At 63.2% G+C, this 111,858-nt stretch carries 105 protein-coding genes and 4 tRNA genes (1 of these 109 only partly in view); 50 read left to right on the top strand and 59 right to left on the bottom strand.

The annotated features are described in order from the left end of the window. The 5 genes from NTA49_RS03645 to NTA49_RS03625 all read left to right on the top strand — a co-directional run. Window positions 1-952, top strand: partial view of a molybdopterin-binding protein gene (locus NTA49_RS03645; RefSeq protein ID WP_258293297.1) — the 3' portion only. The gene continues 62 nt to the left of window position 1, outside the view; only the last 952 of its 1,014 coding nucleotides appear in the window; the start codon falls outside the window, past its left edge; the stop codon is at window positions 950-952. 106 nt (window positions 953-1,058) lie between these two features. Then, window positions 1,059-1,544, top strand: a complete 486-nt coding sequence (locus NTA49_RS03640) for a (2Fe-2S)-binding protein (protein ID WP_258293296.1) — start codon at window positions 1,059-1,061, stop codon at window positions 1,542-1,544. A gap of 100 nt (window positions 1,545-1,644) precedes the next feature. Continuing rightward, window positions 1,645-4,005 (top strand): xanthine dehydrogenase family protein molybdopterin-binding subunit, encoded by a 2,361-nt coding sequence (locus NTA49_RS03635; RefSeq protein WP_258293295.1) that lies wholly within the window; start codon window positions 1,645-1,647, stop codon window positions 4,003-4,005. Window positions 4,006-4,115: 110 nt separating this feature from the next. Then, the gene (locus NTA49_RS03630) at window positions 4,116-4,904 is read left to right on the top strand and encodes an FAD binding domain-containing protein (RefSeq protein ID WP_258293294.1); all 789 of its coding nucleotides are present in this window, start codon (window positions 4,116-4,118) and stop codon (window positions 4,902-4,904) included. A gap of 193 nt (window positions 4,905-5,097) precedes the next feature. Continuing rightward, entirely contained in the window at window positions 5,098-6,993 is a 1,896-nt protein-coding gene (locus NTA49_RS03625) for an OmpA family protein (RefSeq protein WP_258293293.1), read from the top strand. Window positions 6,994-7,071: 78 nt separating this feature from the next. Here NTA49_RS03625 and infC read toward each other — a convergent pair whose 3' ends face one another. Then, window positions 7,072-7,536 carry a translation initiation factor IF-3 gene (gene infC, locus NTA49_RS03620; RefSeq protein ID WP_332844277.1) on the bottom strand — a complete coding sequence of 155 codons (465 nt, stop codon included), beginning with the start codon at window positions 7,534-7,536 and terminating at the stop codon, window positions 7,072-7,074. A 291-nt stretch (window positions 7,537-7,827) separates the two neighbouring features. Here infC and NTA49_RS03615 point away from each other — a divergent pair, with 291 nt between their 5' ends. Continuing rightward, complete coding sequence (locus tag NTA49_RS03615; protein WP_258293292.1) at window positions 7,828-8,511, top strand: hypothetical protein; 684 nt, start codon at window positions 7,828-7,830, stop codon at window positions 8,509-8,511. An 83-nt stretch (window positions 8,512-8,594) separates the two neighbouring features. On the opposite strand, the gene NTA49_RS03610 is transcribed toward NTA49_RS03615, so the two are convergent. From NTA49_RS03610 to cysG, 6 genes are all read right to left on the bottom strand, one after another. Then, window positions 8,595-9,452 (bottom strand): ferredoxin--NADP reductase, encoded by an 858-nt coding sequence (locus NTA49_RS03610; RefSeq protein WP_258293291.1) that lies wholly within the window; start codon window positions 9,450-9,452, stop codon window positions 8,595-8,597. A 75-nt stretch (window positions 9,453-9,527) separates the two neighbouring features. Further along, the gene (locus NTA49_RS03605; protein WP_258293290.1) at window positions 9,528-9,965 is read right to left on the bottom strand and encodes a DUF934 domain-containing protein; all 438 of its coding nucleotides are present in this window, start codon (window positions 9,963-9,965) and stop codon (window positions 9,528-9,530) included. Then, the gene (locus NTA49_RS03600) at window positions 9,962-10,732 is read right to left on the bottom strand and encodes a phosphoadenylyl-sulfate reductase (protein ID WP_258293289.1); all 771 of its coding nucleotides are present in this window, start codon (window positions 10,730-10,732) and stop codon (window positions 9,962-9,964) included. Before NTA49_RS03600 ends, NTA49_RS03605 begins: the two co-directional genes overlap by 4 nt. 15 nt (window positions 10,733-10,747) lie before the next feature. Then, the gene (locus NTA49_RS03595) at window positions 10,748-12,415 is read right to left on the bottom strand and encodes a nitrite/sulfite reductase (protein ID WP_258293288.1); all 1,668 of its coding nucleotides are present in this window, start codon (window positions 12,413-12,415) and stop codon (window positions 10,748-10,750) included. After that, the gene (locus NTA49_RS03590) at window positions 12,415-12,714 is read right to left on the bottom strand and encodes a DUF2849 domain-containing protein (protein ID WP_258293287.1); all 300 of its coding nucleotides are present in this window, start codon (window positions 12,712-12,714) and stop codon (window positions 12,415-12,417) included. Before NTA49_RS03590 ends, NTA49_RS03595 begins: the two co-directional genes overlap by 1 nt. After that, entirely contained in the window at window positions 12,714-14,108 is a 1,395-nt protein-coding gene (cysG, locus tag NTA49_RS03585) for a siroheme synthase CysG (RefSeq protein ID WP_258293286.1), read from the bottom strand. Before cysG ends, NTA49_RS03590 begins: the two co-directional genes overlap by 1 nt. A gap of 146 nt (window positions 14,109-14,254) precedes the next feature. Between cysG and NTA49_RS03580 the strand changes: the two genes are divergently transcribed. Next, on the top strand, window positions 14,255-14,716 hold the full coding sequence (locus tag NTA49_RS03580) for an Lrp/AsnC family transcriptional regulator (RefSeq protein ID WP_258293285.1): 462 nt from the start codon (window positions 14,255-14,257) through the stop codon (window positions 14,714-14,716). Here NTA49_RS03580 and NTA49_RS03575 read toward each other — a convergent pair. After that, the gene (locus NTA49_RS03575; protein WP_258293284.1) at window positions 14,711-15,877 is read right to left on the bottom strand and encodes a cytochrome P450; all 1,167 of its coding nucleotides are present in this window, start codon (window positions 15,875-15,877) and stop codon (window positions 14,711-14,713) included. The two genes, NTA49_RS03580 and NTA49_RS03575, sit on opposite strands and share 6 nt — an antisense overlap. Between NTA49_RS03575 and NTA49_RS03570 the strand changes: the two genes are divergently transcribed. Continuing rightward, on the top strand, window positions 15,876-16,115 hold the full coding sequence (locus tag NTA49_RS03570; protein ID WP_258293283.1) for a hypothetical protein: 240 nt from the start codon (window positions 15,876-15,878) through the stop codon (window positions 16,113-16,115). The two genes, NTA49_RS03575 and NTA49_RS03570, sit on opposite strands and share 2 nt — an antisense overlap. A gap of 48 nt (window positions 16,116-16,163) precedes the next feature. Here the strand turns inward: NTA49_RS03570 and tpiA are convergent, their stop codons facing one another. The 7 genes from tpiA to NTA49_RS03535 form a co-directional block, all read right to left on the bottom strand. Continuing rightward, entirely contained in the window at window positions 16,164-16,916 is a 753-nt protein-coding gene (tpiA, locus tag NTA49_RS03565; protein ID WP_258293282.1) for a triose-phosphate isomerase, read from the bottom strand. Between the two features lie 101 nt (window positions 16,917-17,017). Next, window positions 17,018-17,398 (bottom strand): HesB/IscA family protein, encoded by a 381-nt coding sequence (locus NTA49_RS03560; RefSeq protein ID WP_258293281.1) that lies wholly within the window; start codon window positions 17,396-17,398, stop codon window positions 17,018-17,020. Between the two features lie 51 nt (window positions 17,399-17,449). After that, window positions 17,450-18,106, bottom strand: coding sequence for a hypothetical protein (locus tag NTA49_RS03555; RefSeq protein ID WP_258293280.1), 657 nt, complete (start codon window positions 18,104-18,106; stop codon window positions 17,450-17,452). A gap of 69 nt (window positions 18,107-18,175) precedes the next feature. Further along, entirely contained in the window at window positions 18,176-18,787 is a 612-nt protein-coding gene (locus NTA49_RS03550; RefSeq protein WP_258293279.1) for a hypothetical protein, read from the bottom strand. 176 nt (window positions 18,788-18,963) lie between these two features. Continuing rightward, window positions 18,964-19,335, bottom strand: coding sequence for a hypothetical protein (locus NTA49_RS03545; protein WP_258293278.1), 372 nt, complete (start codon window positions 19,333-19,335; stop codon window positions 18,964-18,966). Window positions 19,336-19,552: 217 nt separating this feature from the next. Beyond that, window positions 19,553-20,764: a glycerophosphodiester phosphodiesterase family protein gene (locus NTA49_RS03540; protein WP_258293277.1), complete on the bottom strand. Its 1,212-nt coding sequence runs from the start codon at window positions 20,762-20,764 to the stop codon at window positions 19,553-19,555. A gap of 139 nt (window positions 20,765-20,903) precedes the next feature. Further along, the gene (locus tag NTA49_RS03535; RefSeq protein WP_258293276.1) at window positions 20,904-21,872 is read right to left on the bottom strand and encodes a LysR family transcriptional regulator; all 969 of its coding nucleotides are present in this window, start codon (window positions 21,870-21,872) and stop codon (window positions 20,904-20,906) included. A gap of 111 nt (window positions 21,873-21,983) precedes the next feature. On the opposite strand from NTA49_RS03535, the gene NTA49_RS03530 reads away from it, so the two are divergent. The 3 genes from NTA49_RS03530 (at window position 21,984) to thrH (ending at window position 24,043) form a co-directional block, all read left to right on the top strand. Beyond that, on the top strand, window positions 21,984-22,733 hold the full coding sequence (locus NTA49_RS03530) for a 2OG-Fe dioxygenase family protein (protein WP_258293275.1): 750 nt from the start codon (window positions 21,984-21,986) through the stop codon (window positions 22,731-22,733). 63 nt (window positions 22,734-22,796) lie between these two features. Next, window positions 22,797-23,426 carry a LysE family translocator gene (locus NTA49_RS03525; RefSeq protein ID WP_258293274.1) on the top strand — a complete coding sequence of 210 codons (630 nt, stop codon included), beginning with the start codon at window positions 22,797-22,799 and terminating at the stop codon, window positions 23,424-23,426. 2 nt (window positions 23,427-23,428) lie between these two features. Then, complete coding sequence (gene thrH / locus NTA49_RS03520; RefSeq protein WP_258293273.1) at window positions 23,429-24,043, top strand: bifunctional phosphoserine phosphatase/homoserine phosphotransferase ThrH; 615 nt, start codon at window positions 23,429-23,431, stop codon at window positions 24,041-24,043. Window positions 24,044-24,120: 77 nt separating this feature from the next. On the opposite strand, the gene NTA49_RS03515 is transcribed toward thrH, so the two are convergent. The 4 genes from NTA49_RS03515 to NTA49_RS03495 all read right to left on the bottom strand — a co-directional run bounded on the left by NTA49_RS03515 (window position 24,121) and on the right by NTA49_RS03495 (window position 28,589). Further along, a complete protein-coding gene (locus tag NTA49_RS03515; RefSeq protein ID WP_258293272.1) occupies window positions 24,121-24,483 on the bottom strand; it encodes an SUF system Fe-S cluster assembly protein in 363 nt (120 codons plus the stop codon). A gap of 79 nt (window positions 24,484-24,562) precedes the next feature. Further along, entirely contained in the window at window positions 24,563-25,942 is a 1,380-nt protein-coding gene (gene rimK, locus NTA49_RS03510) for a 30S ribosomal protein S6--L-glutamate ligase (RefSeq protein WP_261368120.1), read from the bottom strand. 74 nt (window positions 25,943-26,016) lie between these two features. Next, a complete protein-coding gene (locus NTA49_RS03500) occupies window positions 26,017-26,811 on the bottom strand; it encodes an enoyl-CoA hydratase-related protein (protein WP_258293271.1) in 795 nt (264 codons plus the stop codon). Window positions 26,812-26,909: 98 nt separating this feature from the next. After that, on the bottom strand, window positions 26,910-28,589 hold the full coding sequence (locus NTA49_RS03495; RefSeq protein WP_258293270.1) for a mechanosensitive ion channel family protein: 1,680 nt from the start codon (window positions 28,587-28,589) through the stop codon (window positions 26,910-26,912). A 90-nt stretch (window positions 28,590-28,679) separates the two neighbouring features. On the opposite strand from NTA49_RS03495, the gene tgt reads away from it, so the two are divergent. The 4 genes from tgt (at window position 28,680) to NTA49_RS03475 (ending at window position 33,282) form a co-directional block, all read left to right on the top strand. Further along, window positions 28,680-29,807: a tRNA guanosine(34) transglycosylase Tgt gene (gene tgt, locus NTA49_RS03490; protein ID WP_258293269.1), complete on the top strand. Its 1,128-nt coding sequence runs from the start codon at window positions 28,680-28,682 to the stop codon at window positions 29,805-29,807. A 228-nt stretch (window positions 29,808-30,035) separates the two neighbouring features. Next, complete coding sequence (gene lon, locus NTA49_RS03485) at window positions 30,036-32,441, top strand: endopeptidase La (protein ID WP_258293268.1); 2,406 nt, start codon at window positions 30,036-30,038, stop codon at window positions 32,439-32,441. A 232-nt stretch (window positions 32,442-32,673) separates the two neighbouring features. Continuing rightward, on the top strand, window positions 32,674-33,132 hold the full coding sequence (locus NTA49_RS03480; RefSeq protein WP_258293267.1) for an HU family DNA-binding protein: 459 nt from the start codon (window positions 32,674-32,676) through the stop codon (window positions 33,130-33,132). Between the two features lie 75 nt (window positions 33,133-33,207). Next, window positions 33,208-33,282, top strand: a tRNA-Val gene (locus NTA49_RS03475). A gap of 71 nt (window positions 33,283-33,353) precedes the next feature. Here the strand turns inward: NTA49_RS03475 and proB are convergent. Further along, window positions 33,354-34,514: a glutamate 5-kinase gene (gene proB, locus NTA49_RS03470; RefSeq protein WP_258293266.1), complete on the bottom strand. Its 1,161-nt coding sequence runs from the start codon at window positions 34,512-34,514 to the stop codon at window positions 33,354-33,356. A 272-nt stretch (window positions 34,515-34,786) separates the two neighbouring features. Here proB and proC point away from each other — a divergent pair, with 272 nt between their 5' ends. From proC to NTA49_RS03450, 4 genes are all read left to right on the top strand, one after another. Further along, entirely contained in the window at window positions 34,787-35,566 is a 780-nt protein-coding gene (proC, locus tag NTA49_RS03465) for a pyrroline-5-carboxylate reductase (RefSeq protein WP_258293265.1), read from the top strand. Between the two features lie 24 nt (window positions 35,567-35,590). Then, window positions 35,591-36,871 (top strand): glutamate-5-semialdehyde dehydrogenase, encoded by a 1,281-nt coding sequence (locus NTA49_RS03460; RefSeq protein WP_258293264.1) that lies wholly within the window; start codon window positions 35,591-35,593, stop codon window positions 36,869-36,871. Window positions 36,872-36,925: 54 nt separating this feature from the next. Next, a complete protein-coding gene (locus tag NTA49_RS03455) occupies window positions 36,926-37,498 on the top strand; it encodes a histidine phosphatase family protein (protein ID WP_258293263.1) in 573 nt (190 codons plus the stop codon). A gap of 44 nt (window positions 37,499-37,542) precedes the next feature. Then, window positions 37,543-37,618, top strand: a tRNA-Val gene (locus NTA49_RS03450). A gap of 548 nt (window positions 37,619-38,166) precedes the next feature. Here NTA49_RS03450 and NTA49_RS03445 read toward each other — a convergent pair. Then, a complete protein-coding gene (locus NTA49_RS03445) occupies window positions 38,167-41,067 on the bottom strand; it encodes a hybrid sensor histidine kinase/response regulator (protein WP_258293262.1) in 2,901 nt (966 codons plus the stop codon). Between the two features lie 281 nt (window positions 41,068-41,348). On the opposite strand from NTA49_RS03445, the gene NTA49_RS03440 reads away from it, so the two are divergent. Together NTA49_RS03440 and NTA49_RS03435 are read left to right on the top strand one after the other, a co-directional pair. After that, complete coding sequence (locus NTA49_RS03440; protein ID WP_258293261.1) at window positions 41,349-42,284, top strand: pirin family protein; 936 nt, start codon at window positions 41,349-41,351, stop codon at window positions 42,282-42,284. Between the two features lie 133 nt (window positions 42,285-42,417). Beyond that, window positions 42,418-42,494, top strand: a tRNA-Asp gene (locus NTA49_RS03435). An 88-nt stretch (window positions 42,495-42,582) separates the two neighbouring features. On the opposite strand, the gene NTA49_RS03430 is transcribed toward NTA49_RS03435, so the two are convergent. From NTA49_RS03430 to NTA49_RS03420, 3 genes are all read right to left on the bottom strand, one after another. Continuing rightward, window positions 42,583-43,464, bottom strand: coding sequence for an alpha/beta fold hydrolase (locus NTA49_RS03430; RefSeq protein ID WP_258293260.1), 882 nt, complete (start codon window positions 43,462-43,464; stop codon window positions 42,583-42,585). 118 nt (window positions 43,465-43,582) lie between these two features. After that, window positions 43,583-44,968, bottom strand: coding sequence for a M20/M25/M40 family metallo-hydrolase (locus tag NTA49_RS03425; RefSeq protein WP_258293259.1), 1,386 nt, complete (start codon window positions 44,966-44,968; stop codon window positions 43,583-43,585). Window positions 44,969-45,042: 74 nt separating this feature from the next. After that, on the bottom strand, window positions 45,043-45,378 hold the full coding sequence (locus NTA49_RS03420) for a hypothetical protein (protein ID WP_258293258.1): 336 nt from the start codon (window positions 45,376-45,378) through the stop codon (window positions 45,043-45,045). A 321-nt stretch (window positions 45,379-45,699) separates the two neighbouring features. On the opposite strand from NTA49_RS03420, the gene hemA reads away from it, so the two are divergent. The 3 genes from hemA to ispG all read left to right on the top strand — a co-directional run bounded on the left by hemA (window position 45,700) and on the right by ispG (window position 49,566). Further along, window positions 45,700-46,971, top strand: a complete 1,272-nt coding sequence (gene hemA, locus NTA49_RS03415; protein WP_258293257.1) for a 5-aminolevulinate synthase — start codon at window positions 45,700-45,702, stop codon at window positions 46,969-46,971. A 116-nt stretch (window positions 46,972-47,087) separates the two neighbouring features. Continuing rightward, window positions 47,088-48,311, top strand: a complete 1,224-nt coding sequence (locus NTA49_RS03410) for a helix-turn-helix domain-containing protein (protein ID WP_258293256.1) — start codon at window positions 47,088-47,090, stop codon at window positions 48,309-48,311. Between the two features lie 118 nt (window positions 48,312-48,429). Next, a complete protein-coding gene (gene ispG / locus NTA49_RS03405) occupies window positions 48,430-49,566 on the top strand; it encodes a flavodoxin-dependent (E)-4-hydroxy-3-methylbut-2-enyl-diphosphate synthase (protein WP_258293255.1) in 1,137 nt (378 codons plus the stop codon). Between the two features lie 14 nt (window positions 49,567-49,580). Here ispG and NTA49_RS03400 read toward each other — a convergent pair whose 3' ends face one another. The 3 genes from NTA49_RS03400 to NTA49_RS03390 form a co-directional block, all read right to left on the bottom strand. Beyond that, window positions 49,581-50,474 (bottom strand): hypothetical protein, encoded by an 894-nt coding sequence (locus tag NTA49_RS03400; protein WP_258293254.1) that lies wholly within the window; start codon window positions 50,472-50,474, stop codon window positions 49,581-49,583. Window positions 50,475-50,541: 67 nt separating this feature from the next. Continuing rightward, window positions 50,542-51,291, bottom strand: coding sequence for a DsbA family protein (locus NTA49_RS03395; RefSeq protein WP_258293253.1), 750 nt, complete (start codon window positions 51,289-51,291; stop codon window positions 50,542-50,544). Window positions 51,292-51,294: 3 nt separating this feature from the next. Next, window positions 51,295-52,623 (bottom strand): M48 family metalloprotease, encoded by a 1,329-nt coding sequence (locus NTA49_RS03390; RefSeq protein WP_258293252.1) that lies wholly within the window; start codon window positions 52,621-52,623, stop codon window positions 51,295-51,297. Between the two features lie 68 nt (window positions 52,624-52,691). Here NTA49_RS03390 and NTA49_RS03385 point away from each other — a divergent pair, with 68 nt between their 5' ends. The 5 genes from NTA49_RS03385 (at window position 52,692) to NTA49_RS03365 (ending at window position 60,475) form a co-directional block, all read left to right on the top strand. Then, the gene (locus tag NTA49_RS03385) at window positions 52,692-53,834 is read left to right on the top strand and encodes a pyridoxal phosphate-dependent aminotransferase (protein WP_258293251.1); all 1,143 of its coding nucleotides are present in this window, start codon (window positions 52,692-52,694) and stop codon (window positions 53,832-53,834) included. 88 nt (window positions 53,835-53,922) lie between these two features. Next, window positions 53,923-55,140 (top strand): N-acetylmuramoyl-L-alanine amidase, encoded by a 1,218-nt coding sequence (locus NTA49_RS03380; protein ID WP_258293250.1) that lies wholly within the window; start codon window positions 53,923-53,925, stop codon window positions 55,138-55,140. Between the two features lie 134 nt (window positions 55,141-55,274). Further along, window positions 55,275-57,764 (top strand): penicillin-binding protein 1A, encoded by a 2,490-nt coding sequence (locus NTA49_RS03375; protein WP_258293249.1) that lies wholly within the window; start codon window positions 55,275-55,277, stop codon window positions 57,762-57,764. 110 nt (window positions 57,765-57,874) lie between these two features. Further along, window positions 57,875-58,999 (top strand): peptide chain release factor 2, encoded by a 1,125-nt coding sequence (gene prfB / locus NTA49_RS03370; RefSeq protein ID WP_258293248.1) that lies wholly within the window; start codon window positions 57,875-57,877, stop codon window positions 58,997-58,999. A gap of 63 nt (window positions 59,000-59,062) precedes the next feature. Continuing rightward, window positions 59,063-60,475, top strand: a complete 1,413-nt coding sequence (locus NTA49_RS03365; protein ID WP_258293247.1) for an amidase — start codon at window positions 59,063-59,065, stop codon at window positions 60,473-60,475. 7 nt (window positions 60,476-60,482) lie between these two features. On the opposite strand, the gene NTA49_RS03360 is transcribed toward NTA49_RS03365, so the two are convergent. The 8 genes from NTA49_RS03360 to NTA49_RS03325 form a co-directional block, all read right to left on the bottom strand. Then, complete coding sequence (locus NTA49_RS03360; protein ID WP_258293246.1) at window positions 60,483-60,698, bottom strand: hypothetical protein; 216 nt, start codon at window positions 60,696-60,698, stop codon at window positions 60,483-60,485. After that, window positions 60,695-61,861: an aromatic ring-hydroxylating oxygenase subunit alpha gene (locus NTA49_RS03355; RefSeq protein WP_258293245.1), complete on the bottom strand. Its 1,167-nt coding sequence runs from the start codon at window positions 61,859-61,861 to the stop codon at window positions 60,695-60,697. The genes NTA49_RS03360 and NTA49_RS03355 overlap by 4 nt, the downstream gene beginning before the upstream one ends. 112 nt (window positions 61,862-61,973) lie before the next feature. Beyond that, the gene (locus NTA49_RS03350; RefSeq protein ID WP_258293244.1) at window positions 61,974-62,771 is read right to left on the bottom strand and encodes a helix-turn-helix domain-containing protein; all 798 of its coding nucleotides are present in this window, start codon (window positions 62,769-62,771) and stop codon (window positions 61,974-61,976) included. A 293-nt stretch (window positions 62,772-63,064) separates the two neighbouring features. Then, window positions 63,065-63,628 (bottom strand): acetolactate synthase small subunit, encoded by a 564-nt coding sequence (ilvN, locus tag NTA49_RS03345; RefSeq protein ID WP_258293243.1) that lies wholly within the window; start codon window positions 63,626-63,628, stop codon window positions 63,065-63,067. 13 nt (window positions 63,629-63,641) lie between these two features. Then, window positions 63,642-65,393, bottom strand: coding sequence for an acetolactate synthase 3 large subunit (locus tag NTA49_RS03340; RefSeq protein ID WP_258293242.1), 1,752 nt, complete (start codon window positions 65,391-65,393; stop codon window positions 63,642-63,644). A gap of 329 nt (window positions 65,394-65,722) precedes the next feature. Next, entirely contained in the window at window positions 65,723-67,228 is a 1,506-nt protein-coding gene (locus NTA49_RS03335) for a peroxidase family protein (protein WP_258293241.1), read from the bottom strand. A 242-nt stretch (window positions 67,229-67,470) separates the two neighbouring features. Then, window positions 67,471-68,127 (bottom strand): response regulator transcription factor, encoded by a 657-nt coding sequence (locus NTA49_RS03330; protein ID WP_258293240.1) that lies wholly within the window; start codon window positions 68,125-68,127, stop codon window positions 67,471-67,473. After that, window positions 68,124-69,599 carry a cache domain-containing protein gene (locus tag NTA49_RS03325; RefSeq protein WP_258293239.1) on the bottom strand — a complete coding sequence of 492 codons (1,476 nt, stop codon included), beginning with the start codon at window positions 69,597-69,599 and terminating at the stop codon, window positions 68,124-68,126. Before NTA49_RS03325 ends, NTA49_RS03330 begins: the two co-directional genes overlap by 4 nt. A 249-nt stretch (window positions 69,600-69,848) precedes the next feature. On the opposite strand from NTA49_RS03325, the gene NTA49_RS03320 reads away from it, so the two are divergent. From NTA49_RS03320 to NTA49_RS03310, 3 genes are all read left to right on the top strand, one after another. Further along, a complete protein-coding gene (locus NTA49_RS03320; protein ID WP_258293238.1) occupies window positions 69,849-70,937 on the top strand; it encodes a TRAP transporter substrate-binding protein in 1,089 nt (362 codons plus the stop codon). 159 nt (window positions 70,938-71,096) lie between these two features. Then, the gene (locus tag NTA49_RS03315; RefSeq protein WP_258293237.1) at window positions 71,097-72,065 is read left to right on the top strand and encodes a TRAP transporter small permease subunit; all 969 of its coding nucleotides are present in this window, start codon (window positions 71,097-71,099) and stop codon (window positions 72,063-72,065) included. A gap of 86 nt (window positions 72,066-72,151) precedes the next feature. After that, window positions 72,152-74,509, top strand: coding sequence for a TRAP transporter large permease subunit (locus tag NTA49_RS03310; protein ID WP_258293236.1), 2,358 nt, complete (start codon window positions 72,152-72,154; stop codon window positions 74,507-74,509). Window positions 74,510-74,627: 118 nt separating this feature from the next. Here NTA49_RS03310 and NTA49_RS03305 read toward each other — a convergent pair whose 3' ends face one another. The 5 genes from NTA49_RS03305 to NTA49_RS03285 form a co-directional block, all read right to left on the bottom strand. Beyond that, a complete protein-coding gene (locus tag NTA49_RS03305; protein ID WP_258293235.1) occupies window positions 74,628-75,671 on the bottom strand; it encodes an NAD(P)H-dependent flavin oxidoreductase in 1,044 nt (347 codons plus the stop codon). Window positions 75,672-75,692: 21 nt separating this feature from the next. After that, entirely contained in the window at window positions 75,693-76,508 is an 816-nt protein-coding gene (locus NTA49_RS03300; RefSeq protein WP_258293234.1) for an arginyltransferase, read from the bottom strand. An 81-nt stretch (window positions 76,509-76,589) separates the two neighbouring features. After that, window positions 76,590-77,027: an RDD family protein gene (locus tag NTA49_RS03295; RefSeq protein WP_258293233.1), complete on the bottom strand. Its 438-nt coding sequence runs from the start codon at window positions 77,025-77,027 to the stop codon at window positions 76,590-76,592. A gap of 76 nt (window positions 77,028-77,103) precedes the next feature. Next, window positions 77,104-77,508 (bottom strand): DUF2852 domain-containing protein, encoded by a 405-nt coding sequence (locus NTA49_RS03290; RefSeq protein WP_258293232.1) that lies wholly within the window; start codon window positions 77,506-77,508, stop codon window positions 77,104-77,106. A 139-nt stretch (window positions 77,509-77,647) separates the two neighbouring features. Continuing rightward, complete coding sequence (locus NTA49_RS03285) at window positions 77,648-78,115, bottom strand: YbaK/EbsC family protein (protein WP_258293231.1); 468 nt, start codon at window positions 78,113-78,115, stop codon at window positions 77,648-77,650. A 121-nt stretch (window positions 78,116-78,236) separates the two neighbouring features. Here NTA49_RS03285 and NTA49_RS03280 point away from each other — a divergent pair, with 121 nt between their 5' ends. From NTA49_RS03280 to NTA49_RS03255, 6 genes are all read left to right on the top strand, one after another. Beyond that, window positions 78,237-81,002 (top strand): [protein-PII] uridylyltransferase family protein, encoded by a 2,766-nt coding sequence (locus NTA49_RS03280; protein WP_258293230.1) that lies wholly within the window; start codon window positions 78,237-78,239, stop codon window positions 81,000-81,002. Continuing rightward, window positions 80,999-81,268, top strand: a complete 270-nt coding sequence (locus NTA49_RS03275) for a hypothetical protein (protein WP_258293229.1) — start codon at window positions 80,999-81,001, stop codon at window positions 81,266-81,268. The genes NTA49_RS03280 and NTA49_RS03275 overlap by 4 nt, the downstream gene beginning before the upstream one ends. Before the next feature lie 86 nt (window positions 81,269-81,354). Beyond that, window positions 81,355-81,774 (top strand): antitoxin Xre/MbcA/ParS toxin-binding domain-containing protein, encoded by a 420-nt coding sequence (locus tag NTA49_RS03270; protein WP_258293228.1) that lies wholly within the window; start codon window positions 81,355-81,357, stop codon window positions 81,772-81,774. Window positions 81,775-81,939: 165 nt separating this feature from the next. Then, window positions 81,940-82,614: a DUF6778 family protein gene (locus NTA49_RS03265; RefSeq protein WP_258293227.1), complete on the top strand. Its 675-nt coding sequence runs from the start codon at window positions 81,940-81,942 to the stop codon at window positions 82,612-82,614. A gap of 38 nt (window positions 82,615-82,652) precedes the next feature. Then, a complete protein-coding gene (locus tag NTA49_RS03260) occupies window positions 82,653-83,885 on the top strand; it encodes an RSP_2647 family RNA methyltransferase (RefSeq protein WP_258293226.1) in 1,233 nt (410 codons plus the stop codon). Between the two features lie 24 nt (window positions 83,886-83,909). Next, window positions 83,910-84,452: an RSP_2648 family PIN domain-containing protein gene (locus NTA49_RS03255; RefSeq protein ID WP_258293225.1), complete on the top strand. Its 543-nt coding sequence runs from the start codon at window positions 83,910-83,912 to the stop codon at window positions 84,450-84,452. Here NTA49_RS03255 and NTA49_RS03250 read toward each other — a convergent pair. From NTA49_RS03250 to NTA49_RS03220, 7 genes are all read right to left on the bottom strand, one after another. Further along, entirely contained in the window at window positions 84,449-85,135 is a 687-nt protein-coding gene (locus NTA49_RS03250; protein ID WP_258293224.1) for a M48 family metallopeptidase, read from the bottom strand. The genes NTA49_RS03255 and NTA49_RS03250 overlap by 4 nt on opposite strands. A gap of 38 nt (window positions 85,136-85,173) precedes the next feature. Further along, window positions 85,174-86,328, bottom strand: a complete 1,155-nt coding sequence (locus tag NTA49_RS03245) for a cytochrome P450 (RefSeq protein WP_258293223.1) — start codon at window positions 86,326-86,328, stop codon at window positions 85,174-85,176. Window positions 86,329-86,444: 116 nt separating this feature from the next. Further along, a complete protein-coding gene (locus tag NTA49_RS03240) occupies window positions 86,445-87,632 on the bottom strand; it encodes a vWA domain-containing protein (protein ID WP_258293222.1) in 1,188 nt (395 codons plus the stop codon). After that, complete coding sequence (locus tag NTA49_RS03235) at window positions 87,632-87,799, bottom strand: hypothetical protein (protein WP_258293221.1); 168 nt, start codon at window positions 87,797-87,799, stop codon at window positions 87,632-87,634. The genes NTA49_RS03240 and NTA49_RS03235 overlap by 1 nt, the downstream gene beginning before the upstream one ends. 13 nt (window positions 87,800-87,812) lie before the next feature. Further along, the gene (locus NTA49_RS03230) at window positions 87,813-89,168 is read right to left on the bottom strand and encodes a DUF2927 domain-containing protein (protein ID WP_258293220.1); all 1,356 of its coding nucleotides are present in this window, start codon (window positions 89,166-89,168) and stop codon (window positions 87,813-87,815) included. Then, window positions 89,168-89,623, bottom strand: coding sequence for a GNAT family N-acetyltransferase (locus NTA49_RS03225; RefSeq protein WP_258293219.1), 456 nt, complete (start codon window positions 89,621-89,623; stop codon window positions 89,168-89,170). The genes NTA49_RS03230 and NTA49_RS03225 overlap by 1 nt, the downstream gene beginning before the upstream one ends. Window positions 89,624-89,858: 235 nt before the next feature. Then, window positions 89,859-90,701, bottom strand: coding sequence for an AAA family ATPase (locus tag NTA49_RS03220; protein WP_258293218.1), 843 nt, complete (start codon window positions 90,699-90,701; stop codon window positions 89,859-89,861). 171 nt (window positions 90,702-90,872) lie between these two features. Between NTA49_RS03220 and dksA the strand changes: the two genes are divergently transcribed. Further along, on the top strand, window positions 90,873-91,295 hold the full coding sequence (gene dksA / locus NTA49_RS03215) for an RNA polymerase-binding protein DksA (RefSeq protein ID WP_258293217.1): 423 nt from the start codon (window positions 90,873-90,875) through the stop codon (window positions 91,293-91,295). Further along, complete coding sequence (locus NTA49_RS03210) at window positions 91,295-92,449, top strand: FAD-dependent monooxygenase (protein WP_258293216.1); 1,155 nt, start codon at window positions 91,295-91,297, stop codon at window positions 92,447-92,449. Before dksA ends, NTA49_RS03210 begins: the two co-directional genes overlap by 1 nt. A 42-nt stretch (window positions 92,450-92,491) precedes the next feature. On the opposite strand, the gene xth is transcribed toward NTA49_RS03210, so the two are convergent. Then, complete coding sequence (gene xth, locus NTA49_RS03205) at window positions 92,492-93,274, bottom strand: exodeoxyribonuclease III (RefSeq protein WP_258293215.1); 783 nt, start codon at window positions 93,272-93,274, stop codon at window positions 92,492-92,494. 82 nt (window positions 93,275-93,356) lie between these two features. Continuing rightward, window positions 93,357-93,680 carry a HesB/IscA family protein gene (locus tag NTA49_RS03200; protein ID WP_258293214.1) on the bottom strand — a complete coding sequence of 108 codons (324 nt, stop codon included), beginning with the start codon at window positions 93,678-93,680 and terminating at the stop codon, window positions 93,357-93,359. A gap of 104 nt (window positions 93,681-93,784) precedes the next feature. Between NTA49_RS03200 and NTA49_RS03195 the strand changes: the two genes are divergently transcribed. The 7 genes from NTA49_RS03195 to NTA49_RS03165 all read left to right on the top strand — a co-directional run bounded on the left by NTA49_RS03195 (window position 93,785) and on the right by NTA49_RS03165 (window position 100,673). Beyond that, window positions 93,785-94,924, top strand: coding sequence for a deoxyguanosinetriphosphate triphosphohydrolase (locus NTA49_RS03195; RefSeq protein ID WP_258293213.1), 1,140 nt, complete (start codon window positions 93,785-93,787; stop codon window positions 94,922-94,924). Between the two features lie 147 nt (window positions 94,925-95,071). After that, window positions 95,072-96,805 carry an arginine--tRNA ligase gene (argS, locus tag NTA49_RS03190; protein ID WP_258293212.1) on the top strand — a complete coding sequence of 578 codons (1,734 nt, stop codon included), beginning with the start codon at window positions 95,072-95,074 and terminating at the stop codon, window positions 96,803-96,805. A gap of 81 nt (window positions 96,806-96,886) precedes the next feature. Beyond that, window positions 96,887-97,903 (top strand): SPOR domain-containing protein, encoded by a 1,017-nt coding sequence (locus NTA49_RS03185; protein ID WP_258293211.1) that lies wholly within the window; start codon window positions 96,887-96,889, stop codon window positions 97,901-97,903. Further along, window positions 97,900-98,889 (top strand): beta-N-acetylhexosaminidase, encoded by a 990-nt coding sequence (nagZ, locus tag NTA49_RS03180; RefSeq protein ID WP_258293210.1) that lies wholly within the window; start codon window positions 97,900-97,902, stop codon window positions 98,887-98,889. The genes NTA49_RS03185 and nagZ overlap by 4 nt, the downstream gene beginning before the upstream one ends. Before the next feature lie 23 nt (window positions 98,890-98,912). Continuing rightward, window positions 98,913-99,695 carry a segregation and condensation protein A gene (locus NTA49_RS03175; RefSeq protein WP_258293209.1) on the top strand — a complete coding sequence of 261 codons (783 nt, stop codon included), beginning with the start codon at window positions 98,913-98,915 and terminating at the stop codon, window positions 99,693-99,695. A gap of 55 nt (window positions 99,696-99,750) precedes the next feature. After that, window positions 99,751-100,350: an SMC-Scp complex subunit ScpB gene (gene scpB, locus NTA49_RS03170; RefSeq protein ID WP_408637131.1), complete on the top strand. Its 600-nt coding sequence runs from the start codon at window positions 99,751-99,753 to the stop codon at window positions 100,348-100,350. 68 nt (window positions 100,351-100,418) lie between these two features. Beyond that, entirely contained in the window at window positions 100,419-100,673 is a 255-nt protein-coding gene (locus NTA49_RS03165) for a hypothetical protein (protein ID WP_258293207.1), read from the top strand. 4 nt (window positions 100,674-100,677) lie between these two features. On the opposite strand, the gene NTA49_RS03160 is transcribed toward NTA49_RS03165, so the two are convergent. The 8 genes from NTA49_RS03160 to NTA49_RS03125 form a co-directional block, all read right to left on the bottom strand. Further along, window positions 100,678-101,754, bottom strand: coding sequence for a 2'-deoxycytidine 5'-triphosphate deaminase (locus NTA49_RS03160; protein WP_258293206.1), 1,077 nt, complete (start codon window positions 101,752-101,754; stop codon window positions 100,678-100,680). Between the two features lie 61 nt (window positions 101,755-101,815). Continuing rightward, window positions 101,816-101,892: transfer RNA gene (locus NTA49_RS03155), tRNA-Pro, on the bottom strand. 58 nt (window positions 101,893-101,950) lie between these two features. Next, window positions 101,951-103,390 carry a MerR family transcriptional regulator gene (locus NTA49_RS03150; RefSeq protein WP_258293205.1) on the bottom strand — a complete coding sequence of 480 codons (1,440 nt, stop codon included), beginning with the start codon at window positions 103,388-103,390 and terminating at the stop codon, window positions 101,951-101,953. Window positions 103,391-103,394: 4 nt separating this feature from the next. Then, entirely contained in the window at window positions 103,395-103,697 is a 303-nt protein-coding gene (ihfA, locus tag NTA49_RS03145; RefSeq protein ID WP_089422185.1) for an integration host factor subunit alpha, read from the bottom strand. 109 nt (window positions 103,698-103,806) lie between these two features. Then, entirely contained in the window at window positions 103,807-104,778 is a 972-nt protein-coding gene (locus NTA49_RS03140; protein WP_258293204.1) for a beta-ketoacyl-ACP synthase III, read from the bottom strand. Next, complete coding sequence (gene plsX / locus NTA49_RS03135; protein ID WP_258293203.1) at window positions 104,775-105,866, bottom strand: phosphate acyltransferase PlsX; 1,092 nt, start codon at window positions 105,864-105,866, stop codon at window positions 104,775-104,777. The genes NTA49_RS03140 and plsX overlap by 4 nt, the downstream gene beginning before the upstream one ends. Before the next feature lie 29 nt (window positions 105,867-105,895). Further along, window positions 105,896-106,102, bottom strand: a complete 207-nt coding sequence (rpmF, locus tag NTA49_RS03130) for a 50S ribosomal protein L32 (protein ID WP_258293202.1) — start codon at window positions 106,100-106,102, stop codon at window positions 105,896-105,898. 199 nt (window positions 106,103-106,301) lie between these two features. Then, a complete protein-coding gene (locus NTA49_RS03125; protein WP_261368118.1) occupies window positions 106,302-106,868 on the bottom strand; it encodes a YceD family protein in 567 nt (188 codons plus the stop codon). Window positions 106,869-106,970: 102 nt separating this feature from the next. Between NTA49_RS03125 and NTA49_RS03120 the strand changes: the two genes are divergently transcribed. The 3 genes from NTA49_RS03120 to NTA49_RS03110 all read left to right on the top strand — a co-directional run bounded on the left by NTA49_RS03120 (window position 106,971) and on the right by NTA49_RS03110 (window position 110,082). Continuing rightward, entirely contained in the window at window positions 106,971-107,423 is a 453-nt protein-coding gene (locus NTA49_RS03120) for an outer membrane protein assembly factor BamE (RefSeq protein WP_258293200.1), read from the top strand. Window positions 107,424-107,458: 35 nt separating this feature from the next. Then, entirely contained in the window at window positions 107,459-108,181 is a 723-nt protein-coding gene (locus tag NTA49_RS03115) for a GNAT family N-acetyltransferase (protein ID WP_258293199.1), read from the top strand. An 89-nt stretch (window positions 108,182-108,270) separates the two neighbouring features. Then, complete coding sequence (locus NTA49_RS03110; RefSeq protein WP_258293198.1) at window positions 108,271-110,082, top strand: ABC-F family ATP-binding cassette domain-containing protein; 1,812 nt, start codon at window positions 108,271-108,273, stop codon at window positions 110,080-110,082. Here the strand turns inward: NTA49_RS03110 and NTA49_RS17170 are convergent. Together NTA49_RS17170 and NTA49_RS03095 are read right to left on the bottom strand one after the other, a co-directional pair. Then, a complete protein-coding gene (locus NTA49_RS17170) occupies window positions 110,079-110,624 on the bottom strand; it encodes a sugar O-acetyltransferase (protein WP_261368117.1) in 546 nt (181 codons plus the stop codon). The genes NTA49_RS03110 and NTA49_RS17170 overlap by 4 nt on opposite strands. Before the next feature lie 51 nt (window positions 110,625-110,675). Continuing rightward, window positions 110,676-111,557 (bottom strand): GNAT family N-acetyltransferase, encoded by an 882-nt coding sequence (locus NTA49_RS03095; protein WP_258293197.1) that lies wholly within the window; start codon window positions 111,555-111,557, stop codon window positions 110,676-110,678. Window positions 111,558-111,858: the final 301 nt, after the last annotated feature.

Raw genomic sequence — 111,858 nt, 5'->3', positions numbered from 1 at the left:
TGCCGTAGGTGCGGATGGGCCGTACCGGATCGCCAAAGGTACGGTGCTGGATGCCGACCATCTGCGCGATCTGGCAGAGGCGGGGCGCGACCATGTGGTGGTGGCGCGGTTGGGGGCGGATGACATCGAAGAGAACGCGGCGGCGGCGGAACTGGCGCAGGCGCTGGTGCCCGATGCCCGCGCGCAGGGTCTGCGCATTTCGGGGGCCGGGGCGGGGCGTGTGAATCTTTATGCCACCACGCCCGGTGTGGCGGTGATGGACGCAGGCGCCATCAACGCGCTGAACGCGGTGCACCCGATGATCACGCTGGCGACGGTGCCGCAATATCACCGCTGCGACGCGGGGGGCATGGTGGCCACGATCAAGATCATCGCCTACGGCGTGCCGCGTGCCGCACTTGCGCAGGCCGCCGGTGCGGGACGTGCAGCGCTGCGCATCGCTCCGCCACAATATGCCACCGCGACGCTGATCGAAAGCCGGGTGGGTGGGGCTGCGATGTCGGACAAGGGACGCGCCGCGATGGCGGGGCGGCTGGAGCGGCTGGGCATGACCCTGACCGACCGCGTGATCTGCGACCATGCCACCGATGCTTTGGCTGATGCGATTGCCAAGGCCAAGGGCGAGGTCGTTCTGATCCTGACTGCCTCTGCCACCTCGGACCCCGAGGATGTGGCCCCGCAGGCACTGCGCGCGGCGGGTGGGGATGTGACCGCCTTCGGCATGCCGGTCGATCCCGGTAACCTGTTGTTTTTTGGGCAGATAGCGGACAAGCCCGTGATCGGATTGCCGGGGTGTGCGCGCTCGCCCGCGCTCAATGGCGCGGATTGGGTGCTGGAGCGGCTGGTGTGCGGGCTGGCGCTGGCTCAGGGCGACATTTCCGCGATGGGCGTCGGTGGGCTGCTCAAGGAAATACCGACGCGACCGAGACCGCGCACCGCGGCCAAACCCTGAGGACGCGCGGCCCGCGACCGGGAGCACCGTGTCTGAAGATATCATTTCCCAAACAGCCGGCTGCGTGGTTAACTTCGCCCATGGAGAGCCAATCAGGGAGAACGACATGACACAGGTCTCAATGACCGTAAACGGCAAGCAGGCTTCGGGTGACGTGGAGGGGCGCACGCTGCTGGTGCAATTCCTGCGCGATGCCCAGGGGCTGACTGGCAGCCACGTCGGCTGCGATACCAGCCAGTGCGGCGCCTGTGTCGTGCATGTGGATGGTCAGGCGGTAAAAGCCTGCACTATGCTGGCGCTTGAGGCCGAGGGGGCCGAGGTCAGCACCATCGAGGGGCAGGCCAATGCCGACGGATCGCTGAACGTGATCCAGCAGGCGTTCCAGGACCACCACGGGTTGCAATGCGGGTTCTGCACCCCCGGCATGGTGATGAGTGCGGCGGCGCTGTTGAAGGACAACCCGAAGCCCACCGAGACCGAAGTGCGCGACTATCTGGAGGGGAACATCTGTCGTTGCACGGGCTATCACAACATTGTCAAGGCGATCCTTGCTGCATCCGGTCAGGATGTGAGTGCCATCGCCGCTGAATAATTGATTTCAATTGGGGGCCAGCCCCCAAACCCCCAGGGATACTTAGAGCCAGAAGAAATCGGGGGCGCGGGAGAGGGTCGCATCTTAGGGAGGAATGACTATGCCAAAAGACGGAGGCATCGGCGCCAGCTCAAAACGGCGTGAGGACATCCGGTTTCTGACCGGCGAGGGAAATTATACCGACGATATCAACCTGCGCGGACAAGCCTATGTGTTTTTCCTGCGCTCGGACATTGCACACGGTACGATCAACAGCATCGATACATCGGCAGCGACGGGCATGCCGGGGGTCGTGAAGATCTTTACCGCCGCCGATTTCGAGGGCGTCGGCAGCATTCCGTGCGGCTGGCAGGTTACCGACAAGCACGGCGAGGTCATGCAGGAACCGGCACATCCGGTTCTGGCCAGCGGCAAGGTCCGGCACGTGGGCGAGCCGATGGCCGCCGTCGTCGCCGAGACACTGGCGCAGGCACGCGATGCCGCCGAGGCAATCGTGGTGGATATCTCGGACCTGCCCGCAGTGGTCGACATGAAGGACGCGCTGAAGGCCGATGCGCCCAAGGTGCATGACGATCTGAAGAGCAACCTTTGCTATGACTGGGGCTTTGTCGAGGAGAACAAGGCGGCGGTCGAGGAGGCATTCCAGAACGCGGCACATGTGACCACGCTGGAATTGCGCAACAACCGTCTGGTCGCCAACCCGATGGAGCCGCGCGTGGCGGTGGGTGATTTTGCCCGCGGGACCGGCGATCACACGCTGTACACGACCAGTCAGAACCCGCATGTGATCCGTCTGCTGATGGGGGCCTTCGTGCTGGGCATTCCCGAGCACAAGCTGCGGGTTGTGGCACCGGATGTGGGCGGCGGGTTCGGCACCAAGATCTTCCATTATCAGGAAGAGGCTTTCGTGACCTTCGCGGCCAAGGCCTGCAATCGGCCGGTCAAATGGACGTCGAGCCGGACCGAGGCGTTCATGTCGGACGCGCACGGGCGTGATCACGTGACCACGATTCAGCTGGCGCTCGATGCGGAGAACAACTTTACCGCGCTGCGCACCGATACCCATGCCAACATGGGTGCGTATCTGAGCACCTTTGCGCCCTCGGTGCCCACATGGCTGCACGGCACGCTGATGGCGGGCAACTACCGCACGCCGCTTATCTATGTGAACGTCAAGGCGGTGTTCACCAACACGGTGCCGGTCGATGCCTATCGCGGTGCCGGACGGCCCGAAGCCACATTCCAGTTGGAGCGCGTCATCGACAAGGCCGCGATCGAGTTGGGGGTGGATGCGGTGGCGCTGCGGCGGCAGAATTTTATCACCGAATTCCCCTATGCCACGCCCGTGGCGGTGGAATATGACACCGGCGATTACGTGGCGACGATGGACAAGCTGACCGAAATCGCGGACCTGGCCGGCTTTGAGGCGCGGCGCAAGGAAAGCGAGGCGCGTGGCAAGCTGCGCGGGCTTGGCGTCAACTGCTATATCGAGGCCTGCGGGATCGCGCCCAGCAACCTGGTCGGGCAGCTTGGCGCACGCGCCGGTCTGTTCGAGAGTGCGACTGTGCGGGTCAACGCCACCGGCGGCCTGGTCGTGATGACCGGCAGCCACAGCCATGGGCAGGGGCACGAGACGTCCTTTGCGCAGGTGGTGGCCGAGATGATCGGGATCGACGAGAACATGATCGAGATCGTGCACGGCGACACCGCCAATACGCCGATGGGCATGGGCACCTATGGCTCGCGGTCTATCGCGGTGGGTGGATCGGCGATGGTGCGGGCGACCGAAAAGATCATCGCCAAGGCCAAGAAGATCGCAAGCCACCTGCTGGAAGCCTCGGAAGGCGACATCGAGTTGAAGGACGGTGCGTTCAGCGTGGCCGGCACCGACAAATCGGTCGCCTGGGGGGATGTGACGCTGGCGGCCTATGTGCCGCACAACTATCCGCTGGACGACATCGAGCCGGGGCTGGAGGAGACGGCGTTTTACGATCCGTCGAACTTTACCTATCCGTCGGGGGCCTATGCCTGCGAGGTCGAAGTGGACCGGGACACCGGGCAGGTGACCATCGAGCGGTTTGCGGCGGCGGATGATTTCGGCAACATCATCAACCCGATGATCGTGTCGGGACAGGTGCATGGCGGCATTGCCCAGGGGATCGGGCAGGCATTGCTGGAGAACTGCGCCTATGATGAGAACGGCCAGTTGCTGAGCGCATCCTACATGGATTACGCGATGCCGCGCGCCTATGACATGCCGTTCTTTGACGTGGACCATTCGTGCCAGACGCCGTGCACGCACAACCCTCTGGGTGTGAAAGGCTGCGGCGAGGCGGGGGCCATCGGATCGCCGCCTGCCGTCGTGGGTGCGGTGGTCGATGCGCTGCGCTCAAGTGGCAGGGACGTCACGCACATCGACATGCCGTTGTCGCCGAACCGCGTGTGGGCCGCGATGCAATAGGCGGATGGGGGGGAATTTCGGGGGCGCTGCCCCCGGAACCCCCGGGGATATTTTTGGCCAAAAGAAACCGGGAAGGGCCGGTCTGCTGGCTGTACGGAAAGGATGCGAATATGTACAACTTTGACTTTGTGAAACCGGCGACGGTGGACGAGGCCGTAAAGGCACTGGGCGACGAGGACGCGCAGGCGCTGGGGGGCGGGCAGACGCTGATCCCCACGCTGAAACAGCGGCTGGCGAGCCCGTCGAAGCTGGTCAGCCTGACCGGCATTTCGGACATGCAGGGGGTGACCAAGGATGGCGACAGCGTTGTGATCGGTGGCGGCACCACGCACCGTGTTGTGGCCGAGGATGCGGCGGATGCCTATCCGGGGCTTGCGGGTCTTGCGGGGCGGATCGGTGATCCTGCGGTGCGCAACCGGGGCACCATCGGTGGGTCGCTGGCGAATAACGACCCGTCTGCCTGCTACCCGGCGGCGGCACTTGGGTCGGGCGCGACAATCGTGACCAACACGCGAGAGATCGCGGCGGATGATTATTTCCAGGGCATGTTCACCACTGCGCTGGAAGAGGGCGAGATCATCACCCAGGTGCGCTTTCCCATTCCCAAGGTGTCGCATTATTCGAAGATCGCGCAGCCTGCATCGCGGTTTCCGCTGGTTGCGGTCTTTGTCGCGCAATACGCCGGTGGGGTGCGTGTCGCGGTCACTGGCGCGTCGAACAACGGTGTGTTTCGCTGGTCCGAAGCCGAGGCTGCGCTGTCGCAGAACTTTGCCGCTGACGCGCTGGAAGGGCTGACGCTGCCCGCCGATGACATGATCGGCGATCTGCATGGCACCGCAGCGTATCGCGCGCATCTGGTGGGGGTGATGACCCGTCGTGCGGTGACCGCCGCCAGCTGATCCTACCTTAGGGTTGAAATGAGCGGGCCCTCGCCGATGGCGGGGGCCTATTTACATGGAAAACAGGGGATTATCGGCCTGATATTGTATAACAACGCCTCTCGGCACCACCTTTGTGGGGAACGCAACCCTGCGGCCTCGCGTTAGGTCGCAGAGCGTGGAGTTCTTGAAACGCAAAGAGAAAGGTCAACACATGACATCTATTCTGAAACGTACAACCGCGATGATGCTGTGCACGGCACTGGTTGCCCCGGCGCCGAGCTTTGCGCAGATCACGCAGGGCGACACCCAAGGTGAGACCACCCTGAAGCTGACCGAGGACGGTCTGGAGGTTGGTGCTGATGCAGAGACGGAAGCGGAGGCTGAGGTCGCCGAGGAAGCTGAGGCCGAGGCTACTGCCGAGACCGAGACCGAGGCTGATGTGAACGCTGAAACCGAAGCGGCGGCCGCTGCTGAAGCCGAAGCAGAGCAGGCGAGACAGCAAGCCGAGGCTGATGAAGCCGCAGCGGAAGCGGAAGCCGAGGCCGCAGCAGAAGCTGAGGCCGCAGCGGAAGCCGAAGCCGCCGAGGCAGCCGAAGCAGCAGAGGCAGAGGCCGCAGAGGCCGCAGCGGAAGCCGCGGAAGCAGAAGCCGCCGCCAATGCCCAGGCGGAGGCCGAAGCGGAGGCTGAACGTGCCCAGGAGGCCGCCGATGCACAAGCTGACGCAAATGCCGCCGCTGCAATAGAAGCGCAGGCCGAAGCCGAAGCTGAAGCCGATGCCGAGACTCCGTTGGAGACATTGGGCAATGCTGCAACCGATGCCGAGGCGGATGTCGCCGCCGAAGCCGAGCGCGTTGAGCAAGAGGCGCAGGAGGCAGCGGAAGAGGTGACCGAGACCACGCAGGACGCAACTCCGGACGCTGATGCCGAAGCCGATGCCGAGGCCGAAGTGCAGGCTGAAGCAGAGGCCGATGCGACGACCGAGCAGACCGAAGCGACCGAGACCGAGATGACCGAAGAGGAAATCGCCCGCGAGGCCCGCCGTGAAGAGCGCCGCGCCGAACGTCAGGCAGAGCGTCAGGCCGCACGCCGTGAGGCACGTGCCGCACAGGAAGACGCCGAAGCTGAAGAGGTGCAGGTCGAAACCGTCACCGAGGAAACCAGCCGGTCGAGCGATGAGGACTTCGAGACACGTGCCAACGCCGAAGCCGCCATCGAGGAAGATGACAGCGGTCTGAGCAAGTTCGAAACCGCGCTGCTGCTGGGTCTTGGTGCCGTGGTGGTTGGCAACGTGTTGAACAATGGCGACGAAGTCGTGTCGAACTCGGGCGACCGTGTGGTCGTGCGCCGGGATGGTGATCTGCGTGTGCTGAAAAGCGACAATGAACTGCTGCGTCAGCCCGGTTCGGACGTGCGCACCGAAAGCTTTGCCGATGGATCGACGCGCACCACCGTCACCCGTCCCGATGGCAGCCAGGTCGTGACCATCGCATCCGCCGATGGCACCGTGGTCGAGCGTTTCCTGCGCCGCACTGACGGGACAGAGATCACGTTGATCGACGACACCCGCGATGTGGAGCCGGTCTCGGTTTCGTTCCTGGAATCGCAGGATGTAAACCGGGCAACCGCCACCGATGCGACGGATGTGGCAGCGCTGCGCTCGGCCCTGTCGGCACAAAGTGCACGTGACGTTGGTCGCACATTCTCGCTGAGCCAGGTCCGTGAAATCCGTGCCGTGCGCGAGCTGGTGCCGACCATCGAGCTGAACAGCGTGACGTTCGACACCGGGTCTGCTGCGATCCGTGCCAGCCAGGCCGAGGAACTGGCCGATGTGGGCGGCGCGATCGTGGATGCGATCGAGGATGACCCAAGTGCGATCTTCCTGATCGAAGGTCACACGGATGCCGTGGGCGACGATGCCTATAACCTGGCACTCTCTGACCGTCGTGCCGAGACCGTGGCGCTGGCCCTGACCGAGTATTTCGACGTACCGCCGGAAAACCTGGTCACCCAAGGTTACGGCGAGAGCGCGTTGAAGATCCGCACCCAGACAGCCGAGCGGGCCAACCGCCGTGCCGCCGTGCGCAACGTCACGCCGCTGCTGCGCTAAGGCCGCCGCGATACGAGACGAAAAAGGGCGCTGCAGAGATGCAGCGCCCTTATTTTATGGAAATGATTGGAAGAAATATCAGCCCTTGGAGGCGACCGGCCCTATCAGCATGACCATCTGGCGGCCTTCCATCTTGGGGAAGTTCTCGATCTTGCCGACGTCCTTGGTGTCTGCGGCGACACGTTCAAGCAGTTCGCGGCCCAGGTTCTGGTGGGCCATCTCGCGGCCCCGAAAGCGCAGGGTAATCTTTACCTTGTCGCCGTTTTCGAGAAACTTGAACACGTTGCGCATCTTGACTTCGTAGTCGTTGGTATCCGTGTTGGGACGGAACTTGACCTCTTTGATCTCGATGATCTTCTGCTTCTTGCGCGCTTCGCTCTCGCGTTTCTGCTGTTCGTACTTGAACTTGCCGAAATCCATGATCTTGCACACGGGCGGCACGGCATTCGGCGAAATCTCGACCAGGTCCAAACCGGCCTCTTCGGCCATCGCCATCGCGCGGGCGGGCGTCACGACACCCACATTCTCACCCTCGGCGCCGATCAGGCGAATTTCGTTGGAACGGATTTTTTCGTTGATGCGCGGGCCGGTGTCTCGTTGGGGCGGCGCGTTATGTGGTCTGCGAGCGATGATGAAGGTCCTTTGATCATTGCAATATTTGTCAAGGCTTCAAAGTAGACGCACCCCCGGCTGCATTCAAGGCGCAAAACGGCGCGCAGGGGTGTAAATCATGGAAATTCCCCTTGCACCTGTGCAAAACAGTGCGCATCTGAAAGGCCAAGGAACCGGGCGGCGCCAGAGGGCCGACCGTAAAATCATAGAGGGAAAGTAACAATGAAAAATCTGTTGTGGATCGTCGTCGCCGCTGCCGTGGTGCTGGGTGGCTATCTGTTGTGGTCTGGCCGCAGCATTCAAGAGGTTGCGACCGAAGCCGCCGATGCGGTGAACGCGCCCGAAGCACTGGAAAGCGCGTCCGAGAGTGTCGGTGCCGCTGTAGAGGCCACCGAAGGTGCCGTGGCCGATGCGGTTGACGCCGCAGGCGAGGCCGCGACAGCGACCGAAGACGCCGCGGCCGATGCCGCAGCCGCGACCGAAGAAGCAGCAGATAATGCAGCAGCGGCCATGGAAGAGGCAGCAACCGATGCTGATGCAGCGGCGGAAAACATGGTCGCCGGTGAAGCGCCAGCCGAGGTCGTGACCGAAGACGCGACGGCAGAGGCAGATGAGGCCACAGCGCCTGCGGCAACTGCTGATGCGACAGCCGACACCGCGGCGACAGCCGATACTGATGCGGCGAACGTGGACGCGACAGCAGATGCATCTGTCGACGCCGCCACACCCGCAGAGACGCTGACGGTCGAGGGGTTCGACTATGACCGGGTGGCCACGATGATCGAGGAATCCGATCTGGGCACGATCCAGAAAAAGCTGCTGAGCGATGGTCTGGAAAAGGCCCGCGACAACCCGCAGGCGCTGGAAATCATTCTGACCCAGATCCGCGAAGCGATGGGCCTCTAAGCCTTTTCGGTTCAGCTGAGCAAAAAGAAAACCGCGCCCCGATCCGAGGCGCGGTTTTTTCATGTCCGGCGGTTGGTTGGGGGTCAGACCCCGTCGCCGACGAAGGCCTTTTCGATCACGTAATCACCCGGCTCGCTGTTGGCGCCCTCTTTCAGGCCATAGCCTTCCATAAGCGCCTGGATGTCCTTGTTGAACGCCAGCGACCCGCAGACCATCGCGCGGTCGGTCTCGGGCGAGATGACGGGCACGCCCAGATCGGCAAAGACGGTGCCGTCTTCCAGCAGGGTGGTGATGCGGCCCATCTTGGGGCTGTGTTCACGGGTGGTGGTCGGATAATAGCGGATCTTGGCCAGGTTTTCTGTGCCGATCAGCTCGTGCATCATCTCGTCGGCCTTCAGGTCTTCGATCAGCTTGGCGCCATAGGCAAGCTCGGCCACGTCACGGCAGGTGTGGGTGATGATGACCTCGTCGTATTTCTCGTATGTGTCGGGCTCGCGCAGCAGCGATGCGAAGGGCGCAAAGCCGGTGCCGGTCGAGAAGAACCACAACCGTTTGCCGGGTAGCAGCGCATCGTGCACCAGCGTGCCGACGGGCTTGGGGCGCAGGATGATCTCGTCGCCGACCTGGATGTGTTGCAGTTTGGACGTCAGCGGGCCGTCGGGCACCTTGATCGAATAGAACTCCAGCTCGTCGTCCCAGGCGGGGGAAGCGATCGAATAGGCACGCAGCAGTGGTTTTTGCTTGCCGGTTTCGGGGTGCGGGTCGCCCATCAGGCCGATCATCACGAATTCGCCCGACCGGAACCGCAGCGACGCGGGGCGCGTCACGCGAAACGAAAACAGACGGTCAGTCCAGTGGGTCACCGATGTGACGGTCTGGGCATCGGGCAGGGTCGGGGCCTTGGCGGCGGCGGCTTGGTTCACGGGGGATTGCTCGGTCATTTGTTCATGTTCACGCAAATCTTGGTGTCTCGCGTGCCTTCACTGATAACGGGGAGGGGGAACGGGCGAAAGGGGTCAGATGGCCGCGTTGGTCTGGCCACGCAGGCGGGCCTGATAATCATGGGCCTGCCAGTCGGCGCGGAACTGCCACTGATCTTCGGGCTGGCGTGCAGCCAGCGACTGGCTGATCTCGACCTCGTCAAAGCCGCAGCGGCGCGCCATCGCGTATTGATCGGCGATCACGTGACCGCGCGCGCGCAGACGGCCCGTGTAGCCGCGCAGCCGCAGCATCCGTGCGATGGTAAAGCCGCGTCCGTCCGCAGAGGACGGAAAGTCGATGCGCACCATCTTGAGGCCGGGCGAGAGGGTGATGTCGGCATGATTGGTGTCGCTGGGGACATCGAGGGCGGTCACGTCGTTGGTGTTTTCGTCGCCTGTGGCCTCGGCGAACGCGGTATAGCCCGCATCCCAGGTGTCGGGGCCAAAGCCGGTGTCGGTCACGATAATGCTCATTGTTTCGCTCCTGTGCGGACCATCTTGCCATCCACGAAATGGATGCCGCATTCGTCCTTTTGTGAGTTCCGCCAGCGTCCGGCGCGGGGGTCTTCGCCTTCGGCCACGGGCGAGGTGCAGGGCGCGCAGCCGATGGACGGATAGCCTTGGGCCACCAGCGGGTGACGCGGCAGGCGGTTTTCGATCATGTATTCGCGCACGTCCTCGGGGTTCCAGCGGGCCAGCGGATTGACCTTGATGCGTGGACCTGTGGCTGCGTCCTCGACCTCGAAGAACTCCAGCTCGGCGCGCTGGCCGGACTGATAGCGCTTGCGACCCGTGATCCAGCCGCCGTGCTGCGCCAGCGCCTTTTGCAGGGGGCGCGTCTTGCGCAGCGCGCAGCAGGCGTCGGTGTCGAACTGGTGCAGGGTGCCGTCGGGGTCCTCGAAGGAGACCTCGTTCTCGGCGGCCTTGATGATGCGCAGATCCTTGAGGTGCAGCCGCTCCGCGACCTCCTGCTGGTAGACCAGCGTTTCGGTGAAGAGCATCTCGGTGTCGATGAAGAGCACCGGCACCGATGGATCGACCATCGCCACGAGGTGCAAGAGCACCACCGATTCCGCGCCGAAGCTGGAGACGAGGGCGAGGCCCTCGACCTCGTTCACTGCCGCGCGCAGCACGTCCGTCGCGCCGTGATGGCGCAGCCGGTCGTTCAGCGCCTCTGCCTGAAGGTGCAGGTCCGTGGGAACCGGCCCTTCGGGGAGAGTTTGCTTTGCAAGATGAAGCATGGGTTTCACCTGACCTTACTCGGCCGCGACAGATTTGGCTTCGGGGTAGAGGGCGGCCTTGAACGGTGCCATCCCGAGGCGGCGATAGGTTTGCAGGAACGTCTCCGAGCGGTCCTCGCGGTGGTCAAGGTAGGCATCGACCAGACGTTCGATGGCGGGCACGATGGCGTCGGCGGAAAAGCCGGGGCCTGCGCGCTCGCCGATGGCTGCGGTCTGGGTGTGGTCACCGCCGAGCGTGATCTGGTAGTTTTCCACGCCCGCACGGTCGAGCCCCAGGATGCCGATGTGGCCCACGTGGTGGTGGCCGCAGGCGTTGATGCAACCCGAGATCTTGATCTTGAGCTCGCCGATGTCGTGTTCCAGCTTGAGGTCGTCGAAGCGGGTGGCGATTTCCTGTGCGATGGGGATCGAGCGGGCGGTGGCCAGCGCGCAATAATCCATGCCGGGGCAGGCGATGATGTCCGAGATCAGGTTGATGTTGGCGGTGGCGAGGCCATGCTGTTTCAGCGCGGCATGCACCGCAGGTAGATCGGAGCGGTGGACGTGGGGCAGGATTATGTTTTGCTCGTGGCTGACGCGCAGCTCGTCGTGGCCGTACTTGCGCGCCAGGTCGGCCATCACGCGCATCTGCTCGGCTGTGGCGTCGCCCGGCGTGGCACCGTGCGCCTTGAGCGAAATCGACACGATGCTGTAGCCTTCGGCGCGGTGCGCGGTCAGGTTGGTGTCGGCCCAGGCGCGAAAGATCGGGTCGTCGTTGTATTTCTCGTTGAAGGGACCGACGGATTTCTGCACGAAATCAGGGGCTTCGAACTGGGCCTTGATGCGGGCAAAGTGGTCCTGGTCGACGCCTGCAAAGCTGGGTTTCACCAGTTCAAAGCGCTCCTCGACCAGACGACGGATCTCTTCCAGGCCGACCTCGTGCACGGTGATCTTGATCCGGGCCTTGTACTTGTTGTCGCGGCGGCCGATCTCGTTCCAGACGCTGACGATGCTTTCCAGATAGGGCAGCAGGTCTTCTTCGGGCAGGAAGTCGTGCAGCACCTTGCCGATCATCGGGGTGCGGCCCAGACCGCCGCCCACCAGCACTTCGTAGCCGATCACGCCATCGCGCTCGAGGATGCGCAGGCCGATGTCATGGGCGCGGATCACGGCGCGGTCATTTTCGGCACCGGTCACGGCGACCTTGAACTTGCGCGGCATGAACTGAAATTCGGGGTGGTCGGTCGACCACTGGCGCACCAGTTCGGCGACGGGGCGCGGATCGGCGACCTCGTCCGCGGCGGCACCGGCGAAGTGGTCTGCCGTCACGTTGCGGATGGTGTTGCCCGAGGTCTGGATCGCGTGCATCTGCACCTCGGCCAGCGCGTCGAGCATGTCGGGCACGTCCGCCAGCTTGGGCCAGTTGTACTGGATGTTCTGGCGCGTGGTGAAGTGGCCATAGCCCTTGTCCCATTTCTCGGCGAGGTAGGCGAGCTGGTCCATCTGACGGCTGGAGAGCGTGCCGTAGGGCACGGCCACGCGCAGCATGTAGGCGTGCAGTTGCAGATAGAGACCGTTCATCAGGCGCAGGGGCTTGAACTCGTCTTCGGTCAGGCTGCCGTCCACGCGGCGTTCGACCTGCGCGCGGAACTGGCGGTTGCGCTCGGCCACAAAGGCGGCGTCGAAATCGGTATAGGTATACATCAGTTCAGCTCCGTTTGCTTGCCGTGGGCATAATTCGAGGGGCCCTTGGCGCGGAAGTCCTCGCGGAAGTGGGCGGGTGCGGGGGTACCGTTCGAGGTGTCGACGTCGGCCAGATAGGCACCGACGACTTCGCCGGTTTGCTGTGCGGCCTCGATCAGGCGCAGGTCGGCGTGGGCCTCGTCTGTCAGCACCTCGGCCTCGGCCAGCTGGCGGGTCCAGCCGTCGCGGGTCTGATAGATCACGTCGCCCAGCAGCAGGTGGTTGGCGGTGACGACTTTGGGTGTAAACGGTTTGGGCATCACAGGGCCTCTTGCAGTATTTGAGCGATGGGTTGGGCGGCGGCCGCGCGCGGGGCGAGGCCGTAGAACATGAGGGCGGGGCCGGTCATGTCGGCATCCGTCAAGGTTTGCGGCAGGTCGGCCAGCGTGGTGCCGACGATCCGCTGTTCGGGGCGCGAGGCGTTTTCGATCAGGGTGACAGGCGTGGCGCGGTCGGCGCCGTGCATCATCAGGCGGCCCTGAATGAAGCGCGCGGATTTCTTGCCCATGTAGATCGCGGCGACTTCGCCGGGGCGCGCCAGGGCGCTCCAGTCGTGATCGGCAAAGCCCTTCATGTCGTGGCCTGTCAGGAATCGCACCGACGAGTTGCGGTTGCGTTTGGTCAGGCTTTGCCCGATGGCGGCCACGGCGGCAGAGGCCGAGGTGATCCCCGGCACGATGTGCCAGCTGATCTGTGCGTCACTGACGGCGTCGATCTCTTCGTCGAGACGGCCAAAGACGGTTGCATCGCCCGATTTCAGCCGCACCACCTGCGCGCCGCTGCGGGCATGTTCGACGATCAGCGCGTTGATGTCGCTCTGGGTCATCGAGGGGCCGAAGCCTTCCTTGCCTGCGTCGATCATCACCGCCTCGCGGCGGGCCAGTTCCAGGATGGCCTTGCTGATCAGGCGGTCGTGGATGACCACGTCGGCCTCGTCGAGGGCGCGACGGGCTTTCAGCGTCAGCAGTTCAGGATCGCCGGGGCCTGCGCCGACGAATGCGACGTGACCCTCGCGGGCGGTGCGGGCCAGATGGGTCTCAAGCAGATCGTCCAGTGCGGGGCGCACGGCATCTTCGCCACCCGCCATCGCGCGGGGGCCAGATGTGAAATAGTAGTCGCGCCAGAAATCGCGGCGCGGGCGGCCAAAGGGCAGGGCGTCGGCGGCACCGCGAAACGCCTTGCCGATCCGCGCCAGCGTGCCCAGCGTGGTGGGCAGACGTTCTTCCAGATCGGCCTTGATCGCGCGGGCGAGCACGGGGGCGGCCCCTTCGGTGCCGATGGCCACGGTGACGGGATCGCGGTCGACGATGGCGGGGGTGATGAATTCGCTGTCGTGCAGGTTGTCGACGATGTTGACCAGCGCGCCGCTGGTCTTGGCGATGGCCGCGGTGCGGGCATCTTCGGCGTCGTCTTCGTCGGCGGCATAGAAAAGTGCCGCGCCGATCGTATCGCACTGCTGCAAGGCGCGGCGGTGCAGGACCAGCTTGCCCTCGGACGCCCATGTTTCGATCTGCGCATCGGGGTTGGCGGCAAAGACGTGGATCGTCGCTTGGGATTTCATCAGCAGGCGCAGCTTGGCCAGGGCCGCCTCTCCACCGCCCGAAAGGACGATGCTGCGGCCTTCGGTGGCCAGAAAGATCGGAAAATGGTTCATGGCGCTGCGATCCCGTGCTTCGTTGACTTGACCTTCTATATAGGAAATATTCCCCCAATGACGCCATATGCTCGCGCAGATAAGGACATGCGTTCCAGACTGCAGTGCAAAGGGAACGCCTGTACTGACAAGAGAGGAATGCGCGAATGACTGTTCGCATCGACGACACGGACCGGAAGATTTTGGCGGAACTGCAACGCGATGCCAGCCAGTCGCTGGACGATATCGCCAAAGCGGTGGGCAGTTCCAAGACGCCGGTGTGGAACCGGATTCGCAAATTGCGCGATGGTGGCGTGATCGGTCAGCACACGGTGTTTCTGGACGCCGAGGCGCTGGGGTTCGAGGCCTGTTTCTTTGTGCTGATCCGCACGTCGGAGCATGAAGCCGACTGGCAGGCCAAGTTCCTCAAGGCGCTGAAGGACCGCCCCGAGGTACAGGAAGCGCACCGGCTGGCGGGCGATATCGACTATATCCTGAAGGTCCGGGTGAAGAACGCGCGGGCCTATGACATGTTCTATCAGGCGCTGATTTCCGAGGTGAAGGTGCACAACGTCACGGCGCTGCTGTCGATGGAAGAGATCAAATCGACCACGATGCTGCCGTTATAGGTGCACCATCAGCTGCTCCAGCTTGTGAAAGTGGTAGCTGTCGGCATAGCGGGGGGCGCTGGTTTCCTGCAGGTCGGGGCAGGCGTCGAACAGCGCACTTAGCGCCACCTGCATTTCCAGCCGCGCCAGCGGCGCGCCGACGCAAAAGTGCATGCCGCCGCCAAAAGCCAGATGCGGCGTCGCCTTGCGGTCGGGATCGAAGCGTTCGGGGGCTGGATATACGTTCGGATCGCGCCCCGCAGCGCCCAGCATCAACGCCACCTGATCGCCGGGGTAGAGCGTCTGGTCGCCGACTTGTACCTCTTCGTAGGCATAGCGCGTGAACATGTGCAGGGGCGGATCATAGCGCAGCACTTCCTCGACCACCTGTGGCGTGATCGCGGGCACTGTGTTGTGCAGCAGCGCGTGCACGGCATTGCCCAATGAGTGCACCGTCGCCTCGTGGCCCGCGTTCAGCAACAGGACGCAGGTGCCGATCAGGCTTTGGGTGCTCAGCTTCTGGCCGTCTTCCTCGGCTGCGATCAGCTGCGTGATCAGATCATCGCGCGGATCGTTGCGGCGTGCGTCGATATAGCTGCGCAGAAATTTCGAAAACTCGCGTGCGGCGGTGTTGGCCGCGTCCTCGATTTCGCGGTCGCGGCCCGCCTGATACATCGCCACCATCGCCCCGGACCAGCGCAGCAGGTCGGGGCCCATGTCCTCTGGGACGCCCAGCAGGCGGGCGATGACGCGCACCGGCACTTCGGTGCAATAGGCGGGGATCAGGTCGAAATCGGCATCTTTGGGGAATTCGGCAATCAGATCGGCACAGATTTCTTCGATGTCGCCTTGCAGCGCTGCGATCCGCCGGGACGTGAACGCGCGCAGCACCAGACCGCGCAATTCGGTGTGGCGGGGCGGTTCGTGTTCCAGCATCGAGTGTTCTTCGACCGCGTAGAAATCCCTCAGGTGATCCGGCACCGGCATCCGCAGCTCGTCCGGTATCTCGCGCCCCAGCCGTTTGTCGCGCAGCAGCGCGTGTACGGTCGCATGGTCGAAGGCGGCCAGCATCCCGTAGTCGCTCCAGTAAAGCACCGGCCCGGTGGCACGGGCGGTGTCGTAGAACGTGTAGGGGTCCTGCACGAAGGCGGGGTCGAGCGGGGATTGGTCAAGTGTTATCATGGGGGCACATGATAGCGCGGCTCTGGTCTTTGCAAGGCCGACGTTGGTGAACTGCGGTGTTCAACCCGTTCCATACCATATCGGGCTGGATTTCGACGGGGTGATCCTGTCCGACATGCGGTTGCCGTGGCGCGCTATTCCGACAGCGGTGGATGCGATGACCGAGGGTACCTACGGGGTTCCTGATCCTGATCACCTATATCCCGGCAAACTCGATTATCACGTTGTAGCGGTTTGAAAAGTCTGAGGAAAAGGCTACGCGCAACTTGCGTCGCGGCCTTTTTTGTCAGCTGTCGACCAGGGCGCGGATGATGGGTGTGAAATCCGCAGCCTTCAGACTGGCACCGCCGACCAGCGCACCGTCGACGTTGCCGCATTTGAAGATCTCGGCCGCATTCGCCGGTTTGACCGAGCCGCCATAGAGCAGCCGGATTGCGTTGCCTGCGGCGTCGCCCAGCCGTTCGACCAGATGGGCGCGGATGAAATCGTGCACCTCGTCGATCTGCTTGGTGGTGGCGACGGCGCCGGTGCCGATCGCCCAGATCGGCTCGTAGGCGATGACCAGCCTGTCGCCCGTGGCATCGTCCGGCATCGAGCCTTTCAATTGGCCCGCGATCACGTCCAGCGTCTTGCCTGCCTCGCGGTCAGCCGCGCTTTCTCCGATGCACAGGATCGCGGTCAGACCGGCATCCCAGGCGGCCATGGTCTTGGCGCGTACATCGCTGTCACTTTCACCGCAGGCATCGCGGCGTTCCGAATGGCCCACGATCACATGGGTGGCTCCGGTGTCGGCGATCATCGGGGCGGAGATGTCGCCGGTATGGGCGCCTGACGCGGCACTGTGGCAATCCTGCGCGCCAATGGTCAGGGCGCTGTCGCGGGCAATCTCGCTGGCACGAAACAGCAGCGGGGCAGGCGGACAGATCACGATGTCGGTGTCTGTCGAGCCCGAATGTGTGGTTGCGAGTTCCGAGATCACGCCCAGGGCGGCGCTGTCGCCGTTCATCTTCCAGTTGCCTGCTGCCATCTTGCGCCGCATCGTCATCCCGCCTGTTCATGAGTGCTTTGACACGAGGCTAGCATCGCGGCACGGGGCGGGCAACGTGGGCTTTTGCAGGGGAAATCGCCTAGAAAGCGCTGTCAGCCTTTGACCAGATGCTCGGCCATTTCCTCGGGGTCCGCGAACTTGATCGATTCCCCGCAACCGCAGGCTTCGGTCACGTTAGGGTTGTTGAACTTGAAGCTCGATTCCAGCAGCGAGGTTTCGTAGTCGATCTCGGTGCCGAAGAGGAACATCTGCGCCATCGGCGCGATCAGCACCCGCGCGCCGTCCTGTTCGACAGCCTCGTCGTTGGGGTCCTGTTCGTTCACATATTCCATGGTGTATTCCATGCCTGCACAGCCGCCCTTCTTGACGCCGATGCGCAGCCCCTTGTGACCGTCGGCTGCCATCAGTTTGGCAATCTGCGCTGCGGCGCGGGGGGTGATTGTGACGGCCTGCTTGCCGGGAATGGAAAACATAAACAGAACTCCTTTGGCCACAATGTAGGGGTTGTGCGTCGCAATCTCAAGCTATCGCAGGGTCGCGATCAGGCTTTGTGCGGCAAACCCCCATGCCAGCGCCCAGCCGAAGGACGCGAGGGTGCCGATAATCACGTATTCGCTGGCCTTCTGGTCGCGCGACGCGGTTTCGAATCGCAGGATAGATTTGGCCGCGATCAGAAAGCCGATGCCGGTCGGCTCTCCGATCATCACCATCAGGTAGATCAGCGCGCGCTCCATCAGGCCGATGATGCGGCCCGCATTGTCCAGCCCCTCGATCTGTGCCGCCGCGCGCCAGGGGGCCATCAGCAGACCCACGGCGGGGCCGCCCAGCAGGGTCGCGGCCATCAGACCGCCCAGAAGCACCGCCGGGGCGCGCAATGCGGGCGCGTGGCCTGCCCATAGACCGCCCGCAAAGGCTTCGGGCAGCCACAGCACGGCGGCAAGGATCACCGCAAGATGCGCCAGTTGCGCGCCAAGATAGGCCCAGAGGCTGACAGGCATGCGCGTGGACGCCATTGCGACTGCGACATGGCCCAGTGCCGCTGCCGCCGCCACATGCGCGGCACCGCCCAAGGCTGCCCAAGCCAACGCAAAGACGACAGTTGCGCGCAGGGCCAGCGGGCCACGGAGCAGGTGAAATGCCAGCAACCACGCCAGGGTGAGGGCCAGTGCGGTGTCGATCATGGGAGGTTAAAGCAGCCGAATATGGCTGCTATTGCGGTGTGCAGCCGAATATGGCTGCTTTTTGTGGGGTCAGCCATGTTCCAGCATCTCGCAAACCTCGACCAGGGCCCGGATGCCAGCAGTGTCTTGCAGCCTGTGGATCGTCTGGCGGCTGACCTCGAAGTGGTCGGCCAGCGCATCCTGCGTGGGTGTCGGCACGGCCAGCGAAGCCAATGCGATCTGAGCCTGTCGCACGGTCCAGCGGCTGCTGATGTGATCGGCAAGGGGCAGGGCGGCGCGCAGCGTTGCGGGTGCGAGGTTCGTGGACAGCCGCGCGGTGCGCGCCATTTCGTCCAGCGCGCGGCCGGACGCCACGAAGGCCGGGCCATCGGCATCGGCCAGATCGGTGCCTGTGCCATTTACCGTGCCATCGCCGATGGCCAGACCGATGCGGGTGTCGTGGCCCTTGCCCGTCATCCGCACGCCCGCACGAAAGGCCAGAGCAGCGCGAAAGGCAAAGGGGGCGGCGCAGACCGCCTGCCAGCTGTCGCCGCGTGCGCGGGTCAGGTGCGGGGCCTGATCCTGCCAGCCTGACAAAGCGGCGGCGGCTGCGTCCAAGCCGTCGAATATCTGCGCCAGCCCGCCCGCAGGCAGGGTGGAGGATTTGACGATATCTCCGGTCAGAACGGCCAGGTGCGGCATGGGCAAGGTCCTCTTTGCCGACGTTTGTGCGGGCAAATCCGCGACCTTGCAACTGCCGGGAGCGGGCGCGGGCGAAAAAAGACGGCGTGGGCGGAGGACAGGGGCAATCGGCCCGGCACGAGACGCGAAACGGCATCATGGGTGCGGGCGGTGTTTGCCCGCCCGCACCAGCGAGATCAGATCTGGCCGGTAAAATCACCAGCGACGCCGCGGTCGATTGCAGCCTGGTCCAGCGGATAATCCGTGCATTGTTTCTTGCGCGATGCCGCATCGAAGCGGGCCGCGATCTGCGCGTCAGCGGCGGCAAACTGGCTGCGGATCTTGGCTTCGGCCTCGGCGGAGACGGGGCGCTGTGCCTTCATGGTGGTGATAAAGCTTTCGCGGTATTCGGGGATGCGTTTGCCCCCGCACAGTTTCGCGAAACCCGAGACAACAGCCGCCCCTGCGGTCTTGACGTTCAGGCTGCGATCATAGCTGCCCGGTTCGGGCGGGGTGCCGCATGATGCAAGCAGTGTGGCGGCCAGTGTGGCCAGAATGGTAAAACGCATTTTCTTGTGGTTCCTTGGTGAGTTAATCAGGTCGCCTTACGATCTTGCACAGGATCAAGCTGCCTTCAACCCACGGTGGCCGATTTGCTGTTCAGGGTATCGTGCGCCCCCGGCAAAACCGGACTTGCGACCGCGGCGCGATCCGGCAGGCGCGGCACATGAAAAAGGCCGCCCCCGGTACAGGGACGGCCCGTCATCAGTGCGCAGATGGGGCTGCTTAGAGACCCATGCAGTTGGCGTAGTAGGTCACGGTTGCGGGCCAGTCGGAAAACACGCCCTCGACGCCCACGTCCTGTGCGATCACGTCCAGTGCGACCAGGTAATCGCTGTCGTCGCGGACCACGTCACCGACCGACTGGAAGTACCAGCCGCCACCGGATGCCAGCGGACCCGAGCGTTCCAGCGTCCAGGCGATCAGCTTCAGACCGGCGTCCTTGGCGGCCAGCGCATAGGCGGATGCGGCCATCGCGCCGTTGTCGTCGGTCAGCAGCATGTTCAGCGAGGGGGCCAGATACTGCACGCCTTGCTCTTTCAGCGCGGCGAAATCCTGGGTCCATGTGGCCTTGTCCTGCTCGTCAAAGCCTTCGGACCATTCCACCAGATAGACGGCCTGCTTGCCGAATTCGGGTTCGTTGTTCACCCAGTAGAGCACGTCATCCAGATTGAACGACTGTGCCCAGACGTCCGATGCGGGGATGCCTGCGGCCTTGTATTCGTCGATCATCTTTTGCGCGTAATCGGCCTGGCTGAAACCCTCGTGCGGCATCTCGACCGAGGGGCTTTTCAGTTCGGGGGTGAACTTGGCGCCCATCGACTTGATCAGCTGGATCGATTCCGCGTGGGTCATCACGCGCGCCTTGTCGTTGTAAAGCGCGGTGCGAAAGCCCGCCACCCCGCCCTGATAGGCCTCTGCCGTGGTGGCGGTGGCGTCGGCGCTGTCCATTTTCGGGGTCAGCGTGCGGAACTGCTCAAGAGTCAGTTCGGACGTGCGGCACTCGGCGCTGGCCTTGGTGTCGCCCGACGCAGGGGTGAACCCGGTGGCGCAGGTGTCGGCCAGATCGCTGACCAGAATGTCGGTGGTGGTGTGCAGGTCGTTCTGCGCGTGGCGGCAGACCAGTTCGTGATCCTTGGTAAAGGTCACGTCGCATTCCACGATCCCGGCACCCTGACGCGCACCGGCGATATAGGAGCTGTCGGTGTGTTCGGGGAACATCAGCGCGGCACCGCGGTGCGCGATCGAAAAGGGCGTGGCCGAGGGCGTCTGGCCCATGCAGCTGGCCAGCTTGTCCTTGAGCGCGCCCTCGGGCAGCTTGTCGACCAGATAGGCAGGGCGGGCACCGTAGGACACGGCGGTCATCTGGCTGTGGCCATCGGCAAAGCCCATGGCGGGCAGGGTGGCAAGGGTGGCCGCGATCAATGTGATGCGCATAAAAAAGCTCCGGTTGTCAGATTGTTAACTGCGGGCCTTTTGGAGCGGGAAGGTAACAGAGTGATGATTGATTTGCGACGTTGGTGTGAAATGCCGACCTGGGTCTGACGGCCCGCGTCGGCGCGGGGGGGGGGCGGCCTTATGATCTGGCAGTCACGGCACTGGTTACGGCACTGGTTACCGCGTCGGGCACGGCATCTGTGTCGGCATCGGTGATGTAGAGACGCTCGTATTCCTGAAATTTCTGTTTCAGCCAGTCGACCAGCGCGCGTTTGCGCGGATCGGGGTCGATCGGTCTGGGCGAGATGCAGATATAGCTGGACCCATCCGCCAGAAACCCGAAGGGCGCCGTCAACCGCGCGGTCTGCATCGTGCGCACGACCATGTAAAGCGACATCATCGCGATCCCGTGGCCGTTCTCGGCAGCTTCCAGCGCCAGGAAATGATGCTGGTGCTCGACGTCCAGCGACAAGGTGTCCTTGTGGGTCTTCTCGTCCCATTTAAGCCAGGCGTCGGGCCTGCTTGAGGATCTGATGCGCGTGTGGTTCGCAGGCTCGGACCCCGTGGCAAAGGACCGTTTCAGGCTCATGACGGGGCCGACATATTCCGTGCCGATGGTTTCGATCTCCAGCCCCGGATCGAGATTGAAGTCATCCCGCCGTATGGCCAGATCAATCCCGTGACGGTGAAAATCGACCGGCCCGCCACCGGACAGCACCCGCAGCGCCACGCCGGTTTCCTGTTCGATCATGGGCACCAGCGGCAGCAGGAACTTAAGGCAGATCGTCGGCTCGCAAGAGACAACCAGGGGCGTTTTCGCCTGATCCGGTCCCAACCTGCCGACCAGATTGTCGAGGTCTGCAAACATCTGCATCAGATGCGCGGCCAGTTCGCTTCCTTCGGACGACAGGATGATGCGATTTCCCTGACGGTGAAACAGCGGCAGGCCAAGATTGCTTTCGAGGGTCTTGATCTGCTTGCTGACCGCGCCCTGGGTCACGTTCAATTCGTCTGCCGCCGCCGAAAAACTCTTTCGCCGTGCACAGACTTCGAAGGTGCGCATTGCCTTGAGGCTCCAAGTGTACCGGTAGCGCGTTCTATCCTTCATGACAAAAACTCCGTGGCCTGCATGACGTTAACTCGTTTGTGGTTTCAACCATTCGGCGACAGATTTGGAATGCGACAGACAAAGCCCTACGCGCTCCAAGGAGAAAATGAAATGCAATCGACGACATTACTCAAACAAAAAGCCCCGCCGCCTCAGGGCGGCCGGATTTATTGTGAGAAGCTGGCGAAATACGATTTCGTGCAATTGTCTTCTGACACGTTCCTGCGGGAAATTGGTGATCCTGAACAAAGGGAATTGAATGCGTTCTGCGACAGCTGGAATTCGCTGGAGGTCGATCAATACATGGCGGATGGCGGAACCTACCGCCTGCGCCGACACGGGATCTTTTCGGCGACCAGGGCAGGCGGCGGTGTCGCCCGAGAGAAACACCAGCCGCACTACCAGACAACGGACTTCAACGATCTGAACGGCGGTGTGAAACGGCACTTTGCCCCGATCGAGGATGCCGTGGCCGAAGGCAGGGTGCTGGGTGGCATCCTGTCATTCGCATCGCGGTCCTTTGGCATGCTGTCCCCGATGAACGACTGGCACATCGAGGCGCATCAGTTTCGCATCAACGCGCAGACGACGGGCGGCAAACCCACGCCCGAAGGTGTGCATCGCGACGGGGTCGATTATGTGCTTATGACATTGATCGCGCGCAACAATGTCGTGAACGGGACAACGCGCGTTCTGGATTCCGATCAGAACGAAGTTGCGCAGTTTACCCTGACCGACCCGTTCGAGACGGTCATGGTCAACGACCTGCGGGTTGCACATGGTGTCTCGGCCATCCTGCCTGCCGCCCCCGATATCGAGGGCCACCGCGACATGCTGGTGGTCACCTTCAAACGCAAATAACGAAACCGGCGGCCACCGGCACCCGTCGGTGGCCGTTCCCCCCGTTCATGAAAGGAACGCGCCTTGGATATTGCCCAAGCATGGATCATAGCCACCATTACCTGGCTCGCCGTCATCAGTCCGGGTGCCGATTTCGCGGTGGTCTCCCGAAATTCATCGCTTTTCGGGCAACGTGCCGGGCTTGCATCATCCGTGGGGATCGCCTCGGGGTGCTTCGTTCACATCGCCTATGCGATCCTTGGGCTGGCCCTGATATCGCAGTATTTCCCCGATTTCTTCGAATATGTGCGCATCGTCGGTGCGGGATACCTGATTTACCTCGGCCTTGCGATGGTCAGGTCCAAGGCCGAAGCCGTGCAGAGTGCCCAGATTGCCGACCAGCAGCTGAGCAACTGGCGTTATTTGAGAATGGGTCTTTTGACAAACAGCCTGAACCCCAAGACTTCGCTGTTCGTGATCAGTTTGTACAGCCAGGTGATCGGTCCTGAAACCCCGATGGAGGCGAAACTATTCTGGGGCGTATTCATCGCCGTTTCGCATTTCATCTGGTTCGGCGCTGTCGCGCTATTCATGTCGGCCCCGGCGATCCGGGTGCGGATTTTGCAAAACCAGCGGGCGTTCAATATCGCAATCGGGGCTGTTCTGCTGGCTTTGGGGGCCATTCTTCTGTTCAAGAATGATTTGGGAATATGACCATGGAAAGGCCAACCGCCTTTATTGATCTGGAAGGCGTACTATTTCCCGAAATGTGGCCCGCTATTGCCCAAACGATTGGCGATCCGGCACTCGAGGTCACAACGCGGGACGTGGCCGACTATGGCGCATTGATGGACCGAAGGCTGCGGCTTTTGCGCGCCAACGGTGTCACGCTTGCCGATGTCCAAGGTATCGTCGGCGGTCTGAAGCCGTTGCCGGGGGCGGTCGCGTTCATCGAGGCATTGAGCGCGTTGGCCGATCTGGTGATCGTGACGGATTCCTTTGCGCCGATGAACGCGGCAGCACTGGCGCATTTCCCGGTGGGCCGTGTTTTCACCAATCACCTCGTGACGGATCATGCCGGTTTCGCGTCCGAATGCATCTATTGGCACAAGGGGCAGGGCAAGGCGCGTGTCTACGACGCCGTGCCCGGAACCGGGCCGATCTTTGCGATGGGTGACGGGTTCAACGATCTGGAGATGCTGCGGCGCGCGGATGTGGGCATTCTGTTCGCCCCCTCGGAGGCGACGCGCCGGTCTGCCGCGCAACTGCCCGTGCTCTTGCAGCTTGACCACGCGCTTGCGCGGTTTTCGGAATTTGCGCCGGTGCCGTAAGGCGGTTCTGAATGCGAAGGACGAGCCCCGAATGCAAAGGACGGGGCGCGATACAGGCCGCACCCCCGGCGCGGGGCTTACATGAAGCCCAGTTCCAGCCGTGCCTCGTCCGACATCATTTCCATGCCCCAGGGCGGTTCCCATGTCAGTTCGACGTCGACGGTTTTCACGCCGGGCAGGGGTTCGACCGCATCCGCGACCCATCCGGGCATCTCGCCCGCGACGGGGCAGCCGGGGGCAGTCAGCGACATGATCACACGCACTTCGCCATCGTCCTTGATGTCGATGGTGTAGATCAGGCCCAGCTCGTAGATGTTTACCGGGATTTCGGGGTCATAGACCGTGCGGCAGGCCTCGACGACCGCGTCGTAGAGCGGGTGGTCGGTCGAAGACGGCGCAATCAGCGGCGTCCCTTCTAGCATGTCTTTGGACTGGTCCATATGGCCTCGCTTTGGTTCCTGACCGATTATATAGGGATAACCTGCTCTAGCGTCCAGTGGGGCAGGTCAATGCCTGCCCCTAACCTTTGCGTCTGCGCACCGGCTGCGGCTTTACCCGCGCCTCGATCATATCGTAGAGCATGCCGACAATGTCCTTGCCGGTCGCTTTCTCGATGCCCTCGAAGCCGGGGGAGGAGTTCACTTCCAGAACCTTGGGGCCGGTTTCCGAGCGCAGGAGGTCCACACCCGCCTTGCCCAGACCAAAGGCGCGGGCGGCGCGCAGGGCGGTGTCGCGCTCTTCCTTGGTGATGCGCACGGTCTTGGCCGACCCGCCGCGGTGCAGGTTCGACCGGAAGTCGCCCTCGGCCCCGGTGCGTTTCATGGATGCGACCACCTTGCCGTCGATCACCAGACAGCGGATGTCTTCGCCTGCGGCTTCCTTGACGAATTGCTGCACCAGAAAGTTGGCACGCAGGCCCCGGAATGCGTCGATGACGCTTTCGGCGGCCTTCTTGGTTTCGGCCAGCACGACGCCCTTGCCTTGGGTCGATTCCAGCAGTTTCACGATCAGCGGGGCGGTGCCGACCAGCCCGATCAGGTTGCCGGTGTCCTTGGGCGAGGCGGCAAAGGCGGTGGTCGGCATGCCGATGCGCTTGCTGGCCAGCACCTGGTGCGCGTGCAGTTTGTCGCGGCTGGCGGTGATGCCCGCACTGCCGTTGACGCAATAGGTGCCGATGGTCTCGAACTGACGGATCACTGCGGTGCCGTAGGGCGTGATCGACGCGCCGATGCGCGGCACGATGGCGTCATAGCGCGGCAGGCGCTTGCCGTCGTAGTGTACCTCTGGGGCCATCGTGTTGATCGCCATGTAGCAGCGCGTGGTGTCGATCACCTCGACGGTGTGGCCGCGCGCCTCACCGACTTCGACCAGACGCTTGGTGGAATAGTTGTCCTCGCGGCTGAGCACGGCAATGCGCAGCGCGCGCTGGGGGGCGGCATGGCGCACGGCCGCGGAATGATAGACGTCATAGCTGAGGTCCGGTTGCAGACGCTTTTCGGTCGCGGTGATCGAGATGTGGTCCTGCAGCGCCTGACGGCCCAGCAACATGCGGCTGGTCATGCTCGAGCGATCGGTCAGCGTGACTTCGATGGGCCAGGACTGGCCCGCAACCTCAAGCTGGGTCTCGATCACATAACGCAGTTCGGATTCGCCGTTGGACGAGGTGACCTCGCGGCGGTCCTTGATCTCGGCCGAGCAGGTGACCTGCACCTGCGCCTGACCCGCGACGGGGTAGACGTTGAACCGCACTTTCGGTCTCGAGGCGGGGCCGAACACTTCGATGTCGTGGGCATGCAGCGCGGATGTGCGTGCGCCGGTGTCGATCTTGGCCTTGAGGGCGGGCAGACCCAGATCGGGGAGGCCGATCCATTCTTCCCAGCCGAAATGCAGACTGTCCATTGGTAACTCCTGTCAAAGGCGGGCGGCGCCAGTCTGGCGCGGCATGTGTATCAGAGATGTGAAAAGGGTGGCGATCAGGCCCTGGTGCCTTTTGCGGCAGCTTTCAAAGCTTCGACGGCGAGGCGTCCGGGGTCCATGAAATGATCTATCATGACCGGCGTTGCAAGCGCATAGGCGTCACGCAAGGGCAGATCGCGGTGAGCTGTCAGGGCGGCCTTGCCGTGGGCGATGGGACCTGGATTGCGACCGGCCAGCGTCGTGGCAAAGGCCGCGGTTTCGGTGGTCAGGGTTTCGGGCGAAAAGACGCGGTTGAACAGCCCCGCCGCCTGCGCCCAGTCCGCACCAAGCGGGGTGCCGGACAGCGCCAGTTCCATCATGTGCTTTGGCCCCACGTTGCGCGAGACCGCGACTGAGGGTGTGGTGCAAAAGCCGCCGTTGGTCACGCCGGGCAGGCAGACCGTGGCGGCATTGCTGGCAAAGGCCAGATCGCAGGAGGCCACCAGTTGCAGGCCCGCCGCCGTGGCGATGCCGTCGACCATGGCGATGGTTGGCTTGGGGAACTGGCCCAGCGTCAGCATCATCTCGGCGCAGGCCTCGAACAGCTCGGTCAGGAACGCGCGGCCCTGATCCGGGTCGTCACGGTGGCGGGCGATTTCCTTGATGTCGTGGCCCGCGCAGAAGATCCGGCCCGGTCCTGACAGCACCACGACGCGCACGCCGTCATCTGCCGCAAGGTCAGCCAGTGCCCTGTGCAACGCCCCGATCATCTCAAGCGACAGGGCATGGGCCGCACCACCCCCAAGCGTCAGCGTCGCCACGCCATCGGTCACGTCGCAGGTGACAAGGTCGGGGGTCTGCATCTGGTTCATGGCGGGTCCTTCTGGCGGCGCGCGGGGCTTTGGTTGACCTATCATTGCATGCGCAGCAAACCTGCGCAAACGCATGGTCTGGCGCGATCAGCCCTGCGCTAAGCCTCGGGGCGGTCGCGCATCTGTTCGGGCGGCAGCATCGTGACGTCCAGACCGTCGAGTTCGCGGGCCTTCTTCATCAGCATTTCGCGGAATTCGCATTCCATCTGCCAAAACGTGCCAGGGTTGGGGGTGGGCAATTCGAAGCGTACTTGCTGGCCGTACATGTTCTGCTCGAGCACGCGCACGTTGGCGCCCTCCACGGGGCCTACGTCGCGGGCATCTTCGCCGCTTTCGATACCGTTGTCGCGTTCTTCGATCCATTTCAGGAAACAGCTGCGCAGCGCGTCGACATCCGCCGACTGGCTGAGCGTCAGGATGATGGGCCGGACCATGCCGACCTCTTCGATCGACCAGTTTTCAAACGCGTCCGACACGAAATAGGACACCGGCACGACCAGCCGATTGCCGTTCCAGATCCTGAGCTGGACATAGGTGAAGTGGATACGCTCCACCGTGCAAAAGCTGCCCTCGAACAGCAGCTGGTCCCCGATCCGCGCCGAGCGATTCAGCGCGATCTGGCAGGCGGCCAGAATATTGCCCAGCACCTCGCGGGCGGCGAAACCGATGATCAGCGTGACCGCACCAGCAGAGGCCAGCAGCGACAACCCCAGCGAGCGGGTGTGCGTGACCTGCGACAGGAACACGCCGGTGCCCAGCAGCACCGCGCTGACGACGACGAACTTGCGCAGGCCCGAAATGGTGGTCGCCATGCTGCGCAGGTGGATGTTCTCGGGGTCGGCCAGTTCGTGCGGGTCTTTCTGCGTCACGCGGTCAAAGATGACGTCTATCACCAGCACCAGACCAAGCGTCGCGCCGAAGATGTAGCCGGTGATGATCACGGGCGACAGCCATTGCCCGACGGTGCCCGACACGATCAGCACGTTCTGTGTGAGAAAGCTGATGAACGCGGTGGTGACAAGGACCGTCGCAGGCCAGCGCAGTGCGCGCAGCATCCGCTGATAGAGCGGGCGGTGCCAAAGCTGTGCGGCCCAGCCGACGCCGTGCAGGGTCTGCCAGCCCAGGAACAACGCCACCAGCATCGCGAAGGGCAAGAGGATCACTTCCCAGCGATACAGTCCGCCAAATCCGCGTTCGCGCGACCATTCGGGCAGCATCTTTTCCAAATCTGTCGGGCCGTAGAGATTGAAAAGCGGTGCGATGTTGCCCACGGATTGTGCCGAGATGACCCAGACGGGTTCGCGGTTTGCAGGCTTCACGCGGTTCAGGCGCAGGCTGACGTTGTGGTCCTGCATCTCGAGCGCGTCGAGCAGGATCGACCGACGCACGCGGCCCACGGCCTCATTGTCGGTCGTGCCGGTCAGCCAGCCGTCGGGCCGGTCTGGCAATTCGTCCCATGGCAGGATGACCTTACGGTTCAGCACGCTGCCCAGTTGGCGGGCCAGCACCGGGCCGCGCTCGGACTGCCTCTCGGGGGGAATGGCGGACAGGTCCAGCAGATGGGCCGCCGCATCATAGTTTTCATGCCGCAGGTAGAATTGCAGGCTTTCGACTGCACCCAAGGGTGTATCGCGCTGAATGTCGGCGGGGGGCGGGGCTAGCCCTGCGTTCAGGCGGCTGATCTCGAACCACGGCTCCTGCGCCTTGGCGGCCAAGGGCAGCAGGCTGAAAACAGCGGCCCACAAAAGCAGGGCCAGACGGAGGAGCGTCGCGGTCATGTGCATCGGATTTCACTTAGAGCTGTCCGGGCGGGGTCAAGACCGCAGCAGATGATTGTCTGCGCCCGCCGACTGTCTTATAGCGCGCGCATGAGCACATTTTCCTTCGATCTTGCCGCCACTGACGGGCGCGCGCGCACCGGCACCATCCACACCCCGCGAGGCGATATCCGCACGCCGGCCTTCATGCCCGTGGGCACCGCCGCCACGGTCAAGGCGATGCTGCCCGAAAGCGTGGCAGCCACCGGTGCCGATATCCTGCTGGGCAATACCTATCACCTGATGTTGCGCCCCACGGCGGAACGCATCGACCGGCTGGGCGGGCTGCACAGGTTCATGAACTGGGACAAGCCGATCCTGACCGATTCAGGTGGCTTTCAGGTGATGTCTCTGGCGGCCTTGCGCAAGCTGACCGAGAAGGGCGTGACCTTCAAAAGCCATATCGACGGATCGCGCCACGAGATCACGCCCGAACGCTCGATGGAGATACAAAAGCTGCTGGGGTCGGACATCGTGATGTGTTTCGACGAATGCCCCGCACTGCCTGCCGACAAGGCGCGGATCGCCGAAAGCATGCAACTGTCAATGCGGTGGGCCGAGCGGTCGCGCGATGCCTTCGGGGATCGTCCGGGTCATGCGCTGTTTGGCATCCAGCAGGGTGGGTTGGAGGAAGATCTGCGCGCGGAAAGCGCCGAGGCACTGACCGGGATCGGCTTTGACGGCTATGCGGTGGGCGGTCTGGCCGTGGGCGAGGGGCAGGAGGCGATGTTCGGCTGTCTGGATTTTGCCCCCGAACAATTGCCGCAGGACAAGCCGCGTTACCTGATGGGCGTGGGCAAGCCCGACGACATCGTGGGGGCCGTGGCGCGCGGCATCGACATGATGGACTGCGTGCTGCCCTCACGCTCGGGGCGCACCGGGCAGGTGTTCACCCGCCACGGCGTGCTGAACATCAAGAACGCCCGCCATCAGGACGATCCGCGCCCGATCGACGATGCCTGCACGTGCCCTGCCTGCTCGAACTACTCGCGCGCTTATCTGCACCACGTGTTCCGCAGTCAGGAAATGATCAGCTCGATGCTGCTGACATGGCACAACCTGCACTACTTCCAGCAGCTTATGGCCGGAATGCGGGGGGCCATCGCGGCAGGCACGTTTGACGCATGGCAGGCGGAGTTCCACGCAAATCGTGCGGGCGGCGACATCGAGCAGTTGTGATGTATCTGCGCGAAAGCTGCCATTAGCGCGGTTTTCGCGTCAAAACCGGCTGTTTCACGCAAAAATTCCGAACAGTTTGCAAGGTCCCATTGCACAGGCCCCAACACCCCGTCATGGTCGAACCTTGAAACAGGCCGTGGTCAAACACAGTTAACAAGTCTGCAACAAGGAGACGACAAAGGTTGCCGCGAACAGGGACCCGTCGTCTTGCTAGATAAGGAAAAGAGCATGCAAGAGCCCCTTAACGCTTCGTATCCGGTGCTGCCGCTGCGCGATATCGTGGTTTTCCCCCACATGATCGTGCCGCTTTTCGTCGGCCGCGACAAATCCGTGCGCGCCCTTGAAGAGGTGATGGCGGACGACAAGCAGATCCTGCTGTCGAGCCAGATCGACCCGGCCGAGGATGATCCCGAAGCCGCAGGCATCTACAAGGCAGGTGTCCTGGCAAATGTGCTGCAACTGCTGAAGCTGCCCGACGGCACCGTCAAGGTGCTGGTCGAAGGTCAGGCACGGGTGCGCATCACCGAATACCTTGAAAACGATAACTTCTTCGAAGCACGCGCCGAGTATCTGACCGAGATGCCGGGCGATGTCACCACCACGCAGGCGCTGCTGCGCACCGTGGCGGATGAATTCGAGCGCTATGCCAAGGTCCGCAAGAACGTGCCCGAAGAGGCGCTGACTGCCGTGGGCGAAACCGTCGAGCCTGCAAAGCTTGCGGACCTCGTGGCGGGCCACCTGGGCATCGAGGTGAACCAGAAGCAGGAGCTTCTGGAGACGCTGAGCATTTCCGAGCGGCTTGAGAAGGTTTACGGCCTGATGCAGGGCGAGATGTCGGTGCTGCAGGTCGAGAAAAAGATCAAGACCCGCGTGAAGTCCCAGATGGAGCGGACCCAGCGCGAGTATTACCTAAACGAACAGATGAAGGCGATCCAGCAGGAGCTGGGCGACGGCGAAGACGGCAAGAACGAGGTTGCCGAATTGGAAGCCCGCATCGCCGAGACCAAGCTGAGCAAGGAAGCCCGCGAAAAGGCCGACAGCGAGATCAAGAAGCTCAAGAACATGAGCCCGATGAGCGCCGAGGCGACTGTCGTGCGCAACTATCTCGACTGGATGCTGTCGATCCCGTGGGGCACAAAGAGCCGCGTCAAGAAGGACCTGGGCCGTGCGCAGCAGGTGCTGGATGACGACCACTATGGCCTTGAAAAGGTCAAGGAACGGATCGTCGAATATCTGGCCGTGCAACAGCGCAGCAAGAAGATGAAAGGCCCGATCATGTGCCTCGTCGGCCCTCCGGGCGTCGGCAAGACATCTTTGGGCAAATCCGTGGCCAAGGCGACGGGCCGCGAGTTCATCCGCATCTCGCTGGGTGGGGTTCGTGACGAGTCCGAAATTCGGGGTCACCGCCGGACCTATATCGGCTCCATGCCCGGCAAGATCATCCAGGCGCTGAAGAAGGCGAAGACGACCAACCCGCTGATCCTGCTTGATGAAATCGACAAGATGGGTCAGGACTTCCGTGGCGACCCCGCGTCGGCCATGCTCGAGGTGCTGGACCCGGAACAGAACGGTACGTTCGTCGATCACTATCTCGAGGTCGAATATGACCTGAGCAACGTGATGTTCCTGACCACGTCGAACAGCTACAACATGCCCGGACCGCTTCTGGACCGGATGGAGATCATCCCGCTGGCCGGCTACACCGAAGACGAAAAGCGCGAGATCGCCAAGCATCACCTGCTGGCCAAACAGGTCAAGAACCACGGCCTGAAAAAGTCCGAGTTCGAGCTGACGGATGAAGGTCTTACCGACATCATCCGTTATTACACCCGCGAAGCCGGCGTGCGGAACCTGGAACGCGAGATCGCCAAGGTGGCGCGCAAATCGCTGACGAAGATCGTCAAGAAAGAGTTCGATACCATCTCGGTGACGTCCGACAACCTTGACGAGTTCCTTGGCGTGCGCAAACACCGCTATGGCCTGGCCGAGAAAGAGGATCAGATCGGTGTCGTGACCGGGCTGGCTTACACTTCGGTCGGTGGCGAACTGCTGCAGATCGAAGCGCTGCGCCTGCCGGGCAAGGGGCGAATGAAGACAACGGGCAAGCTGGGCGACGTGATGAAGGAAAGCATCGACGCGGCGTCGAGCTATGTGCGGTCGATCAGCCCCAAGATCGGGGTGAAGCCGACGCAGTTCGACAAGATCGATATCCACGTGCACGTCCCGGATGGGGCAACGCCCAAGGATGGCCCCTCTGCGGGTCTGGCCATGGTCACATCCATCGTGTCGGTGCTGACCCAGATCCCGGTGCGCAAGGACATCGCGATGACAGGCGAAGTCAGCCTGCGCGGGAACGCCATGCCCATCGGTGGCCTGAAGGAGAAACTGCTCGCGGCCCTGCGTGGCGGCATCAAGACGGTGCTGATCCCGCAGGAAAACGAAAAGGACATGGCCGAGATCCCCGACAACGTCAAAGAGGGGATGACCATCATTCCCGTCAGCCACGTGTCGGAAGTGCTGGAACATGCGCTGGTGCGTGCGCCCGAGGCGATCGAGTGGGACGAGGTGGCCGAAGAGGCCGCAGCTGCCGCCGCCGCGTCGAAAGAGACCGGATCGTCAGCCACGGCACATTGACCGCGCACTGATTACAAATCAGTTGCCCAGAATGAGCGCCCCGCAGGAGACTGCGGGGCGTTTTTCGTGCAGGCGGGCCGTTGCGGTGAAAACTGGCGCAATTGCCATCAACAGTGGCGCAAAAGGCGCAAAAATGGCCTTTCACGGGGCGCCGCGCGAGTGTTCGATAGGAATTCGGGCCAAATCCGCATAGGCTGGAGCCCAGATTTAACCCGTGACCAAAGGCATTTTCATGGCAACGCCCAAGACTTCGACGACCAGCATTAAAAGCGCCGCAGCCTCTGCCGCCGCCGCGACCAAGGCCGCAGCGGCCACCACCGCGGCCCGCACCAGCAAGCCTGCAAAGACGCCCAAGCCGACCCACGCCGCCGATCCAACGACAGGCGGTGCCGAGCCGGTGGTTTCGGGTCCGATGATGCGCAAGAAAGAGTTGATCGACGCCGTCGTCGAGGCATCCGGCGTCAAGAAGAAGGACGCAAAGCCCGTGGTCGAGGCCATGCTCGAGGTGCTGGGCACCGCGCTGAGCGAAAGCCGCGAACTGAACCTGCATCCGCTGGGCAGCGTCAAGATCCGCCGCGCCAACGACATGACAAAGGCCCGCGTCCTGACCGCCAAGATCCGCCAGCGCAAACCCGAAGTCGTCGCCGCCGAAGCGGCCGCCAAGGCCGAAGCAGCCGACGACGCCGAGTAAGTTCTGCGCTTTCTGTCCAGAATTTCGCTGCGGCCTCTTGCAAGGGGGGCCGCAGTTTTGTATCTGCCCCCGCAGGGGTGATTAGCTCAGTGGTAGAGCGCTTCGTTCACATCGAAGATGTCAGGGGTTCAAATCCCTTATCACCCACCATTTTCCTCTTTTGGTAAAACGGCGTACGGAACGCGCAGGGCGCGCGTGAGCGCCCCGCGCGATGTGTGTGATCAAACTGGCACAACCAGCTTCTGATCTTCTTCCGGCGCGTCCAGCAGCAAGTGGTTTTCTTCCAGCACCAGGATGTTCTCGGCGCCGATCACGTCGCTTTTGGTCTTGTAGCCGATGACGCTTTCGACGGGCATGTCGAGATTGCGCGCCAGCAGCATGGTTTCTTCGGACGAAAAGTTGGTCAGGCCGCGCGCCACTTCGACGCCGTCCTCGTTATAGACGTGCAGCACGTCGCCCTTGCTGAACTCGCCCTGCATCGAAATCACGTCAGCGCGGCTGATGCCGCAATCGCCCGCGACCACGGCTTCGGCCAGTGCGTTCGAGACGACCAGCGTGCCCGAAACCTGCAGGCGGTTGCTCAGCCAGATCTTCAGCGGCGACGCGGTCTCGCCGGTCACCAGGCAGCGCGTATAGCGGCGCTCGTTGTTCAGAAGCGAGATGAGAGGGCGCTCGATGATGCCTTCGGCGATGATTGTCTCGACGCCTGCGTTCTGGGCCATGTTCGCGGCCAGCATCTTGGTTAGCATGCCGCCGCTGCCCAGATCGCTGATGCCTGTGGTGGATTCCAGATGCTCTGATACGTCCTCTACTTCCGAGATGAATTTCGCATCCGGGTCTGACGGGTCGCGGTCATAAAGCCCCTCGACGCTGGTCAGGATGATCAGCAGATCGGCCTGCACCATCTGCGCCACCTTGGCGGACAGACGGTCGTTGTCGCCCACGCGCAGGTCGCGGGTGGCGACGGAATCGTTCTCGTTGATGATCGGCAAAATGTCGTTTTCGAACAGTTTCATCATCGTGTTCTTGATGTTCAGAAACCGGCGGCGGTCTTCCATATCCTCGACCGTGACCAGCATCTGGGCGACGTCCAATTCGTACTCGGACGCGACCTGGCGGTAGGCGTTCATCAAGAGTGGCTGACCGCAGGCGGCGGCGGCCTGCTTGTCCAGAATGCCCGCATCCTCGGGGCGTTTGCCCACCATGTTCAGGCCCAGCGCGACCGACCCGGAGGAGGTCAGGATGATGTCGTGCCCGTCCTTTTGCAACTGTGCCAGATCGCTGATCAGCCCGTTTATGAAGGCATAGCGCAGGGTCAGATTGTCCTCGTTTGCCAGCAGGCTGGACCCGATTTTTACGACGATCTTTTTCTTCTTGGTCATGTACTACTCCGATATCTAATTGGTTTTACTCACGAATGCCACGTCAGTTTGCCAATTGCGGCGCTGACCTGTAGCACTGGACCTCCCAATGATTCGCCGATGTATAACACGTACCGGGTACGTGAATGCAAACGGGCCGCCAAAAAGTGCTGCATTGCAGCATCACTTTGCTGCCCTGCGGCGACGAAAAGCAAATTCGGACGATCTGGCATCCTTGAGACGCAAGTCCATGTGTTTCGGTGCAAGACGTTTTGGACAAACCGGAGACGAAAATGAACATACTTTTGATCGGATGTGGCAAGATGGGCGGCGCGATGCTGCGTCAGTGGGCGCAGGACGCGAACAACAGCTTTACCGTGGCCGACCCGGTGAAGCCCGACCTGCCTGCGGGCGTGCGCCATGTGTCAAAACCGACATCGCTGTCCGAGGCCGAATTCGACGTCATCCTGATCGCGATCAAGCCGCAGATGATCGCGGACGTGCTGCCCGACTATGCCTTTGCGCTGAAACCCGACGGGTGTTTCGTGTCCATCGCCGCCGGGTGCAGCGTTGCCACGATTTCTTCCATCGTGGGTGACCGCGCGATCATCCGCGTGATGCCGAACATGGCGGCGATGGTGGGGATGGGGGTATCGGGTCTCTATGCCAACGACGCCTGCACCGACCAGCAGCAGCGCGATGTGACCGCGTGGATCGGGCAGACGGGCACCTGCGTGCCTGTCGACAGCGAGGACCGGATCGACCGGCTGACCGCGATCAGCGGCAGCGGGCCGGGCTATGTGTTTGAAATCCTGCGCAGCTATGTGGCCGCCGCGATGGACATCGGGTTCGACGAGGCGACGGCGCGCGCGCTGGTGTTCGACACGATCACCGGCACGGTCGAAACCGCGCGGCAATCGGACGAGACGCTGGAAGATCTGCGCAAGTCGGTCACCAGCAAGAACGGCACGACGCAGGCGGGGCTGGAACAGTTGATGCGCGACGGGCAGCTGCACGCGCTGCTGCACGACACCGTGCATGCCGCCTATGACCGCGCCGCCGAATTGAAGTGAACCGAATTTTAAGGAGCGATTGATATGAGTACGACCACATTGGAACGATCCGAAACTGAAATCGGTGCCGTTGTTGCCGATCTGGGCCAGCGCGCCAAGGCGGCGGCGCAAGGTCTTGCGATGGCCTCGGGGGAGCAGCGCAACCTGGCACTGACCAAGGCGGCAGAGGCGCTGCGCGGTAATATGGACGACCTGCTGCGCGCCAATGCGCAAGACGTCGACGCGATCAATGACAGCGGCAAGGACGCCGCCTTTGTTGATCGGCTGACGCTGAACGCTGAGCGTGTGGCGGGCATGGCAGATGCGCTTGATGCGATTGCGGTGCAGGACGATCCGCTGGGGCGGACCCTGGCGACATTCGACCGGCCCAACGGGCTGAAGATCGAACGCGTCAGTGTGCCCATCGGTGTGATCGCGATGATCTACGAGTCGCGCCCCAATGTCGGCTCGGACGCTGGCGCGCTGTGCATCAAGTCGGGCAATGCGGTGATCCTGCGCGGCGGCTCGGAAAGCCTGCAATCGTCGCGGGTGATCGTGAACTGCATGGCGCAGGGGCTGCGTGCTGCCGGTCTGCCCGAGGATGCTGTGCAACTGGTCGACACGCGCGACCGCGAGGCGGTCAAGCTGTTGCTGCACAGCATCGACACGGTCGATCTGGTGATCCCGCGCGGCGGGCGCGGACTGGTGTCGTTGGTTCAAAAGGAGGCGCGGGTGCCGACCTTGCTGCATCTGGATGGCAACAACCACACTTATATCCACGCCAGCGCCGACATCGAAAAGGCGGTTGGCATCGTCCAAAACGCCAAGATGCGCCGCACGGGCATTTGCGGCGCGACCGAATGCGTGGTGATCGACGCAAGCCTCGCCGAGACAGCGTTGCCGCTGCTGGCCGAGGCGATGAGCGATTGCGAACTGCGCGGCGATGCGGCTGCGCGCCAGATTTTGCCGGATCTGATCGCCGCGACGGATGAGGATTGGGACACCGAATATCTCAGCAATATCATGTCCGTGCGCATCGTGGACGGGCTGGGAGAGGCCATCGCCTTTGTTCAGGCGCATTCGTCCGGTCACACCGATGCCATCGTCGCCGAGGACGTGACAGCGGCGCGGCAGTTCATGACGGCGGTGGATTCCGCCGTGGTGATGCACAACGCCTCGACCCAGTTTTCGGACGGCGGAGAGTTCGGCATGGGCGCAGAGATCGGCATCGCCACCGGCAAGATGCACGCGCGCGGCCCGGTCGGTGCAGAGCAGCTGACCAGCTTCAAGTATTTCGTGCACGGCGACGGCCAGAAGCGGCCCTGATGGTCGCTCTGCCCGCACTTGCGTCCGGGTCAGCCGCGACTTAATCAATCGGGTATGAGCGAGTATCCCGACCTTCTGATCCTGCGCCACGGCGAAACCACGTGGAACCGCGAAGCCCGCATGCAGGGCGCGCAGGACAGTCCCTTGACGGCTGCGGGCCGGGCACAGGCGCGCCATCAGGGAGCGGTGCTTTCGGCCTTTGGCTGTGAAGGGCATGCGTGGTACGCATCGCCGCAGGGGCGGGCCTGGCAGACGGCCGAGCTCGCCAACACCCAAGGGGCTGCGATCACCGCCGACGCGCGTCTGGCCGAGATCGCGGTGGGCGATTGGTCGGGGCTTTTGTTCGACACCATCCGCGCCGAGGCCCCGCATCTTTTTGAGGATGCGGACAGCTTGGCCTGGTACGATCACGCACCGGGCGGCGAAGGGCTGGCCGCCGTCGCCGCGCGCACGCTTGCGTTTCTCGATGCGCTGACAGGCCCCGCGGTGGTCGTGACCCATGGCATCACCAGCCGGATCTTGCGCTGTCATCTGCTGGGCCTGCCGTGGTCGCGTTTCGACACATTGCAATGCGGGCAGGGGGTGGTTTGGCACCTGAGCAAAAGACAGCAACAAAGACTGTCTTAAGGGCTTGATCGTCGCGCGCGATCTGCGCTAGAGAGCGGGACGGCGGGTCGTTAGCTCAGTTGGTAGAGCGTTTCGTTTACACCGAAAATGTCGGCGGTTCGAGCCCGTCACGACCCACCATTCCTCTCGATCGCATGCAGTATCGAAGCTTTCGCGATCTGGAGGGCTCGACTGACGCGCACCACTTCGCTGTGCAGCAGATTTCCCGCAAAGCGCACGTCATGTTTAATCTGTTCGGGTTGTTGTGGCCTCATCCGAGCCTTGCCGCATCGACTTTCAGAAAATCAGCGACAGAGTAGCCCACCAAAGCAAAACGCTGATCGCCAGACCGGGCAAGATCCACCACCCACTTGCCATCGAGGCGCACTTTTTCTGCGTTGCAGGGCGGATTCCGGTGCGGGGGCGGGCAGGCAGGTGATCTGCCTTGCTCAATGATGCGTTCATGGTTCAGACCTCATGGGGTCGGGGTTCAATTTAAGAAGCACATCAATCGTAACAAGAAAAAGTTAATGCAAAGTTATGCTTCGCTGGGTGCTCTCTCCTTGGTTTCGCGTCGAATTATGTTCATTTTTCGGCAATTCGTTGGTATTAACAAGCAGTATAGCGGGGGATGGTTGCGGACTGCGGTAAAATTCGCGTGCGTAGTTTCTACGTAGGCGCTCGCGTTTTCAGTCCGGCTGTACGCCTGCGTATTGCGGCAGCATCGTGCGCACATATTCCAGCAGCTTGCTGTCCTGAAAGGGCTTGCCCAGAACCTTGCAGTTGCCCAGGGCGCTGGCGGCAGGCACATCCGTGTCGCCGGTGGCGAAGATCACAGGCAGGCGGGGGTTCATCTGACGCGCCTCGCGGGCCAGATCCTCGCCCGACAGGTCAGGCAGGCCCACGTCGGTGATCAGCAGTGATACCGCGGTGGATTGCAGGATCTTGATTGCCTTCGCGGCGCTGCCGGCCTCTTGTACCTGGTATCCCGCAAGCCGCAGCGTGTCGGCAAGGTCGGTCAGGATCAGGATGTCGTCCTCGCAGATCAGAATGGGGGCATTTGTGTCCACGGGCGCGGCATCCGATGCGGCATCGGCATGGCCTCCGCCGTGTCCCGCATGGTGCTGTTGCGGAATGCCCGCAGTGCCCAGCACCTCGCGCAGTTTCTGCGCCAGGACCGACTGGGTATATGGTTTTCCCAACAACTGCACACCGGCCTCAAGCCGCCCTTCGTGCACAATGGCATCCTGCACGTATCCAGAGGTGAACAGGACCGGCACGCCGGGACGCGTGCGCTGCACCACCTGCGCCAGGTCGCGCGCCGTGGTGTGTCCCGCCATCATCACATCGGTGAACAGCAGATCAAACGCCTGGTCCGCCTTCACGATCTCAAGCGCCTCGTCGGCGTTCGCGGCCTCGAGCACGGTATAGCCCAGATCGATCAGCAGATCGTGAGCCGTTGCGCGCACCTCGGCGTCGTCCTCGACCAGCAGGATCGTCTCTGCGCCGCCCATCAGTCCGGCGGGCTGGGCCGGTTGCAGGTCGTGTTCCTGCTCATGCGAGCGCGGCAGGTAGATCTTGATCGTGGTGCCCGCGCCGACTTCGCTGTCCAGCGTGACATGGCCGCCCGACTGCTTGGCGAAACCGTAGACCATCGACAGGCCCAGACCGGTGCCCTGGCCGTCTTTCTTGGTGGTGAAGAACGGCTCGAATATATGGTCGCGGATGTCGGGCGCGATGCCGCTGCCGGTGTCGGTCACCTCCAGCCGCACGTAATCGCCGGGCTGCATGTCGGGCAATGCCCAGCCAGAGGACGCGCTGATGGTGGTGTTGGTCGCGTGGATCTTCAGCGTGCCGCGCCCCTCCATCGCGTCGCGCGCGTTGATTGCCAGGTTCAGCACCACGTTTTCCATGTTGCTGGGGTCAACACTGGTGTTCCACAGATCCTCGGCAAAACTGGTTTCCAGCGCCACGCTTTCGCCGATGGCACTGCGCAGGATGTCGGTGGTGTTGCCCAGAAACCGGCTGAGGTTGATCACCTTGGGCGCAAGCGGCTGTTTTCGCGCAAATGACAGCAGCTGCGACGCCAGCGTGGCCCCGCGCGCGACGCTGCCCATGGCCTGTTCGATGCGCGCCTTGGCGGGGGATGCATCAGGCGTTTCGCGTGCGACCAGTTGCAGGTTGCCGGTGATCACCTGAAGCAGGTTGTTGAAATCGTGGGCAATTCCGCCCGCAAGGTTGCCGATGGCCTCCATCTTCTGACTTTGGCGCAGGGTGACGTGCAATTCCTCAAGCTCTTGGTTGCGCTTGGCGACGCGCATTTCCAGCGTGTCGTTCAGCTCGGCGATCTCGCGCTCGGCGCTCTTGCGTTCCTCGATGTCGGTGTTGGTGCCGACCCATCCGGTGTTGACGCCCTCGTCCGACCGCAGCGCAGAGGCGCGCACCAGGTGCCACCGATAGCTGCCATCGGCCCTGCGGATGCGAAATTCATGTTCATAGGTTTCGCCCTGCGCGACTGACTTCTGCCATTTTTCGGCGGCCAGTTCCAGATCGTCGGGGTGGACGGCGCGGCCCCAGTCGGTGCCGTAGAGTTCGCCCTCGACATGGCCGGTATAGTCATAGGTGCGGTCGTTCAGCCAGTTCAGCCCGCCATCCTTGTCCGCCGTCCAGACGTGGTTCGGCATGGTCTGCGCCATGATGCGGAACCGCTCGCGGGTGGCGGTCAGGGTTGCCTCGGCGATCTTCTGTCCAGTGACGTCGTGGCCCTGGACGAAGACGCCGGTGGTCTTGTTCGCAGCATCGCGCAGCGGGTGGTAGATAAAGTCGATGAAATGCTCGACGGGTTCGGCATCGGACGAGGCCTGAATCAGCGCGGGCATCCCCTTGAACGACAGCGGCTCGCCCGTCTCGAGCACTTGATCGAGCAATTCGTAGAACCCTTGCCCCGCAAGATCGGGAAGCGCCTCGCGCACCGGCATGCCGATCAGATCGCGGCCCCCGATAAGGTCGATATAGGCCTGGTTGGTGATGCGAAACACATGTTCGGGGCCATCAAGGATTGCCATGAAGCTGGGGGCCTGGTCAAAGGCGGACTGGAAGAATTCGGTCATCGCCCCCAGCGCCAGGTTTTCGGTGGCAATCGCTTCGGCCCGTTGCAGCAGGGCCGCGCGACGCGGAACGCTGGAGGGCGTGGTCGTCGCCTCGCTGCGGTAGAGATCGGTCACGTCCATCGTGTTTTGCAAGATATAGACAACCTTGCCCTCATCGCCCAGGATCGGCGTGTGGGTGGCGCTCCATTGACGTTCCTCGATGCGCCCGTCCGGGGCCTCGATCGGGTAGGGGATCAGCGGCAGGTGGTCGGTGCGCCCGGTGGCCAGCACCCGGCGGAACGATCCGCGCAGCATCTGGTCCGATATGGAATCGGGCGGTGCCGGGAACTCTTCGGTCATGATCCGGCCGATCAGGGTTTCGCGGGTGCGGCCGGTCACTTCGAGATAGGCGTCGTTGGCCCAGATCATTCGCAGATCGGGGTCCACCAGGACATAGGGTGACGGCGCCGAGCCGAATAGCGCGTCAAGATCGAACTGCATAACTGCCCCCGAAGGCCATAAGTTTCTTGCTTTGTTTCGCAGGCCAGATTTCTCATATCCTGCAGAATTGTAAAGCGTCAGCGGCCTCAAAGGTTGGTGACTGCGCGGTAATTGCCATCATTGCGGTGCCTTATCATAGTGCGCGAAATGGCGCGTGCTGCGGGGCGGTCGGCTGCGTGGATTTTATTTGTGCGCGAGCGCACACCAAGTGATTATTTTGGGATATTGCGTGCAATCATGTATCGGCGCATCGTGATTTAAGACAAAACAGGAGCGACATCATGAGCTGGAACCCCGCACTTGACCCCGACATTCCCATCGGCGACGCCGTGGATGCCATCGAAACCGTCATCGTGCCGCGTGCGCGCGATCTGGGCGGGTTCGAGGTGCGCCGGGCCTTGCCCGCGCCCAAGCGTCAGATGGTGGGCCCCTTCATATTCTTTGACCAGATGGGGCCGGCGGAGTTTCTGACCGGGCAGGGCATCGACGTCCGCCCGCATCCGCATATCGGCCTGGCCACGGTCACTTACCTTTACAAGGGCAAGATCCACCACCGCGACAGTCTGGGCACCGATCAGTGGATCGAACCCGGTGCCGTCAACTGGATGGTGGCAGGGCATGGCATCACCCATTCGGAACGCGCCGACGGCGATCTGCGCGCAGCGCCGCACAGTCTGTTTGGGCTGCAAACCTGGGTGGCGCTGCCGGAGAAAGACGAAGACGGGAGCGCGGGCTTTGAGCATGCTGCGAAAGACACGCTGCCGCTGCTTGAGGGAGAGGGCAAACAGGTGCGGCTGATCCTGGGGTCGGCTTACGGCGAGACTGCTCCGGTCAAGGTGTTCTCGGAAACCTTCTATGCCGATGCGCTGCTTGAGGCGGGCGCGTCGATCCCGATGCCTGACAATCACGAAGATCGCGGCCTCTACATACTGACCGGGTCGGTGTCTGTTTCGGGGCAGGATTTCGAGGCGGGGCAGATGCTGGTGTTCCGCCCCGGCGACCGGATCAGTGCGCGCGCAGGGGACGCAGGCGCACGGGTGATGTTGCTGGGCGGTGCGACGATGGATGGGCCACGGCATATCTGGTGGAACTTCGTCGCGTCGTCCAAGGACAAGATCGACGCGGCCAAGGAAGCATGGCGCGCAGGCGACTGGGCGCATGGTCGTTTCAAGCTGCCACCGGGCGACGATGGCGAATTCATTCCCGCACCGGGCTGAACGGTGGATGAAGCAGGTGAATTTCCCCGATGATTTTGAGGTCTGTGACATTTTTTTAAAATAATTGCCGCAAACCCCAAAAGCCTGCTTGACGCTCCCGGCTGTGGGTCATAATACCCCCACACGCAGCAGGGCGGTTGTAGCTCAGTTGGTTAGAGTGCCGGCCTGTCACGCCGGAGGTCGCGGGTTCGAGCCCCGTCAACCGCGCCACTGCTGCGTAAACAAGGACCCGCCGGAAACGGCGGGTCTTTTGCGTTTCTGGGGTATTGTTTCGTGTGGGCAGCTCAGGTCTTGCGATCTAGTCCTCAGGCACTTTCAGCAGGAATTCCAGAATCTTATCAGCCGTTTCTAATGGATATTGATCGGGAAAGAAGTGTCCGCCCGGCAGGGTGTCTGCCTGCATGTTCGTCAGACGGTTTACCCATGTCGCGCCCACGTCGTAGTGTTTGGCCATGACTCCGCTCTGACCGCTGAGCACCAGCGCGGGAGAGGTCACGCGCCGGTCGAGATCGGCTGCGTCCAGTGCCATGTCGTGATCAATCGCGGAGCGGTAATCCTCGCACATGCCGCGAATGGTGTCGGGGTCGCGCCATGCGGTGCGGTACTGATCGAGCGCGGCGGCGTCGTAGGTGTCGAGCCCGCCCTTGCCCCAGCCGGTCAGGCAGTATTCGAAATAGGCGTCAGGGTCATGGCCGATCATCGTTTCGGGCAGCGGCGCGGGCTGGGCCAGGAAGAACCAGTGGTAATAGGCGCGGGCCACCTCATGTTGCAGATCGTCCAGCAGCAGATGCGTCGGCACGATGTCCATCAGCGTCAGCGACCGGATCGCGTCGGGGTGGTCCAGCGCCGCACGGTGAGAGGTCCGCGCGCCCCGGTCGTGGCCAACAAGGTGAAAACGGTCGAACCCCAGATGCGCCATCAGCGCCACCTGATCAGCGGCCATCTCGCGAAAGCTGTAGTTTTCCGTGCCTTGCGGTTTCGAGCTGGCCCCGTAGCCGCGCAGGTCGGCGGCGACGGTGGTGAAGTGCTGCGCCAGCTTGGGCGCTATGCCCTGCCACATGGCGTGGGTCTGCGGAAAGCCGTGCAGCAGCAGCAGCGGGGGACCGCTGCCTGCCATGACGTAGTGGATGCGCTGGCCGTTGACCTCGGCCGTGGCGCTGGAGAAACCTGGTATCGTCATCGTGCCGCCTTTCGTTTTTTGGGTTCAGAATGGAGGCCAGCCCCCATACACATCATAAATGGGGGCCAGCCCCCATACCCCCGGAGTTTACCCTGCAAGATGAAGGGGGCGGTGCCGCTTACGTGCTGAGGGCGTCGAGAATGCGCACCCAGCTGCGCATGCCCTTGTGAAAGCTTTCCATGTCGTATTTCTCGTTGGGCGAATGGATCTGGTCGTCGTCCTTGCCGAAGCCGATCAGCATCGGGGTCGTGTTCACGATGCGTTGAAAATGCCCCGCAATCGGGATCGAGCCGCCGCAGCCGATATAGGCCGCAGGCACGTTCCATTCGTCGCTGAGCGCCTGGCGCGCCGCCTCGAACGCCGGATAGTCGGTCTCGAACGCCGAGGCGCGGCCATTGCTGTGGTCCTTGAACGTGACGGTGCAATCGGCGGGCAGGGCGTCGCGCACCATGGTGCGGAAACTGTCGCGGATGGCGTCCGGGTCCTGATCGCCGACCAGACGGAACGAGATCTTGGCGTGGGCCTGCGACGGCAGCACGGTCTTGAACCCCGCGCCGGTGTAGCCGCCCCAGATGCCGTTGACCTCGCAGGTGGGGCGCGACCAGATCATCTCGATCGGGGTGCGGTCCTCTTCGCCTGCGGGCTGCGACAGGCCGACATCGCCCAGGAACGCGTCGTGATCGAAGGAAAGCCCCTGCCACTGCGCGCGCAGCTCGTCCGGCAGTTCGGGCACGCCATCGTAGAAACCGGGCAGGGTGATGCGGCCCTGATCGTCATGCAGTCCGGCCAGGATTTTGGTCAGGACGCGGATCGGGTTGATCGAGACGCCACCATACATGCCCGAATGGAGATCCTTGCTGGGGCCGGTGATTGTCAACTCGTCGCCCATCATGCCCCGCAGCATCGTGACGATGCCGGGCGTCTTGCTCTCGAACAGCCCTGTGTCGCAGATCAGCGCAAAATCCGCTGTCAACTCTTCGGCGTTTTCCTTCATGAACGGCACCAGCGAGGGCGAACCGGATTCCTCCTCGCCCTCGAAGAAGAACGTGATGCGGCAGGGCAGGGTGCCGTTGACCGCCTTCCAGGCGCGGCAGGCCTCGACGAAGGTCATCAGCTGGCCCTTGTCGTCGGCGGCCCCACGGCCGCGGATCACCTTGCCCTTGGGCGTATCCTCGACCTGAGGGTCGAAGGGATCGCGTTCCCACAACTCCAGCGGGTCGACCGGCTGCACGTCGTAGTGCCCGTAGAACAGCAGGTGTGGTGCGGTGCTGTCCGCATCCGCGCCCACGTGGCCCACAACCATGGGGTGACCTGGCGTGGGGCGCTTGGTGGCGTCGATGCCGATGCTTTGCAGGTCCGCCACCAGCCAGTCGGCGGCGGTGTCGCAATCCGCCTTGTAGGCCGGATCGGTCGAGATCGACGGGATGCGTAACAGCTCCAGCAGGCGGTCGGTGGCGTCGGAGAGGTTGGCGTCGATATGGGCGAGCGTGGCGTCGAGAGACATGGGGCGCGGTTCCTTGCAAATGTCGAGATTTGCAGCGACCGTATCAGCCCGCGTCGCAGTGTCCAGTGCCCCGCTCAGTGATCTGTGCAGACCAGCGCGAAGCCTGCCAGCACCAGCACCGCACCGCCGAGTTGCGCAAGGCTGATGCCGCTTTGCGACCATCCCGCATAGCCAAGCACCAGCAGCGTTTCGGTCACCACGATGCCCAGATAGACCAGCGGCAGGCTGGCGTGGCGCAGCAACGTGATCTCGGCCAGCACCGCACCGGCCAGCCCCAGCGCGATGATCGCGATGCCAAAGGCGGGGCGCGTCTCGAACGACAGTGTCATTCCGATGGTTGCCAGCGCATAGCCGCCAGCGGTCACCAGCATCAGGATCGCGGCGGGCAGCAGGGCAATCGTGACAGTCATACCTGGACCTTTCTGAAATCGGGTACGTCAGGGCAATGGGAGGAAGTGCGGCGCAGGACGGCGCACCGCACTTCCCAGGACGGGGCGGAAAAATGACCCCTGCGCCGGTGGGAAAAATCAGGGAATGCACCGGCGTCGCACCAATAGGATGCGCCTTTCGCAGGGCGGCAGACAGTCAGGTAATCCTTACTTTTTGTGCACGCATTGCGCGACTTGATCTGGATCAATGCTGCGACATCGTGCGCAGGGCATATGCATTGAAACCCGGCGCGCTACCTTATAGTCGTTCCAAATACCGTTCTAATGGGGCATTATGGCCGGATGTATCAGCGCCCCGTCGACCAGGAGTTTCCTTACGTGGATCACACCAAGGACTATGCAGCACAACTGGATGCCGCACTGAACAAATTGCACGAAGAAGGCCGCTATCGCACCTTCATCGACATCGAACGCCGCAAGGGCCAGTTTCCGCATGCCGTGCGCACACGCCCCGACGGGTCTGAACAGGACATCACCGTATGGTGTGGCAACGACTACCTTGGCATGGGCCAGCACCCTGTCGTGGTCCAGGCGATGCACGAGGCAATCGACGCCACCGGCGCAGGGTCGGGCGGCACGCGCAACATCTCCGGCACAACGGTGTATCACAAGCGGCTCGAGGCCGAACTGGCCGATCTGCACGGCAAGGAGCAGGCGCTGATCTTCACCTCGGCCTATATCGCCAACGACGCCACGCTGAGCACGCTGCCCAAGCTGTTTCCGGGGCTGATCATCTATTCCGACGCGCTGAACCACGCCAGCATGATCGAGGGCGTGCGCCGCAATGGCGGGGCCAAGCGGATCTTCCGGCACAATGACGTCGCGCACCTGCGTGAGTTGCTTGAGGCGGATGATCCTGCGGCACCCAAGCTGATCGCATTCGAATCTATCTATTCGATGGACGGCGATTTTGGCCCCATCGAAGCGATCTGCGACCTGGCCGATGAATTTGGCGCGCTGACCTATATCGACGAGGTCCACGCCGTCGGCATGTACGGCGCGCGCGGGGCAGGCGTGGCCGAACGCGACGGCCTGATGGACCGTCTGGACATCATCAACGGCACCCTGGCCAAGGCCTATGGCGTGATGGGCGGCTATATCGCGGCCAGCGCGCGCATGTGCGATGCAATCCGCTCCTATGCGCCGGGCTTCATCTTCACCACCTCGCTGCCGCCTGCCGTGGCTGCGGGGGCCGCGGCGTCGGTCGCACATCTGAAAACCGCGCCCGAATTGCGCGAGGCACATCAGTTGCAGGCGCGCATCCTCAAGATGCGGCTCAAGGGGATGGGTCTGCCGATCATCGACCACGGCAGTCATATCGTGCCGGTGATGGTGGGCAATCCGGTGCACACCAAGCTGCTCAGCGACATGCTGCTGGAAGACCACGGCATCTATGTGCAGCCGATCAACTACCCCACCGTGCCGCGCGGCACCGAGCGTCTGCGCTTTACCCCGTCGCCTGTGCATGGGCCACGCGAACTTGACGCATTGGTGCGGGCGATGGACGGGCTTTGGTCACATTGTGCGCTGAATCGCGCCGAATTGTCCGCCTGAGCCCAGGAGTAGGTGAATTTCAGTTTCCCATGTGTTAAGCAGTGTTTAACAACAAACCAGCGTCGAATCGGGCATGACGCACGGGTTCCAAGAAACGGACAACACGGGGCATGGGTATGATCGGGCGGAAGTCTCCCAAGATCATTGAACAGAACGCGGAGCCGAAAGGCTTTGACGATTTTGAATTGCGTCTCGGCGATGTGATGCGCGGTGAACGTGCTACGCTCGGAAAATCACTCCTCGACGTCCAGCGCGAACTGCGGATCAAGGCCAGCTATATCGCGGCCATCGAAAACACCGATCCCGGTGCGTTCGACACGCCGGGTTTCATCGCGGGCTACGTGCGGTCCTATGCACGCTATCTGGACATGGACCCCGACCGCGCCTTTGCCGCATTCTGCACCGAAAGCGGATTTTCCGTGGCGCACGGCATGTCCGCCGAAGCATCGGTGATAAAAAAGCCCACCCGCGAGGACCGTCTGGCCCGCGACCGTGGCAACAAGGATATCTTTTCCGCACCCAGCACCCCCTTTGCGCCCACGGGCGAGGGGTTTCTAAGCCGGATCGAGCCGGGGGCCATCGGGTCATCTCTGGTTCTGATCGCGCTGATCAGTGCCATCGGGTTCGGCGGCTATTCCGTTCTGCAAGAAGTGCAGCGGGTGCAGGTGTCGCCTGTTGACCAGACGCCCGTGGTGCTTTCGGACCTCGATCCGCTGCAAGGCGCGTCGGTTCAACAGCCCAGCCTGGACGAGGCGTCTGAAACATCGCCTTCCGCGCTGGACACGCCGCGCGTCGATGCGCTGGACCGGCTGTACCGCCCCCAGGCGCTGGACGTTCCGGTTCTGGTCGCCCGCGATGCGCCCATCGCCACGATCGACCCGCGTTCGGTCGGAAACTTCGCCCAGCTTCCCGGCCTCGAAGCGCCGGTTGTCGCGGGCATCGAGCCGGTGAAAACCGAAGCCCCCGCCGTGCCGCAAGTGGTCGAGACGCAGGCACCTGTCTTGCAAATGGTCGCCGTGCGCCCGTCCTGGGTGCGCGTGCGCGGGGCCGATGGCACCGTGATCTACGAGACCGTGATGCAGCCCGGCGACACCTGGACCGCCCCCGCCACCGAAGAGCCGCCCGTGCTGCGCACCGGCGAAAGCGGTGCGATCTATTTTGCGATGAACGGCAAGTTCTACGGCCCCGTCGGTGCCAATGGTGCCGTGACATCGAACCTGCCGCTGGAAATCGCGGGACTGCAAGAGACCTATCTGCCGGTCGATGTGTCCACGGATTCGGGCCTTGTGCGCTATGCCGAGGCGACTGCGGCGGCACTGTCCCCCGTCGTTACCGACTGAACCCTCCTCTCGGGTAAATGATCACCGACATGGCGCGCACCCCGCGCCTGACGGTTGCGCCGCGCGCGCGCAGCGCTTAGGTCTGTTCAGGAACCCGCTAGCCGAAAGAGGCGCTTTCATGTCGCTCAATCACATCCGTCCGTGGCGCAACATCTATCGCCGCGAAAGCCGTCAGATCATGGTGGGCCGCGTGCCCGTCGGCGGCGGTGCACCGATCACCGTGCAGACGATGACCAACACGCTGACCACCGATGTTTCGGGTACGCTGGCGCAGATCACCGCCTCTGCCGAGGCCGGGGCCGATATCGTGCGCGTCTCCGTGCCCGACGAGGACAGCGCCCGCGCGATGAAAGAGATCTGTGCCAACTCGCCGGTGCCGATCGTGGCCGACATCCATTTTCACTACAAACGCGGCATCGAGGCCGCCGAGGCGGGGGCTGCCTGCCTGCGGATCAATCCGGGCAACATCGGCTCCGAGGCGCGGGTCAAGGAGGTCATCCGGGCCGCGCGCGACAACAACTGTTCGATCCGCATCGGCGTGAACGCGGGCAGTTTGGAAAAGCATCTGCTCGACAAATACGGCGAGCCGACCCCCGACGCGATGGTCGAATCCGGGCTCGATCACATCAAGATCCTGCAGGACAACGACTTTCACGAGTTCAAGATCAGCTGCAAGGCGTCCGACGTGTTCATGGCCGCCGCCGCCTATCAAAAGCTGGCCGAGGCTACCGATGCGCCCATTCACCTTGGCATCACCGAGGCCGGGGGGCTGACGTCGGGCACGATCAAGTCGGCCATCGGGCTGGGCAACCTGTTGTGGATGGGCATCGGCGACACGATCCGCGTCAGCCTCTCCGCCGATCCGGTGGAAGAGGTCAAGGTCGGCTATGAAATACTGAAGTCCCTGGGCCTGCGCCACCGGGGCGTGAACATCATCAGCTGCCCCAGCTGCGCGCGCCAAGGCTTCGACGTGATCAAGACCGTCGAGATCCTCGAGGACCGGCTGGCCCATATCAAGACACCCATGAGCCTCAGCATCATCGGCTGCGTGGTCAACGGCCCCGGCGAGGCGCTGATGACCGACGTGGGCTTTACGGGGGGCGGCAACGGGGCCGGCATGGTCTATCTTGCGGGCAAGCAAAGCCACAAGCAGTCGAATGCCGACATGATCGAGCACATCGTCGAACAGGTTGAGAAAAAGGCCGAGGAACTGGCCGCTGCCGAGGCAGCAGAAGCGGCAGAAGCGGCGGAATAGCCGCTTCTCATGTCTCAGTCAGGGCAGACGTCGCTGCCGCAGATATAGCGGTTGAGGATTGCCTCCGATTCAGGCAGGCCGAGGCCGGAAGAGGACGGCTTTGCCGGTTCACTGGTGAAATACGACCGCATCACGTTGCGCGCATAGGGATCGCAGGCAGCATCGTTCAGGCAGGACTGTAGTTCTTTGGTGCCCGCGACATGACCATATCTGTCTTCGAGCGCCGCATGGCTCTTGCGGGCGCGGGCGTATTTCGACTGGACCCGCTCGAAATAGCGATAGGCCAGAAACCCGGCCCAGGCGTGGTCGTCGCCGCCGTTCTTGTAAAGCTCTTCAAAGACGCTGGCGCGGGCCAGGCGCACGCGGTCGGGATCGACCCCCTCCTCGACGGCGAAGGCCAGAAACGGCCCGACCATCGGGTTCATCTCGACCTCCAGCCCCTCCTGAAAGGCCGCTTCGGTCGAGTAGACCAGCGCGATTGCATAGCCGCCATCGACAGCCTGGCCGATCATCCGCGCCCCGGTTTCGGGGTCTCTTGGGATGCCATTGCTGCCGCGCATCAGGTTGATGCCGTGATTTGACTGCGAGATCGGATAGCCCCGCGTCGCGTTGCGCGCGTACATCCGGGCGCCGACCTCATCCCGGTCCTGGCCTGCGCCTACCATCCCGTATGTGGGGCACCGATTGTTGCTGACGACCCATGCGATGCTGTGCGCTGCTGCCAGATCGCCTGCAGCGGCCTTTTTTTCAAGGGCGCGCAGTCCGGCAACGTCGCCATCGCAGGCCTTCTCAGACAGCACGATGGCCGCCTGACGTTTGGATTCCAGCGGTTCGGGCAGCGGATCCGCCCCAACCGATAGTGCACAACAGATCAGCGCACTGACCGAGATCGAAACGAGATGCCGCATAAAAATACCCTCAACACGAAAATGGCGTTGAGGGTAGCAATCCTTGCTTGAGCGATCAAGTGTGCGGTCAGCCGCGTTTTTCGTCGACCATCATCATCAGCTGATCATAGGGCAGGTAGCCGCGCAGCATCTCGTCGTGCATCACGAAGGTGGGTGTGCCGGTGATCTGCAATTCTTGGGCCAATGCGCGGGTCTGCGCGATGCGGTTGGTCACCTCGTCGCTGTCCATGCCCGCCACGATCGCGTCGGCATCCAGCCCCAGCGTGCTTGCCACGCGGGCCATCACAGGCACGCTCAATTCGCCGTTCGAGGTCATCAGCGCGTCGTTCACCGCCTCGTATGCATCAGCGCCTTCGACGATCAGCGTCGATATGGCAAAGCGCGAGGCCAGCAGGGACTGTTCGCCCAAGATCGGGAATTCCTTGACGATCAGGCGGATATTTCCGTCGGTTTCCAGCAGCTTGGCCACTTCGGTGTGGGCGCGTTTGCAATAGCCGCACTTGTAATCCAGAAACTCGACCAGCGTGATGTCGCCATCCGGGTTGCCGCCGACAAAGGAAAACCCGTCGTCAAAGATGGCGTCGGCATTGTCCGACACCATGTTCAGATCGGCCTCGACCTGTGCCATGGCCTGCTGCTGTTCCAGCAGGTTGACCGCATCGATGATGACTTGCGGGTTTTCCAGCAGGTAGGCGCGCACTTCCTCGCCGAAATCGGCGCGCTCGGCGTCGGTCATGGCCGACATGTCGAAGGCGGCGGCGGGCAGGGCCAGCGCGACAGTGGCCGCAGCAGCGGCGAAAAGGCGGGGTAGGGGCATGGATTATCTCCGTTCTTTGCGTTTTTCGGCGCGTTCACTGGCAATCAACACATCCTGTGCGCGTTGCCAAGGGCCTGATCCGGTGTCCAGCAGATCGCTGGCGCGTTTGGCGTGAATTCCTGCGTCTTCCATCCGGCCCGACAGCGCATAGCGTTCGGCGGTGACCAGCGCGGCCATGCCGGTGTGTCCCGACTTGGCATAGGCCACGGACAGATCGCGCAGCATCACGCCATCGCGAAAATCAATGGCGCGGGCCTGTTCCAGCGCCGTGCGGGCCTGGGCCACATTGCCCGTGGCCAGCAGCGCGCGGCCATATCCGGCCAGCACCAGTGCATCACGCGGAGCCAGGTTCACGGCACGGCCATAGGCCGCGACTGCCGCCTGAAACTGGCGGGCGTCCATCAGGATATCGCCCTTGGCGGTGTGGAAATAGGGATCGCTCGGGCGCACCGCTATGGCGCTGTCGATGGCGCGCACGGCCTGCTGCGTGCGCGATTGGCGCGATTCCGCGATGGCTTCGCGCAGGTGCTGCACGTCCTTGTAGCCGCCTTCGTCCAAGCGTTTCAGTGTCCATTTCGGCGCGCGGGTGTGGGCGCTGATCTTGCCCTTGACGCGGGCGAACCAGTAATCGGCGGTGGGGTTTGCGACCATATCGCCGCCATAGGCCGTCACATAGCCTTCCATCGCGCGCAGCCGGTCGCGGGTCAGCGGGTGCGAGCGGACATAGGGGTCCTGCCGACGCTCGGCCAGAACCTCTTGCCCGCGAAACAGCTGCATCACCTCGAGAAACCCGCGCGGGTCGGCACCGGCGGCGCGCATGAAGCGCACGCCCGACTGATCGGCAGAGGCTTCTTCGGCGCGGGTGTGTTTCAGAAACGAACGCTGTGCCGCCGACGTGGTGCCTATAGCCAGACCTGTTGCCGCCTCGCCGCCGCCTGCCGCCGCCGCAACGGCAGCCAGCGCCAGGCCAAGCCCCGCAAGCGTTTGCGCGTTGCCATAGTTGACCATCCGGCGGGTGATATGCCCGTTCGCGATATGTGCGGCTTCATGCGCCAGTACCGCTTGCAGCATGCCCGCCGAGGTCGCGCGGTTGATCAGCCCGTGATTGACAAAGATCGCATCGTTGCCGACCACGAAGGCGTTCAGCCCGCCGTCGTTCACCACCAGGATCTTGACCCGCGCGGGGCTGAGACCCGCCGCCTGCAGGATGGGCGAGACCAGCTGCGTCAGCCCGTATTCCACGTCCGCATCGCGCAACAGCTCGATGGCACGCGCGGGCTGCGCCAGCACCACGGCCAGCCACATCGCCAGCATCAGGACAATTGCCCCCATTGACGGCAAGGGCAAAGCCCTATGAAAAGCGCGCAAAGACCACATTCGCGCAGCATAGGAGACAAGTGATGAAAACCTCAAGACGCAGCGCCGTTGATCCCTTTATCGTGATGGACGTGATGGAGGCCGCCCGCGCCGCCGAGGACGCAGGCCGCCACATCATCCATATGGAGGTGGGCCAGCCCGGCACCGGTGCGCCGCGTGGGGCCACGGATGCGCTGGCGCGTGCGATGAACGAGGGGCCGCTGGGCTATACCGTGGCGCTGGGGCTGCCCGCGCTGCGCGCCCGCATCGCGCGGATGTATGGCGAGTGGTACAATGTCGATCTGGACCCTGCGCGCGTGGTGATCACATCCGGCTCGTCGGGGGGCTTCATCCTCGGGTTTACCGCGCTGTTTGATACGGGCGACCGCGTGGCCATCGGCGCGCCGGGCTATCCCAGCTACCGCCAGATCCTGCGCGCGCTGGACCTGCAGGCGGTTGACCTGCCGACCGCAGCTGCAAACCGCTATCAGCCGGTGCCTGCGGACTTTGCCGAGATGGACATCGCGGGGCTTATGGTGGCCTCGCCCGCGAACCCGACTGGCACCATGCTGGACCATGCCGCGATGGGCGCGCTGATCGACGCGACCCACGCCAAGGGGGCCTCGTTCATCAGTGACGAGATTTATCACGGCATCGAATACGAGGCCAAGGCGGTCACGGCGCTTGAGCTGACCGACGAGGCCTATGTGATCAACTCGTTCTCGAAATACTTTTCGATGACGGGCTGGCGCGTGGGCTGGATGGTGGTGCCTCAGGATCATGTGCGCGTGGTCGAGCGGCTGGCGCAGAACATGTTCATTTGCGCCCCCCATGCGGCGCAGGTCGCAGCGCTTGCCGCGATGGATTGCGAGGATGAGCTTCAGGCCAACATGGACGTCTACCGCGCCAACCGCGCGCTGATGCTGGAGGGGCTGCCCAAGGCCGGGTTTACCAACATCGCGCCGCCCGATGGTGCGTTCTATGTCTATGCGGATGTGTCCGACCTGACCGACGACAGCCGCGCTTTTGCCGCCGAGATCTTGGAGCGGGCGGGGGTTGCGGTGACGCCGGGGCTGGACTTTGACCCCCTGCGCGGGCGGCACACGTTGCGGTTTTCCTATGCGCGCGCCACGGCGGATATCGCCGAAGGGTTAGAGCGGCTAAAGGCATTTATGAATGCACGCTGACTGCAAACCTGTGGTAAACTCTGGTGCCTGCGGGAAGGCTGCGATAGTTTTCCCGCAAAGTGACGATAAAAAGAGCAGGGCAGGCGGAATGCGATACGTGATCATGGTGATTTTTGCGTTGTTCTTGGTCGGCGCGCCGCGCGTTCAAGCCGATGCGCTGACCGCGCTGGCCCGCGTTGATCCCGACGACAGCCTTATCTCCGAAGGCTGGTTTGGCAACACCAAGCTGACAATCGGGCTTAGCCAGGGCGTGCCGTTCCGGGTGTTCCATCTTGATGATCCGATGCGGCTGGTGATCGACTTTCGCGAGGCCGACTGGGCCGCCGTCACCGCCGAGGATCTGCTGCCCGAGCCGGGCAAGGTCACGGGCGTGCGCTTTGGCCCCTTTGGCCCCGGCTGGTCGCGGCTGGTGCTGGATCTGGCGGAACCCATGCTTCCCACCGACATCGGGATGCCCGTCGATGACAGCACCGGCACGGCACGGCTGACCGTGGCGCTGAAATCCACTGACGCCGCGACGTTCCGCGCAGGTGTCGGAGCGCCCAAGGATGCGTCCTGGGCCACGCAGGCGGCGCAAACGCCACCGACGCCCAAGTCGGACGATACATTTGTCGTGGTTATCGACCCCGGCCACGGAGGGGTCGATCCCGGTGCGGTGCGCGACGGGATCACCGAAAAGGACATCATGCTGAAGGTCTCGCAGGCGCTGGCCGAGGCACTGCGCCGCAGCGGTCAGGTCGAGGTTGTGCTGACCCGCACCGATGACCGGTTCGTGTCCTTGCCGGGCCGGGTGGACATGGCCCATGCGGTCGATGCCGATCTGTTCATTTCGCTGCATGCCGATATCCTGAGCGAGGGCGGGGCCAGCGGGGCAACAATCTATACGCTGGCGAAAGAGGCAAGCGATGAGGCCGCCGAGCAGCTTGCCGCCCAGCACAACCGCGCAGACATCCTGGCCGGTGCCGATCTGAGCGGGGCCGACGACCAGGTGGCGGGCGTGCTGCTGGACCTGGCCCGTCAGGAAACCGCCCCCCGGTCGCATCAGGCCGCCGCCGCGCTGATCGACGCGATGCGTGCCGGAGGCGGGCCGATGAACGCGCGCCCCGCGCGGCAGGCGGGCTTTTCGGTGCTGACCAGCGCCGATGTGCCCTCGGTGCTGATCGAGGTCGGCTTTCTCAGCTCGAAACGTGACTTGGCGAACCTGCGCGATCCAGTCTGGCGCGCGGGCATCGCGGCGGCAATGGCCGAGGGCATTCTGGCCTGGCGCGCGTCCGATCTGGCGCAGCGTCCGCTGGTGCGCAAATAGACGCTCCAAGGGCCTGTCACGAAGGGCTGCGCCGTAAGCGTGATTATGCCATTGTCACACCCAGACGTGTTTTGACCCGCCGGACGCGCTGGCCTATAAAGCTGTCCTGAGCAGATTTCATAAAGGACGCTCCCTTGTTCCGATTCATCCTGTCGTTCTTCGGCGGTATCTTTACGACCCTGACCATGGGTATCCTGGCCATCGCGGTGAGCGTCGGCGCGATTTTCTATATCTATGGCCGCGATCTGCCCAGCCATGAAAGCCTTGCGCAATATACGCCCCCGACAATCAGCCGGATTTACAGCGGCCAGGGCCAGATCATCGACGAATTTGCCCGTGAGCGGCGGCTCTTTGCCCCTGCGGACACCATTCCCGATCTGGTCAAACAGGCTTTCATCAGCGCCGAGGACAAGAATTTCTATACCCACGACGGCTATGATCTGCGCGGCATCGCGGCGGCGGCCATCGACGCGGTGCGCTCGCGCGGGCGCGACGTGCGCGGTGCCTCGACGATCACCCAGCAGGTTATGAAGAACTTCCTGCTGTCCGGCGACCGTCAGGCCGAGCGCAAGATCAAGGAGATCATCCTTGCCAGCCGCATCGAAGAGACGCTGTCCAAGGAGAAGATCCTTGAGCTGTACCTGAACGAGATTTTCCTCGGGCAGAACAGCTATGGCGTGGCGGCGGCCAGCCAGACCTATTTCAACAAGACCCTGGGTGAATTGGCCCCGCATGAAGCGGCGTTTCTGGCCTCCCTGCCCAAGGCCCCGTCGGATTATCACCCGGTGCGCCGCAAGGACCGTCTGCTGGCGCGGCGCGACTATGTGCTGAACGAGATGCACGAGAACGGCTATCTGACCACGGCCGTCTACGAGCAGGAGCGCGCGCAGCCGCTGCGGTCGGTTCAGAACGGCGATTTCGACAGCTTCAAGCAGGAACTGCCGCCGCGCGACTACTTTACTGACGAAATCCGCCGCCAGTTGTCCGAGAACTTTGGCGAGGGCGAGTTTTTCACCGGCGGTCTGACCGTGCGCGCGACGATTGATCAGGAACTGCAACCTGTCGCTGCCGACGCGCTGCGCACCGAGTTGGAAAACTACGACCGCAGCCGCTCGACCTGGCGCGGCACCGGCAAGACGATCGAGCCCGAAGTTGCCACCGGCGACGCATGGGAAGAGGCGCTGAACGGCGTGACCGTGGCACGCGACATCGACCTGAACGGCCAGTGGTATCCCGCTGTCGTGCGCGAGGTCGGCGACCAGCGCATCGTGCTTGGAATCGAGGGGAAGGGCATCGGCGAAGTGCCGCGCGATGACATCAAGTGGATCAAGGGCGACTTTGCCGCCAACTTCGACGTGGGCGACGTTGTGCATGTGCGCCAACGTGACGGCGCGTGGTCACTTCGGCAGGTGCCCGCCGTGCAGGGCGGCTTCGTTGCGATGGACGTCAACACCGGCCGCGTGATCGCGATGCAGGGCGGGTTCAGCTATCAGAATTCGGTCTTCAACCGGGCAACACAGGCGAAACGCCAGCCGGGTTCGTCGTTCAAACCCTTCGTCTATGCCGCAGCGCTGGACAGTGGCTATACGCCCGCGACGATCATCGTCGACGCCCCCATCGAGATCAACACACCCCAAGGTTTGTGGCGGCCCAAGAACGCGTCGAACCAGTTCTACGGGCCGACGCCAATGCGCACCGGGATCGAACGCTCGCGGAACCTGATGACCATCCGTCTGGCCCAAGAGGTCGGGATGGAAACCGTGGCCGATTACGCCGAGCGTTTCGGCGTCTATGACCGTGGCCAGATGGGGACCTTCCTTGCTAACTCGCTGGGATCGCAGGAAACCACGCTCTATCAGATGGTTGCGGCCTATGCGATGTTCGCCAACGGCGGCGAGCGGGTGAAGCCTACGCTGGTTGACCGGGTGCAGGACCGCTATGGCAAGACCGTCTATCGCCATGACGAGCGGATCTGCAACGACTGTCAGCTTGCCAGCCTCGACCCCGGCTATGGCCCGCGCATCGCCTCGAACCGCGAGCGGGTGATGGACCCGATCACCGCCTATCAGCTGACGTCGATGATGCGCGGCGTGGTTGATCGCGGGACCGCCAGCGGGTCTGTCAACCTGCCGGTGCCTACCGCGGGCAAGACCGGCACCACCAACGACAACAAGGACGTGTGGTTTGTGGGCTTTACCAGCAACATCGTCGCGGGCTGCTATATCGGCTTCGATACGCCTCGCAACATGGGCAGCGGTGCGTCGGGCGGCGGCATGTGCGGCCCCGTCTTCCAGCGCTTCATGCTTGAGGCGACGCAGAAATACGGCGGCGGCGAATTCACCGTGCCCCCCGGTGGCCGTTTCATCAAGATCGACCGCTTCACCGGTGCACGTCTCAGCGACGATGCGTCGGGCGACACCGTGGTCGCCGAATATTTCCGCGATGGCGAAGAGCCGCTCTTTGGTTTGATGTTCGACGGTGGCTTTGCGATGGGTGCCGATCTGCCGCTGGTCGAAGAGGTAGGGCGCGCCACGGGCCGCTCCGTCACCACCTCGACGGGCAAGAAGGCGGTCGTGGGGCCCAAGGCCAACTTCGGCACGCTCAGTTCCGGCGGGCTCTACTAGCCACCGCAAAAACCGGCACCGGACAGGTATGCTTCGTCACCCGACGGCTTGCCGCCTGTCCGGCGCTGGTTTACACCCCGCTTTCAACACCATCCCGAAGGACACGAGCCATGCGCGCCGAGGCCCAAAACACCGTTGCCGAGATCGAAAAGTCGCTGGAGCTGCTGGGGCAGCGTCTGGGCGTGGAAACCGCGCAGTACCGGCTGGAAGAATTCAATGCCCGCGTTGAGGACCCGAACCTGTGGAACGATCCCGAAGCCGCGCAAAAGCTGATGCGCGAGCGACAGGCGCTGGTCGATGCCATCGGCACCTATGAGGGCATCAAGCAGGACCTGGCCGACAACATCGAGCTGATCGAACTGGGCGAGATGGAAGAGGACGAAGAGGTCATCCGCGACGCCGAGGTCGCGCTGAAGGAGCTGGCGGTCAAATCTGCGCAGAAGGAGCTTGAGGCGCTACTGGACGGCGAGGCCGACAGCAATGACACCTTCCTTGAGATCAACTCGGGCGCTGGCGGCACCGAAAGCTGCGATTGGGCGTCGATGTTGGCGCGGATGTATGTCCGCTGGGCGGAAAAAAAGGGCTACAAGGTCGAGCTGAACGCCGAAAGTGCGGGTGAAGAGGCGGGGATTAAGTCCGCGACTTACAAGATCACCGGGCACAACGCTTATGGCTGGCTGAAATCCGAAAGCGGCGTGCACCGTCTGGTGCGCATCTCGCCCTTCGATTCCGCGGCCAAGCGGCACACGTCTTTTACCTCCGTGAAAGTCTATCCGGTGGTCGACGACAACATCGAGATCGAAGTGAACCAGTCCGACATCCGCATCGACACCTACCGCTCGTCCGGGGCCGGCGGTCAGCACGTGAACACCACCGATTCCGCCGTGCGCATCACCCACCACCCAACCGGCATCGTCGTGACGTCGTCGGAAAAGTCGCAACACCAGAACCGCGACATCGCCATGAAGGCCTTGAAATCGCGACTTTACCAGATGGAGTTGGACAAGCGGTCGGCGCTGGTCAACGAAGTTCACGAAAGCGCGGGCGATGCGGGCTGGGGCAACCAGATCCGGTCCTACGTTCTGCAGCCCTACCAGATGGTCAAGGACCTGCGCACCAACTACGAGACCTCGGATACCAAGGGCGTGCTTGACGGTGACTTGGACGGGCTGATGGGCGCCACGCTGGCCCTGAACGTCAGCGGCAAAAGTCGGTTCGAGGCGCAGGGCGAGTGATTTGGCCCGCACGGGCTGCGTATTCCGCTTGAACCTGTTCCGGGCTGCGGCAAAGCTGCGGCCATGACAGATGATATTCTTTTCCAGGGTGCCCTGGCGCAATCGCGTGCTCTTGAACACAAAGAGCTGAGTGCAACCGAACTGATGCAGGCGACGCTTGCGCGCATCGACGCGGCGAACGGCGCGGTGAATGCCATCGTCTCGTTGCGCGATGCCGACGCGCTGATGGCGGACGCACGTGCCGCCGACGCAGAGCCGCGCAAGGGCTGGCTGCACGGCATGCCCATCGCGATCAAGGATCTGGCAAATGCCGCGGGGCTGCCGACGTCAATGGGATCGCCGCTGTTCGCGGGGCAGGTGGCCGCGCGCGACGACGTGATGGTCGCGCGTCTGCGCGCCGCCGGTGCGATTGTGATCGGCAAGACCAACACGCCCGAGTTCGGGCTGGGGTCGCATACGATCAACCCGGTGCACGGGCCGACCCACAACCCCTATGCGCAGGGACGCTCGGCCGGCGGATCGTCCGGCGGGGCGGCGGCGGCGCTGGCCTGCGGGATGCTGTCGGTGGCCGATGGATCAGACATGATGGGGTCGCTGCGCAATCCGGCGGGCTGGAACAATGTCTACGGGATGCGGCCCACATGGGGTCTGGTCCCGTCCGAGCCCGAGGGCGACAATTTCCTGCACCAGCTGTCCACCAACGGCCCGATGGCGCGCAATCCCGCCGATCTGGCGGCGCTGCTGGACACGATGGCGGGACCGGACCCGCGCCAGCCGCATGGGCTGGTGCAGGCGCCGTCGCTGCCGCAGATCGACGGCGGCATGGACGGTGTGCGCATCGGGTGGCTGGGCGACTGGGGCCGCGCGCTGCCGATGGAGCAGGGTATTCTGGAGATTTCGCAGGCCGCGTTGCAGCAGATGGAGAGCCTCGGCGCAAACGTCTCAGATCTGCCGCCGCTCTTCGACGCCGACGCGATGTGGGAGTCCTGGATCACGCTGCGGTCGTGGCAAGTGGGCGCGGGGCTGGCACCGATCTATGCCGATGCGGACACCCAGAAACACCTGAAAGACACCGCCCGTTGGGAGATCGCGCGCGGTCTGGCTCTGTCGGCGACGCAGGTTCATGCGGCCAGCGTGGTGCGCAGCAACTGGTTCAAGGCCGCAGCAGAAGCCTTTGAAACCTATGATGTTCTGGCGCTGCCTTCGGCGCAGTTTTGGCCCTTCGACATCACGTGGGAATACCCGCGCGAAATCGCTGGGGTGCAGATGGATACCTATCACCGCTGGATGCAGGTGGTGGTTCCTGCGTCACTGTTGGGCCTGCCGGTGGTCAACGTGCCGGTGGGCTTTGGCGGGCCGGATGATACGCCTGCGGGGCTGCAACTGATCGGCAAACGCGGGTCTGACGCGGCGCTGTTGCGTGTGGCGCAGGCCTGGCACGAGGCGACCGACTGGCCAAACGCGCGACGTCCCTGAACGGCGATCAGGACGGCTCGCGCCCCTCGGCAGCCAGGCGCGCGCGCAGCATGGCGACCTGCGGGGCGTTCTGCTCCAGCGCAAAGACATAGGCCTGTGTGAGAAAGAAACAGGCGGCATCCAGATCCTCTGCCCCATCGGCGGCTTGTGCATAGAGCGTGACCAGCGCCCGATGATCGCCCGCCGCATGTGCTGCCAGAAGCTGCGCATTTAGATCGCTCATTCCGCCGCCATCGGCCCCGCGTTCGCGCCATCACGGTGCGCCTGCACCCGTCCCGCAACCCAGGCATGAAACAGATGCGTCGGCCCGTCCATCGCGGGTGAGAACCGACCGCCATCGAAGTTCGGCGCATGACGGCCACGCTGCATCCCCTCGACGACAAAGATGTCTTCCTCGAACACCAGCTTCCACTGCGCGGTGTTGCGCGCACGCAAGGCGGGATCTGTGTCGGATTGGGCATAGTAGATATGCACGTTTTCCACAGTCTTTTCCGTGCTTTCCGGCACCAGGATGATCGCGAACACATGGTCGCGGTGCACGCCCAGCAGCACGTTGGGATAGGCGGTCACATATTCCGCAGCGGTGTCCCACTTGGCACTCAGTCCGTCGAAATCGGGGAACGTCTGGCCATCCTCACCCGTCATCTGGCGATAGACCAGCGTGCCCTGACCCGAGTACAAATCAGGCGCTTCGATGTGATAGTGATCCTCAAGCCGCGAATAGCTGTTCAGACCGGGGTGGACCCAAGGCAGGTGGTAGCTTTCGCAGTAGTTCTCGACCGCCAGCTTCCAGTTGCAGTTCACTGTCAGCTGAAAACGGCTGTCTGCCCCTCCGTGGTGCAGCGGTTTGTCGAATTCGGCCCAGCGGGCCATCAGGTCGGCGTTGTGCACCTCGAACGGGGCGGCATTGCCCGACAGGTTGATCCAGACCACGCCCATCCACAGATGGCTGCGCACTTCGATCAGACCCAGCAGTGCGCGGTCGATGCCCGCATGGGTGTTGCGACCCGGACCGCCCACATGGGGCGTGCTGACCAGACGGCCCTCGGTGCTGTAACACCAGCTGTGATAGGGGCAGCGGATGGCGCCTTCGATCTTGCGGGGGGTGTCGACCAGGATCATGCCCCGGTGTCGGCAGATGTTCTGAAACACCCGCACGCGGGCGGCGCGGTCGCGCACGATCAGCAGGGGCATCCCTAGAAACGTCAGCGGCACCGCATCGCCGATCTCGGGCACATCTGCATCCACCGCCAGCCCCGACCAGCCCAACGCCAGCACGGCGGTGCGTTCCTCGTCGAAGACGGCTGGGTCGACGTAATGGGCATTGGGCAGGCCATTCGCCTGATCCAGTGGGCGGCGCACCGCATCCAGGTTGGTGTGGGACATCGGGTAGCCTCCCTTGCTTTGATGTCCAAAGCCTTACGCCAGAAGGCCCGTGCCCGGACCCACACCAGCGACAGGAATGCCCTGCACGCGACATGCGTGTTCGGTGCTGTGCTCAGCGGAAGGGGTCGTCAGGGCACAGAAGCTTGCGGTGAAACGGGGTCAGATCCGCCAGATCGCAAAAGCCGGCCCTGCGCGCGATTTTCAGCACGTGGCGCCAGCCCTCGGGGATATGCTCATAGACCATACGCTCGACCCGGTTGCTGTTGACGCCCTCGCGGATCGAACGTGCGACGTATCCGATCCAGAAATTGTTGCGAAACGATATCTCGCGCGTCAGGTGGTTGAACGTATTGGTCGCGGCCCCTCGGCGCGAAACCAGTGCGGCAACCCCGTCGTCGTGGCACAGGACGATTCCGCGAAACTCGCGCGCCGCACTGTCGTTCGACAGCCCCTGCATCTTCATCACCTCGCGCGGCTCGAACCCGCGCAGGAAGGTCGAGCCGTTCTTGCGCGACACATGCACCAGCCCGACGACAAAACGGTTCGGGTCCAGAAAGCTGCGCCGCGAAAAGCGGTAGAAGCCTGACGGAAACAGGCTTTCGGGTACGGTGACCGCCGCATCGCCCAGAAAATCCTCGATAAAGGGGTCTTGCAGAGACAGACAGTCCGTGCCGATCTCGTTCACGGGTTCCAGCAATATGCGCGCATCGACGTCGAAAAAGCTGCAGATGCGGGCCAGAACATCCGGCCGGGGAAAGCTCTCTCCGGCCAGATACCGGTTGAACTGCGTGCGGTTGACGCCCAGTTGGCGCGACAGTTCTGAAATCGACGGATAGCTTTGCGCCAGCAATCGCAGGTTCGCGCCGAACATATCGCGCAACTCCGCGGGGGAGCGATCATTGTAGTTCATGGTTGGTCCCCCCACATGGCATTGCTCAATACGGTCGGGTATGCGCGCCAGTTTACAGCTTTCGGCAGGCTGTGACGCGCGTGGGCGTCAGCACTGACATGCACGTATCATAGTAGGATAGGTTTGCTGATACAAATTGCAATATCAGCGCGCCGCACAACCTAAGCGAATGCAAGGCCGCGCCGGGGCGTCTGTTTTTGGGGAATGCTGCCGTCGCGTGGCGCCATGCGCATCACGCTGCACCAAGGTTGCCGGGCAGGGGGCCCTGGGGCCGCCCCGCCCGGCGCACGTCTTTACGTGTCGCCGCGCGACAGGGCCGCGACACCGGTGCGGGCCACGTCGATCAGACCCAGCGGGCGCATCAGATCGGCGAAGGCGTCGATCTTCTCCGGCGCGCCGGTGATCTCGAAGACAAAGCTGGTCAGCGTGCTGTCGACCACATTGGCGCGGAAGATATCCGCCAGCCGCAGTGCCTCCAGCCGCTTGTCACCGCCGCCCGAGACCTTGAACATCGCCAGTTCCCGCTCCACCGAGGGCCCCTCGACCGTCAGGTCGTTGACGGTGTGTACGGGCACGATCCGGCCCAGCTGTGCCTTGATCTGTTCGATTACCTGCGGCGTGCCGGTGGTGACGATGGTGATGCGCGACAAATGCCCGGTGTGGTCCACCTCGGCCACGGTCAGGCTGTCGATGTTATAGCCGCGCCCCGAGAACAACCCGATGACACGCGCCAGAACCCCCGGTTCGTTTTCGACCAGAACAGCCAGGGTGTGCCGTTCTTCCACATCGGAAAAGTTGGGGCGCAGGTTATAGGCCGAATGGCTGGTCGCACCTTTTTTGATTTTCAGAGCTGACATGTCCCGTATTCCTTTACACCAGCACCGAGCCCTTGGCGTCGATGACGCCTTGGGTGTCGGCTTCGCCCAGAAGCATTTCGTTGTGCGCCTTGCCCGATGGGATCATCGGGAAACAGTTCTCGTGCTTTTCGACCAGGCAATCGAAGACGACCGGGCCGTCGTAGTTCAGCATCTCCATGATCGCATCGTCCAGATCGTCGGGGTCCGAACACTGGATGCCCTTGGCCCCGAAGGCTTCGGCCAGCTTGACGAAATCAGGCAGGCTTTCGGACCAGGAATGCGAATACCGCTCGCCGTGCAGCAATTCCTGCCACTGGCGCACCATACCGAGGCGTTCGTTGTTCATGATGAACTGCTTGACCGGCAGGTTGAACTGCATCGCGGTGCCCAGTTCCTGCATGTTCATCAGCCAGCTGGCTTCGCCCGCGACGTTGATGACCAGCGCGTCGGGATGGGCCATCTGCACGCCGATGGACGCCGGGAACCCGTAGCCCATGGTGCCGAGGCCTCCGGACGTCATCCAGCGGTTCGGCCCCTCGAAGTTCAGGTATTGCGCGGCCCACATCTGGTGCTGGCCGACTTCGGTGGTGATGTAACGGTCGTGGTCCTTGGTCAGCGCCTCAAGCCGTTGCAGGGCGTACTGCGGCTTGATGATCTTGCCTTCCTGCTTGAACTTCAGGCAGTCGACCTTTTGCCATTCGTTGATCTGTTTCCACCACTTGGCCACACCTTCGGTGTTGGTCTTGCGGCCGCGCGACTTCCAGACCTTCAGGATGTCTTCCAGCACGTGCGCCACGTCGCCGACGATGGGGATGTCGGCCTTGATCACCTTGTTGATCGACGACGGGTCAATGTCGATGTGCGCCTTGATCGAGCGGGGCGAAAACGCATCCAGCACGCCGGTGATCCGGTCGTCGAAGCGCGCGCCGATGTTGATCATCAGATCGCAGCCGTGCATCGCCATATTCGCCTCGTAAAGACCGTGCATGCCCAGCATGCCCAGCCACTTGTCGCCCGAGGCAGGATAGGCACCCAGACCCATCAGCGTGCTGGTGATCGGAAAGCCGGTCGCCTCGACCAGTTCGCGCAGCAATTGCGATGCGGCGGGGCCGGAGTTGATGACGCCGCCGCCGGTATAGAACACAGGGCGCTTGGCGGTTTCCAATGCGGCCACCAGTTCGGTGATCTCTTCCATGTCGCCCTTCACGGTGGGCTGGTAGTGCGACATCGACGGTTTCGGGCCGGTATAGGTGCCCGAGGCGAACTGCACGTCCTTGGGGATATCCACCAGAACCGGTCCGGGTCGGCCAGACAGTGCGACGTGGAACGCCTCGTGGATCACGCCAGACAGCTTCTCTGTCTCTTTCACCAGCCAGTTGTGCTTGGTGCAGGGACGGGTGATGCCGACGGTGTCGGCCTCCTGAAACGCATCCGAGCCGATCATGAAGGTCGGAACCTGTCCGGTCAGCACGATGATCGGGATCGAATCCAGAAGCGCATCGGTCAGGCCGGTCACCGCATTGGTGGCGCCGGGCCCCGAGGTCACAAGGCACACACCCGGCTTGCCCGTCGAGCGCGCATAGCCTTCGGCGGCGTGGACCGCGCCCTGTTCGTGGCGCACCAGAATGTGCTTGATCGAATTTTGCTGAAAGACTTCGTCGTAAATGGGTAGGACGGCACCGCCGGGATACCCGAATACAGTGTCCACACCCTGATCTATCAGGGCCTGAACCACCATCTTTGCTCCGCTCATTTGACGTGTCATAGCTCTACTCCGGTTACGCCATACTGTCTTGCGCACATAAAAAAACCCCCGTTTTGGCGGGGGCACATGGGTCGAATTCTGGTCTACCGTTACCGGCCCATGTGCGTTGATCCTACGATGACGACGACATCAGCCATGTCTTGGGTCCTCTCAAGTGCGTTTCGGGACATTATGAGCGGTTGTCGGGAGCGTCAACAGTCAATCGGCGGGAAATAATGTCGCAGAGAGCATAAAATTCTTTATGAAAGTTGCGCGAAGGCGAGAAATTTCGATGTTTTGGAAAAAAATGGGCGCGGGATCGGTCCCCGCGCCCGTCTGGTCAGGAAAAATCAGCCGGTGATCAGGTCGCTTGCATGGGCGATACTGTCGCGGCCTGCCTCGACGCAGGCCAGCATGTGCCCGAGCGAGAAGTTGCCATCCTGAGCCGCACCTAGCGTTGTCCACGGCTTGAAGTCATGCGTCGAGCAGAGGATCGAATCCGCGTCCAGCACCAAAAGCCGCATCAGGGTGCCCGCCACGATGGTCCCGCCCACGGGGCCGAGTTTGCCGCCGTGCTTTTCGCCCTCGTGCAGACAATAGTACCACAGCGGTGTCTTGGTGATGCCATGGTCGCTCAATTCCTTGGGTGCCGGGATTTCTGCGGTGTGCATCAGGCGCGCCATTTGCTGGCCCGAAGGCAGCTCCAGCGTCATGCGGTCGCGAAAGATATTGCGATGCGGCAGCTTGCGGCTGTCCTCGATGCTCAACTCCTTGCCTGCGATCTTCAGCTTTTCGCCGATAAAATGCAGGTTGAAGATCGACCCGGCAAGTTTGCGCCCGATGGGCCGTGCCTTCTGAAACTTGGAATTGCCGGGAAAGTCGAACAGCCGCGAAAATTCGATGTTCAGCTCTTCGGGCCGCGAGTGGAATTCCTTGCGCATCATGTCGAACAGCTTCACATCGCCAGAGGTGCCGTTCAGCTCATAGTCGTTCTGCACCGTGGCGTGGCCAAAGCGATAGGCGGCGCCGGAAAACTCGATCGGCATGATCGGGCTGTCTTCGGTGAAGGGTTTGGGCAACCTGCCTTCGGCAAAGGCCTTGCGGACAGACTTGAGCACGTCGGCATCGACGAATGCTGGCAGGAAATCGTTCAGCACCATCCATTGGTAATGCAGCCGCAAGATACGCCGCGCGGCCTGAAAGGGATGTTCCGAGGGTTTGTATCCTTCGGTGATCGCCTGCGCGCGAATGCCCTCAAAGGCCGCAGGGACCAGGTGCGCGTCTTCTTGCAGGGCTGTCATCAGGATGTTGTGCATGCACACGAACGCACCCTGAAGCTGGCTGAGGATCTGGTTCTCGTCATTGCGCATGTCCCCGATCAGCGCCGTGCCATGGCTGTTGCGCGCCAGATCGCGGGCGTTGTCCTTGGTCCCGAACAGCAGGAACCCCGAGTGGTCGGGGTGATACAGATAGGGCGACGCCTCGTTGCCGTCGCCATAAACGCAGTCCAGATCCAGAGCAGGCGTGCGCACATTGCGGATCGAACGCGGGTCGATGCGCGTGCCGATGGCGCTTTGGGTGTCGAGCGTGACGTCGTGGTCGATGAACTGGCCAAAGAACGTCATGCCCGCCGCGGCCGGCCCGTCGGGGTCGTCTTCGTCCAGCATGTCGTCAAGCGCCTTGGTAAAGGCCTTTTGCACCGACTGGTCGTCAAAGGGTTTGCCATCGGGGCCTATGCCCGAAAGCTCGTTACGGGGTCCCAGGCGGCCAAATGCCTGAGGAAGCGGGGCGGGGGATGTGTTCGCGCATTCAAGGACGAAAGCATCATAGCCTGATAGGCCGTGCGAAACGGTCATTGTGATCTCCTTTGAATAAATTGCTTTAACGGGGGTAATTCGGTGGAAAAAATTCGAAGATTTTAAGTAAAATTGTTCCCGTATAGTCTGTGTACCATACAACCCTATGGTCGATCAGGTGAGGAAATCCCTACCTTATGGTTGAATCGTGCGAACGCTCCGCATAACAGCGGGCGCGCGCACGGGAGCTGTGCAGGATCGACGGGGGGCAGCAGTCAGGGGCAGTCAGCGCCCGGACAATCCTAGCGTCCGGTGCCTTGCAGCACGCCATGCTCCATCGCATAGCGGGTCAGACCGGCAGTGCTGGAAATGCCCAGCTTGCGCTTGATGTTCTTGCGGTGCGTCTCGACCGTGCGCACCGAGATGTCCAGATCACGGGCCACGTCCTTGTTCGTCATGCCCTGCGCCAGTTGCAACAGGATCGTCTGTTCACGCCCCGTCAGCGACACGCGAAGATCGCCCGGCTTCGGCTCGATCGAGCCTTTGGCGCCGGTGCACAGATACCGCTCGCCGCGCATCACGGCGTCGATGGCGTCCTTGATCTCTTCGGTGGGCACATCCTTGAGCACATAGCCGCGCGCGCCGTGGTCCAGCGCCGAGGCGATGTATTCGGGGCTATCGTGCATCGACAGGATCAGAACGGCGGTGTCGGGGCTGCGCTCCAGCACCAGTTCGGTCGCGGTCAGCCCACCCATTTCCGGCATGTTCAGATCCATAAGGATCACGTCGGGCTTCAGCGTGTCCAGTTGGTCGATCACGTCGCGCCCGTTGCCCAACGAGCCCACGACCAGCAGATCGTCATAGCTTTCCAGAATGGTCTGGATGCCTTGGGCGACCATCGGGTGATCGTCGACCACCAGAACGCGGACGGGACGGGGCAGGGGTGTTTGATCTGTCATGCTTGCATCTTTTCAGAAGGGTGTTCGGGGGCGGAATGGGGATCGGGCGGCAGCAGGTGCGACAGCGGCACGGTGGCCTCGACCGTGGTGCCGGAGGTGGTCGCATCGCTGTCGGGCAGGTTCTTGCCGCGCGACGACGTGATCCGCAAGGTGCCGTCCAGCTGTTCGATCCGTTCTTGCATGTTGCGCAGGCCGATGCCGCGCTGGTCGGCGGAGGGGCCACGGGTGGCGCGCGAGATACCGCAGCCGTTGTCGGTGATGCGTAGCGTCGCGCCCCGCCGGTGGCCGCGCAGATCGACGGCGACCTGCGTGGCACCGGAATGGCGCTCGATATTGGTCAGCGCCTCCTGGGCGATGCGGTAGAGCGCGATCTTGGCGTTGGGGTCCAGCCGGTTGCGGAAGACCACGGTGTTGAACGTGGTGCTGACCCCGGTGCGGGTCTGGAAATCGCTGGTCAGCGCCATCAGCGCAGGCCCAAGGCCCAGATCGTCCAGCACGCCGGGGCGCAGGTCGCGGCTGATCCGGCGCACCTCTGATATGGCGCTGACCAGGTTGTCGATGCCTTGGTCCAAAGAGGTTTCCGCCGTTTCGGTGGCCCCCGATTTCAGCCGTCGCCGCGCGATATCCAGTGCAAAGCGCACGCCGACGAGAATCTGGCTGATCCCGTCATGCAATTCGCGCGCGACGCGCCCGCGTTCCTCTTCCTGTGCGTCGAACACGCGCTGGGTCAGGCGTTTCAGCTTGGCGTCGGCCAACCTGCGTTCGCGCGCGTTGATCACCATGCCCGAGCCGAAGACCAGCAGCACCGCCAGCAGCGCGATCACCGTGATATAGACAAAGGTGCGCCGCACCCGCGCCTGCACCTCGGCGCGCGAGGTGGCCACGGTGGTCAGCACATCGTCGATGAAGACGCCGGTGCCCACGGCCCACTGCCAGCTTGGGAACGATGTCACGTATGAGATCATCCGCGCCTCTTCCCCGGTCGAGGGCTTGGGCCACAGATGGGTCAGGTAACCGTCACCCTGGCGCGCGATGTCGATCAGGTCGCGCACCACCGGTGTGCCTTCGCTGTCGGTCTGGTCCAGCCAGTTGGTGCCGATGCGGTCGGTCTGGCGCGGGCTGACCAGGCTGGTGCCGTCATAGTCGTAGACGAAAAAGAACCCCTCGCGGCCATAGATCATCGCGGACAGGATCTGTTTGACCTGCTGCTTTGCGGCCTCGTCATCGGGGGCAGCACTGCCGTAGACGAAATAGAACCCGTTGCGCGCCTGCGTCACGTAATTGCGCAGCTCTGCCTTCTTGGCCTCGATCAGCTGAAGTTCCAGCGCGCGTATCTCGCGGTCGGCCAGCGCGCGCGACTGCAAGGTCACCAGAATGGCAATCGCGGTCATCGCCAGCACGACCGGAACCGCCGCGATCAGCGACAGCTTTTGCGCATAGCTCAGGGAAAGGCGGGACCAAAGACGCAGCATCGTGATTCGATAAGCGGATTCTGTTGCGAATCATAGGGCGCAGGCAGCCCGCAGGGGGGCGGGTGCCGATATTCGTCTAAAATTCATCGAAAAATCGCCGTCAGGACAGTCTTTTGACGGGTCAAGTGATGTCGGTACGTAGTACTTGGTATTCCATTTCAAACGCGTCTGCGTAGGGTTACCGACACGCGAGCGGCCGCCTGCATTCACAACCGAGCGGTCGTCACATAAACTTTGGGAGGAGAAACTATGGACCGTCGTTCATTTCTGAAGACGTCTGCGTTGGGCGGCTCTGCCGCTGCCGCAACCACGCTGGCCGCACCGCTTTACGCGCAGGGCAAACGTACACTGACAATGGTGACCTCGTGGCCGCGCGGCTTTGCCGTGCTGGACGATGCTGCGACCTATTTCAACACGATGGTCGACGAGATGTCCGATGGCAATCTGACCATCGAGAAGAAAGCGCCTGGCGAGCTGGTCGGTGCCTTCGAAGTGTTCGATGCCGTCTCTTCCGGTCAGGCCGACATCTATCACGCGGCTGACTACTACTTCATCGGCCAGCACCCTGGTCTTGCATACTTCACCGCCGTGCCCTTCGGCGGCACAGCGCAGGAACTGACCAACTGGTATCTGCACGGCGGCGGCCATGAGCTGCACAATCAGGTCGGTGAAATCTTCAACATGAAGATGTTCCTGGCCGGCAACTCGGGTTCGCAGTCCGGTGGCTGGTTCCGCAAGGAAATCAACTCGGCTGCCGACTTCAACGGTCTGAAATTCCGCATGCCCGGCCTTGGCGGCAAGGTGCTGGGCAAGCTGGGCGCATCGGTTCAGAACATCCCCGGCGGCGAGCTTTACCAGGCGTTGTCCTCGGGCGCGCTGGACGGTCTGGAGTGGGTCGGACCCTTTGCGGACGAACGCGCCGGTTTCCAGGAAGTCGCCAAGATCTACTACACCGCCGGTTTCCACGAGCCGGGCTCGGGTCTGACCGCGTCGGTCAACCTGGATGTGTTCAACGATCTGACACCTGCCCAGCAGAAGATCATCGAATATTCCGCGATGGCGACCACGCACACGGGTCTGGCCGAAACGCTGGCCAACAACGGTGCGGCGCTGGCGCGTCTGCAACAGCAGGGCGTGAAGACCATGCAGTTCCCCGACGACGTCTGGGATGCCTTCGGCACCGCCTCGAAAGAGGTGATGGACGAGAACATGGATGACACCCTGTTCGCGGACATCCGCGGCAGCTTTGAAGAGTCGCTGAGATCTTCGGCCGAATGGCTGCAGAAATCCGACGCCTTCTATGTCGAACAGCGTCAGCGCGTGCTGAACCAGGGCTAAGCCAAAGCCGATCCGACACTTCGGGGGCCGTGCCATGCGCGGCCCCCTGATCTGCATCCGGCCCGCGCGCGCGGGTCCGGACGGCACCCCTGCAAATCCGGCGAGACGTCCGGCGTGCAGGCAGCGTTACGACAAGCCAACCGAGGAGGGCTGTGAACGATGGAAAACGAAGTGACCTGCGAGGGATTTTTCCGGGCGGCAGAAGGCGCAGAGCTGAGCTGTCTCGACAAGTTTCAGGACGGCGGACTGTTACAGTTCATTTTCGGCAACCTGCTCGAGGCGGTCTACAACCTCTTTGCCGCAGTGCTGAACCCCGGCATGTGGCTGAACTGGGCCGACCCGCAGGCGCTGATGCGCTTTATCTATTACGGCGGTTCGGTCGAGCTGTTCTTCGTGACGCTGCTGTTGCTGCTGATCGTCACCGGCGTCGGCCTGTGGCATCGCGGTTTCATGTGGGGCTGCGTGCGGGTGATCGAGGGGCTGAACAACTCGGTCGGTCGGTTCTTTGCCTGGGCCGGTCTGCTGATGGTGATCCAGCAGATCGTGATCGTCTTCATGCAGCGTATTTTCACGCGGCCCGACATCTCGTTCGGCTTTGGCATTCCGGTGCAGTTCGACATCTCGTGGTTCGGCGAAGAGTTGAAGCTTTACAATGCCTTGGTCGTCTGCCTTTGCGTGGCTTACACCTTTGTGCAGGGCGGGCACGTGCGGGTCGATCTGTTCTATGCGGGGGCGAAGTTCCGCACCAAGAAGATCGTGGACATGTTCGGCGCGGTGTTCTTCATGATGCCCTTTGCCATCGTCACTTGGATGTACGGCTGGTACTTCCTGTGGCGCCACCTGGTCACGCCGAACCCTTCGGCCTCTGACAGCCTGGACCTGCTGCTGCGCAAGGCCCGCATCCTGAAATGGAACGTCGAGACCATCGGCTTTTCGCCAAACGGCTTCAATGGCTACTTCCTGTTCAAGATCCTGCTGGTGCTGTTCTGCGCCATGGTGATGTTGCAGGCGATTGCCACGCTTTACCGCAGTTGGTGCGAGATGCGCGAAGGCGAAACATCCGAAAACAGGTATCTCGACCGCGACAGTCTGGGCGCGGGCGAAGAAGCCTATGAGGGCACGCACTGATGCGCGCGCCTTTCGAAACTTGCAAGAGTGACCATAAAAATGACGGGCGCACACCGCCTGCACGCAAAGATTAGGGACAGAATATCATGTTGTTTGGACTCGATGGCGTCGAAATTGGCCTGATCATCGTCTTTGTCTGCCTGTTTGGCGGCATCCTGTCGGGCTTTCCGGTGGCTTTTGCCATCGGCGGGGCGGGCATGATTTCCTTCGGGATCATCGCGGCCCTCGACAGCGCGGGGCTGTTGATCCATCAGGCGATTGACCAGTCCAGCGCGGTCTACCGCGATCTGGTCAACAGCGGGGTCAAGGCGGATACGATCAGTATTTTCCGATACCCCGACCTGCCGCGCATGGCCGAGCCGGTGTTCCCGCAAGGCTGGGAAACAGCACTTGACCGCAATGTGTCGTTCATCGTCAACCGCATGAACGAACGGGTTCTGGCGGGGCAGTCAATCGAGACGCTGCTGGCGGTGCTAATGTTCGTGCTGATGGGCATCACGCTGGAACGCTCGAAGATCGCGAATGACCTGCTGACGACGATGGCGCGGGTGTTCGGCCCGCTGCCGGGTGGTCTGGCCGTGTCGATTGTGGTCGTGGGCGCATTCCTTGCCGCATCGACCGGGATCGTGGGTGCGACCGTGGTGACAATGGGCCTGCTGGCCCTGCCGACCATGTTGCGCAACAACTATTCCCCCGAAATCGCCACCGGCGTCATCGCGGCGTCGGGAACGCTGGGGCAGATCATCCCGCCCTCCATCGTCATCGTCCTTCTGGGCACGCTGGCGGGCGATCTTTATTCCGCCGCACAGGAGCAGCGCGCGCAGCTGGTGGGCTGTACCGACGCGCTGAGCTATCTGGGCAAGCCTGCGGTTCTGTCCGTGGGCACGCTGTTTCAGGCCGCATTGCTGCCGGGCATCCTGCTTGCGCTGCTCTATGCGCTTTATGCGTTTATCTACGCGCTCCTGAACCCTGACAAGGCGCCCGCCGTGCCGATGGGCGCCGCCAACGGCGAGCCGATCACCCGCCGCGAAGGCTTTACCTGGTTCCTGGGCGCGCCGATGTTGATGGTGGTGGGCACGATCCTGCTGGGCAATCTGGGTGTGGTCGGATCGCAGAACATGACCGTTTCCTCCTTTTCGGACATCGAGCAGGGCGCATCGCTGCGCACCAACGTCTCGCCGGACTGTCAGGAGGCGATGATCGAACTGCACGGCCAGTCGAGATGGGACAGGGCCGTGGCCGAGCAGAGCGAAATCGACGCATCGGGCGGCTTGCAGGCCTCGACCCGGCTGACACCCGAAGCGTTGCAGACCGCCATCGACGACAAGGTGGCGAACGCAGCCCCCATCGGCACCGGCACGGCGATCCTGCTGATCCTGACCGGCCTGATCCTGACCACGGCGCGTGGCGTCGCACCCTCGCGCGACAAGCGGCCCCTGGTCATTGGTGCAATCGGTGCGGTGCTGGTGCTGCTGATCGACATCCTGCTGATCGGCCCGCGCACATCACCCGGTGTCTATGTGGTGCTGATGGCGGTCCCCTTCGCGACCCTGCTTTATGGGTGCTACCACGGGGTAATCGCCTGTTCGAAGAACGAGCTGATCCGCGTCGTGTTCCCGCCGCTGGTCCTGATCGTCGCGGTGCTGGGCTCGATCCTGGGCGGCATCACCAACCCGACGCCCGCCGCGGCACTGGGTGCGGGCGGTGCGATCATGCTGGCCGCCTACCGCAAGCTTACCGACACCGACCGCAGCCCAAAGGTGATCATCTGGTCGACGCTGGCCATTCTGGTCTGCATTCTGGTCGGGGTGAACTTTGACCTGCGGATCAACACCGACGACGTGTCGTTCGAAAGCTGGGTCGCCTTCATCGTGGCCTATGGCGCTTATCTCTATGCGCTGTTCGGCCTGCTGTTCAGCTGCTGGATACTCTATACTGCGGGCGTGCTCACACCGGTGGTGCGCGAGACGGCGAAGGTGACGTCGATGGTCTTTACCATCCTGATCGGCAGCCAGATCCTGAACCTGGTCGTCATCAGCTTCGGCGGCGAGCATTACATCCAGATGTTCCTCAAGTCCTTCGACAACGAGATCAAGGTCTTCCTGCTGGTGATGGTGGTGCTGTTCGTCTTGGGCTTTGTCCTCGATTTCCTCGAGATCATCTACATCGTCATTCCCATCGTCGGGCCGGTGATCTACGGTGGTTCGTTCGATCCCAAATGGGTCACGATCATGATCGCGGTGAACCTGCAGACCTCGTTCCTGACGCCGCCGTTCGGCTTTGCGCTCTTCTACCTGCGCGGTGTTGCGCCCAAGGAAGTCACCACCGGCCACATCTATCGCGGCATCATCCCCTTCGTGCTGATCCAGGTGCTGGGGCTGGCGATCCTGTGGTTCTTCCCCTCCATCGTGACAATCGTGCCGCAGCTGATCGGGCAGGGGTGAGGTAACAGAGCGGCGCGCCCTCTGGTCTTGGCGGGGGCGCGTGCCGCGATTGCTGGAGGCTCTGCCTCCAGACCTCCGGGATATTTGTGGCCAAAAGAAACTGCGGGCAGCCCTGTGCTCAGCTGCATTCCCTGTGCAGCAAGGCGACAAGATCGGCGGCTGGCATTGCACGGCTGAGGGGTGCGCCTTGTCCGGCCCATTGCGCGCCGAAGCCGTGTTCGCCCGCAGCCTTGGCGGCGGCGTTCAGGGCCTTGCCTGCGTCATAGGCGATTGGGTAGTCGGGGACCGCGGCCTTGGTCTGGCTGGCCCACGCGGTGAACCGGTTGGCCAGAGCGCGTGCGGGGCGACCTGAAATCGCCTTGGTCAGCAGGGTGTGCTGTGCGGCCTCGCCTGCGAGGGCGGCGCGGTAAGCCTCGTCTGCGCTGCTTTCGGGACAGGCAATGAAGGCGGTGCCTAGCTGGGCGGCCACGGCCCCCAGGTCCAGCACCGCGCGGATGCCTGCGCCGTCCATGATGCCGCCGGCGGCGATGACGGGAAGGGACGTGTTCTTGACCAGCAGTCGCGTCAGCGCGAAGGTGCCGAGCATATCGTCGGCAGCGTCGGGGTCGAACATGCCGCGATGGCCGCCGGCCTCGATCCCTTGGGCGATGATCGCATCGAGGCCTGCCGCAGCGATGGCTTTGGCCTCGCGCAGGTTGGTGGCCGTGGCGATCAGCGCGCAGCCTGCATCCTTTAGCGCCTTGATGCGGGCGGCATCGGGCAGACCGAAGTGAAAGCTGACCACGGGCGGTGCCGTTTCGACCAACATCTCGAACATGGCATCGTCGTCGGCAAAGCTGCGATAGATGATGCGCAACCCGGTCGGAGGCTCGGCTTCGTAGGCATTGAAAAGCGGGCGCATCGCGTGAAGCCACGCCGCCTCGCGCGCCGCATCCGGAGTAGGTGTCGCGTGGACGAAGACGTTGACGTTGAACGCGCGGTCGGTCAGCGCACGGATCGTGTCGATCATCGCGCGCGCGCCTGCGGCGTCGGTGGCGCCCACGCCGATTGACCCCAAACCGCCCGCATCCGACACCGCAGCCGCCAGCGCCGGGGTCGAGACGCCCGCCATCGGGGCCTGAATGATCGGGTGCGTGACATTGAGCTGATCGAGGAATGTCATGGCCTGTCCCGCCCGCGTCGCTTAGCGTGCCGGGCGGCTGTCGGGCAGGGCGATGTTGGCGACCTGTTCGGCAATCGGATCGGATGACAGCGGATGGGTTTCGGGGGTGTAGTCATCGGGATTGTTCAGCTTTTTCCACTTGCCCCCCGCATAGATCTCGAGCCCGGAAAAGTTGGATTTATAGCCCATCTTCTGACTGCCCGGCACCCAGTAGCCAAGATAGACATAGGGCAGCCCCGCCTCGCGGGCGATTTCGATGTGGTCGAGGATCAGGTAGGTGCCCAGGCTGTTGCGCGGCATGTCGGGAGTGTAGAACGAATAGACCATGCTCAGCCCGTCGGACAGCACATCCGTGAGGCAGGTGCCGATCAGATCGTGATCGGGGCCGGTGTATTCGATGACCCGGCTGCGCACCGGCGTCTCCTCGATCATCGCGGCGAACTCGAACACGTCCATGTCGGCCATCCCGCCATCGGCATGGCGGCTGTCGAGGTAATGGCGAAACAGATCGTATTGCGCTTCGGTGGCCCAGGGCGATGTCGCGCGGCGGCTGACGTCGGCATTGCGCCGCTGCGTGCGCCGCTGGCTTTTGGTCGGCTTGAACGCCGCGACATTGATCCGCGCCGACAGGCAGGCCGCGCAATCGGTGCACGATGGCCGGTAGAGCACGTTCTGCGAGCGTCTAAACCCCTGATGCGACAGGCTGTCGTTTAGTCGGCCCGCATTCTCGCCCTGCAAGGCAGTGAACAGCTTTCGCTCCATCCTGCCCTCGAGATAAGGGCAGGGTTGCGGAGCGGTGACGTAGAACTGCGGTGCAAGAGGCAGCGAATGGCGCATGAAAGATCCGTGTGGTTTTTTGTAATGATAGCCACGCAGAAATGTCTGACAAGAGCCACTTCGATTCAAGGTTTACAAGATTTACCCCAGGCTCCGGCGATTCATTGCCGCCGTGCCCAGAACAAGGTCTGTCAGGCTTTGGCCGCGCGACGCTGCACACATGAAGATCACCGACAGAAGTTGCAGCGGAAAGACCGCCCAGCTGACGTAATATCCGGTGGTGTGCAGCAGCGCCTGACCCAGGTCCAGACGCGCGCCCGTCGCATCGCGCAATTCGATCGCGGCAAGACGCATGCCCAGCGTGCTGCTGCGGTTGGCGATGGTGATGGTGCGGTAGGCAAAGTCAATCACCGCATAAAGCGCGGGGAAAAAGAACAGCCCGGTGAAGGCGGTGAAGGGCACGATGATCACCGCCAGAACCAGCACAAGGATGGTGTCGACGATCCACGCCATGAACCGTTTGGTCGTGACATCGCGGTAGAATTTCGGATCGGCAAGCGGATCGGCGGAATAGGTCATGTGAGCCTTCTGTTCCAGAATGGGGAAAAGGGAGGCCAGCCCCCGTTTCCGGGGGGCCGGCGTTATGTGGTCAAGTTCAGGCTTCGGTGCTGGCAGGCTTGGCGCGCTCGTCCATGAACTGGTCGAACTCTGCCTTGTCCTTGGCTTCGCGCAGACGCTCCAGGAACGCCTCGAAGTTATTTTGCTCTTCTTCCAGACGGCGCAGCGTGTCCGCCTTGTAGCTGTCGAAAGCCGAGTTGCCGGTGGATCGCATCGAGGTCATCGAACGCGACATGCGGCGGGACGAACAGGATTTATTGAACATGCGTTTGCTCCAGATCAGGTAAAACAGAAGGGCGAGGCCAACGGGCCAGAAAAACACAAAGCCGAGGACCATTGCGGCGATCCATGCGCCTTTGCCACGGGCATCCAGCCAGCCTTCGGTCTTGGCGAACCAACCGGGGTTCGATGTGGAAGAAACGGGTGCAGTTGCGGTTGTCATCTTTGAACCTTTCATCAAGCGTGAAATCCCGGTTTGATTTTGACTTGGCCGGAATGTGAATGTCTTTCACATCACTGAATTTGGGCATTCCTGGCTCTGGCGCAAGGGTGTATGTGAATGTTTTTTACATTTACTTTTTTTACGATTTGAAATCAGAGACTTCGGCATCGCAGATTTTCACCAGATCCGCCGGGGTGATTGCGAAAACGTGGTGCGGCGTGCCCGCTGCGGCCCAGATCACGTCGAAATCCAGCAGGCGGCGGTCGAAAAAGCACCGGATCGGCGACAGGTGCCCAACCGGAGAGACGCCGCCGATGGCAAAGCCGGTCTGCGCACGGATTGCGGCGGCATCGGCCTTGCCCAGATCCTCGCCCGCCAGCGCCGCGGCCTTGGCCACATCGACGCGGTTGCCGCCTGCGGTCACGAACAGCACCGCGCGCCCGCTGGTCTGGCCCTGGAACACGATCGACTTGCCGATCTGGTCCACGGTGCACCCCAATGCGTCTGCGGCGTCCTGTGCGGTGCGCGCCAGAGCGGTTTCGGTGATCTGCGGGGTCTGTCCTGCGGCCTCCAGGGCGGCACGGACGCGTTTCAGGCTTTTGCTCATGGGGGTATATTTGGCAATCGGTCTGCTGCCGCGCAAGAGCAGAGTTGGCGGCAAACGCAGCCCCCATTGACGCGCGCCTGTCAGCGGGCAAAGTACGCCTATGAACACGCCCCTTATTCCCATGCGCATACCGCGCGCTTTCGATCCCGACCGTGGCGCCGAAGCGCGCGCGCTGGTGCCGGATGTGACCGCCGAACAGGCCGAGCTGATCGCAGGCACGGCGGCGTGCAGCCCCTATCTGGCCGGGTTGATCGAAAAAGAGGCCCCCTGGATCGCGCAGGCGCTGCAAGCGCCCGACGCGGCGCTGACCGACACGCTGGCCTTTGTGGCCGCACTGGAACAGGCCGGGTTGATGAGCGGTCTGCGTCAGGCCAAGCGCCGGGTGGCGCTGCTGACAGGGCTGGCCGATCTGGGCGGGGTGTGGCCGCTGGAACAGGTGACGGGGGCGCTGACGGCATTGGCCGATGCGGCCTGCGACACCGCCCTGCGCGCAGGCATCGCCACCCAGATCAAACGCGGCAAGCTGCCGGGGATGGGCTCCGACGACATCGCCGATGCGGGCGGCATGGTTGTGCTTGCCATGGGCAAGATGGGCGCGGGCGAGCTGAACTATTCCTCGGACATCGACCTGATCTGCCTCTTCGACGAAAGCCGTTTCGATCCGCCCGACTATCACGAAGCGCGCGCGGCCTTTGTTCGGGCCACGCGGGCGATGAGTGCGGCGCTGAATGACATCACCGGCGAAGGTTACGTGTTTCGCACCGACCTGCGTCTGCGCCCCGATCCTGCCGTCACGCCCGTCTGCATGTCGATGGAGGCCGCCGAGCGTTACTACGAAAGCCTTGGCCGCACATGGGAGCGTGCCGCCTATATCAAGGCGCGTCCCGCAGCGGGTGACCTGGCCGCAGGCGACAAGTTCCTGGCCACGCTGCGGCCCTTCGTCTGGCGCAGGCATCTGGATTTTGCGGCCATTCAGGACGCCCATGACATGCGGCTGGCGATCCGGCAACACAAGGGACTTGGCGGGCCGATCACATTGCCCGACCACAACATGAAGCTGGGGCGCGGTGGCATCCGCGAGATCGAGTTCTTCACCCAAACCCGCCAGTTGATCGCGGGCGGGCGCGACGCCGACCTGCGGGTGCGCGGCACCATCGACGGGCTGGCCGTGCTGTCGCAGAAGGGCTGGATACCGGTCGAAGTTGCGGCGCGGCTGACCGACCACTACCGCGCCCACCGCACCGTCGAACATCGCCTGCAGATGGTGCGCGATGCGCAGACGCACAGGTTGCCCGCCACCGACAAGGGCTTTGCCCGGCTGGCGGCAATGATGGACATGGACGTGGACGCGCTGACCTCCGACCTGCGCAAAAGGCTTGCGGCAGTGCACGAGGACACCGAAGGTTTCTTTGCACCCTCCGCACCTACCGAGACTGAGACGGAAGTGCCCGACATCGACCTGTCGATCACCAACCGCTGGCCCACGTACCCCGCCTTGCGCAGTGCGCGCGGCGCTGCGGTCTTCGAGCGTATCCGCCCGGTGTTTCTGGAAAAGCTGTCGCGCGCTGCACGGCCCGACGAGGCATTGCGCGCGCTCGACGGGTTTCTGGCCGGTCTGCCCGCCGGAGTTCAGCTGTTTTCCCTGTTCGAGGCGAACCCGCAGCTGGTCGATCTGCTGATCGACATCGTCGGCACGTCGCCTGCACTTGCGCGTCACCTCAGCCAGAACGCGGGTGTCTTTGATGCGGTGATCGGGGGCGCGTTCTTTGACGATTGGCCCGAACTGGACGTCTGGCAGGCCGATCTGGAAAGCGCGCTGCACGACGAGCCCGATTACGAATCGCGGCTGGATATCGTGCGCCGCTGGGCCAAGGAATGGCACTTTCGCATCGGCGTGCACCTGCTGCGCGGGGTGATAGACCCCGGCGATGCGGCGGCACATTATTCCGAACTGGCCCGCATCTGTGTGCGCGCGCTCTGGCCCGTGGTGGTGGACGAATTCGCCCGCCGTTTTGGCCCGCCCCCCGGTCGGGGCGCGGCGGTCGTGGGCATGGGATCGCTGGGGGCCGGGACGCTCAGCCCGACCTCGGACCTGGACATGATCGTGATCTATGACCCGCTGGATGCCGATGCGTCGGACGGGCCGAAATCGCTTGCGACGCGGCCCTATTATGCGCGGCTGACGCAGGCGTTGATCACCGCCATCACCACCAGCACCGCGCAGGGCAAGCTTTACGAGGTCGACATGCGCCTGCGCCCTTCGGGCAATCAGGGCCCCGTGGCGACCAGTTGGCCCAGCTTTCAAGACTATCAGCGCGCCGAGGCCTGGACGTGGGAGCATTTGGCGCTGACCCGTGCCACGGTGATCGCGGGGCCGCCCGATCTGGTCATCGACATAGAACAGTACCGTCAGGGTCTGGTGACCCAGACCCGCGACAGGGACCAGACCTTGGGCGACGTGGCCGAGATGCGCGCCCGGATCGCGGCGGCGAAACAGCCCGCGGGCCCTTGGGACACCAAGCTGGGCCGGGGCCGGATGCAGGACATCGAGCTGATTGCGCAGATGGGCGGGCTGCTGGCCGGTCAGCTGGCGCGCAGCGTGCCCAGCGGCATCGCGGGTGGAGTCGATTGCGGGCTGTGGGATCAGGCGGCGGCCGACACGCTTCTCGACGCCTATGCGCTGTGCTTTGACATGCAGATCGCGGCGCGGCTGCTGACACAGGCGCCGCTGGATACGGATGCGTTGGGGCAGGGCGGCGTTGCGTTCCTGTTGCGCATCACCGGCCAGCCCGATCTTGAAACCCTGCGCGAGACCTTGTCGCGCACCACGGATGCCGCCGCCGACGTGATCGACGCGGTTTTGCCCCAGCAGAAAGAGCCAGGATGAAAAAAGGCGACGTCAACGACCCCAAGGGCCTGATCTACGAATCCTTTCGCATCGACGGGATCACGCCACCCGAATGCCGCAGCATCTTTCTGGACTGGGCGCTCAGCCTGCCGGTGGACGCCGACACGCGCACCGCTCTGGCGGCGCTGCTGGATCATTATGCCGACCGCGCCGACCATCCGATGACGCAGGTGATGACCGATGGCCTTGCCGCGATGGACAAGCCGCGCCGTCGCGGTGGCTGGCGCAGCCGGGCGCGCGACTGATCCTGATCGGCCTAACGGCCAATTTTCTTAACGGGTTGTGATATATCGGCAAAACTGTCATCCCTTGCACGCAAGGGGAGATCTGCATGAATGGCAAGCTGACGCGAGAAACAGAGATCGACCGGGTATCGGAGCTTTTGGGACTGCCCGAAGAGGTCAACGACACCAAGACGCTGACCGATCAGGTCGGGTACGGGCTTCCTGCGGCATCGGTCGAGAAGATACTTCAGATCATGCATTCCCCGCCCGAGCTGAACCTGATCCCCGAGCGGGCGTACCGGCGGGCCAAGACCGAAAAGCAGCCACTGAGCCCGGTAAAAAGCCAGGTGCTCTACGATTTTGCGCGTGCTTACGTGGTGGCCGACCGGGTGCACGAGGGCAACGGCGCGCTGGTGATGCGCTTTCTGGAAAAGCCTCATTCCGAACTTGGCGGTGTCGCACCGATGGCGCTGGCAATCTCCAGCCCGGCGGGCGCCGATGCCGTGATTGAACTGCTGACCAGATAGGCGCGCTTACAGGCATGGTCGTGTCCTGGGGCGAAACAATCGCTTGATCGTTCAACAATTCACGAAAAATCTTCACCAATGTCGCATTGCTGACCCAATTCGGGAGCAAATACCGCTCCAAGGCACAAAAAGTTCGAGCATTAACCGTGCCACCGGAGATTTGATATGAAGCTTATTAAACTGATCACAGTGCTGGGTCTGGGCGCAATGGTGTCTGCCTGTGCCACAACCGAAACAGCCACGCGCAACATCCCCTTTGAAACCGCCCCGGCCTTCGCACGGGCAGATGCGATGCCGCTTTTGCAGACCGATCCGGCACCGCTGGCCCCCACGGTGCGCATCGCCGCGATCAACGTGACCGTGCCGCAATCGCTGAAGGTCTCGGAGGCGAACATGTATTACCCCAGCGGCGACATCGTCTGGCGCGAAGATCCCGCAGGGGACCGTCACGCACAGGTCACGGCGATTTTCCAGACGGCGCTGCAACGCGGTGCCGACAAGGTCGCGGGCGACCGTCCCGTCGTTCTGGATGTGACCGTCACGCGCTTTCACGCGCTGACCGAAAAGGCCCGCTATACCGTCGGCGGCGTTCATTCCATCGCCTTCACCATGCAGGTGCGCGATGCCGCTACGGGCGCGCCCTTGGGTGCGCCGCATCCGGTCAAGGCGAACCTCAAGGCGTTCGGCGGGCAGCAGGCCATCGACGCCGAATCCCGTGGTCTGACCCAGAAGGTGCGGATCGCCGCGCATCTGGCCGAGGTGCTGCGCCAGGAAATGGCCCGCGTAAGCGCGCCCGACGCCCCGCGTCAGGGTTTCATGCAGGTGGCGCGCAAACTCTGATCTTCCATTTCACCGCGATAACCATGTAAGAGGGCGCTATGACAGCGCCCTCATTGCATTCCGATGCCTCCGCCGACCGTCCATCCGACCGTCCCGTGGTCCGCCTTTTGCCCAAAGCCAACGCACGTGCTATCCGGCACGGCTTTCCTTGGGTCTATGCCAACGAACTGGTGACCGACCGCCGCACGCGCGGTCTGGCCCCCGGTACCATTGCCGAACTGGTCGACGAGAACCGCACGCCGATGGGCGTGGTCACGGTCAACCCCGACAGCAAGATCATCGCGCGGATGCTCGACAGCGAGCCCGGCGCGCAGATCAACCGTGCATGGCTGGTGAAACATCTGGCCCGCGCCCAGATCCTGCGCGCGCAATTGTTCGACGAGCCGTTCTACCGGCTGATCCACGCCGAGGCCGACGGGCTGCCCGGTGTGATCATCGACCGTTTCGGCGACACCTGCGTGATCCAGCCCAATGCGGCCTGGGCCGAGATGATGCTGCCCGATCTGGCGGCGGCACTGGCCGAGGTCACGGGCTGCACCAACATCCTTAAAAACGCCGGTGGCCGAACCCGCAGCCTTGAAGGGCTGAACGACGTGAACGAAGTGCTTTTGGGCAGCCAGCCCGATGGACCGGTGGCCGTGTCGATGAACGGGGCCACCTATATGGCCGATCTGGCGACGGGTCAGAAGACCGGCCTGTTCTTTGACCAGCGGCCCAACCACGCCTTTGCCAAACGACTGTCAAAAGGCGCGCGGGTGCTGGATGTGTTCAGCCATGTCGGTGGTTTTGGTCTGGCAGCTTTGGCCGGTGGTGCAGAGCATGTGCTGGCGGTCGACGGTTCTGCCCCGGCGCTGGAACTGGCGCGGGCCGGTGCCGACGCGATGGGTGTCGCGGGCAAGTTCGAGACGCGGCAGGGCGATGCGTTCGAAGTGCTGGCCGATCTCGAGGGGCAGGTTGACCCGTTCGAGGTGGTCGTGTGCGATCCGCCCGCATTTGCCCCCTCGCGCAAGGCGCTTGAGCCGGGCTTGCGCGCCTATGAACGTGTGGCGCGTCTGGCGGCACCGCTGGTGGCAGAGAACGGCATTCTGGTACTCTGCTCATGTTCGCACGCCGCAGACCTTACGCAATTCCGCTCGGCTTGCGTGCGCGGTATCGGACGGGCAGGGCGTCATGCGTCGCTGATCCACACCGGTTTTGCCGGACCCGACCACCCGCTGCTGCCTGCGCTGGCTGAAAGCGGCTATCTCAAGGCGTTGTTTTTCCGTCTCTAATCGGTGTTCGTCCCCTTGAAGATCATGATCGACGCCTGTGTGCTTTATCCCACCGTGATGCGGGAAATGGTGCTGGGCGTCGCCTCAAAAGGCGTGTTCGAGCCGCAATGGTCGCCGCGCCTGCTCGAGGAATGGGCGCGCGCCGCCGCACGTTTGGGACCGCAAGGCGAGGCGCAGGCGCGGGGCGAGATTGCGATGCTGCAGGCCGCGTGGCCGCGTGCGAGCGTGACGCCGCAGCCGGGGCTGTTGCAACGTCTGTGGCTGCCGGACGACAATGACATCCACGTTCTGGGGGCTGCGATTGCCGGATCGTCCGACGTAATCATGACCCTGAACGCCAAGGATTTCCCGCGCAATATCTTGGCCGAAGAGGGGCTGAGCCGGATCGACCCCGACGGTTATCTGCATCAGGTCTGGCTGAACCAGCCCGAAGTTGTACAAGATGTGGCCGAATATGTACTGGATCAGGCGCGCGCCATGTCAGGCAGTGACTGGACCATGCGCGGCCTGATGAAGAAGGCGCGTTTGCCCCGGATCGGCAAGGCGTTGGCCCAGCCAATACCCTAATCCGCAGACCATTTCGCATCGAGGGTGCGCAGCGCCGCGATCCGCTCGGTGGTCTTGGGGTGGCTCATCAACCAGGCGGGGGCGGCCCCCGAATTGCTCTGCGTCAACGCCTCGAGCTTTTCGAACAGCGAGATTTGCGGCGCGATCCCGATGCCCGCCTTGGTCAGCAGGGCGGCGGCATAGCTGTCCGCCTCGTATTCGTCCTTGCGCGACAGACGCGCGGCCAGCAGGCTGGTCAGCCCGTTGGCGATCAGCACGCCGATGCCCGGCAGGAACCGCGAGAGCACCATCGCCATCGCCGTGCGCAGCGCGTTCTGCCCCGAAAAGTCGATCATCCGGCGGCGCGAATGGCCCAAGGCGACGTGGCCCAGTTCGTGCGCGATGACCGATGCAAGCTCGTCCGCCGACACCTTGCCCTCGCGGAAGGCATTGTAGAACCCGCGCGTGATGAAGATGCGCCCATCGGGTGCCGCCAGGCCGTTGATCGGCGCGATTTCGTAGATGTGCACGCGGATGCGCGGCAGATCCAGCGCGGCTGCCATGCGGTTGCACAGGGTGCGCAGCATCGGATCGGCCAGCTCGGTCGATTTCTGATCCAGCTCGTTTTTCAACCGCCAGGTCGAGAACCGGTACATCACGAGGGCGTAGATGATCGCCAGCAGGATTGGGGTGAACTTCAACATAGCCTAGATATGGGGCGATAGGGGCCCAAGGGCAATGTTCACGTGTCCCATTTCACGGGCATTTTCACCGGGCCGCGAAAGGCCCAGCCTGCGAAGGGCGCGTCGCCTGCCAGCCGCAGGTTCTTCAACTCGGCGAAGGCCAGCGGCAGGGCCACTTCGGTGATCAGACAGCGTGCGGCGGCGGCACCTGCGCAGAAATGCGGTCCGGCGCCGAAGCTGATGGCGGATTGGGTGCTGCGGGTGATGTCGAAGGTGTCGGGCAGGGCGAAATGCGCCTCGTCGCGGTTGGCAGAGCCGTACATCAGGAACACGCGGTCTTCGGGCTCGAAGGTGACGCCCAGAACGGTATCGGCACGCTCCACCCGGCGCGGCGACATGCCGATGGGGGAAATCCAGCGCGCGTATTCCGCAAATGCATCGCCCCAGGTGGCGCGCCCGTCGAGGATCATCGCCAGTTGCGAGGGGTGTTTCAGCAGCGCCCAGACGGTGCCCGCGATTGCGTCGCGCGGCTCGTTCTGACCGCCCGAGATGATCAGCTTGATGTTGGCGCGGATGCTGTCGGGCGGCAGGCCCGCGTCGGTCATGACTTGCAGGGCGGACCTTGCAGGCGGGCCCTCGGTGGCGTCACTGATATGGTCGTCAATGAACCGCGTCGCGCGTTTGCAGCGGCTCTCGATTCCCTTGTCGCCTGCATAGTTGGCGCAGCCGTCGATCATGGCCTGGCTGACGCCATCCATCTCGGCATCGGTCATCGCCTCGAGCCCGGTGATCGCCTTGAGCGCGGAGGCCGCGACGGGCATGGCAAAATCCGTGACCAGATTGCATGTCCCGCGCGGCACCAGCCGTTTGATGTGGTACTGCGCTGCCGCCTCGAAGATCGGTTTCCAATGCTCTTGCACGGTGCGCGGGCTGAGGGCCGGGAACAGCGCGCGGCGTTCGGCCATATGCGCGTCGCCATCCTTGCGCATCATGTTCTCGCCCATCAGCCGCGTCATCAGCCCGTCGGGCTGGCGTGAAGAGAACACCTCGGTCCGCTTTTCCTGGGTGTGTATGTCATCGCGGCGCGTGAGCAGCGTGGCGCCCAGTTCGGGTACGTATGTCACGGGCGTCTCGGCACGCATCCTCGCCAGCGCCGGGTAGGGATCGGCGGCGAAGTCGGCAAGGTCGATATGGGTCACCGGAGCGTCTGACATTGCGGCACGGTACGGCGCGCCGCGATCTACGCCAAGCGAAATTGCGTGGGTAGAATTGCGCAGGTGAAGTTACGCCGGTGTGCGGATGCTTTTGGACGCCGTACCCACGCGGCAGATCAGCGCGTCAACGCCTTCATCCCGCGCGACAATCCTTCCAGCGTCATGGGCACCATCGTGTCCGGCCCCATGATGTCGCGGATCATCTTGATCGACTGGGTATAGTCCCAGTATTTCTCGGGGATCGGGTTGATCCACAGGGTGCTGGCCCATTGGTCGCGCACACGCTGCAGCCAGACCTGACCGCTTTCGGGGTTCCAGTGTTCGTTCGCGCCGCCCGGATAGGCGATTTCGTAAGGAGACATCGAAGCATCGCCGACGAAGATGCATTTGTAGTCCGGCCCGTAGGTGCGCAGGATCTCGTGCGTGGGCGTCTGCGCGTCCCAGCGGCGGCGGTTGTCGCGCCATACGCCTTCATAGAGGCAGTTGTGGAAATAGAAGTGCTCCATGTGCTTGAATTCGGACTTGGCCGCCGAAAACAGCTCTTCCATGACTTTGACGTGGGGGTCCATCGACCCGCCGATGTCCAGAAACAACAGCACCTTGACGGCATTGCGCCGCTCGGGGCGGGTTTTCACGTCGAGATATCCGTGTTCGGCGGTCGCGCGGATGGTGCCGTTGAGGTCCAGCTCTTCCTGCGCGCCGTCGCGGGCCCAGCGGCGCAGACGTTTCAGCGCGACCTTGATGTTGCGCGTGCCCAGCTCGACGCTGTCGTCCAGATTGCGAAACTCGCGCTTGTCCCAGACCTTGACCGCGCGCTGGTGGCGGGATTTGTCCTGACCGATGCGCACGCCTTCGGGGTTGTAGCCGTAGGCGCCAAAGGGCGAGGTGCCCGCCGTGCCGACCCATTTCGAGCCGCCCTGATGGCGTTTCTTTTGTTCCTCAAGACGCTTTTTCAGCGTCTCCATCAGCTTTTCGAACCCGCCCGCGGCTTCGATCTCGGCCTTTTCCTCTTCGCTCAGGTGCTTTTCGGCCATCTTTTCCAGCCAGTCGGCGGGGATGTCCACCGCTTCGAGCACCTGTTCGATGCTGATCTCTTCCAGCCCGTCGAAGGTGGCGGCAAAGGCGCGGTCGAACTTGTCGATGTTGCGCTCGTCCTTCACCATCGACACGCGGGCCAGGTAATAGAACGCCTCGACGTCATAGGTGGCAAGACCGGCTTTCATGCCCTCGAGAAAGGCCAGGAATTCGCGCAAGGACACCGGCACCCCGGCCTTGCGCAACTGATCGAAGAACCGCAGAAACATCAGACCAGCGCCCGGTCGATCAGCACGGTGACGATCAGCCCGACAAGGCAGAATGCGATGCCGTATCCGGCTGCATATTGCGCGATGTCCTTGCGGTTGCCCTTGCGGCGGCGCGCAGTCAGCCCGCCGATGACGGCCCCGATCAGAAAGCATGCGATCACGATCATAATGTGTACCCGTTTATCCGTTGAGCGGGTTCAGCGACGCGATCTCGCGCTCCTTGGCCCGCACAGCCCAGTCTGGACCAAAGCCGTAACGCGCCCACCCAAGGCTGTCCACCCTGACGGTACGTGCCTGCGCGCTGTCGCCGGTCAACTCAAGCGCTTCGGCGCGCAGCAGCAGCAGGGTGGACAGCAGTGCTGCATTCTCGTTGCGCGCGGCGATGTCGAGATGAGGTGCGATCAGCGCCTGTGCGCGCGCGCCGTCGCCCTGGCTGATAGCATAGGCGGCCAGTTGCGTGGCGACATAGGCGCGGTGCAGGTCCGCGCCGGGGGTTGCGGCGTAATAGCGGTCGGCCAGCGCGAAATGCGCCTGTGCCGCCTGCGGGTCGCTGCCCATCAAGAGGCGCCCGTTGGCATAATGTGCAAAGGCGCGGCGGTGGTCGGACCAGTTCATCAAGGTCGCGATCTTCAGCGCCTCTGCCGCGGCGGCACGGCGTTTGCGGGGGGATGCACCGGGGCCAAGCGCGCCCTGAACCGCAGCCGACCAGGCCTGCGGCGTGCGCGATACGCGGTGGACGGGACGTCCCTGACCGGCGGGATTGATCCGCGCCAGAACGCGCGGCAGAAGGGCCGCGACCTGCGCGCGCGACATGCCCGACCGCAGTTCCGGTGCGTAATAGGCACGCAGGATCATCATGTCGAACCCGGTCAGAACGGTGTGCACATTGTCATCGTTGAACACCGAATCCGGCAGCCGGTACAGATCGTTCAACGGCCCGATTGCCTGTGCCAGTTCCTCGTGCAGGCAATCGCGCGCCTCTTGGGGGCTTGCGTCATTGGGCAGGAAGATCGCCAGCTTTTCACGGGTTTGCAGCGTGGTCCAGCTGGTGCGCGGAGACCGGCGCAGGCTGCGGAATTCGTCCAGCGAGGTGACGTTGGGCACCACGAAGCACGCGGCATCCGGCAGGGTGCGGCTGATGTCGTCGCGGGTGACGGCCTGGATGGTTATGTTGGCCCTGCCGCTGGTGGTGCGGGTGATGTCGATGCCCGCCTCGGATTGCAGCCGCGCGATCAGCCGGTTCAGATCGGGCCCCAGCGACGCGGGCGGCGCGCCGGTGATGCGCACGGTGATCGGCCCCTCGAAGCGGGTAAAGACGGGCAGGGCGCGGCCTGATTCCAGCTCGAAGGCCAGTTCGAGAAAATCCTGCGCCAGATCGCCGTTCGACTTGCCGGTCTGGACCGGCTGCGGGGCGGCAAAGGTCTTCATCGCGGGCAGGGAGCGGTCCGGCGCAATCGCGCGCGTCGGGATGTGGTTTTGCGACACGGGCATGCAGGCGTTCAGCATCAGCGCAAGGGGCAGAAGACATTTGCGCATCAGCCCCTCGCGTATTTGATGAAGGGTGTCTGGGTGCCGATCCGGTCGTAAAGCAGGCGGGCGGTGTGGTTGAAATCCTGCGTCAGCCAATAGACCGACGGCGCGCCTGCCTTGTCGGCGGCGGCATAGACCGCTTCGATCAGCGCGCGCCCGATGCCTTTGCCACGCACGCCGGGATCGGCATAGAGGTCTTGAAGATAGCAGGTGTCCTCGATCTTCCAGCCGTGACGGTGGAACAGATAATGGGTCAGGCCGACCAGCCTGCCGTCCAGTTCGGCCACCAGACAGTTGAAATCACGCGGGTCGTCGCCCAGCAGCCGGTCGAAATAGATGTCGTAGATCCGGGCTTCGACACTGGTTTCATAGAACTCCAGATAGCCGGTCCACATTTCGGCCCAGCGGGCGCGATCCGATGCCAGAAGAGTACGCACAATCAGTGCGGGATTTTGTGTCATGATCTGCCTGCCTGCTCTCTTTATCGGTATTGGGAGTCTTTTCGCTCCGGTTGCCGACATCGTTAGGGAACATTAAGGGCCAATTTGTGACAGCGTTCAAGGATTGCATGGTTTTATGGCGTGCGGGCGGGACAAGCCGCGGCAATCACGCAACAAACCGAGCGCCGGACATGAAAAAACCGCGCCGGACTGTGGCGCGGTTTGACTGAGTGTCGGCAAGGTGGCTGGGGTGTGATCAGCGTTGCTGCCCGCGCGCCATGAAGGCCAGGCGTTCGAACAGGTGCACGTCCTGTTCGTTCTTCAGCAGCGCACCGTGCAGTTTGGGCAGGGCGGATTTGCCGTCGGATTTCAGGTCCTCCGCGCTCATGTCCTCGGCCAGCAACAGCTTGAGCCAGTCCAGCACCTCGGAGGTCGATGGCTTTTTCTTCAGGCCGGTCTGTTCGCGGATCTCGAAGAACTGGGTCAGCGCGGTGGTCAGCAACTGGTCCTTGATGCCGGGGTGGTGCACTTCGACGATGGTGCGCAGCGTGTCCATGTCGGGAAACTGGATGTAGTGAAAGAAGCAGCGGCGCAGGAATGCGTCGGGCAATTCCTTTTCGTTGTTCGAGGTGATGATGACGATGGGGCGGTTCACGGCGCGGATGGTCTCGCCGGTCTCGTATACGAAAAACTCCATCTTATCAATTTCTTGCAGCAGGTCGTTGGGGAACTCGATATCCGCCTTGTCGATCTCGTCGATCAGCAGCACGACCTTCTCGTCGGCCTCGAAGGCCTCCCACAGCTTGCCCTTGCGGATGTAGTTGGACACGTCGTGGACTTTTTCCTCGCCCAGCTGGCTGTCGCGCAGACGGCTGACCGCGTCGTATTCGTACAGGCCCTGTTGCGCGCGGGTGGTTGACTTGATGTTCCATTCGATCAACCGCAGGCCGAGCGAATTCGCGACCTGCTTGGCCAGTTCGGTCTTGCCCGTGCCCGGTTCGCCCTTGACCAGCAGGGGGCGTTCCAAGGTCACGGCGGCGTTGACCGCTATCGTCAGATCGTCGGTTGCCACATAGCTTTCGGTGCCGGTGAATTTCATCTGGAATACCCTCATTTCGAAACGCGGTTTCGCTGAATTTGCCCCAGCCATGCCGCATTGTGTAGTGACATTCAACCGCGCCTGTAATAGACGCTGCGGCAGGGGGCCAACGCACATCGTATTATGCTGGAAAATCACATGAACAGTGTCGGCCAAGTTGAGGGGAAATCTATGAAACAGGAAATGTTTCTGCCAAAAGATTATCAACCGGCAGAAGACGAGCCGTTCATGAACGATCGGCAGGTAGAGTACTTTCGGCGCAAGCTGCTGAACTGGAAAGTCGAGCTTCAGGCAGGCAGCCGCGACACCATCGAAGGGCTTCAGGACGGCACGCGCAACATCCCCGACGTGGCAGATCGCGCCTCTGAGGAAACCGACCGCGCGCTTGAGCTGCGCACCCGTGACCGTCAGCGCAAACTGGTCAGCAAGATCGACGCCGCCCTGCGACGCATCGACGAAGGTGAATACGGGTATTGCTCGGTCACCGGCGAGCCGATTTCCCTCAAACGTCTCGACGCACGCCCCATCGCCACGATGAGTCTCGAAGCTCAGGAGCGCCACGAGCGCCGCGAGAAAGTGCACCGCGACGACTGATGTCCTATCTTGAAAATGCATCCGTCGCCGTGATTGGCGGCGGCATCGGAGGGCTGGCGGCTGCGCTGGCCTTTTCGCGTTTCGGGGCACAGGTCACCGTCTTCGAGCAGGCGCAGGCGCTGACCGAAGTTGGGGCGGGCATCCAGATCACGCCCAATGGGGGCCGAGTTCTGGCGGCGCTGGGGCTGGCCGACCGGCTGGACGACCACAGCCTGCGCGCGCAGGCCGTCCAGCCGCGCGATGGGCTGAGCGGGCGGGCGATCGCGCGCTTCGACCTGACGGGGCAGGTGCCGTCCTACCGCTTCTTTCACCGCGCGGCGCTGATCGGCCTGCTGGGGTCGGCGTGCCGTGCCGCTGGCGTCACCTTCCACCTCGGCGCGCGTGTGGGCGCGGTCACGACCGACGGCACCGTAACTGCGCAGGGTGTGACCCAGCGTTTCGATCTGGTGGTGGGGGCTGATGGGCTGCATTCGGTCGCGCGCGGTCTGCTGAACGATCAGCGCGCGCCGTTCTTTACCGGGCAGGTCGCGTGGCGTGGCTTGGTCGAGGGGATCACAGCCGACCCCGTGGCGCAGATCTGGATGGCGCCGGGCAAGCACGTGGTGACCTATCCGTTGAAAGACGGCCTCTTGAACGTCGTCGCGGTGCAGGAACGCGACCATTGGGCCGCCGAGGGCTGGCACCACGAGGATGCGCCGGAAAACCTGCAAGCGGCTTTCTCCGATACAGGCGCAGAACTTCGAAACCTGATCGCCGGGGTCGATGCTCCACGGCTTTGGGGGCTGTTCCGCCATCCGGTCGCACAGCACTGGTATCGCGACCGGCTGGCGATCCTCGGCGACGCGGCGCATCCGACGTTGCCGTTCCTGGCGCAGGGGGCCAATCTGGCGCTGGAGGATGCGTGGACCCTTGCCGCCGCCTGCGCCGCCTTGCCCGTGAACGAGGCTCTGCCGCGTTACCAGGCCTCGCGTGCCCCGCGTGTTACCCGCGCCATCGCGGCTGCGAATGCCAACGCGCGGAACTACCACCTCGGCGGTCTGCGCGCCCGTGTGGCCCACGCAGGCCTGCGCACGCTGGGGACGATCGCGCCGAACGCTTTCCTCAACCGCCTAAGCTGGCTTTACGATCACGACGTAACGGCTTCTTTTGGCTGAAAATATCCCGGGGAGCGCGCAGCGCGGGGCAGAGCCCCAAGACTATGCCGCCAGTTCCACCCAGACCGGCACGTGATCCGAGGGCTTTTCCAGCCCACGCACGTCGCGGTCGATGCCTGCGTCGGTCATCATGTCCGCGACCGCCGCCGACATCAGGAAATGGTCGATACGGATGCCGTCGTTGCGGTTCCACGCACCGGCCTGATAGTCCCAGAACGAATATTGGCCGGGGCGCGGGTCGCGGGCGCGGAAGGCTTCGGTGAGCCCCAGGTTCAGGATACGGCGGTAGGCTTCGCGCGATTCCATCCGGAACAGCGCATCCTCGCGCCAAGCATCGGGGCGTGCGGCGTCTTCGGACTGGGGGATGATGTTGTAGTCGCCCGCCATCAGGAACGGCATTTCCTCAGCCAGCAGCGCCTCGGCGCGCTTCTGCATGCGGGCCATCCACGCCAGTTTGTAATCGTATTTCAGCCCCGGCACCGGGTTGCCGTTGGGCAGATAGAGCCCGCAGATCCGCAGCGCCTCGCGCTCGCCCACGACCGTCGCCTCGATCCAGCGGGCCTGTTCGTCGGTGTCGTCGCCGGGCAGGCCGCGGGTCACGTCCTCTAGCGGTAGTTTCGACAGGATGCCGACGCCGTTGAACGACTTCTGGCCATGCACCTCGACGTTATAGCCGCGCTCTTCGAACAGTTCGCGGGGGAAGCCCTCGTCGACGGATTTGATCTCTTGCAGCAGCACCACGTCAGGCTGAAACGCGTCCAGCCAGTCGGGCAGGGCCTGCGCGCGTGCCTTGATCCCGTTGATGTTGAACGTGGCGATTTTCATCTGGTGATCCTCTGCGCTGTCGGCATTTTCAGGGTGCGCCTTCAGCTATCGCCGATCCCTCGGGTCGGGGCAAGCAGATGGGTCACATCGAGAACGAGGTGCCGCAGCCGCACGCACTGGTGGCGTTGGGGTTGTCGATGACGAAACGTGCGCCGATCAGCTCTTCGGAAAAGTCGATGACCGCATTGGCCAGGAACGGCAGCGACACGGAATCGACCACGACTTTCTGGCCTTCGCCTTCGAGTACCAGATCGTCGTCCTTGGGGACATCCAGCGCTATTTCGTACTGGAATCCCGAGCATCCGCCGCCCTCGACCGCGACGCGCAGCGCCTGACCCTGGCCTGCGGCGCCGATCTCGGCGAGGCGTTCAAAGGCGCGTGGGGTGACTTTTGGTGGCAAATTCATAGGATTATCCTGTGTTTCGCAAGGTTTCCCGCTGTTGCAGGGGGTGTCATGTTCGCTTCAAACCAATATAGATACCCTAAGGACAGGCCACAAGGACCAGCCACATGCGCGCACCCTTTGCCTCTGATCCCGCCGAGGCCCGGGGACGGCTGGTGCGGGAAGAGGAAAGCACATTCCGCTCCTGCTTTCAGCGGGACCGCGACCGGATCATTCACGCCAGCGCCTTTCGGCGGCTGAAGCACAAGACCCAAGTGTTCATCGAACACGAGGGCGACTATTACCGCACCCGGCTGACGCATTCGATCGAGGTGGCGCAGGTGGCGCGGACGATCTCGGGCGCGCTGGGGCTGAATGCCGAGCTGACCGAGGCCGTCGCCCTGGCGCATGACCTGGGGCACACGCCGTTCGGGCACACCGGCGAGGATGCGCTGGGGGCGCTGATGGCGCCCTATGGCGGGTTTGACCACAATGCGCAGGCGATCCGCATCGTCACCCATCTGGAGCGGCATTATGCCGATTTTGACGGGTTGAACCTGACCTGGGAAACGCTGGAGGGCATCGCCAAGCACAATGGCCCCGTCACCGGCGAAATCCCCTGGGCGCTTGCCGCCTATAACCGGCATCACGATCTGGAACTGCACACCTATGCCAGCGCCGAGGCGCAGGTGGCGGCAATCGCCGACGATGTGGCCTATAACCACCACGACCTGCACGACGGGCTGCGCGCCGAGTTGTTTTCGACCGACGAGCTGGCCGAACTGCCGATCCTGCGCGACAATTTCGCCGCCGTCGATGCGGCCTATCCCGATCTGAATTACTACCGCCGCCGCCACGAGGCGCTGCGCCGTTTCTTTGGCGTGCTGGTCGAGGATGTGATCGGTTTTGCCCGCACCCGTCTGGCAGAGATCGACCCGAAGTCGCCGACCGACGTGCGGATGGCGGGGCAGACGGTGATCCGGTTTTCCGACCCCGTATTTCAGGACCTGAAGGTTATCCGCGCCTTTCTGTTTGACCGGATGTACCGCGCGCCCACGGTGGTGAAGATGCGCGCCGAGGTCACGCAGGTGGTCGAGGAGTTGTTCCCGTTCTTCATGGCGCATACGGATTACCTGCCCAAGCAGTGGCGCAAGGACGTGGACGAGGTCGAGAGCGAAACCGCCCTGGCCCGGATCGTCAGTGATTATATCGCGGGGATGACGGACCGCTTTGCGCTGCAGGAACACGCGCGGCTGATCGGCGGATAGCGGGCATTCGGGGGCTCTGCCCCCTGTCCCCCCGGGATACTTGAGGGCCAAAAGAAGACGGGCGGGCGGCTTTGGCCCCCTGCACAGAGATTGACCACATGCGCAAAGGTGCTAAACCCGCGCAAACCCAAGATATGGACCTGAGTGATGAACCTTTTTGCCGAAATCCGCGTGCTTGTGATCGAGAACCTGGAAGCCATGCAGTCCGAGGGCGTGTTGCCCGGCGGACTGGATCTGGGGAATGTGACCGTCGAGCCGCCGCGCGATGCCGCACATGGGGACATGGCGACCAATGCCGCGATGGTGCTGGCCAAGCCTGCGAGGCTGAAGCCGCGCGACATTGCGGACACGCTGGCGACCAGGCTGATGGCGGATGGCCGTGTGATCAGCGCCGAAGTGGCGGGGCCGGGCTTTTTGAACCTGCGGCTGGCCCCCGTGGTCTGGCAGGGTGTGGTCGGTGCTGTGCTGGCGGCAGGGACTGATTTTGGCCGCTCGGACATGGGGCAGGGCCGCAAGGTCAACGTGGAATACGTAAGCGCCAATCCCACCGGGCCGCTGCATGTGGGGCACACGCGGGGTGCGGTCTTTGGCGATGCGCTGGCGTCGCTGCTGGACTTTGCGGGCCATGAGGTCACGCGCGAATACTACATCAACGACGGCGGTGCGCAGGTCGATGTTCTGGCCCGCTCTGTCTACCTGCGGTATCTTGAGGCGCACGGGCAGGAGGTGGCCTTTCCCGATGGCACATACCCTGGCGATTACTTGGTCGACGTGGGGCAGGCACTGAAGGAAAAGGTCGGCGATGCCTATGTGGAGCGCGACGAGGGCGTCTGGCTGGAAGAGGTGCGCAATTTCTCGACCGACGCGATGATGGACCTGATCCGCGCCGATCTGAAATCGTTGGGCGTCGAGATGGACGTGTTCTACAGCGAAAAGTCGCTTTATGGTACGGGCCGGATCGAGGCCGCCATCGAAGACCTGAAGGCCAAGGGCCTGATCTACGAGGGCGTGCTGGAGCCGCCAAAGGGCAAGAAGCCCGAGGACTGGGAGCCGCGCGAGCAGACGCTGTTCCGCTCGACCGAGCATGGCGACGATGTGGACCGCCCGGTGATGAAGTCGGACGGGGCCTGGACCTATTTCGCGCCGGATATCGCCTACCATTACGACAAGGTGCAGCGCGGGTTCGATGCGCTGATCGACGTCTTTGGTGCGGATCACGGCGGCTATGTCAAACGGATGAAGGCGGCGGTATCGGCGCTGTCGGGGGGCACTGTGCCGCTGGACATCAAGCTGTGTCAGCTGGTGAAGCTCTATAAAAACGGCGAGCCGTTCAAGATGTCCAAGCGGGCAGGGACGTTCGTGACCCTGCGCGATGTGGTCGATCAGGTGGGCCCCGACGTCACCCGCTTTGTGATGTTGACGCGCAAGAATGATGCCTCGCTGGATTTCGATTTCGACAAGGCGGTCGAGCAGAGCCGCGAGAACCCGGTGTTCTACGTGCAATACGCCCATGCGCGGGTGAATTCGGTGCTGCGCAAGGCCGCCGAGGCGGGGATCGACACCGATGCCGCGCCTGATCTGACGCTGCTGGACCATGCGGCGGAGCTGGCGCTGGCCGGAAAGCTGGCGGAATGGCCGCGTCTGGTCGAAACGGCGGCGCGCACCAATGAGCCGCACCGGGTGGCGTTTTACCTCTATGAACTGGCGGGGGATTTCCACGGGCTGTGGAACAAGGGCAACGACGAGACCAGCCTGCGGTTCATTCAGGAAGATGACCACGCCGCCAGTGTTGCAAAAATCGCGCTGGCGCGTGCCGTTGCCGTTGTAATTGCGGCTGGTCTTGGTATTCTCGGCGTCACACCGGCTGACGAGATGCGCTGATTAAACGGCGCCGCAGCCTTCGAGCAGGCAATGTGACAGCAGACCGGCGCGGCGATGTATCGCGCGGGCAGTGAGGCAAAAATGGCAGACGTTTACGACACCCAGAGCTTGGGCGAAGAGAGCTATGTCGCGCAGTTTGGCGCAGCAGGCAATGCAACCGCCAAGTCTCTGACCAATATGACAAATATCGCAGGGGCGGTGATGTCGCTGGCGTTGATCACGGGCGTTGGCGTCTGGGGTTACAAGCTGATGATGCGCGATGTCAGCGGCATTCCGGTTGTGCGGGCCGTGGCGGGCGACATGCGCGTGCGCCCCGAAGAGCCGGGCGGGCAGCTGGCGCTGAACCAGGGGCTTGCGGTGAATGCCGTCGCGGCAGACGGCGTGGCCGAGGCGCCCGCCGACCGCTTTGTGCTGGCGCCGCGTCCCGTGACCTTGACGCCGGATGATACGCCCATTCTGGCGTCGATGGTGGTGCCTATGGTTGCATCTGCGCCACAGTCGGCCACCGTGGCCATTGCACCCGAAATCGGGCAGGATTTGTCCCTGAGCGAGGACGCCTTGCGCGCAGAGACGGACCCGCAGGCCCTGAATGCGCTGATCGACGCGTTGACCGCAGGTGTCGAACCGATCGAGGTTGAAGATGGCGAGGCGGATTTCCTTGAGACCGCCGTGGCCGCAGAAATCATCCAGCCAGAACCGGTTCAGGCCGTGCTGGCTGGCCCCGGAGTGCAGCTTTCGCTGCGTCCCAAGGTGCGGCCCGCAAGTGCGCCCGCCATGGTGATCCCCGCGCGCGCCGAGGTGGTCGAGCAGGCACCGCTGACCGAGATCGACGCCGCCACCCTGGCCACCGGCACCCGCCTTGTGCAATTGGGGGCCTTCGACAGCCCCGAGATCGCGCGCGAGCAATGGACCCGGATCGAAGGCCGCTTTGGCGACTACATGACCGGAAAATCGCGTGTCGTGCAGATGGCGCAAAGCGGTGGGCGCACGTTCTACCGGCTGCGCGCCCATGGCTTTGACGATCTGTCGGACGCGCGGCGCTTCTGTTCGGCCCTGGTGGCAGAAGGGGCAGACTGCATTCCGGTCGTGACGCGATGACCTTCGGCGCGACCATTCTGGATGCTGACGGGCTGCGGCTGTCATCGGACGAGGTGGCCTTCTTTCGCGATGTGCTGCCGTTCGGGTTCATCCTGTTCGCCCGCAACATCGACAACCCCGATCAGGTCCGCGCGCTCTGCGCCGATATGCGCAACGCGGTTGGCCATGAATGTCCGATCACCATAGATCAGGAGGGCGGGCGCGTGCAGCGTCTGCGTGCGCCGCAGTGGCGTGAATGGTTGCCTCCGCTGGATTTCGTGAGCGCTGCGGGCGACCGGGCCGAGCGGGCGATGTACCTGCGGGGCCGGGTGATCGCCCATGAACTTCGCGCCATCGGTGTCGACAGCAACTGTGCGCCGATGGTCGATGTGGCCTGCGCCGACAGCCATCCGTTTCTGCGCAACCGCTGCTATGGCGCGGATGCAGGGACAGTGGCGACTCTGGGACGTGCCCACGCCCAAGGCATGCTGGACGGGGGCGTATTGCCCGTGGTCAAGCACATCCCCGGCCATGGCCGTGCGACGCAGGACAGCCATTTCGATCTGCCGAAGGTCTCGGCCGACCGCGCCGATCTGGACGCACAGGATTTTGCGCCGTTCAAGGCGCTGAACGATCTGCCAATGGGGATGACCGCGCATCTGGTCTATGATGCCATTGACGAAGCCCCCGCGACGCTCTCGTCCAAGGTGATGGAGATGATCCGCACCGACATCGGATTTGACGGGCTGATCATGACCGACGACATCTCGATGAAGGCGCTGAGCGGGTCGCTGACCGAGCTATCACGCGGTGCGCTGGACGCGGGCTGTGACGTGATCCTGCATTGCAACGGCACGCTGTCTGAGCGGATGGAGGTCGCCGCAGCGGCAGGCGAGATGGGCAAGGACGCGCAACGCCGCGCCGAGGCCGCATTGAGCATGCGCCACACGCCCGACGACATTGACATTTCCGCCGCCGACGCCGAACTTGAGAGCCTGTTGAATTAGGGCGCTGACGGGCGCGGATGCGCATGGCTGAAAATCTCTTCGAGGAAGACAAGGTCAGCGTCAGCGAACGTCTGGCCGCCGAGGCGCTGATCGTGGATGTGGACGGCTTCGAGGGGCCGCTCGATCTGTTGTTGACGCTTAGCCGCACCCAAAAGGTCGATTTGCGCCGGGTTTCCGTGCTGCAATTGGCGCGGCAGTATCTGGCCTTTGTCGAAAAGGCCAAGGCGCTGCGGCTGGAGCTGGCGGCGGATTATCTGGTGATGGCGGCCTGGCTCGCCTTTCTGAAATCACGGTTGCTGCTACCGCCCGACCCGACCGAAGAGGGGCCATCGGGCGAAGAGTTGGCAGCACATCTGGCGTTTCAGCTGGAGCGGTTGCAGGCGATGCGCGATGCCGCGGCGCGGTTGATGGCGCGCGACCAGCTGGGGCGTGATTTCTTTGCGCGCGGGCAATCCGAGATGGTGACGCGGGTGCGCAAGGTGACCTATTCCGCGACGCTGCTGGATTTGATGCAGGGCTATGCCCGCATCCGCACCCGCGACGATTTCCGGCCCTTCGTGATGGACCGCGAGTCGGTGTTCACGATGGAGCAGGCGCTGGACCGGATGCGCGGGCTGATCGGCTATGCGGGCGACTGGACCGAAATCTCGACCTATCTGCCCGAGGGGTGGGACAATGATCCGGTGCGGCGACGCTCTGCTACGGCGGCGACATTCGCGGCCTCGCTCGAGCTGGTCAAGGAAGGACATCTTGAGATGAGGCAGTCGGAAATGTTCGCGCCGATCCAGTTGCGCAAAAGGGATTAAGTATTTGTCCGAACTCTATGAAGAAAAAGAGGAAAGCCTGTTCGAGGCACCCCCGATGGGCGAACAGGAGCGCATGGTCGAGGCCATTCTCTTTGCCACGACCGAGCCCATCACCGTGCGCGAGCTTGAGGCGCGGCTGCCGCATGGTTGCGATCCTGCCGAGGCACTGGTGCATCTGCGCAAACGCTACGAGGGGCGCGGCGTGACGGTGACGCGCGTGGGCGACGCCTGGGCGATCCGGACTGCCTCTGACCTTGGGTTCCTGATGCAAAAGGAAACCGTCGAGACCCGCAAGCTGAGCCGTGCGGCGATCGAGACGCTGGCAATCATCGCCTATCACCAGCCCGTCACCCGCGCCGAGATCGAGGAAATTCGCGGTGTCAGCGTCAGCCGGGGCACGGTGGATCAGCTGCTGGAACTGGAATGGGTCCGTTTCGGCCGGCGCAAGATGACGCCGGGGCGGCCTGTGACCTTTGTGGTGACACAGGATTTCCTCGATCACTTCGGTCTGGAAAGCGCGCGCGATCTGCCGGGGCTGAAAGAATTGCGTGCCGCCGGTCTGCTGGAAAACCGCCCGCCGCCGGGGGGCGACGTGCCGCGCGACGAGGACGAGGACGAAAGTGCCGATGGTCAGAGCGAACTTTTTGAAGACTGAGGCCAATCAGACCTGAAAACCGCCGCATTCACTGCTATATAAGAGGGAAATCAGCAGGAGAGACGGCGATGAACGTCAACCAGATACTCAACATGGTCATCAAACTGGTCATGCGCAAAGCGATCAACTCGGGCATCAATGCAGGCATCAAGGGTGCCAGCAAGATGGGCAACCGGCGCAAGCAATCGAAGGGCGAGGTTGACGATTACGGCCAGCCCATCGGCCATGAGGGCCGCCCGCAGCCGGGCAACAAGATGTCGCAGGAGCAGGTGCGTCAGACGCGCAAGGCGGCGCGTGTGGCCAATCGCATCGGCAAGATGTGATTTCTCAGGGCGCCCTGAAGTGTTTCGACAATTTGAGGCCCTGACCCTGATAGTTTGACGCGATGCCCGCGCCGTAAAGCTGCGTGGGCACTTCGGCCATTTTCTCATAGACCAGACGGCCCACGATCTGCGCGTGTTCCAGCACGAAGGGGGCCTCGTGGCAGCGGACCTCGAGCACGCCGCGCGATCCGGCACCGCCTGCCGCGTCGTGGCCAAAGCCGGGGTCGAAGAAGCCCGCGTAATGCACGCGAAATTCGCCCACCATCGCCAGATAGGGGGCCATTTCGGCGGCGCAATCGGGCGGAATGTGCACGGCTTCGCGGCTGACCAGAATATAGAACGCGCCGGGGTCCAGGATGATCTGGCTATTGGCGCTGTGTACCTCTTCCCAGTATTCTGCAGGGTCGTAGTGGTCGAGCTTGTCCAGATCAATCACGCCGGTGTGCGGCTTGGCGCGGTAGCCGACCAGGGTGCCTGTGGCAGGCCTTAGATCGACGGAAAAGCCCAAGCCGTCGTCGATGACCGCATCGCCGTCGACCAGCACCTGATCGGCGTGCAGGGCGCGCAGGGCGGCATCGTCGAGCACAGCCTGGCCGTCGCGGAACCGGATCTGGTTCAGGCGCATGCCCGGACGCACCAGCACGGAAAACGAACGTGGGCAGATTTCGGCATAAAGTGGGCCGGTGTAGCCGGGGGCGATGCGGTCGAATTCGGTGCCGCCATCGGTGATCAGCCGCGTCAGCAGGTCGAGACGCCCCGTAGAGGATTTGGCGTTGGCCACGGCCTGAATGCCGTCGGGCAGGGCCAGTGATTCCATCAGCGGGACGACATAGACCGCGCCCTTTTCCAGAACAGCGCCGTTCGACAGATCGACGCGGTGCATCTCGAATTCGCTCAGCCGGTCCTCGACCCGTGCGCCGTGTCCCGCGAGGAACGAGGCGCGCACGCGGTAGGCGACGGTGCCGAGACGCAGATCGAGGCTGGCGGGCTGGATCTGGGCGGGGATGATCGCGGGATCGCCGGACAGGGCTCCGCTTTCGATCATCGCCTCGATCAGTTGGTTGGGAATCACGCCGGTCATATATTCGCCCCTTAGATGCACAAACCGCCCGAACCCCATGCGGGGCCGGGCGGTGTGTTGTTGGTCGGGCTAGCAGGACTCGAACCTGCGACCTTCCGTCCCCCAGACGGACGCGCTACCAGGCTGCGCCATAGCCCGACTTGACGGGGTTCATACCCGATTTGACGGGTGCTGCAAGGGTAAATTGGCAAGTCTGTTATTCTTTGCTGCGCGACCCGTGCCCGGAGACCATCTGATCGCGCAAAGCGGTCAGTTGCGCGAGCAACGGGCGCAGCGCATTTTGCTGGTCTGGCGCGATCCGCCTGACGCGGGCGAGGGCGGCGAGGGTGCCCGGCACAACTTCGATCTGGTCCTCGGGCAGCGGATCGGGCGCGTCGATCACGCGCGGCTTTGGCGGGGGCGCGCTTTCGGTGGGGGTGTCGGCTGGCGTTTCGGTCGCCATGCGGGACGTGCTGAGGAATGTGGGCACGGCGTTTGGGTCCGCGTCTTGGGGGGCTGACGCGGGGTCCAGGTCGGGTGCCGTGTCGTTCGCGGTGTCTGAGGACTGATCTGTGGGAGCGGCTTCTGCGGTTTCTTCGGTGATGTCTTCGATTGTGTCTTCCGGGGTCGCTTCGATGATGGCCTCGGCTGATGAGTCCATCGGTTCCGCTGGATCGGCGGGGGCTTCCGGCGTGTCATCCTGCGCTGCGTCAGTTGGCATCAGGTCAGCTGGCATCACGTCAGCTTGCGCCTCGTCTGCCTGTTCTACATCAGTCTGTTTCTCGACAGCCTCTGCGACCGCATCGGCTTGGGCATCCGTCTGCGCAGTGTCTTCCCGCTCGGCAATCTCGTCCGGTGCAACGGGCGGAGGGGCCGCGGCGGGGGGCTCGCTCTGGGGTGCTTGGGTCTCTTGCCCGGAGGGTGCGGGTTCTGGCTCAGGTTCAGCCTCTGACACAGCCTCGGCCTCGCTCTGCGGGTCAGAGGCCTGCAGGTCCGCGGCCTCGTCCGGTGTGACCGGCGGCGGTGTGGCGGCAGGCACCTCGACCTCTTGGTCGGGGGCTTCCTCCATCTCGGCGGCAGGCTCGGTCGGCATCTCGGTGGTAGGCGCTACGGGCGACACTTCGGGCGGTGCCACGGGCATGGGCGTCGGCCCGAGGTCCGCAGGCTCGTGGTCCAGTTCTTCCGGCTCCGGCGTGGTATTTGGCCCGTCCGCAACCGGAGGCTCGGCCTCCACAGGCGGCTTGGGCGGGGCAGGCGGTGTGACGGGCGGGAACTCGACCACTTCGCCCGCAATGGGTTCTGGCAGGGGTGGCGGCGGGTCGGCGAACTGTGCGTCGGGCAACGTGGCCGCGACTGCGTCGATAGCATCCAGCGTCTCATCGTCCAGCGGCATCGACAGGTCCGAGACATAGGCCATGCCCTGTTCGCGCAGGATCTTCTGCACGCCCTTGATCGTCAGCCCATCGTCATGCAACAGCTTGCGGATGCCGCCCAGCAACAGCATGTCGGCGGGGCGGTAGTAGCGTCTGCCGCCCGCCCGTTTGACCGGTTTGACCTGCGAGAACTTGCTTTCCCAGAACCGCAGCACATGCGCCTGAACGCCCAGCCAATCGGCCACTTCCGAAATGGTGCGGAACGCGTCAGGAGACTTTGGCATGGGTTTACGACTTGTTGCCGGAGGCGACGCGGTCTTTCATCAGATGCGATGGACGAAACGTCAGCACGCGGCGCGGGTTGATCGGAACCTCTTCGCCGGTCTTGGGGTTGCGGCCCACGCGGGCCGATTTGCTGCGCACCGAGAAGGTGCCGAAGGACGAAATCTTGACCTGTTCGCCGTCGACCAGCGCGTCGGACATATGTTCCAGAACGCTTTCGACCAGTTGGGCGCTTTCGTTGCGCGAAAGGCCCACCTCGCGGAAAACGGCCTCGCTCAGGTCCATCCGCGTCAATGTCTTGTCAGCCATGTCGTCCCCCTCGTTTTGACCAACCATAGGGGTCTTGGAATTTCCGAGTCAATATCAATGGCTTGCCACGCGTGGGCCGACGGCGAAAATTTGCAAGGTTTTGCGGCGTTTACCAGCGCAGAACCACGGCACCCCATGCCAGGCCGCCGCCAATTGCTTCGGTCACCAGAAGGTCACCCTGCCTGATCTGGCCACGCGCCTTGCCCACCGACAGCGCCAGCGGGATCGACGCCGCCGAGGTGTTGCCGTGGTCCTGAACGGTCACGACGACGCGGTCCATCGAGATGTTCATCTTTTTCGCGGTGCCCTGGATGATGCGGATGTTGGCCTGATGCGGCACGATCCAGTCGACATCTTCGGCCGTCACTCCGGCGCGGTCCATCGCGGTTTGCGCGGTCGCGGCCAGCTTTTCGACGGCGTGGCGGAAAACCTGATTGCCCTGCATCCGCAGATAGCCGGTGGTTCCGGTGCTTGACCCGCCATCGACATAGAGCAGATCCTTGTGGCGTCCGTCCGAGTTCAGGTCGGTCGCGAGGATACCACGGTCGGCGGGGGTGCCCTGACCTTCCTGACCCTCGAGCAGCAGCGCGCCTGCACCGTCCCCGAAGAGCACGCAGGTGCCCCTATCGGTCCAGTCCATGATGCGGCTGAAGGTTTCCGCACCGATGACCAGCACGCGTTTGGCCTGGCCCGAGGCGATGAGTGCATTGGCGTTGGCCAGCGCATAGACGAAACCGGCGCAAACCGCCTGCACGTCGAAGGCAAAGCCGCGCGTCATGCCCAAGCCCGCCTGCACCATGGTGGCAGAGGAGGGAAAGGTCAGATCGGCGGTGGAGGTGGCCACGATGATCGCATCGACGTCTTCCGCAGCACAGCCCGCATCGGCCAGCGCCGCCTGCGCTGCGGCCACGGCCATCGAGGACGTGGTGTCGTCGGGGCCCGCAAAATGGCGGCGTTCGATGCCCGAGCGCGCCCTGATCCATTCGTCAGAGGTGTCCAGCGTCTTTTCGAACTCGGCGTTCGGCACGACCCGTTCGGGCAGGTAGTGCCCGACACCTGTGACCACGGCTCTGAGGGTCATGCGCTGTCTCCTTCGTCTTTCTGGTCTTCCTGCGGCAGCACCGCGGCCACGCGCGCGGCGAGCTTGGTGTTGAACTGCGATTGCGACAGTTGCGCCGCCAGCGTGATCGCAGCCGCAACGCCCAAAGCATCGGCGGACCCGTGGGATTTTACAACCGTGCCGTTCAGACCCAGAAAAACGCCGCCGTTCTTGCCGCGCGGGTCGATCCGCTTTTGCAGACGGCGCAACGATGTCAGCGCCAGCAGCGAGGCGACACGCGACAGGATAGTGTATTTGAACGCTTCTTTCAGCAGATCGCCGATCAGCTTGGCCGTGCCTTCGCCGGTCTTGATCGCGACGTTGCCGGTAAAGCCGTCGGTCACGATCACATCGGCGATGTCGCCCTGGATGTCACCACCCTCCACGAAGCCCACGTAATCGAAATCGGCATTGCCGTGATAGTCGCGGATCAGCTCGTTCGCGTCTTTCAGCTCTTGCCGACCCTTGTGATCTTCGGTGCCGACGTTCAGCAGGCCGACGCGGGGGCGGGTGAGGTTCATGCCGTTGCGCGCATAGGATGCACCCATCAGCGCATAGCGCAGCAGATCGTCGGCGTCGGCGCGAATGTCCGCGCCCACGTCCAGCATCACGTTGAACCCCTGCGGATTGCGCGAGGGCCACAGCACCGCAATCGCAGGCCGGTTGACGCCGGGCAGCTTGCGCAGCCGGATCATCGACAGCGCCATCAGCGCGCCGGTGTTGCCACAGCTTACCGCCACGTCGGCACGCCCGTCGCGCACCGATTCGATGGCCGACCACATCGACGTGTCCTTGCCGTGGCGGACCACCTGACTGGGCTTGTCATCCATCGTCACCACGCCCTTGGCGTCGATGATGGTGCAGCGGTCTTGCAGATTGCGACGCTTGGCGACCAGCTCGGTCAGCGTCTCGGCAGGGCCGTGCAGGATGAAGCGCGTGTCGCGGTCCTTCTTGGCGAACAGGGCAAGCCCGGCAACAACGGCTGCCGGGCCCTGATCGCCACCCATGGCATCAACAGACAGAATTGTGGATTTGGCCGCTGAGCTCTTCTGGTCTTTGGAGACCGTCATAATGCGTGCCTGTTCCCGTATGTCTGAATTCAGGCCGCGTCTTCGTCCAGGTCGATGTCGTCGGTCAGGGCAATAATCTCGTTATCGTCATAGTGACCGCAGGACGCGCAAATGTGGTGCGGGCGTTTCAGCTCGCCACAGTTGGGGCATTCGTTGGGGTTCGCTGCCGTCAGCGAGTCGTGCGCGCGGCGGTTGTTGCGACGCGATTTCGATACTTTGTTCTGTTGAACAGCCATGTGCTCGGCCTTTTTGTCTGTGCGGCCCTGCGCAGTGCAGGGGGTGTCGGTTACGTTGGTGCATGCAGCGTTTGGCAGCGTTTAGAATGCGGCGCAGCCCATGTCCAACCCTAATTTCCAAGAGGGCGGCAAAATACTGCGAATTGAGGTGCGCGCAAGCCGATTCTTCAAAGCGGTCACACGGCCCTTTCAGACCGCATCATTCTTCGGCGTCGTCCGTACCGCCATCCAGCTGATCGCGCAAGGCGGCAAGGCCCGCAAAGGGGCGCGCATCTTCGTCGGTCATCGGTTTTACGCCGTCTTTCGTGAAATTGGTCTGGTCCAGTTCGGCGTCGGGCGCGCGCGGATACAGCGGCAGGTTCAGGCTGAGCGCCTCGACCATGACCGCGCCGGGGTCGATCCATGCGCCCAGCGGCTCCGTGCGCTCGTCCTCGTCCATCTCGACTTCGACTTCACCCTCGGGTGTCACGAAATTATGCTGGAAAATCCGCTCGACGGGCGCGTCGATGCGCGTGGTCACAGGCTCAAGGCTGACGACGCAGGGCTGCACCACGGTCGCGCCGATCTTGGCCGTAAGCCGCCAGTCGGCGCGGCCCAACGCCTCGATCTGCCCCTCGAAGCGCAGTTTTCGCAGGCCGAGCAACCCCAGTTCTGCCGCGATGTCCCGCATCTGCGGCGCGTCGGGCAACAGCGCAAAGGGCTTGGGCGCGTTCTGCGGAAGGCTGGACACGCGCAAGGCGGTGGTGGATGGTGGCGTGGCGGACATATAAGGGCGGTGCTTTCGTTTCTTGAACCGGAGCCGTTCATTTAGTAAGCCAGAGCCAAAGCCGCAACCGCAAGGCCAAAGATGGTCAAAGAAGGGCAGACAATGGGAACACGTTCCACACTTCGGATCGCAGGGATCGGCCTGCTGTGCCTGACCTTGGGCGCTTGCGCTGCGAGTTATCGCAATCACGGATACATCCCCCCTGAAGACCAGCTGGATCAGATCGTGGTGGGCGTCGACACCCGCGCCAGCGTCGAAGACACCGTGGGCCCCCCCGGCATCACCGGCGTCGTGAACGGTGGCGGCTATTACTATGTGCGCAGCCGGGTGCGGTCCTTCGGGTTCCGCGCCCCCGACGAGGTGGAACGTCAGGTACTGGCCATCAGCTTTGACAACGCGGGCGTGGTGAGCAACATCGAAAGCTTCGGTCTGCAAGACGGGCAGGTGGTGCCGTTGACGCGCCGCGTGACGGAAAGCGCCGTGTCCAACAAATCGTTCCTGCGGCAATTGCTGGGCAACATTGGCCGGATCGGTCCGACCGGGCTGGGCGGCTGAGGCATGTCCCGCCGCCACGGAGCGTGGAGGCCTGGATGATCTCGTTTGAGCGGGGACGCTATTCGGTCAGTGCCGGAACCGGCGCCGAAGCGGTGGCCGAGGCGCAGGCGCTGCGCGCAGTCTGCTTTGGCAGGGCACGCGATGTCGACGACTTCGACGCAGCCTGCACTCATATCCTGATCCACGAAACCGCGTCAGGCAGGCTGGTCGCCTGCTTTCGCATGTTGCCGCTGTCAGGCGCCGAGATTGCACAGAGCTATTCGGCGCAGTTCTACAATCTGGATGCGCTCGCGCGGTTTGCCGGCAAGATGGTCGAGATGGGCCGGTTCTGCGTCGACCCGGCGGTGACAGACCCGGATGTGCTGCGCGTCGCATGGGGGGCAATGACTGCCTATGTGGACCGCGAAGAGATTGAGTTGCTGTTCGGCTGCTCGTCCTTTGCGGGCACGGATGCAGGTGCCTATCTCGATGCCTTTGCACTGCTGAGGGATCGGCACCTGGCACCGCCGCGCTGGCGTCCGGGGGTGAAGGCCGCGGATGTGTTCCGCTTTGCCGACGAGGTCGCCCGCAAGCCCGATCCGAAAAGGGCAATGCAGCACATGCCGCCGCTTTTGAAGACCTATCTGCTGATGGGCGGCTGGGTCAGTGACCACGCCGTGATCGACCGCGACATGAACACGCTGCATGTATTTACCGGCGTCGAAATCGGTGCGATCCCGCCCGCGCGCAAGAAATTGCTGCGCTCGGTGGCGGGATAGGGCCGGTGTAACGCCCGCAGGCCATATATTTTACGGCGCCACGCGCGCAGCCCGTTGACCGCGACACGGCGCGGATATAGCTGGCAGCCATGGCACGTATACCCCTTTTGCAACTGAATGAAATTTCTCTGACCTTCGGAGGCGATCCGGTGTTCGAGAACCTGTCGATGATCGTCCAGCCGGGCGACCGCGTCGCCTTGGTCGGGCGCAACGGCTCGGGCAAATCGACGCTGATGAAGGTCGCGGGCGGCCTGATCGAGCCTGACAAGGGCGAAGTCACCGCAGGCCCCGGCGTGACCGTGGGCTACATGGAGCAGGACCCGGATCTGTCGGGCTATGCCACCTTGGGCGATTTTGCCTCCGCCAACTTGGACGAGGGCGAGCTTTACAAGGTCGAGCGCGCGGGCGAAGGCCTGAAGTTCGACCCGGCACGTCCCGTGGAGACCGCATCGGGCGGAGAGCGTCGCCGCGCGGCACTGGCCCGGCTGATGGCCGAAGAGCCGGAACTGATGCTGCTGGACGAGCCGACCAACCATCTGGACATCGAGGCGATCGGCTGGCTGGAAAACGAGCTGAAACAGACCCGCGCCGGGTTCATGATCATCAGCCACGACCGCGCATTCCTGCGCGCGCTGACAAAGGCGACCATGTGGATCGACCGCGGCGTCGTGCGCCGTCAGGAAAAGGGCTTTGGCCACTTCGAGGAATGGCGCGACAAGGTCTGGGAAGACGAGGACAGCCAGCGCCACAAGCTGAACCGCAAGATCAAGGCCGAAGCCCGCTGGGCCGTCGAAGGCATCAGCGCGCGCCGCAAGCGCAACCAGGGCCGCGTGCGCGCACTGGGCGAATTGCGCGCCGAACGTGCGGCCCAGATCGGGCGACAGGGTGCGGCCGCGATGGCACTGGACTCGGGCCCCAAATCCGGCCGCAAGGTGATCGAAGCGGAAGGCATTACAAAGGTTTACGGCGAGAAGGTGATCCTTAATCCCTTCGACATTACCGTGATGCGCGGCGACCGGATCGCGCTGGTTGGGCCGAACGGCGTGGGCAAGACCACGCTGCTGAACATGCTGATCGGCAAGGAAACGCCGGACAGCGGCACGATCAAGCTGGGCACCAACCTCGAGATCGCGCTGTTCGACCAGGCGCGCGCGCAGCTGGACCCCGACATGAGCCTGTGGGATTCGCTGACCGGCGATCCCGATATGCGTGTCAGCGGCAAGGCCGATCAGGTCATGGTGCGCGGCATGCCCAAACACGTGATCGGCTATCTCAAGGAGTTCCTCTTTGACGAAGCACAGGCGCGCGCGCCGGTGCGGTCGCTGTCGGGCGGGGAGCGGGCGCGGCTGCTCTTGGCCAAGATCATGGCCAAGCCCAGCAACATGCTGGTGCTCGACGAACCGACCAACGATCTGGACGTCGAAACGCTGGATCTTTTGCAGGACCTCTTGGGCCAATACGACGGCACCGTCCTGCTGGTCAGCCACGACCGTGATTTCCTCGACCGTGTGGCGGTGACCACGATCGCGCTCGAGGGCAAGGGCAAGGCGACTGTCTATGCCGGCGGCTGGTCCGATTACATGGCACAGCGCGATCAGGATGATTTCGCGGAAAGTGTCGTGAAATCAAAGCAGTCTGCGGCGCGGGATGGGTCTCCGCAGGCGTCGGCGAAATCCGGTCTCAGCTTTACCGAAAAGCACCGTCTTGAGGTTCTGCCGCAGGAAATCGCGCGGATCGAGGCCGAGATTGCCAAGCTCGAAGAGCTGATGAGCGACCCCGAGCTGTTCACCCGCGAACCGGTGAAGTTTCAGAAAGCCACCGATGCGCTGGTCGCACGGCATGAAAAGCTGCAGGAAGCCGAAGAAGAGTGGCTGGTGCTGGAAGAAAAAGCCGGGGCTTAGCGCGATCTTGCCGGGTTTCCGGTGACCGTCGCACCCGCCGCCACGTCGCGGGTGACCACGCTGCCTGCGCCGATGATTGCTGCATTTCCGATGGTGACACCGGGCAGGATCAGCGCGCCTGCACCGATCCAGACATCCGCGCCAATGGTGACGGGCAGGGCACGCTCGATTCCCGAGCGGCGTTTCATGGCGTCGCGGTGGTGGTCGGCGCACAGGATCTGGCTGTGCGGTCCGATCATGGTGTTGTCGCCGATGTGCACGGGAGCGCTGTCCAGGATGACGCAGCCCGCGTTAATATAGACGTATGACCCAAGCGTGATGTTGCAGCCGTAGGAGCAGTGGAATTGTCCTTCGATCAGGCAGTCTGCGCCATGGGCCGCGAACAGCGCCCTGAGCGGCGCGCTCAAGGGGCGGCGTTGCGCGGGCGGCAGGTGGTTGTGGGCGTGGCAGGCATCGAGGGCCGCGATGCGAAGGGCCTCTAGCGTGTCGTCAAGACAGGTGTACCACGCGCCCGCCATCATCTTTTCATATTCAGTTTGCATGGGCTCATCTGGCGGGCATGGCCGGTGCCCGTCAAGAGCTGTCAAGGGCGATCAAGGGCCAAGCGCCATGGCGGTGCGATCCAATCGTGCCAACCCGCGCAACGGAGCGAGCGGCTCCCAGTGCAGCCAGGTGCCGCCCAGCGGCATGACATCGGCCCCCGTGCCCAGTTTGAAGCGGGCCAGACCGGGATTGGATACGGTGTCCAGCAGCCCCAGATCAAGCCAGCGGTGGCCCTGTTCCGCGCACCAGCGCATCGCCGTCCACATCAGCAGCGTGTGCGCCGACGCTGCGCGCCCTGTGTCGGTCGTATGGCCAACGTGATAGGTGGCGGTGTCGCCGTGGCGCAGGATCAGGATCGCGGCGACGGGGGCTTTGCCCAGAAACGCCTCGAACAGCATTGCCGCGCAAGGGGCGGTTGCGGCAAAGGCGCGCGTCAGCGGCACGGGCCAGGTGCGATAGCCGCGCGTGCGCTGCTGTCTTGCATCCGCGCGCAGCAGCCAGTGATCGGCGCTCGCCGGCAGGGCCCTGTACACCACGCGCAGGCCTGATTTCTCGCCATGTTTCAGACGGTTGCGCCATTTGCCATGCAAGGCCTTGCGTAGCGCGTCCCTGTCGTGATGCAGCCGGACAACCGCCTGATGTGCCGGGCTGATCAGGGGCAGCGCGCCATGCACAGACAGGTCCATCGGGGCGTCCGGCGACAGGATCAGCGGCCCGCAGGTCACCTCGCGCGCCAGCGCCAGCGTGGCCGCCGCATCGTCAATCCGCGCGCGCGGCAGCATCGCGATGGGCACGCCGCACACGCGCCGACGCAACATCAGCGTGCCGCAGTCCAGCCGCAGGGGGGCCTGCCCGCAGGTGCGCAATGCCGCCTCGAATCCCGCGCTTTGCATCAGCGGGGTCGGCGCAAATTCAGGGCTGAAATCGAACATGCAGCCATTAACCACACCGAAAGCTAAGGTGTGATGAATGGCCCCATGAAAAATGCAATTTACGGAATCACCATCCCGGCACCGCGCATGACACGCACCGCGGCCATCGTTCTGGCCGCGGGTCTTTCAATTCCGACGTATATCGTCCTGACCGTGGCGGAGGTGCTTGTGTTCTAAGGTCTGTGGACATTCAGGATTCCCATTTTGCCTGATTTCTGATTCAAACTTCCAAAATGGAGGTTTGAATGAACGAGGAGCGGTTTGTGGTGTCGGACATCTTGTGGCAGCGGCTTGAACCGCA

Source organism: Pseudosulfitobacter koreensis, assembly GCF_024733015.1.
In the GTDB taxonomy this organism is placed as follows: domain Bacteria; phylum Pseudomonadota; class Alphaproteobacteria; order Rhodobacterales; family Rhodobacteraceae; genus Pseudosulfitobacter; species Pseudosulfitobacter koreensis.
Note: the sequence above shows the minus strand (reverse complement) of the source record. Positions and strands in the feature narration are given on the sequence as shown.

Bases quoted from the DNA above. Each gene is read 5' to 3' on its own strand.
- argS (WP_258293212.1), top strand. From the start codon at position 95,072: ATGAACCTTTTTGCCGAAATCCGCGTGCTTGTGATCGAGAACCTGGAA.
- NTA49_RS03340 (WP_258293242.1), bottom strand. From the start codon at position 65,393: ATGACACGTCAAATGAGCGGAGCAAAGATGGTGGTTCAGGCCCTGATA.
- NTA49_RS03175 (WP_258293209.1), top strand. From the start codon at position 98,913: ATGGCTGAAAATCTCTTCGAGGAAGACAAGGTCAGCGTCAGCGAACGT.
- NTA49_RS03250 (WP_258293224.1), bottom strand. From the start codon at position 85,135: ATGTTGAAGTTCACCCCAATCCTGCTGGCGATCATCTACGCCCTCGTG.
- NTA49_RS03240 (WP_258293222.1), bottom strand. From the start codon at position 87,632: ATGTTTCTGCGGTTCTTCGATCAGTTGCGCAAGGCCGGGGTGCCGGTG.
- NTA49_RS03640 (WP_258293296.1), top strand. From the start codon at position 1,059: ATGACACAGGTCTCAATGACCGTAAACGGCAAGCAGGCTTCGGGTGAC.
- NTA49_RS03260 (WP_258293226.1), top strand. From the start codon at position 82,653: ATGACAGCGCCCTCATTGCATTCCGATGCCTCCGCCGACCGTCCATCC.
- NTA49_RS03245 (WP_258293223.1), bottom strand. From the start codon at position 86,328: ATGTCAGACGCTCCGGTGACCCATATCGACCTTGCCGACTTCGCCGCC.
- NTA49_RS03270 (WP_258293228.1), top strand. From the start codon at position 81,355: ATGAATGGCAAGCTGACGCGAGAAACAGAGATCGACCGGGTATCGGAG.
- cysG (WP_258293286.1), bottom strand. From the start codon at position 14,108: ATGAACCATTTTCCGATCTTTCTGGCCACCGAAGGCCGCAGCATCGTC.
- NTA49_RS03500 (WP_258293271.1), bottom strand. From the start codon at position 26,811: ATGAACCAGATGCAGACCCCCGACCTTGTCACCTGCGACGTGACCGAT.
- NTA49_RS03390 (WP_258293252.1), bottom strand. From the start codon at position 52,623: ATGGGGGCAATTGTCCTGATGCTGGCGATGTGGCTGGCCGTGGTGCTG.
- dksA (WP_258293217.1), top strand. From the start codon at position 90,873: ATGAAACAGGAAATGTTTCTGCCAAAAGATTATCAACCGGCAGAAGAC.
- ispG (WP_258293255.1), top strand. From the start codon at position 48,430: ATGTCGCTCAATCACATCCGTCCGTGGCGCAACATCTATCGCCGCGAA.
- NTA49_RS03445 (WP_258293262.1), bottom strand. From the start codon at position 41,067: ATGCAGTTCGATCTTGACGCGCTATTCGGCTCGGCGCCGTCACCCTAT.
- NTA49_RS03395 (WP_258293253.1), bottom strand. From the start codon at position 51,291: ATGCCCCTACCCCGCCTTTTCGCCGCTGCTGCGGCCACTGTCGCGCTG.
- NTA49_RS03325 (WP_258293239.1), bottom strand. From the start codon at position 69,599: ATGCTGCGTCTTTGGTCCCGCCTTTCCCTGAGCTATGCGCAAAAGCTG.
- NTA49_RS03540 (WP_258293277.1), bottom strand. From the start codon at position 20,764: ATGCGCATCACATTGATCGCGGCCACCCTTGCCACCCTGCCCGCCATG.
- NTA49_RS03225 (WP_258293219.1), bottom strand. From the start codon at position 89,623: ATGACACAAAATCCCGCACTGATTGTGCGTACTCTTCTGGCATCGGAT.
- NTA49_RS03580 (WP_258293285.1), top strand. From the start codon at position 14,255: ATGACTGTTCGCATCGACGACACGGACCGGAAGATTTTGGCGGAACTG.
- NTA49_RS03160 (WP_258293206.1), bottom strand. From the start codon at position 101,754: ATGACCGGCGTGATTCCCAACCAACTGATCGAGGCGATGATCGAAAGC.
- NTA49_RS03545 (WP_258293278.1), bottom strand. From the start codon at position 19,335: ATGCGTTTTACCATTCTGGCCACACTGGCCGCCACACTGCTTGCATCA.
- NTA49_RS03320 (WP_258293238.1), top strand. From the start codon at position 69,849: ATGGACCGTCGTTCATTTCTGAAGACGTCTGCGTTGGGCGGCTCTGCC.
- NTA49_RS03605 (WP_258293290.1), bottom strand. From the start codon at position 9,965: ATGAGCATTATCGTGACCGACACCGGCTTTGGCCCCGACACCTGGGAT.
- prfB (WP_258293248.1), top strand. From the start codon at position 57,875: ATGCGCGCCGAGGCCCAAAACACCGTTGCCGAGATCGAAAAGTCGCTG.
- rimK (WP_261368120.1), bottom strand. From the start codon at position 25,942: ATGGACAGTCTGCATTTCGGCTGGGAAGAATGGATCGGCCTCCCCGAT.
- NTA49_RS03515 (WP_258293272.1), bottom strand. From the start codon at position 24,483: ATGGACCAGTCCAAAGACATGCTAGAAGGGACGCCGCTGATTGCGCCG.
- NTA49_RS03530 (WP_258293275.1), top strand. From the start codon at position 21,984: ATGCAATCGACGACATTACTCAAACAAAAAGCCCCGCCGCCTCAGGGC.
- rpmF (WP_258293202.1), bottom strand. From the start codon at position 106,102: ATGGCTGTTCAACAGAACAAAGTATCGAAATCGCGTCGCAACAACCGC.
- NTA49_RS03125 (WP_261368118.1), bottom strand. From the start codon at position 106,868: ATGTCCGCCACGCCACCATCCACCACCGCCTTGCGCGTGTCCAGCCTT.
- NTA49_RS03140 (WP_258293204.1), bottom strand. From the start codon at position 104,778: ATGACCCTCAGAGCCGTGGTCACAGGTGTCGGGCACTACCTGCCCGAA.
- NTA49_RS03350 (WP_258293244.1), bottom strand. From the start codon at position 62,771: ATGAACTACAATGATCGCTCCCCCGCGGAGTTGCGCGATATGTTCGGC.
- lon (WP_258293268.1), top strand. From the start codon at position 30,036: ATGCAAGAGCCCCTTAACGCTTCGTATCCGGTGCTGCCGCTGCGCGAT.
- NTA49_RS03165 (WP_258293207.1), top strand. From the start codon at position 100,419: ATGAACGTCAACCAGATACTCAACATGGTCATCAAACTGGTCATGCGC.
- NTA49_RS03590 (WP_258293287.1), bottom strand. From the start codon at position 12,714: ATGCCCAAACCGTTTACACCCAAAGTCGTCACCGCCAACCACCTGCTG.
- NTA49_RS03150 (WP_258293205.1), bottom strand. From the start codon at position 103,390: ATGCCAAAGTCTCCTGACGCGTTCCGCACCATTTCGGAAGTGGCCGAT.
- NTA49_RS17170 (WP_261368117.1), bottom strand. From the start codon at position 110,624: ATGCAAACTGAATATGAAAAGATGATGGCGGGCGCGTGGTACACCTGT.
- NTA49_RS03535 (WP_258293276.1), bottom strand. From the start codon at position 21,872: ATGAAGGATAGAACGCGCTACCGGTACACTTGGAGCCTCAAGGCAATG.
- NTA49_RS03315 (WP_258293237.1), top strand. From the start codon at position 71,097: ATGGAAAACGAAGTGACCTGCGAGGGATTTTTCCGGGCGGCAGAAGGC.
- NTA49_RS03615 (WP_258293292.1), top strand. From the start codon at position 7,828: ATGAAAAATCTGTTGTGGATCGTCGTCGCCGCTGCCGTGGTGCTGGGT.
- NTA49_RS03275 (WP_258293229.1), top strand. From the start codon at position 80,999: ATGAAAAAAGGCGACGTCAACGACCCCAAGGGCCTGATCTACGAATCC.
- thrH (WP_258293273.1), top strand. From the start codon at position 23,429: ATGGAAAGGCCAACCGCCTTTATTGATCTGGAAGGCGTACTATTTCCC.
- NTA49_RS03425 (WP_258293259.1), bottom strand. From the start codon at position 44,968: ATGTCTCTCGACGCCACGCTCGCCCATATCGACGCCAACCTCTCCGAC.
- NTA49_RS03235 (WP_258293221.1), bottom strand. From the start codon at position 87,799: ATGATCGTGATCGCATGCTTTCTGATCGGGGCCGTCATCGGCGGGCTG.
- NTA49_RS03410 (WP_258293256.1), top strand. From the start codon at position 47,088: ATGATCGGGCGGAAGTCTCCCAAGATCATTGAACAGAACGCGGAGCCG.
- NTA49_RS03360 (WP_258293246.1), bottom strand. From the start codon at position 60,698: ATGAGCGATCTAAATGCGCAGCTTCTGGCAGCACATGCGGCGGGCGAT.
- NTA49_RS03295 (WP_258293233.1), bottom strand. From the start codon at position 77,027: ATGACCTATTCCGCCGATCCGCTTGCCGATCCGAAATTCTACCGCGAT.
- NTA49_RS03290 (WP_258293232.1), bottom strand. From the start codon at position 77,508: ATGACAACCGCAACTGCACCCGTTTCTTCCACATCGAACCCCGGTTGG.
- plsX (WP_258293203.1), bottom strand. From the start codon at position 105,866: ATGACGGTCTCCAAAGACCAGAAGAGCTCAGCGGCCAAATCCACAATT.
- ilvN (WP_258293243.1), bottom strand. From the start codon at position 63,628: ATGTCAGCTCTGAAAATCAAAAAAGGTGCGACCAGCCATTCGGCCTAT.
- NTA49_RS03095 (WP_258293197.1), bottom strand. From the start codon at position 111,557: ATGTTCGATTTCAGCCCTGAATTTGCGCCGACCCCGCTGATGCAAAGC.
- NTA49_RS03635 (WP_258293295.1), top strand. From the start codon at position 1,645: ATGCCAAAAGACGGAGGCATCGGCGCCAGCTCAAAACGGCGTGAGGAC.
- NTA49_RS03210 (WP_258293216.1), top strand. From the start codon at position 91,295: ATGTCCTATCTTGAAAATGCATCCGTCGCCGTGATTGGCGGCGGCATC.
- NTA49_RS03330 (WP_258293240.1), bottom strand. From the start codon at position 68,127: ATGACAGATCAAACACCCCTGCCCCGTCCCGTCCGCGTTCTGGTGGTC.
- NTA49_RS03195 (WP_258293213.1), top strand. From the start codon at position 93,785: ATGCGCGCACCCTTTGCCTCTGATCCCGCCGAGGCCCGGGGACGGCTG.
- scpB (WP_408637131.1), top strand. From the start codon at position 99,751: ATGGGCGAACAGGAGCGCATGGTCGAGGCCATTCTCTTTGCCACGACC.
- nagZ (WP_258293210.1), top strand. From the start codon at position 97,900: ATGACCTTCGGCGCGACCATTCTGGATGCTGACGGGCTGCGGCTGTCA.
- NTA49_RS03630 (WP_258293294.1), top strand. From the start codon at position 4,116: ATGTACAACTTTGACTTTGTGAAACCGGCGACGGTGGACGAGGCCGTA.
- NTA49_RS03220 (WP_258293218.1), bottom strand. From the start codon at position 90,701: ATGAAATTCACCGGCACCGAAAGCTATGTGGCAACCGACGATCTGACG.
- NTA49_RS03230 (WP_258293220.1), bottom strand. From the start codon at position 89,168: ATGCGCAAATGTCTTCTGCCCCTTGCGCTGATGCTGAACGCCTGCATG.
- NTA49_RS03400 (WP_258293254.1), bottom strand. From the start codon at position 50,474: ATGCGGCATCTCGTTTCGATCTCGGTCAGTGCGCTGATCTGTTGTGCA.
- NTA49_RS03430 (WP_258293260.1), bottom strand. From the start codon at position 43,464: ATGACGATACCAGGTTTCTCCAGCGCCACGGCCGAGGTCAACGGCCAG.
- NTA49_RS03185 (WP_258293211.1), top strand. From the start codon at position 96,887: ATGGCAGACGTTTACGACACCCAGAGCTTGGGCGAAGAGAGCTATGTC.
- NTA49_RS03255 (WP_258293225.1), top strand. From the start codon at position 83,910: ATGATCGACGCCTGTGTGCTTTATCCCACCGTGATGCGGGAAATGGTG.
- NTA49_RS03595 (WP_258293288.1), bottom strand. From the start codon at position 12,415: ATGTATACCTATACCGATTTCGACGCCGCCTTTGTGGCCGAGCGCAAC.
- NTA49_RS03355 (WP_258293245.1), bottom strand. From the start codon at position 61,861: ATGTCCCACACCAACCTGGATGCGGTGCGCCGCCCACTGGATCAGGCG.
- NTA49_RS03365 (WP_258293247.1), top strand. From the start codon at position 59,063: ATGACAGATGATATTCTTTTCCAGGGTGCCCTGGCGCAATCGCGTGCT.
- NTA49_RS03300 (WP_258293234.1), bottom strand. From the start codon at position 76,508: ATGCGCCATTCGCTGCCTCTTGCACCGCAGTTCTACGTCACCGCTCCG.
- NTA49_RS03305 (WP_258293235.1), bottom strand. From the start codon at position 75,671: ATGACATTCCTCGATCAGCTCAATGTCACGCACCCGATCATTCAGGCC.
- xth (WP_258293215.1), bottom strand. From the start codon at position 93,274: ATGAAAATCGCCACGTTCAACATCAACGGGATCAAGGCACGCGCGCAG.
- NTA49_RS03420 (WP_258293258.1), bottom strand. From the start codon at position 45,378: ATGACTGTCACGATTGCCCTGCTGCCCGCCGCGATCCTGATGCTGGTG.
- NTA49_RS03575 (WP_258293284.1), bottom strand. From the start codon at position 15,877: ATGATAACACTTGACCAATCCCCGCTCGACCCCGCCTTCGTGCAGGAC.
- NTA49_RS03570 (WP_258293283.1), top strand. From the start codon at position 15,876: ATGGGGGCACATGATAGCGCGGCTCTGGTCTTTGCAAGGCCGACGTTG.
- NTA49_RS03265 (WP_258293227.1), top strand. From the start codon at position 81,940: ATGAAGCTTATTAAACTGATCACAGTGCTGGGTCTGGGCGCAATGGTG.
- proB (WP_258293266.1), bottom strand. From the start codon at position 34,514: ATGACCAAGAAGAAAAAGATCGTCGTAAAAATCGGGTCCAGCCTGCTG.
- ihfA (WP_089422185.1), bottom strand. From the start codon at position 103,697: ATGGCTGACAAGACATTGACGCGGATGGACCTGAGCGAGGCCGTTTTC.
- NTA49_RS03460 (WP_258293264.1), top strand. From the start codon at position 35,591: ATGAGTACGACCACATTGGAACGATCCGAAACTGAAATCGGTGCCGTT.
- NTA49_RS03440 (WP_258293261.1), top strand. From the start codon at position 41,349: ATGAGCTGGAACCCCGCACTTGACCCCGACATTCCCATCGGCGACGCC.
- tgt (WP_258293269.1), top strand. From the start codon at position 28,680: ATGAGCACATTTTCCTTCGATCTTGCCGCCACTGACGGGCGCGCGCGC.
- NTA49_RS03600 (WP_258293289.1), bottom strand. From the start codon at position 10,732: ATGCTTCATCTTGCAAAGCAAACTCTCCCCGAAGGGCCGGTTCCCACG.
- NTA49_RS03550 (WP_258293279.1), bottom strand. From the start codon at position 18,787: ATGCCGCACCTGGCCGTTCTGACCGGAGATATCGTCAAATCCTCCACC.
- NTA49_RS03380 (WP_258293250.1), top strand. From the start codon at position 53,923: ATGCGATACGTGATCATGGTGATTTTTGCGTTGTTCTTGGTCGGCGCG.
- proC (WP_258293265.1), top strand. From the start codon at position 34,787: ATGAACATACTTTTGATCGGATGTGGCAAGATGGGCGGCGCGATGCTG.
- NTA49_RS03480 (WP_258293267.1), top strand. From the start codon at position 32,674: ATGGCAACGCCCAAGACTTCGACGACCAGCATTAAAAGCGCCGCAGCC.
- tpiA (WP_258293282.1), bottom strand. From the start codon at position 16,916: ATGCGGCGCAAGATGGCAGCAGGCAACTGGAAGATGAACGGCGACAGC.
- NTA49_RS03455 (WP_258293263.1), top strand. From the start codon at position 36,926: ATGAGCGAGTATCCCGACCTTCTGATCCTGCGCCACGGCGAAACCACG.
- NTA49_RS03555 (WP_258293280.1), bottom strand. From the start codon at position 18,106: ATGATCGACACCGCACTGGCCCTCACCCTGGCGTGGTTGCTGGCATTT.
- NTA49_RS03285 (WP_258293231.1), bottom strand. From the start codon at position 78,115: ATGAGCAAAAGCCTGAAACGCGTCCGTGCCGCCCTGGAGGCCGCAGGA.
- NTA49_RS03385 (WP_258293251.1), top strand. From the start codon at position 52,692: ATGAAAACCTCAAGACGCAGCGCCGTTGATCCCTTTATCGTGATGGAC.
- NTA49_RS03610 (WP_258293291.1), bottom strand. From the start codon at position 9,452: ATGACCGAGCAATCCCCCGTGAACCAAGCCGCCGCCGCCAAGGCCCCG.
- NTA49_RS03495 (WP_258293270.1), bottom strand. From the start codon at position 28,589: ATGACCGCGACGCTCCTCCGTCTGGCCCTGCTTTTGTGGGCCGCTGTT.
- NTA49_RS03200 (WP_258293214.1), bottom strand. From the start codon at position 93,680: ATGAATTTGCCACCAAAAGTCACCCCACGCGCCTTTGAACGCCTCGCC.
- NTA49_RS03110 (WP_258293198.1), top strand. From the start codon at position 108,271: ATGGCACGTATACCCCTTTTGCAACTGAATGAAATTTCTCTGACCTTC.
- NTA49_RS03310 (WP_258293236.1), top strand. From the start codon at position 72,152: ATGTTGTTTGGACTCGATGGCGTCGAAATTGGCCTGATCATCGTCTTT.
- NTA49_RS03280 (WP_258293230.1), top strand. From the start codon at position 78,237: ATGCGCATACCGCGCGCTTTCGATCCCGACCGTGGCGCCGAAGCGCGC.
- NTA49_RS03335 (WP_258293241.1), bottom strand. From the start codon at position 67,228: ATGACCGTTTCGCACGGCCTATCAGGCTATGATGCTTTCGTCCTTGAA.
- hemA (WP_258293257.1), top strand. From the start codon at position 45,700: ATGTATCAGCGCCCCGTCGACCAGGAGTTTCCTTACGTGGATCACACC.
- NTA49_RS03115 (WP_258293199.1), top strand. From the start codon at position 107,459: ATGATCTCGTTTGAGCGGGGACGCTATTCGGTCAGTGCCGGAACCGGC.
- NTA49_RS03625 (WP_258293293.1), top strand. From the start codon at position 5,098: ATGACATCTATTCTGAAACGTACAACCGCGATGATGCTGTGCACGGCA.
- NTA49_RS03120 (WP_258293200.1), top strand. From the start codon at position 106,971: ATGGGAACACGTTCCACACTTCGGATCGCAGGGATCGGCCTGCTGTGC.
- NTA49_RS03560 (WP_258293281.1), bottom strand. From the start codon at position 17,398: ATGTTTTCCATTCCCGGCAAGCAGGCCGTCACAATCACCCCCCGCGCC.